Source organism: Rummeliibacillus suwonensis, assembly GCF_007896435.1.
Classification (GTDB): Bacteria; Bacillota; Bacilli; order Bacillales_A; family Planococcaceae; genus Rummeliibacillus; species Rummeliibacillus suwonensis.
The window spans coordinates 1,871,285-1,986,627 of record NZ_VCBL01000001.1; the positions used below are offsets into that span (position 1 = coordinate 1,871,285).

Annotated in this window: 96 protein-coding genes, 1 pseudogene and 1 other annotated feature (1 of these 98 cut by a window edge); of the genes and pseudogenes, 26 read left to right on the plus strand and 71 right to left on the minus strand. The window is 34.8% G+C overall.

Annotated elements, in window-relative coordinates; all coding sequences use genetic code 11:
- On the minus strand, positions 1 to 2,391 hold the 5' portion of the coding sequence (locus tag FEU33_RS08645; RefSeq protein ID WP_146548980.1) for a DUF559 domain-containing protein. The gene continues 1,896 nt to the left of window position 1, outside the view; the window shows 2,391 of its 4,287 coding nt (coding positions 1-2,391); its start codon is at positions 2,389 to 2,391; its stop codon lies off the left edge, out of view.
- Positions 2,392 to 3,174: 783 nt separating this feature from the next.
- Between FEU33_RS08645 and FEU33_RS18775 the strand changes: the two genes are divergently transcribed.
- Together FEU33_RS18775 and FEU33_RS08650 are read left to right on the plus strand one after the other, a co-directional pair.
- The gene (locus tag FEU33_RS18775; RefSeq protein ID WP_186725787.1) at positions 3,175 to 3,336 is read left to right on the plus strand and encodes a hypothetical protein; all 162 of its coding nucleotides are present in this window, start codon (positions 3,175 to 3,177) and stop codon (positions 3,334 to 3,336) included.
- Between the two features lie 854 nt (positions 3,337 to 4,190).
- Positions 4,191 to 5,000, plus strand: coding sequence for a YitT family protein (locus tag FEU33_RS08650; protein WP_146548981.1), 810 nt, complete (start codon positions 4,191 to 4,193; stop codon positions 4,998 to 5,000).
- A 133-nt stretch (positions 5,001 to 5,133) separates the two neighbouring features.
- On the opposite strand, the gene FEU33_RS08655 is transcribed toward FEU33_RS08650, so the two are convergent.
- From FEU33_RS08655 to FEU33_RS18780, 5 genes are all read right to left on the minus strand, one after another.
- Positions 5,134 to 6,858 (minus strand): MFS transporter, encoded by a 1,725-nt coding sequence (locus FEU33_RS08655; RefSeq protein WP_146548982.1) that lies wholly within the window; start codon positions 6,856 to 6,858, stop codon positions 5,134 to 5,136.
- Between the two features lie 5 nt (positions 6,859 to 6,863).
- A complete protein-coding gene (locus tag FEU33_RS08660) occupies positions 6,864 to 7,418 on the minus strand; it encodes a PadR family transcriptional regulator (RefSeq protein ID WP_146548983.1) in 555 nt (184 codons plus the stop codon).
- A 260-nt stretch (positions 7,419 to 7,678) separates the two neighbouring features.
- Entirely contained in the window at positions 7,679 to 8,806 is a 1,128-nt protein-coding gene (nspC, locus tag FEU33_RS08665) for a carboxynorspermidine decarboxylase (RefSeq protein ID WP_146548984.1), read from the minus strand.
- A gap of 1 nt (position 8,807) precedes the next feature.
- Positions 8,808 to 10,010 (minus strand): saccharopine dehydrogenase family protein, encoded by a 1,203-nt coding sequence (locus tag FEU33_RS08670; RefSeq protein WP_146548985.1) that lies wholly within the window; start codon positions 10,008 to 10,010, stop codon positions 8,808 to 8,810.
- 748 nt (positions 10,011 to 10,758) lie between these two features.
- Positions 10,759 to 10,929 carry a hypothetical protein gene (locus FEU33_RS18780; protein ID WP_186725788.1) on the minus strand — a complete coding sequence of 57 codons (171 nt, stop codon included), beginning with the start codon at positions 10,927 to 10,929 and terminating at the stop codon, positions 10,759 to 10,761.
- A gap of 494 nt (positions 10,930 to 11,423) precedes the next feature.
- Between FEU33_RS18780 and FEU33_RS08675 the strand changes: the two genes are divergently transcribed.
- Positions 11,424 to 12,239 (plus strand): plasmid pRiA4b ORF-3 family protein, encoded by an 816-nt coding sequence (locus tag FEU33_RS08675; RefSeq protein WP_146548986.1) that lies wholly within the window; start codon positions 11,424 to 11,426, stop codon positions 12,237 to 12,239.
- 95 nt (positions 12,240 to 12,334) lie between these two features.
- Here FEU33_RS08675 and FEU33_RS08680 read toward each other — a convergent pair whose 3' ends face one another.
- The 3 genes from FEU33_RS08680 to FEU33_RS08690 all read right to left on the minus strand — a co-directional run bounded on the left by FEU33_RS08680 (position 12,335) and on the right by FEU33_RS08690 (position 15,604).
- Positions 12,335 to 13,570 carry a D-serine ammonia-lyase gene (locus FEU33_RS08680; protein WP_146548987.1) on the minus strand — a complete coding sequence of 412 codons (1,236 nt, stop codon included), beginning with the start codon at positions 13,568 to 13,570 and terminating at the stop codon, positions 12,335 to 12,337.
- A gap of 340 nt (positions 13,571 to 13,910) precedes the next feature.
- Positions 13,911 to 14,723 carry an ABC transporter permease subunit gene (locus FEU33_RS08685; RefSeq protein WP_146548988.1) on the minus strand — a complete coding sequence of 271 codons (813 nt, stop codon included), beginning with the start codon at positions 14,721 to 14,723 and terminating at the stop codon, positions 13,911 to 13,913.
- A 2-nt stretch (positions 14,724 to 14,725) separates the two neighbouring features.
- Positions 14,726 to 15,604 (minus strand): ABC transporter ATP-binding protein, encoded by an 879-nt coding sequence (locus FEU33_RS08690; protein WP_146548989.1) that lies wholly within the window; start codon positions 15,602 to 15,604, stop codon positions 14,726 to 14,728.
- 562 nt (positions 15,605 to 16,166) lie between these two features.
- Between FEU33_RS08690 and FEU33_RS08695 the strand changes: the two genes are divergently transcribed.
- Complete coding sequence (locus tag FEU33_RS08695; protein ID WP_146548990.1) at positions 16,167 to 16,757, plus strand: TetR/AcrR family transcriptional regulator; 591 nt, start codon at positions 16,167 to 16,169, stop codon at positions 16,755 to 16,757.
- Positions 16,758 to 17,315: 558 nt separating this feature from the next.
- Here FEU33_RS08695 and FEU33_RS08700 read toward each other — a convergent pair.
- The 16 genes from FEU33_RS08700 to FEU33_RS08775 all read right to left on the minus strand — a co-directional run bounded on the left by FEU33_RS08700 (position 17,316) and on the right by FEU33_RS08775 (position 37,973).
- Complete coding sequence (locus FEU33_RS08700) at positions 17,316 to 17,465, minus strand: YvrJ family protein (RefSeq protein ID WP_146548991.1); 150 nt, start codon at positions 17,463 to 17,465, stop codon at positions 17,316 to 17,318.
- Between the two features lie 621 nt (positions 17,466 to 18,086).
- A complete protein-coding gene (locus FEU33_RS08705; RefSeq protein WP_146548992.1) occupies positions 18,087 to 18,347 on the minus strand; it encodes a helix-turn-helix domain-containing protein in 261 nt (86 codons plus the stop codon).
- A gap of 19 nt (positions 18,348 to 18,366) precedes the next feature.
- Positions 18,367 to 18,963, minus strand: a complete 597-nt coding sequence (locus FEU33_RS08710) for a sigma-70 family RNA polymerase sigma factor (protein WP_146548993.1) — start codon at positions 18,961 to 18,963, stop codon at positions 18,367 to 18,369.
- Between the two features lie 727 nt (positions 18,964 to 19,690).
- Entirely contained in the window at positions 19,691 to 20,371 is a 681-nt protein-coding gene (locus FEU33_RS08715; protein ID WP_186725789.1) for a DUF4956 domain-containing protein, read from the minus strand.
- Between the two features lie 20 nt (positions 20,372 to 20,391).
- The gene (locus FEU33_RS08720; RefSeq protein ID WP_146549947.1) at positions 20,392 to 21,099 is read right to left on the minus strand and encodes a polyphosphate polymerase domain-containing protein; all 708 of its coding nucleotides are present in this window, start codon (positions 21,097 to 21,099) and stop codon (positions 20,392 to 20,394) included.
- Position 21,100: 1 nt separating this feature from the next.
- Positions 21,101 to 24,208 carry an exopolysaccharide Pel transporter PelG gene (gene pelG / locus FEU33_RS08725; RefSeq protein ID WP_186731365.1) on the minus strand — a complete coding sequence of 1,036 codons (3,108 nt, stop codon included), beginning with the start codon at positions 24,206 to 24,208 and terminating at the stop codon, positions 21,101 to 21,103.
- Between the two features lie 2 nt (positions 24,209 to 24,210).
- Positions 24,211 to 25,626: a GT4 family glycosyltransferase PelF gene (pelF, locus tag FEU33_RS08730; RefSeq protein ID WP_146548996.1), complete on the minus strand. Its 1,416-nt coding sequence runs from the start codon at positions 25,624 to 25,626 to the stop codon at positions 24,211 to 24,213.
- A 1-nt stretch (position 25,627) separates the two neighbouring features.
- Entirely contained in the window at positions 25,628 to 27,469 is a 1,842-nt protein-coding gene (locus FEU33_RS08735; RefSeq protein ID WP_146548997.1) for a DUF2194 domain-containing protein, read from the minus strand.
- Positions 27,453 to 28,361, minus strand: coding sequence for a hypothetical protein (locus FEU33_RS08740; protein ID WP_146548998.1), 909 nt, complete (start codon positions 28,359 to 28,361; stop codon positions 27,453 to 27,455). Before FEU33_RS08740 ends, FEU33_RS08735 begins: the two co-directional genes overlap by 17 nt.
- A gap of 1 nt (position 28,362) precedes the next feature.
- A complete protein-coding gene (locus FEU33_RS08745) occupies positions 28,363 to 30,552 on the minus strand; it encodes an NAD-dependent epimerase/dehydratase family protein (protein WP_146548999.1) in 2,190 nt (729 codons plus the stop codon).
- Positions 30,553 to 31,020: 468 nt separating this feature from the next.
- Positions 31,021 to 32,331, minus strand: coding sequence for a right-handed parallel beta-helix repeat-containing protein (locus FEU33_RS08750; RefSeq protein WP_146549000.1), 1,311 nt, complete (start codon positions 32,329 to 32,331; stop codon positions 31,021 to 31,023).
- A 593-nt stretch (positions 32,332 to 32,924) separates the two neighbouring features.
- On the minus strand, positions 32,925 to 33,992 hold the full coding sequence (locus FEU33_RS08755) for a WG repeat-containing protein (protein WP_146549001.1): 1,068 nt from the start codon (positions 33,990 to 33,992) through the stop codon (positions 32,925 to 32,927).
- Between the two features lie 74 nt (positions 33,993 to 34,066).
- Positions 34,067 to 35,296 carry an ATP-binding protein gene (locus tag FEU33_RS08760; RefSeq protein ID WP_244951043.1) on the minus strand — a complete coding sequence of 410 codons (1,230 nt, stop codon included), beginning with the start codon at positions 35,294 to 35,296 and terminating at the stop codon, positions 34,067 to 34,069.
- A 615-nt stretch (positions 35,297 to 35,911) separates the two neighbouring features.
- The gene (locus tag FEU33_RS08765; protein ID WP_146549003.1) at positions 35,912 to 36,511 is read right to left on the minus strand and encodes a GNAT family N-acetyltransferase; all 600 of its coding nucleotides are present in this window, start codon (positions 36,509 to 36,511) and stop codon (positions 35,912 to 35,914) included.
- A gap of 320 nt (positions 36,512 to 36,831) precedes the next feature.
- Entirely contained in the window at positions 36,832 to 37,431 is a 600-nt protein-coding gene (locus FEU33_RS08770; RefSeq protein ID WP_146549004.1) for an NADPH-dependent FMN reductase, read from the minus strand.
- Positions 37,432 to 37,541: 110 nt separating this feature from the next.
- Positions 37,542 to 37,973, minus strand: a complete 432-nt coding sequence (locus tag FEU33_RS08775) for a MarR family winged helix-turn-helix transcriptional regulator (protein WP_146549005.1) — start codon at positions 37,971 to 37,973, stop codon at positions 37,542 to 37,544.
- Positions 37,974 to 38,197: 224 nt separating this feature from the next.
- Between FEU33_RS08775 and pdxR the strand changes: the two genes are divergently transcribed.
- On the plus strand, positions 38,198 to 39,571 hold the full coding sequence (pdxR, locus tag FEU33_RS08780; RefSeq protein ID WP_146549006.1) for a MocR-like pyridoxine biosynthesis transcription factor PdxR: 1,374 nt from the start codon (positions 38,198 to 38,200) through the stop codon (positions 39,569 to 39,571).
- An 18-nt stretch (positions 39,572 to 39,589) separates the two neighbouring features.
- Here pdxR and FEU33_RS19270 read toward each other — a convergent pair whose 3' ends face one another.
- The 9 genes from FEU33_RS19270 to FEU33_RS08815 all read right to left on the minus strand — a co-directional run bounded on the left by FEU33_RS19270 (position 39,590) and on the right by FEU33_RS08815 (position 48,607).
- Positions 39,590 to 39,724 (minus strand): hypothetical protein, encoded by a 135-nt coding sequence (locus FEU33_RS19270; RefSeq protein WP_279590432.1) that lies wholly within the window; start codon positions 39,722 to 39,724, stop codon positions 39,590 to 39,592.
- Between the two features lie 119 nt (positions 39,725 to 39,843).
- Complete coding sequence (locus FEU33_RS08785) at positions 39,844 to 41,022, minus strand: MDR family MFS transporter (protein WP_244951001.1); 1,179 nt, start codon at positions 41,020 to 41,022, stop codon at positions 39,844 to 39,846.
- Between the two features lie 224 nt (positions 41,023 to 41,246).
- Positions 41,247 to 41,468 (minus strand): hypothetical protein, encoded by a 222-nt coding sequence (locus tag FEU33_RS08790; RefSeq protein WP_146549008.1) that lies wholly within the window; start codon positions 41,466 to 41,468, stop codon positions 41,247 to 41,249.
- A gap of 71 nt (positions 41,469 to 41,539) precedes the next feature.
- Positions 41,540 to 43,024 carry an NCS1 family transporter gene (locus FEU33_RS08795; protein WP_146549009.1) on the minus strand — a complete coding sequence of 495 codons (1,485 nt, stop codon included), beginning with the start codon at positions 43,022 to 43,024 and terminating at the stop codon, positions 41,540 to 41,542.
- Between the two features lie 35 nt (positions 43,025 to 43,059).
- Positions 43,060 to 43,197 carry a hypothetical protein gene (locus FEU33_RS18785; RefSeq protein ID WP_186731366.1) on the minus strand — a complete coding sequence of 46 codons (138 nt, stop codon included), beginning with the start codon at positions 43,195 to 43,197 and terminating at the stop codon, positions 43,060 to 43,062.
- Between the two features lie 86 nt (positions 43,198 to 43,283).
- The gene (preA, locus tag FEU33_RS08800) at positions 43,284 to 44,570 is read right to left on the minus strand and encodes an NAD-dependent dihydropyrimidine dehydrogenase subunit PreA (protein WP_146549010.1); all 1,287 of its coding nucleotides are present in this window, start codon (positions 44,568 to 44,570) and stop codon (positions 43,284 to 43,286) included.
- Positions 44,571 to 44,589: 19 nt separating this feature from the next.
- Complete coding sequence (locus FEU33_RS08805; protein ID WP_146549011.1) at positions 44,590 to 45,933, minus strand: NAD(P)-dependent oxidoreductase; 1,344 nt, start codon at positions 45,931 to 45,933, stop codon at positions 44,590 to 44,592.
- A gap of 15 nt (positions 45,934 to 45,948) precedes the next feature.
- The gene (gene hydA, locus FEU33_RS08810) at positions 45,949 to 47,352 is read right to left on the minus strand and encodes a dihydropyrimidinase (protein ID WP_146549012.1); all 1,404 of its coding nucleotides are present in this window, start codon (positions 47,350 to 47,352) and stop codon (positions 45,949 to 45,951) included.
- Between the two features lie 16 nt (positions 47,353 to 47,368).
- Positions 47,369 to 48,607, minus strand: a complete 1,239-nt coding sequence (locus tag FEU33_RS08815) for a Zn-dependent hydrolase (RefSeq protein WP_244951002.1) — start codon at positions 48,605 to 48,607, stop codon at positions 47,369 to 47,371.
- Positions 48,608 to 48,779: 172 nt separating this feature from the next.
- Here FEU33_RS08815 and FEU33_RS08820 point away from each other — a divergent pair, with 172 nt between their 5' ends.
- The 6 genes from FEU33_RS08820 (at position 48,780) to FEU33_RS08845 (ending at position 56,490) form a co-directional block, all read left to right on the plus strand.
- Positions 48,780 to 49,949, plus strand: a complete 1,170-nt coding sequence (locus FEU33_RS08820; RefSeq protein ID WP_146549014.1) for a PucR family transcriptional regulator — start codon at positions 48,780 to 48,782, stop codon at positions 49,947 to 49,949.
- 117 nt (positions 49,950 to 50,066) lie between these two features.
- Positions 50,067 to 51,440: an aminotransferase class III-fold pyridoxal phosphate-dependent enzyme gene (locus FEU33_RS08825; protein ID WP_146549015.1), complete on the plus strand. Its 1,374-nt coding sequence runs from the start codon at positions 50,067 to 50,069 to the stop codon at positions 51,438 to 51,440.
- A gap of 11 nt (positions 51,441 to 51,451) precedes the next feature.
- Positions 51,452 to 52,597, plus strand: coding sequence for an iron-containing alcohol dehydrogenase family protein (locus tag FEU33_RS08830; RefSeq protein WP_146549016.1), 1,146 nt, complete (start codon positions 51,452 to 51,454; stop codon positions 52,595 to 52,597).
- Positions 52,598 to 53,411: 814 nt separating this feature from the next.
- On the plus strand, positions 53,412 to 54,797 hold the full coding sequence (locus FEU33_RS08835) for an alkaline phosphatase (RefSeq protein WP_146549017.1): 1,386 nt from the start codon (positions 53,412 to 53,414) through the stop codon (positions 54,795 to 54,797).
- A 123-nt stretch (positions 54,798 to 54,920) separates the two neighbouring features.
- Positions 54,921 to 55,574, plus strand: coding sequence for a DUF4352 domain-containing protein (locus FEU33_RS08840; RefSeq protein ID WP_244951003.1), 654 nt, complete (start codon positions 54,921 to 54,923; stop codon positions 55,572 to 55,574).
- 169 nt (positions 55,575 to 55,743) lie between these two features.
- Positions 55,744 to 56,490 carry a glucosaminidase domain-containing protein gene (locus FEU33_RS08845; protein ID WP_222433416.1) on the plus strand — a complete coding sequence of 249 codons (747 nt, stop codon included), beginning with the start codon at positions 55,744 to 55,746 and terminating at the stop codon, positions 56,488 to 56,490.
- 159 nt (positions 56,491 to 56,649) lie between these two features.
- Here FEU33_RS08845 and FEU33_RS08850 read toward each other — a convergent pair whose 3' ends face one another.
- The 3 genes from FEU33_RS08850 to FEU33_RS08860 form a co-directional block, all read right to left on the minus strand.
- Positions 56,650 to 57,348, minus strand: coding sequence for an LrgB family protein (locus tag FEU33_RS08850; protein ID WP_146549019.1), 699 nt, complete (start codon positions 57,346 to 57,348; stop codon positions 56,650 to 56,652).
- Complete coding sequence (locus tag FEU33_RS08855; protein ID WP_186725795.1) at positions 57,345 to 57,716, minus strand: CidA/LrgA family protein; 372 nt, start codon at positions 57,714 to 57,716, stop codon at positions 57,345 to 57,347. The genes FEU33_RS08850 and FEU33_RS08855 overlap by 4 nt, the downstream gene beginning before the upstream one ends.
- A gap of 281 nt (positions 57,717 to 57,997) precedes the next feature.
- Complete coding sequence (locus FEU33_RS08860) at positions 57,998 to 58,882, minus strand: LysR family transcriptional regulator (RefSeq protein WP_146549020.1); 885 nt, start codon at positions 58,880 to 58,882, stop codon at positions 57,998 to 58,000.
- A 191-nt stretch (positions 58,883 to 59,073) separates the two neighbouring features.
- Between FEU33_RS08860 and FEU33_RS08865 the strand changes: the two genes are divergently transcribed.
- Entirely contained in the window at positions 59,074 to 60,759 is a 1,686-nt protein-coding gene (locus tag FEU33_RS08865) for a methyl-accepting chemotaxis protein (RefSeq protein WP_146549021.1), read from the plus strand.
- Positions 60,760 to 60,963: 204 nt separating this feature from the next.
- Here the strand turns inward: FEU33_RS08865 and FEU33_RS08870 are convergent, their stop codons facing one another.
- The 4 genes from FEU33_RS08870 to FEU33_RS08885 form a co-directional block, all read right to left on the minus strand.
- Positions 60,964 to 62,415: an alanine/glycine:cation symporter family protein gene (locus tag FEU33_RS08870; RefSeq protein WP_146549022.1), complete on the minus strand. Its 1,452-nt coding sequence runs from the start codon at positions 62,413 to 62,415 to the stop codon at positions 60,964 to 60,966.
- Positions 62,416 to 63,023: 608 nt separating this feature from the next.
- Positions 63,024 to 64,589 (minus strand): 2-isopropylmalate synthase, encoded by a 1,566-nt coding sequence (locus FEU33_RS08875; protein ID WP_146549023.1) that lies wholly within the window; start codon positions 64,587 to 64,589, stop codon positions 63,024 to 63,026.
- Between the two features lie 513 nt (positions 64,590 to 65,102).
- Positions 65,103 to 65,338 (minus strand) — a binding site (T-box leader).
- A gap of 64 nt (positions 65,339 to 65,402) precedes the next feature.
- Complete coding sequence (locus FEU33_RS08880) at positions 65,403 to 66,182, minus strand: ABC transporter ATP-binding protein (protein ID WP_146549024.1); 780 nt, start codon at positions 66,180 to 66,182, stop codon at positions 65,403 to 65,405.
- A 48-nt stretch (positions 66,183 to 66,230) separates the two neighbouring features.
- The gene (locus FEU33_RS08885) at positions 66,231 to 66,857 is read right to left on the minus strand and encodes a LysE family translocator (protein WP_146549025.1); all 627 of its coding nucleotides are present in this window, start codon (positions 66,855 to 66,857) and stop codon (positions 66,231 to 66,233) included.
- Positions 66,858 to 67,158: 301 nt separating this feature from the next.
- Between FEU33_RS08885 and FEU33_RS08890 the strand changes: the two genes are divergently transcribed.
- The 4 genes from FEU33_RS08890 to FEU33_RS19280 all read left to right on the plus strand — a co-directional run bounded on the left by FEU33_RS08890 (position 67,159) and on the right by FEU33_RS19280 (position 69,237).
- Positions 67,159 to 67,989 carry a transporter substrate-binding domain-containing protein gene (locus tag FEU33_RS08890; RefSeq protein ID WP_146549026.1) on the plus strand — a complete coding sequence of 277 codons (831 nt, stop codon included), beginning with the start codon at positions 67,159 to 67,161 and terminating at the stop codon, positions 67,987 to 67,989.
- 78 nt (positions 67,990 to 68,067) lie between these two features.
- On the plus strand, positions 68,068 to 68,730 hold the full coding sequence (locus FEU33_RS08895; RefSeq protein ID WP_146549027.1) for an amino acid ABC transporter permease: 663 nt from the start codon (positions 68,068 to 68,070) through the stop codon (positions 68,728 to 68,730).
- A 155-nt stretch (positions 68,731 to 68,885) separates the two neighbouring features.
- Complete coding sequence (locus FEU33_RS19275; protein ID WP_243881170.1) at positions 68,886 to 69,014, plus strand: hypothetical protein; 129 nt, start codon at positions 68,886 to 68,888, stop codon at positions 69,012 to 69,014.
- Positions 69,015 to 69,078: 64 nt separating this feature from the next.
- On the plus strand, positions 69,079 to 69,237 hold the full coding sequence (locus tag FEU33_RS19280) for an ATP-binding cassette domain-containing protein (protein WP_280524841.1): 159 nt from the start codon (positions 69,079 to 69,081) through the stop codon (positions 69,235 to 69,237).
- 285 nt (positions 69,238 to 69,522) lie between these two features.
- On the opposite strand, the gene FEU33_RS08905 is transcribed toward FEU33_RS19280, so the two are convergent.
- The 10 genes from FEU33_RS08905 to FEU33_RS08955 form a co-directional block, all read right to left on the minus strand.
- The gene (locus FEU33_RS08905) at positions 69,523 to 69,705 is read right to left on the minus strand and encodes a hypothetical protein (RefSeq protein ID WP_146549028.1); all 183 of its coding nucleotides are present in this window, start codon (positions 69,703 to 69,705) and stop codon (positions 69,523 to 69,525) included.
- A 388-nt stretch (positions 69,706 to 70,093) separates the two neighbouring features.
- Entirely contained in the window at positions 70,094 to 70,969 is an 876-nt protein-coding gene (locus FEU33_RS08910; protein ID WP_146549029.1) for a TIGR03943 family putative permease subunit, read from the minus strand.
- A gap of 13 nt (positions 70,970 to 70,982) precedes the next feature.
- Positions 70,983 to 71,852, minus strand: coding sequence for a permease (locus tag FEU33_RS08915; RefSeq protein WP_244951004.1), 870 nt, complete (start codon positions 71,850 to 71,852; stop codon positions 70,983 to 70,985).
- A gap of 509 nt (positions 71,853 to 72,361) precedes the next feature.
- A complete protein-coding gene (locus FEU33_RS19400; RefSeq protein ID WP_146549031.1) occupies positions 72,362 to 72,715 on the minus strand; it encodes a TIGR04104 family putative zinc finger protein in 354 nt (117 codons plus the stop codon).
- 161 nt (positions 72,716 to 72,876) lie between these two features.
- Entirely contained in the window at positions 72,877 to 73,236 is a 360-nt protein-coding gene (locus FEU33_RS08925; protein WP_146549032.1) for a YunG family protein, read from the minus strand.
- 280 nt (positions 73,237 to 73,516) lie between these two features.
- The gene (locus FEU33_RS08930; protein WP_146549033.1) at positions 73,517 to 74,206 is read right to left on the minus strand and encodes an aspartate/glutamate racemase family protein; all 690 of its coding nucleotides are present in this window, start codon (positions 74,204 to 74,206) and stop codon (positions 73,517 to 73,519) included.
- A 169-nt stretch (positions 74,207 to 74,375) separates the two neighbouring features.
- Entirely contained in the window at positions 74,376 to 74,885 is a 510-nt protein-coding gene (locus FEU33_RS08935) for a GNAT family N-acetyltransferase (RefSeq protein WP_146549034.1), read from the minus strand.
- Between the two features lie 841 nt (positions 74,886 to 75,726).
- Positions 75,727 to 76,068 (minus strand): hypothetical protein, encoded by a 342-nt coding sequence (locus FEU33_RS08940; protein ID WP_146549035.1) that lies wholly within the window; start codon positions 76,066 to 76,068, stop codon positions 75,727 to 75,729.
- A gap of 107 nt (positions 76,069 to 76,175) precedes the next feature.
- The gene (locus FEU33_RS08945) at positions 76,176 to 76,646 is read right to left on the minus strand and encodes an NUDIX hydrolase (RefSeq protein ID WP_146549036.1); all 471 of its coding nucleotides are present in this window, start codon (positions 76,644 to 76,646) and stop codon (positions 76,176 to 76,178) included.
- Positions 76,647 to 76,959: 313 nt separating this feature from the next.
- A complete protein-coding gene (locus FEU33_RS08955) occupies positions 76,960 to 78,216 on the minus strand; it encodes a DUF445 domain-containing protein (RefSeq protein ID WP_186731368.1) in 1,257 nt (418 codons plus the stop codon).
- 744 nt (positions 78,217 to 78,960) lie between these two features.
- Between FEU33_RS08955 and FEU33_RS08960 the strand changes: the two genes are divergently transcribed.
- A complete protein-coding gene (locus FEU33_RS08960; RefSeq protein ID WP_146549038.1) occupies positions 78,961 to 79,458 on the plus strand; it encodes a GNAT family N-acetyltransferase in 498 nt (165 codons plus the stop codon).
- A 600-nt stretch (positions 79,459 to 80,058) separates the two neighbouring features.
- Here FEU33_RS08960 and FEU33_RS08965 read toward each other — a convergent pair.
- The 7 genes from FEU33_RS08965 to FEU33_RS08985 form a co-directional block, all read right to left on the minus strand.
- Positions 80,059 to 80,346, minus strand: a complete 288-nt coding sequence (locus FEU33_RS08965) for a hypothetical protein (protein ID WP_146549039.1) — start codon at positions 80,344 to 80,346, stop codon at positions 80,059 to 80,061.
- Between the two features lie 330 nt (positions 80,347 to 80,676).
- Positions 80,677 to 82,590: a threonine--tRNA ligase gene (thrS, locus tag FEU33_RS08970; protein WP_146549040.1), complete on the minus strand. Its 1,914-nt coding sequence runs from the start codon at positions 82,588 to 82,590 to the stop codon at positions 80,677 to 80,679.
- Positions 82,591 to 82,994: 404 nt separating this feature from the next.
- Positions 82,995 to 83,348, minus strand: a complete 354-nt coding sequence (locus FEU33_RS08975) for an ArsR/SmtB family transcription factor (RefSeq protein ID WP_146549041.1) — start codon at positions 83,346 to 83,348, stop codon at positions 82,995 to 82,997.
- Positions 83,349 to 83,768, minus strand: a complete 420-nt coding sequence (locus tag FEU33_RS08980) for an SRPBCC family protein (RefSeq protein WP_146549042.1) — start codon at positions 83,766 to 83,768, stop codon at positions 83,349 to 83,351.
- A 249-nt stretch (positions 83,769 to 84,017) separates the two neighbouring features.
- Complete coding sequence (locus tag FEU33_RS18790; protein WP_186731369.1) at positions 84,018 to 84,341, minus strand: hypothetical protein; 324 nt, start codon at positions 84,339 to 84,341, stop codon at positions 84,018 to 84,020.
- A gap of 1,249 nt (positions 84,342 to 85,590) precedes the next feature.
- Entirely contained in the window at positions 85,591 to 85,746 is a 156-nt protein-coding gene (locus FEU33_RS18795; RefSeq protein WP_186731370.1) for a hypothetical protein, read from the minus strand.
- Between the two features lie 274 nt (positions 85,747 to 86,020).
- A complete protein-coding gene (locus FEU33_RS08985; RefSeq protein WP_146549043.1) occupies positions 86,021 to 87,481 on the minus strand; it encodes an IS1182 family transposase in 1,461 nt (486 codons plus the stop codon).
- Between the two features lie 533 nt (positions 87,482 to 88,014).
- Here FEU33_RS08985 and FEU33_RS08990 point away from each other — a divergent pair.
- From FEU33_RS08990 to FEU33_RS09020, 7 genes are all read left to right on the plus strand, one after another.
- The gene (locus FEU33_RS08990; RefSeq protein WP_146549044.1) at positions 88,015 to 89,475 is read left to right on the plus strand and encodes an IS1182 family transposase; all 1,461 of its coding nucleotides are present in this window, start codon (positions 88,015 to 88,017) and stop codon (positions 89,473 to 89,475) included.
- Positions 89,476 to 90,111: 636 nt separating this feature from the next.
- Positions 90,112 to 90,381, plus strand: coding sequence for a hypothetical protein (locus tag FEU33_RS08995; protein WP_146549045.1), 270 nt, complete (start codon positions 90,112 to 90,114; stop codon positions 90,379 to 90,381).
- A 319-nt stretch (positions 90,382 to 90,700) separates the two neighbouring features.
- A complete protein-coding gene (locus tag FEU33_RS09000) occupies positions 90,701 to 91,063 on the plus strand; it encodes a helix-turn-helix domain-containing protein (protein WP_146549046.1) in 363 nt (120 codons plus the stop codon).
- A gap of 316 nt (positions 91,064 to 91,379) precedes the next feature.
- Entirely contained in the window at positions 91,380 to 92,453 is a 1,074-nt protein-coding gene (locus tag FEU33_RS09005; RefSeq protein ID WP_146549047.1) for a type I restriction endonuclease, read from the plus strand.
- Between the two features lie 215 nt (positions 92,454 to 92,668).
- The gene (locus FEU33_RS09010) at positions 92,669 to 93,052 is read left to right on the plus strand and encodes a hypothetical protein (RefSeq protein ID WP_146549048.1); all 384 of its coding nucleotides are present in this window, start codon (positions 92,669 to 92,671) and stop codon (positions 93,050 to 93,052) included.
- 74 nt (positions 93,053 to 93,126) lie between these two features.
- On the plus strand, positions 93,127 to 93,609 hold the full coding sequence (locus tag FEU33_RS09015; RefSeq protein ID WP_146549049.1) for a DUF6978 family protein: 483 nt from the start codon (positions 93,127 to 93,129) through the stop codon (positions 93,607 to 93,609).
- A gap of 14 nt (positions 93,610 to 93,623) precedes the next feature.
- Positions 93,624 to 94,403: a DUF1829 domain-containing protein gene (locus FEU33_RS09020; RefSeq protein ID WP_146549050.1), complete on the plus strand. Its 780-nt coding sequence runs from the start codon at positions 93,624 to 93,626 to the stop codon at positions 94,401 to 94,403.
- Positions 94,404 to 95,076: 673 nt separating this feature from the next.
- On the opposite strand, the gene odhB is transcribed toward FEU33_RS09020, so the two are convergent.
- The 6 genes from odhB to dapF all read right to left on the minus strand — a co-directional run bounded on the left by odhB (position 95,077) and on the right by dapF (position 104,549).
- Positions 95,077 to 96,348 (minus strand): 2-oxoglutarate dehydrogenase complex dihydrolipoyllysine-residue succinyltransferase, encoded by a 1,272-nt coding sequence (odhB, locus tag FEU33_RS09025; RefSeq protein ID WP_146549051.1) that lies wholly within the window; start codon positions 96,346 to 96,348, stop codon positions 95,077 to 95,079.
- A gap of 27 nt (positions 96,349 to 96,375) precedes the next feature.
- Positions 96,376 to 99,183, minus strand: a complete 2,808-nt coding sequence (locus FEU33_RS09030; protein ID WP_146549052.1) for a 2-oxoglutarate dehydrogenase E1 component — start codon at positions 99,181 to 99,183, stop codon at positions 96,376 to 96,378.
- A 237-nt stretch (positions 99,184 to 99,420) separates the two neighbouring features.
- Positions 99,421 to 100,833: a HAMP domain-containing sensor histidine kinase gene (locus tag FEU33_RS09035; protein WP_146549053.1), complete on the minus strand. Its 1,413-nt coding sequence runs from the start codon at positions 100,831 to 100,833 to the stop codon at positions 99,421 to 99,423.
- Positions 100,830 to 101,510, minus strand: a complete 681-nt coding sequence (locus FEU33_RS09040) for a response regulator transcription factor (protein WP_146549054.1) — start codon at positions 101,508 to 101,510, stop codon at positions 100,830 to 100,832. The genes FEU33_RS09035 and FEU33_RS09040 overlap by 4 nt, the downstream gene beginning before the upstream one ends.
- Position 101,511: 1 nt before the next feature.
- Positions 101,512 to 103,563, minus strand: coding sequence for a diguanylate cyclase domain-containing protein (locus tag FEU33_RS09045; RefSeq protein ID WP_146549055.1), 2,052 nt, complete (start codon positions 103,561 to 103,563; stop codon positions 101,512 to 101,514).
- A 14-nt stretch (positions 103,564 to 103,577) separates the two neighbouring features.
- Positions 103,578 to 104,549 (minus strand): diaminopimelate epimerase, encoded by a 972-nt coding sequence (gene dapF / locus FEU33_RS09050; protein WP_146549056.1) that lies wholly within the window; start codon positions 104,547 to 104,549, stop codon positions 103,578 to 103,580.
- A gap of 1,064 nt (positions 104,550 to 105,613) precedes the next feature.
- Here dapF and FEU33_RS09055 point away from each other — a divergent pair.
- Entirely contained in the window at positions 105,614 to 106,162 is a 549-nt protein-coding gene (locus FEU33_RS09055) for a GNAT family N-acetyltransferase (protein ID WP_146549057.1), read from the plus strand.
- Positions 106,163 to 106,584: 422 nt separating this feature from the next.
- Here the strand turns inward: FEU33_RS09055 and FEU33_RS09060 are convergent, their stop codons facing one another.
- The 5 genes and pseudogenes from FEU33_RS09060 to FEU33_RS09080 all read right to left on the minus strand — a co-directional run bounded on the left by FEU33_RS09060 (position 106,585) and on the right by FEU33_RS09080 (position 112,765).
- Positions 106,585 to 107,670 (minus strand): undecaprenyldiphospho-muramoylpentapeptide beta-N-acetylglucosaminyltransferase, encoded by a 1,086-nt coding sequence (locus tag FEU33_RS09060; RefSeq protein WP_146549058.1) that lies wholly within the window; start codon positions 107,668 to 107,670, stop codon positions 106,585 to 106,587.
- 627 nt (positions 107,671 to 108,297) lie between these two features.
- Positions 108,298 to 108,678, minus strand: a pseudogene (locus FEU33_RS19110) (CAP domain-containing protein); the annotation flags it as partial.
- 834 nt (positions 108,679 to 109,512) lie between these two features.
- Positions 109,513 to 110,418, minus strand: a complete 906-nt coding sequence (locus FEU33_RS09070) for a CobW family GTP-binding protein (protein WP_146549952.1) — start codon at positions 110,416 to 110,418, stop codon at positions 109,513 to 109,515.
- Positions 110,419 to 110,792: 374 nt separating this feature from the next.
- Positions 110,793 to 112,304: a lmo1851 family serine protease gene (locus FEU33_RS09075; protein WP_146549059.1), complete on the minus strand. Its 1,512-nt coding sequence runs from the start codon at positions 112,302 to 112,304 to the stop codon at positions 110,793 to 110,795.
- Positions 112,305 to 112,555: 251 nt separating this feature from the next.
- The gene (locus FEU33_RS09080) at positions 112,556 to 112,765 is read right to left on the minus strand and encodes a DUF3797 domain-containing protein (protein WP_208221570.1); all 210 of its coding nucleotides are present in this window, start codon (positions 112,763 to 112,765) and stop codon (positions 112,556 to 112,558) included.
- 637 nt (positions 112,766 to 113,402) lie between these two features.
- Between FEU33_RS09080 and FEU33_RS09090 the strand changes: the two genes are divergently transcribed.
- Complete coding sequence (locus FEU33_RS09090; protein ID WP_146549061.1) at positions 113,403 to 113,723, plus strand: DUF4183 domain-containing protein; 321 nt, start codon at positions 113,403 to 113,405, stop codon at positions 113,721 to 113,723.
- Positions 113,724 to 113,894: 171 nt separating this feature from the next.
- Here FEU33_RS09090 and deoD read toward each other — a convergent pair whose 3' ends face one another.
- Both deoD and FEU33_RS09100 read right to left on the minus strand, forming a co-directional pair.
- Entirely contained in the window at positions 113,895 to 114,599 is a 705-nt protein-coding gene (deoD, locus tag FEU33_RS09095; protein WP_146549062.1) for a purine-nucleoside phosphorylase, read from the minus strand.
- 76 nt (positions 114,600 to 114,675) lie between these two features.
- A complete protein-coding gene (locus tag FEU33_RS09100) occupies positions 114,676 to 114,894 on the minus strand; it encodes a YozE family protein (RefSeq protein WP_146549063.1) in 219 nt (72 codons plus the stop codon).
- Between the last annotated feature and the right edge of the window lie 449 nt (positions 114,895 to 115,343).

Consider the following 115,343-nt stretch of genomic DNA (forward strand, 5'->3'; position numbering starts at 1 on the left):
AAATACTTCATCGAAAAGATCCCCTAACTGAAGGCCCTCTATTTGAAGCTTTGCAGATAACGCAGCATTTAATTCTACAATATCGATGATTTCTTCTAATATAGCCATTCTTTCTTCCATTAATTGAGGAAATTCCTGAGCGGTTATATCGATTTCTGGAATCCCAACTTCACTCATATTTTGATTGAATAATCTCGCTAACTTTGTAATCAGCCCTTTATATTCTAAATACTTTTCAAGGGTGATGATATCTTCTAATTTTCTAAGAGGCCTTCCATTTAGAACAGCTGTTTGGAATAAATATTTCGTTGATTTTCCTTTTCCAATGAAGAAAAAAGGATTCGGTTTTTTACCAGACAAAATACGTTCTCTCGCTATTTCTAAATCGTAATAAATCTCACTCATTAATTTTTTAGGCAATATGATTCTTTCATGTATTAAATCAGCATATAAAGAAGATGCTTTTTGATTATTTTGTACGATTTCATCAATGAGTTGAACCCAATACTCTTTTCGTTTCTCCGTTGAAAGTAAATCTCGGATAAAGGTTGTATAAACTTCGTCTTCTATTACATGGCGAGTTTCAATTATTTCTTCTACTATGTCCTTCATAATGAGTAATGTAGATTTTTTGGAAAGTACGTCTTCAATAGGTAATATATAGTCCGTATCTATGTCTTTCGATATTTTTTCTTCTTCCTCTACTAATGTCCTAAATGCGGGTTTGCTTAAAAGATTATTTTGAATGGACGGTAAATTTATATGGAGTAACAATGCATCTTCTTTTGTCAAGGAATTCTGTATCGTGCAAAATTCTGTCCATTCTTCAGAGCTTAATGGGAATTTCATAATAAGTGGGAGTTCATCTTTTAACCATTGATACGCCACATTTGTTTCTGCAAGACGTTTCGCAATATCATATTTAAATAATGGCTGATTGTCATGCAAAATAGGTGTCCCTTCCGATTTTGCATATTGTTTAAGGTCTTTTTTACATATTTCTTCATTTTGAACACTTTGCTGTAATAATTGTTGGTTTCTTCGTACTTTTTCTTTCAATTCTTGAATATTGAGCGTTTCTGTCTTATCAGCAATTACTTGCAGAGACTGTTCAATTTCTTGATCAGAACTCTCATCATCTAATAGTGGGACACATAGATCTCGAATTTCTTTAGGTAATTGCTTCTTCAATCCACTCAAAGGGCTATCCTTTTGTGTGGTAATGAGGACTCTTTTTCCCTCCGTTAAATAATGGCTGACTAAATTGGCAACGGCAACCGTTTCGTCTGTATTAGGTGCGATTTGAACCGTCACGCTATGATTTTTTTCCACACGCTTCGCAATTTCCTTTTGTTGTTCAGAAGAAGATAATGGAAAATAGAGTTGATTAGCTAGTGTAGATTGTAGAAAATTAGCCTTTTGTGATTTTGTTTTTGAGACATTTCCTAAAATATTTCGTATGGAATTCGGTAGTTCCAGACTTTCTTGATCGATTGCCTTAATGATTTGCTTCAAATCACCTTTCAGAAGCTTATGATTATTTTGACGAACGATTAAATAGGATTTATCGATAATGACCGGAATATTTTTGCCATACAATCCACCTTCGTTTTCGATAAAACGCCCATTTGGATTTAAAAGCTTCGCTAATTTTTTCCACTCTTCTGTAAGTTCCGCTGTAAAATTTGTATTTTCTATTTTTTTAATAAGAGCCTTGAGATCATCATTATTTGGTATCGGTAGTTCATCCAATAAGTCTTCCTCGAATTTTAATCCTTTTGTTTCTTCTGTTAATACAATCATGTCCGTTTCTGCATTTTTTGAAATCAAAACCTTTGTCGTAAACAAAGGAAGCTCAATATCTTCTCTTTCTGCTATCCCACCCCATTTTAATAATCCTCTCGACAGCACTAATTCAATGCCATCACTTTCCTGTTCCCACTGATTGAAAATTTCAAGAAGTTCAGCATAGAAATGATTCGCACGATCAAACCGTCTTTTTTTGGCTGCCCATTCTTTCCACTCAGATAATTGTTGATCATTTTTGTTGTTTTTGCTTTCTTTAAAAATCTCTTCGATTTTTTTATGGTTTTGGATAGAAGCGATTCCTGATTGTTTATTTAGTTTAAAATTTGACCATTTGACTAACTCAGGATACGGTCTTGGGCAAACAAGTACAGTATGTTTGAGGGTTGGTTTATGTATTTCCAATAAGTTGGATGGTTGCCCACATTGATTACCAATCGTACATTCGTCAATTTCCGCTAGTTCATCAAAAGCCCATACTTTCTCATAATCCTGAATGGATCGAACTGTTTTATGATTCAAAGATGAAAGAGCTAATAAATATTCAAAAAAACGTTTCTCTTTATCATTTAATTGTTTCTGCACAATCAACACTCCTATCTTTTTTCAGATATACACTAGAATCAATCATCTACACCCTTATAACTACTTAAATATATGCTTTAAAAAATGGACTATTCCTTGTTATAGCGATAAATATCAAAAAGTGAAGTCTTCGTGCTTTATTATGTGAAATATTAATTTGAACAAAGTAAAGCTTCCATCAGTGGGGTTTTCTTCATCTTCCCACTGAAATAGAGGAACGGAAGTGAAAAGGGCTACGTCCTGTGGCAACACCTGAGGACATCTTGTTGGCCCGAACCAATCGGACTTTTATGGGCAATTGATCCCTCACCTATCATCTTTCTCGTTTCTTCCTAAACCTTGTGGCGGGGGTCTTACTGCTCGTTAATGCGGGATAAATAAACAACATTTTGCACCCCGAAATAGTGCTCCTGAATACTTCTTAATATAAGATGAATGTTTACTGGACAAACGCATAGGCACATTTTTTTGTATAACATATCTTATACATATCATTTAAAAAGCATGCTAAGTAAGCCTTGTTCTTTTTTTAGAAAATTTTCTTTCTAAAGAAGGAATATTGACAAACAGGTAGAATATATTATTATAGTATTCAAAATTTTCTTTCTAATTATGTATCTTTCCATTCACCATGATTTAACCGAATAGCATTTCATCCAGTCATCTAGATGTCATATCAATGTCCATCATTTTTTCACAATCCTGAGTTCTATTTTTACTATTTCTGCAATATCATACATAAACAAATTTCTGTTTATGAAATTATAAAAGGAGATGATCAATATGAAAGTAGTTTTAATCAACGGCCAATATCTCGCAATTATCAATGATTCACAAGTAATCGAAACAAAAGAGTTACCAGAAGGGATGAATCTTGGCGTGATGGGAGAAGTCGAATACGACCACCAAACAGGACAGATCATTGTAGATGGACAGATTTTATAATCTGTATCCATCTTTTTTATTGCTGAGGATTCTGCTCTATCCACGGTTTAGACAATCCTATCCACGGAAGATTCGGTTCTATCCACGGTTTAGACAATCCTATCCACGGAAGACTCGGTTCTATCCACGGTTGAAGATTCCATCCACGGAAAACACACTTCTATCCACGGTTGACTTGGTCCCATCCACGGAAAACGCACTTCTATCCACGGTTTAGACGATCCTATTCACGAATAAGATAGCCCAATCCACAGAATAAGCAAAACCTACAAATTTTTTACATAGCCTTTTCTGAATGTATATCTATCGTTAAAGTAAGTAAGCCTCACACAATGGCGGTTTTCTTTATTCCTCACTGTATTTGACTCAAACCAATCAAGATCTTATAGGCAACGAGAACCTATGCTTATTTACTGGAATCCTGGTATATAGGATTTTACTCCTCACGTAAATGTAAATTAAAGTGAAGCTTCCATCAGTGGGGGTTTTCTTGATCCCCCACTGAGCTAGAGGAACTCAGGTTAAAAGGCCCAAGTCCTGTGGCAACACCTGAGGGACCAACATCTTGTTGGCCCAAACCAATCGGACTATTACGCGCATTTCATCCCCCATCTATCTTTCTCGTTTCTCTTTATATCTTGAGATTGGGGTCTTACTGTCCATTAAAGCGGGAGAAATTGTATACATATCCACCACGATTTACATCTTTTTAAAGTCAATACATCAATCACATCCCAGCGAAAGATAAAGAATTCTTGATTTCAAATAAAAAAATTGGTTATCATAGGAAAAGGATTGATTTTTAACTATGATGTACATCTAAAGGTGTGCGGATAGCAGTTGGGAGAGAATATATGCGCAATATTATTACGATTATAATTGCCTCTATTTTGATGGGGTTTGCTTATAATTTTTTACTAATACCTCATAAAATCTTAAGTAGTGGATTAAGCGGGATCGCCATGATGCTTGGGATCATTACACCTTTCAATACAGGGATATTGAATTTTTTATTAAACTTACCTTTGCTGATTATCGGATACAGGAAATTAGGAAAACGATTTATTACTTATACTATTTTGTCAGTAGTCGTGATTTCTGTCAGTTTATTAGTAATACCCATTCGTGCCATATCAAATGAACCTATTTTAGCCTCTCTTTTTGGTGGCGTTATTATCGGAATAGGTGTTGGGTTGATCTTTCGTGCATCAGGTTCTTCTGGAGGATTCGATATTATTGCGATGTTGTTGACGAAAAAAAGGGATCTCCCTCTTGGTACAATTATTTCAATGATGAATGGAATTGTTGTGTTGGCCTCAGGTTTTATCTTCAGCTGGGATGCTGCTTTACTAACATTGGTGTCCATTTACGCTTCTGGCAAAACAATTGATCTCATTCATACAAACAACATCAAACTTACACTTATGATCATTACTTCTAAAGGTGATGATATGAAGGACAAGCTACTCACGAAACTTCATCGAGGCATTACCATTATTAACGGTGAAGGTGCTTACACTGGCGAAAATCGTCAAGTTCTTATTACGGTTATTACACGCTATCAATTGTCAGAAGTAAAACACATTGTTCAAGAAGTAGACCAGCATGCATTTGTGAACATTACAGAAACAAAAGAAGTCATTGGAATGTTTAGTCGAGGATAAGGGGATCATGTAAAACTTTACACAGTGGAGGTTTTTTTATCCACTCCACTGTGTAAGTTAAACCCAACGGATATTTACAAGTAATGTCCCCCATTTATTTTCTGCTCATTACTGGAAATCTTAAAGTACGAGCTTACTGCACGTGAATGCGGGATTTTTTTTGATAAAACAACAGGCCGATTAAGCTGCAAATTAAAATAATGGGTGTACTCGTTTTATATAAATCTGTAAAAGATTTTGATAGATTATCTTTGCTATACTTTGTTATTTCCTCTGTATATAATTGAATCTCTTTATTAATTTGATTAATGTTTTGATTCACTTTATAGGAAATTTCTTTTGTTATACTATTTTTTTGGTCTTTTTTAGGATTTGTTGGTAGATCATTTAATGCTTTAGTTACTTCTTGTTTGATGATCTTTTGTCTTTCAGTTTTAGAGATTAAATTAGTAGAAGAAGTTAGTTTTTGATTTGAACCTTCCACCAAACTTTTTCTGTCAATTTCAGATATAGTGTCTTTTAAGACTTTCTCTTTTTGTTGTGCATTAAGTAATTGGAGAGTATTTACTTTTTTATGTGCAAATTGATAAACCTCCTGTTTTCTTTCAGTAAGATGATTGGTAAGAGTTGAAACAAAAATGGCTATTGCTAAAACTACTCCTAATTGTCGTAAAACAGAAACAACACTTTGAGACGCTGTTAGTAATTCTCCCTCAAAAGAAGATGCTGCTAAAATAGTAATAGGACCAACGATTAAACCATATCCTATTCCTAATAAAACACAAGGCAGAATAATTTCTGAATAATCCGATCCCACCGTAATAGATTCGAGCAAGTAATATGAACACGCCATAACAATAAAACCTGATAGAATTACCGTAATTTTGCCTAGTTTTTTTAGCAATATGGGAGCAAGTGGAGAAATCAAAAAAATCATACCAGAAATAGGTGTTACCATAAGGGCAGCCTGAATTTCCGTCTTTTCATACATTCTAGTTAGAAAAGTTGGAAGTAAAACTGTCACCCCCACCAAAAAAACATTGCTTAATATTACAGCAAGCGATGCACCTACGAATATTCGATCCTTAAAAAGTTTAAGATTGATCATTGGATCTATAACTTTTCTTTCCATCAAAATAAAACCGATAAAAGAAAAGCTACTTATACTAAAACAAGAGATCGTCTTGAAACTATTCCATCCCCATGCTCCACCCTTTACCAATGCTTCTGTCAAAAAAAAGATAGCGAAACTACTTAAAAATAACCCTACCCAATCTATTTTTGCCTTGACTCGTTCTTCATTTTTCACATTTAGCATTTTTAAGCATAAGAATATCCCCAATATGCAAATAGGTATATTAACCAGGAATACCCATTCCCAACTAAGATTCTCTGTTACTATTCCACCAATGGCAGGACCTAACGCAGCTGATAATCCTTGAGTTACTCCTAAAATGGAAAGAGCCGTATTTCTTTTACTTAAAGGAACTGATGAAACTCCGATAACCATACTTGTCGGAAATAAAATTGCTGCCCCAACACTCTGAATAAATCTTGATAGGATAAGAAAATCAACAGTAGCGGCTACTGCACATAAAATAGATCCAATACCAAAAATGAGCAAGCCTACTATGTACATTTTAGCTTTACCAAACAGCTCAGCGATTCTTCCTAGTGGTATCGAAAAAACAGCTATAGACATTGTATAAATATTTAAAACCCACGACATTTTTTCTAAAGAGGCAGATAAGTCTAATTGGATAGCTGGTAGAGCAATGTTCATAATCGTTGTGTCTATCATACATAGAAATATGCCTACACACATTAAAAAAACAATTTTAAGCCCTTTTTGCTCCATTCTAATTAATCCTTCCCTTTTACATTTTCTCCAATACCTTCTTTTATTTGTTTTAATTCAATCAGTTTTCTTTCCAATGTTTCTATTTGTGCTGCGTACTGTGATATTCCTACTTCTAAACATATTTCTTGAGGCATCGACATTTTTTGAGCCCAATCTGCTTTTTTTGTATAAAGTTGTTCTAGACTTTTTCTCTTAGTATTTATTTCTTCCTCCACCCACTTAATTAAAGTTGGTTTATCAACATACTCACCAAAATACATTCTCATTAGAAAATCAGAGCATAATACATCTTTTTGTATATTTTGTTCAAGGTATTGATTAAATTCTTTCACTCCTTTTTTAGTAATCGAATATACATTTTTATTTGGTTTGCCTTCTTGAATAACGATATCCTTGTCGATCATTCCTTCTTTTTCTAATTGTCTCAAAGTTGGATAGATCATCCCAAAGCTACCATCGAAAAAATGTGAAAATACATCTTCAAATACCAACTTTATATCATAACCAGACATTGAATGTTTAAGTAAGGTACCTAAGATAACATCTCTTCCTTTCATAATTACACTTCAGCTCCTTTATATTAACATTGATAATATAAATAAAAATCATATGAATGATGATAGTATACTATACAATAGATTTATTGTATATATTTAATGATCTAATTATTTTTTATTGAAACACTGCTAGATGATGAAAATCTATTTATTATTTCTATGTTTCACAGCTATGTATAAAAGAAAAAACCATAAAAAAAACCAAGAACTTTGTTGTTCTTGGTCCCCTTATTCTTAAAAGAATTATCACTTTTAGAGCGTTATGAAAGTCTTCCTTTAAAATCCTCATAATTAAACTGATGGACAATACGACAATCTCCATTTTTATCCTTGATCACAAGATTTGGTAATGCCATTCCATTAAATGTGTTGGTTTTGACCATCGTATAAATAGCCATATCCCCAAATACGAGTCGATCACCATTTTTTAAAGGCTGATCGAAAGAATAATCACCAATTATATCTCCTGTTAGACAAGTTGGTCCACCAAGGCGATACGTATAAGCCTTCTCCCCTTTTTCACCTGAGTCAAATAATGGAGGGCGATACGGCATTTCCAATACATCCGGCATATGGCAGCATGCAGAAGTATCCAAAATGGCAATATCCATATCATTTTGAAGCGTATCAAGCACTGTTGTCACTAGGACACCAGCATTTAATGCAATGGCTTCACCTGGTTCAAGATAAACCTCTACATCATATTTTTTCTGAATTCTTGTGATACACTCTTCCAATAAAGGTATATTATAATCTTCTCTCGTAATATGATGCCCGCCGCCAAAGTTGATCCATTTCATTTGAGAGAGCCATGGGCCAAATTTTTCTTCAACCGCTTCTAAAGTAATCGCCAAATCATCCGCATTTTGCTCACAAAGTGTATGGAAATGCAAACCTGAAACACCTTCAAGCCATTCAGGGCGAAATTGGCTGATTGTTACACCAAATCGAGAGCCCGGTGCACATGGATCATAGATCTCATGACCCACTTGTGTTGAGCATTCAGGATTGATGCGCAAACCTATGCTTTTTCCTGCGTTCAATACTTTATCTCGATATTTTGCTATTTGTGAAAAAGAATTGAAAACAATATGATCGCATAATTCGAGTATTTCATCAATTTCATCTTCGCGATAAGCTGGAGAAAAAACATGATTTTCTTTCCCCATTTCTTCATATCCAAGTTTCGCCTCATATAGGCCGCTACCAGCAGTACCACTTAAATATTCGCCAATCATTGGATACAATTCATACATCGAAAATGCCTTTTGTGCGAGAAGAATCTTACATCCCGTACGATCCATGACACCCTTTAAAATTTGAAGATTTTCTTCAAGCAGGTTTTCATCCACTACAAAACTAGGTGTAGGTATTTCGCTAAACTTCATCTTAGTCTACAAGCTCCGGATCAAAACTTTCTTTCCATGGAAGTCCCCATTTATTGAGTGCATCCATAAATGGATCTGGATCGAATTCCTCAATATTGTAGACACCTTTTTTATCCCATGTACCTGTTACTAACATCATAGCACCAATCATAGCTGGTACGCCTGTTGTATAGGAAACTGCTTGTGAACCTACTTCTTTATAGCATTCTTCATGATCACATACATTGTATAAATAGTATGTTTTATCTTTACCGCCTTTTTTACCACGGAAGATACAACCTATATTTGTTTTACCCTTTGTACGTGGTCCTAGTGAAGCTGGATCAGGAAGTACTGCTTTCAAAAATTGTAGTGGGATGATTTGTTTTCCTTCAAATTCAATTGGTTCAATAGAAGTCATACCAACATTTTCTAGACATTTTAAATGGGTTAAATAGCTTTCGCCGAAAGTCATAAAGAAGCGAATGCGTTTAATACCTGGAATATTCAATGCAAGTGATTCAATTTCTTCATGGTGCAATAAATACATATCTTTATCGCCGATTTCAGGGAAATTATAGGCACGTTTGATTTCCATTGGTTCCGTTTCTACCCATTCACCATTCTCCCAATAGCTACCTTTTGCAGAAACTTCACGAATATTGATTTCTGGATTGAAGTTAGTTGCAAATGGATAGCCATGATCCCCGGCGTTACAGTCAAGAATATCGATATATTCAATCTCATCAAACTCATGTTTTAATGCGTATGCAGCAAATACACTTGTGATACCTGGATCAAAACCGCTACCAAGAAGTGCTGTAATACCCGCTTCTTCAAAACGTTGACGGTATGCCCATTGCCAGCTATATTCAAATTTTGCAGTATCTTCTGGTTCGTAGTTTGCAGTATCTAAATAATTTGTTTTCGTTGCAAGACATGCATCCATAATCGTTAAATCTTGGTATGGTAATGCAAGATTCATCACGATATCTGGTTTTACTTCGTTGATCAAAGCAATAAGTTCGTCCACATTATCTGCATCTACTTTTGCAGTTGTAATTTTTGTTTCCGTTTTTCCTTCTAATTTCTCTTTTAAAGCATCACATTTTGCTTTTGTACGGCTTGCAATGCAAAGCTCCTCAAATACTTCTGAATTTTGACAACATTTTTGGATGGCAACGGAAGCTACTCCTCCGCAACCGATAACTAGTGCTTTTCCCATTTTTTTCTCTCCCAGCAAAGTAGATTTTCAAAGTATTTATGGAAACATAACAGGTAGAATACACACTGAATATTCCCGAAAACTTACTGTGAAATAGCCTAAAATGGATAATAAAAAAAGCAAATGAAAACGCATCATAGCGCACCACTTGCTTTCGATATAACGATAAGATAAAGAAAAGCATACACATACATATATGGTACATCGTTCTCTATTTCACCAAACAATGTTTTAGTAGATTCGCTCTTCTATATCCATTCATATCAATTTATATCATTTTAGATCAGAGTCTATATAGCAAACAATTACTTTTACCACTCTTATTGACCGTTTCACAAGTTGATGTGCATTTGCACTGGTTGTAAAGTAACCAACTTATAAAATTTGAGCATTTGCTCAATCAATAAGGCAACGAAAAAGTTGCCAATCGGCATTTGACCCGGCACACCGTTGCCTTAACTCTCCAAAGGAAAGTGGTCAAAATTATCTGCTTGGAAAACCCTGATACTTCAATATCTGCTTTCCAAAATCATAACTTCATCATCATAACAACTAATCACTCATTTAGCAATAGGAAAAATAAATATTCGTTCAAAATAGGGATAAAACCGTTTGGCATGTGTATCAAGGACATTTTAATGATCTATTTTATATGAAATTCATTTTATCTAAGGCTTCATGAAACTCAATTTTGATTCGCAATGAAAAAGTCACTTCCTTATCGAAATAGAAGTGACTTTATCGATTATTAGAAATTTAATTTGTTAAATAATCGGATATGGAAAATTTTATGATAAATCACAAAATAAAGTACAGGTAACGCAATAAGCATCAACATTGAATATTCTACAGGTAATGATGTATTGATCACATTGCCGATGACAATAAATAGAAGCGTAGCAACCATAAATTTGAACATTTTTATTACCCCTTTTCAGTTAGTTTCATATTAACGATCATTTTACTCATGACTCAAATCACGATCGTGTTTCAAAAAATTTATATATAATATCTGTATTCGTTTACATTTTACATCATTATGGCTGTTTTGTGAACAAAATGTGTAAAATTTATTTCAAAAAATTGAACATTTTTATTTGTTCTTAAATTTGTCAATAGTTAGGTGCTTGAAGCCATTTCATAATGAAAAATCCATGTAAAAATACTAATATTCCCCATCAATATAAACATTCACGTTCAGACAGGGGTGTTCCGATTGTCACAGGACTCTACCAGAGATAGCTTTGAATAGGGTAGTTAATATGTGAGAAAATTGAACACCTACTTTGAAAAAAACAGGTGATCAATCATTTTATCAAATACTGTAAATATCTATGATAGGATTATTAGCATTCAATCCATTTGCTTGTTACAATGATTTTGTAATGACTAAACTTATAGGATGTGATCCTCTTGATTAATTTGTTGATTTTAAAATTTTTAGAAGACATAAAAAATGCAAAAGAATACAGTTATTTTCCAAAAGCGGATCAGCAACGTTTAGATGAGATTATACAATTCGTTGGAACTGGAAAAGATGTTACATCTCTATTTCAAGAGGTACAATCAAACAATAAACAATTGGCTCAATTGACGCTTGATGATCTATTTAGTGATGAAACTGAAGATTTTGAACCAATTGAAGGCATTATGCAATTAAAGATTACCTTAAATGGAGCTAAACCCCCTATTTGGAGAAGAATTCTCGTTGATCCTAATATGACTTTTGATGAATTGCACAATGTCATTCAAGTATCCATGGGATGGACAAACTCTCATTTATATAATTTTAATTATAAAAATATTTATATCGAACCAGAAAATGATGAGTTTGACTTTGGTTCACCATTCGGTAAAGAGTCATTAGATGCAGAAATAACCATAATTGGTAATCTTCTCTCACATGAAGGAGAAAGCTGCATCTACACTTATGACTTCGGAGATAATTGGGAGCATACGATCAAAGTAGAAAAAATAATTTCTGATGAAACGTCAGAAAATGACGAATTTTTTGTTCCTCACTGCATCAAAGCAAAGCGTGCATGCCCTCCAGAAGATTGTGGAGGCATTCCAGGATTAGCTGAATTAGAAAAAGTGTTGGTTGGTCCAAAAACAGAAGAACAAGATTCTCTCAAAATTTGGATTGGTGAATCTTATGATAGTGAAAAAGTAGATCTCGATGACATCAATCAAAATCTACAAAAATTATATAAAGAGCTATTCCTATAAACTGGTAAACAAAAAACGCCTTCCTATCCTTGAACAATTGGTTCAATAGAGAATGGCGTTTTTATTAAAATCCAAAGTTTGGATGAAATATTCAATTATCCTAAAATGTATTTTTGCTGTTCGTCTTTTGGCACCATACTCCCGCCAGTTGCCCAGACGATGTGGGTGGCATTTGGATTGTCGGTTGCGTCCTTCAATTGCTCTAGTCCAATAAATCCAGCTACTGCGGATGGCTCTACAATGATTTTTTCCATTTGATACAATGTTCGAACATATTGGGAAAGCCGTTCATCTGAAATTGTCATGATGCCATCTAGTAATGGTTCCATCTGTTGTCCAACAAACGAGGAAGGCCGCCCCACAGCTAAACCGTCCGCAATGGTTAAATTAGATAAACCGATATCTTGAACTGCGATTTTATCATGTAAACCAGTTGCCATTCCTAAAAGCATACACGGAGACTCTATTGGCTCTACAAAATAGCCATGTACATTTTCTCCAAAGCTCTCTTTCAAACCATATGTCACGCCACCTGGCCCACCGCCAACCCCACATGGGATATAAACATAAAGGGGATGATTTGCATCGACCGCAATGTTCTCTTCTTGAAGTTGTTGCTTTAATCTTCTACCAGCTACCGCATAGCCTGCAAACAATTGTTTAGAATGCTCATCGTCGATAAAATAACTGTTTGGATCTTTTAATGCTTCTTTCCTGCCCGCATCAACAGCTAAAGAAAAATCTCCACTGTGTTCCACAACCGTTACACCTATTTTTCGTAACAATTGTTTCTTCCACTCTTTTGCATCATGAGACATATGTACATTTACTTTAAACCCTAAAGTTGCGCTCATGATCCCAATACTAAGCCCTAAATTCCCTGTGGAGCCGACCACAATTGTGTATTGGCTCAATAATTTCTGAATCGGTTTTATGGTAAAAATCTTATAATTATCCTCTAACCTTACAAACCTGTGCTCCATCGCAATTTTCTCTGCGGCATAAAGCACTTCATGAATCCCACCACGTGCCTTGATAGAACCGCTAATAGGCAACGCATCATCTCGTTTTACGTATAGTTTACCTTTAACCCCTAACTTTTGCTGCATGACCGGTACGGATTGCAATACGGATTCTACTTTCCCATCTTGTTTTTTCGTTTCAGGAAAAACCTCTTGAAAATAAGGGGCAAATCGCTTTAAACGCCCTTCAGCATCATCGATCAGCGCTGAGTCAATTTGATAAATCTCTGACTTCTTTTTATTTTTCCAAACAATCATCTTTTTACTTTTCAATTCATCGATTAAGTTCTGAAAAGGTGATAAATCCATTTTTCATCCCACTCCCTTTCACCTCATATCATCACTTTATGAAAAATAGCCAAAAAAATCTAGTATTTCATCAACATTTTAAGATGAAATACTAGATGACTATTTAAATTTCTATATAAAGTGAAACTTCGCCCAGTAGGGACCCTCTCTATCCCCACTGAGTGTTAGTTGAACCAATCGGGCTTCCACAGGCAGTTGTTCCCTCACTTATCTTCCATGTTTCCCTACATTTTAATGTGAGGGATCTTACTGCCTGTTGATGCGGGATAAAGTGAAACTACATCATCAACTGTGCAACCTATCTCTTCCAAATCAACACACCTGACAATAAATATCTATTTTAAAGAGGCAAATCGCGTTTTTGAAAGAATAGAATGCCAATTGCGATTGTCAAAATCCCGATTAAACCTAAAAGACTAAAAGATAAAACCAAATTCGCATCACCACTCACAATATCACTAGGGCTAAACAAAGAATAGATGGTGAAATGTCTTAGCCATTCAACTTTATCACTGATTTTTCCAATCATATCTAGGCTGAAAAAACCAAATGCAATAGCCCCTGAAATTCCAAGCGATTTCTTTTCATCATTTGAAATACAGGATACTAGAAATGAAATCCCACCAACTGCAAAAAATAAAAGTAAGGCTGCGATATTGAGTTGAATGAATTTTAACGCATGAAATGAATCTTCCTCATTCAAAAATAAAGCATATCCTACAAAACCAGAAATTGTTGTTATCAGCATAATTAGAAAAATTCCCGTAAAGAAAACACAAGCTTGAGTAAAGACAACCTTTCCTCTTGTGATAGGAGTTGATAGTAAATAGGCCATTGAGCCTTGATCCACCAGTTTAGCCACCAACTGAGTTGGAAGAATGACACAAAAAATAGTTAAGATGATGGTCAAAATAACCCCATAGTATTCACCTGAGATAAAAGATTCAAAGCTGCCAAAACCATTTTCAAACCCAAAAGCTTTTAGTAAACTTTCTGGCATTACTTTTACAAATTCATTTAAAGATTTTGTATTAACGGCAATACTTGGGTAGATCCATACCATCAAAATCATGTAAAAGGCTGAACCAATCGCATAATTCAGTATGCTTTTCATTTGGATTTTCATCATTTGTTTATATAGTGGAAAATTCATCGTTATCTCTCCCCTTCATAGTAATTGATGAAAATTTCCTCGAGATTTTGCGTAAACACATCTATGTTTCGCACAGGATATTTAGATGTTTCAGCTAAAAATTCATCGAAGTTTCCTTGAATTGCTACCCGTACTACATTTTTTTGATGAAATACAATATCTAACTTTGATTTTGTAAAGGTATCTGCATCCGTTGAATTTTGGAAAGTAACTTCAAAAAGCTTACGTTGCATAGATTGTAATTCGTGAATATCTTTTATAGTTACAATCTTGCCATTTTTAATAATGGCAGCACGATCACAAGTTTTCTCAACTTCTTCCATACTGTGGGATGACAACAAAATAGTTTTGCCCTTTGCCTTTTCCTCTAACATCAGTTCGATAAATAGTCTTTGCATTAAAGGATCTAAACCAGATGTTGGCTCATCTAAAATAATGACTTCTGGATTATGCATAAGGGCTGCAACGATTCCCACTTTTTGCTTCATCCCTTTAGACATTTTTCGAATCGGTGTATTGACATCCAATCGAAGTCTTTCTATCAATTGCTTTTGCTTTGACAAATCATCTAAGCCTTGCATCCTCGCTATAAAATCCAAGAATCCTTTCCCTGTCATCCCCTCTAAAAAAGCGATTTCCCCTGGCAAATAACCAATGTATTTTTGTACTTTGCCCTGACTTTTCCACGTATCTAAATCATTTACCTTTATGTATCCATTATCTGGCTTCATAAAGCCCATAATATGGCGGATTGTTGTAGACTTTCCAGAACCATTTGGACCTAAAAAACCAAACACTTCCCCCTTTTTGACGGAGAATGAAACATTGAATATCCCTTTGCCATTTTTAAACTTCTTTGTCACATCATGAACTTCTAACAAGTTAAACACCTCCGTTAAATTATGAAATTTTGCATCTATTTTATTTCATAATTATCTTATTCCTTCATGACAATCATGTCAATGTAATTATGAAATCAAGTGTGTTGATTATCCGATTTTGACCATAAAAATGGAAGAATTCGTTGCTTTCCGCTGCGGCTTGCTCGCTTTCCTGCGGGCGAACGCTGAGCCGCTTCCTTCGCTTACGCTCCGTGCAGGGTCTCAGCTGTTCGCTTTTCCCACGGGAGTCGAGCAAGCCTTCGCTCCAATCTATATAAATGGAGCTAAAAATACATGTTTCTCTAAGGATTACGTCAAATATATTTCCTGATTTCTTCCTAATCAACACACCTATAATGAAATATTTATATGTTATAATTTCATAAAGTGAAACTTCTCTCAGCGGTGGCTCTCTATCCCCACTAAGCGTTAGTTGAACCAATCGGACTTTTACAGGCAGTTGTTCCCTCAATTACCTTCTATATTTTCCCACATCTTGATGTGAGGGAACTTACTGCCTATTGATGCGGGGTAAATAGGAAATAATAGCAAGGAGAAAAACATGAATGGATTTGAAAAAAGAGCGGCATTGATTAAAGAAAAAATTTTAAAAACGACGTTAAAAATGCTACAAACATATGAGCCTAGTCAACTACGAATTGCTGATATTGCAAAGATAGCAAAAGTTTCTCAAGTTACGATTTATAATTATTTTGGCAGTAAAGATGCTTTAATCCATGAATCAGTCAAACGTTATATAGATGTTTCGATCCAAGATTTTCAGGTGTATATGCAACAAGAAGATCCCATAAAGGAAAAAATCGAGCGAATGCTATTGCAAAATCAAGAATCATACGGAGTCCTATCTCCCTCTTTGATAAAGCGGTTAATCGCTAAAGACGAAGAGATCGCCAGCTATATTCAAGAAGAAACCAAAGAAAGAATTATTCCACTCCTTGTTCAAATGATTGATGCAGGGAAGAAAAATGGGGAAATATCCAAAAAAATAACAGCAGAAGGCTTTTTAGTATTTATTAACTTTATGAATCTACATTACGAGGAACTTCTGGACATTGTTACACAACAGGATAACACAGACTTAATCGACAGTCTCCACCATATATTTTTCTATGGAATATGTGGGAAAGAATGAAAATATATTGTCATTACTTATTAGAACATGCAGTGTATTCTTCATCTCTCATTGAGTACTACGCCTTTTTAAGGCAGTCGATCCCTCACTCTTATACTCTGCTTATACTGGAATCTTGAGATAAGGTCCTACTTGCTGCCCATTAATATAGGATAAAGCGAAACTTCTCACATGCCTTACACTATGACAACGAAATTGATTATATTAGATCAAAAAATAAAAGCGATTGTTAAGAATTTTATTTCTTACAATCGCTTTCTTAATCATATTTTGTTATAACTCTTATCAAATTTTTACAGATCCTTTTCCGTATGACTATTTGACATGATTTTCTACCCTTCTCATAGGATATCTGTATGATGGGCAAAATGGTTACTCCAACATCCACCATATGGCAAGTTATTTTAGGTAACATTGCTTGACGGGCAATCATATCATCTTCTTGTAATCTTATTAGATGTTTCAATAATAATCGATGAGCAATTTTTGAAAGCAGTTTTTGAAAGTTCATGGAAATAGTGAGATCCCTCTATACTGATAATGTTCTATTATTTTAGATTACTCCTTTCCCTTTGATAAATCCAAAATGACATTTTCAAGCTTTTCAAACTTCTTTTCAAAGCGAAGAAACAGATAAATGGTAATGGCAATCGGAAAACCAAAATTTCCTAGTAAGCTGACCCATAATGGGAAATCTGTAGCATTCATCATCTCACCTCCCTCCATTAGTGTTGATATATCAACGGTTTGACCCGTTTTACATAATTTTAAAAATTTTTTAACATGACAATTTGGCATCATTTTCTAGTCATTTAAATATAATTTATTTGATAAAGTGAAACTCCATCAGTGGGGGTTTTTCTTCATCCCCCTCTAAAATAGAAGAACTCAGGTTAAAAGCGCCACATCCTATGGCAACACCTGAGGGACCAACATCTTGTTGGCTCGAACCAATCGGACTTTTACGGGCAGTTGATCCCCCATCTATCTTTTTCGTTTCTCCCTATATCTTGAGATGGGCTCTTACTGCCCGTTAAAGCGGGATAAATACGTTTCGCCTTTTCTAAAATTTTTATCAAACATATCAATCAAGAAAAATTAGGATCAATACTGGCTAATCACAGGTCAATAATTCTTGTTTCCAGTTCACTAGTTACGGATTGCTCAACTCTTCGAAAATGCATTTGCATTCCCTTCATACGGTATTAATCAAAGAAGTAAATTCAAAGTCCCGCAAGAAAGCGAGCAATCCGCAGCGAAAATCAATTGATGATGCCTTTTATAATGGATAACACCAGATTATCAATATGCATGATTTTTTAAACATCATTACTTAACTACTTTATAACTCTCTTTATAGTGATTTTGCCTTTCGTAAAATCGCCAAAAGCCATCCAACTCATCTACTTCATACATTTTAATAATAGAAATCAGTTTAAGTTCTAGCTCTTGTTCGATATCTACTCTATTCTGGAATTTTGTTTGTTGAAGGGATTTTTTAATTTTAGGTTTGAAAGCTTTTAATATCTTTTCAACTGCTTCAGTGTCATTTTTGGAGTCAATTGCCAACTGATACAAAGTTTTCGCCATGAAATCTCCTCCTTTTTATTTAAAGAATACATTTTTCTAGTGTAATATTTAAATCTCCTCTTATTCTCTTTAAGGCTTTATTCCGAGATTTTGAAACCGCTTGCTGAGATTTTTTTAAGTGTTTTCCAACTTCAGAATCGGTCCATCCTTTTATATACACAAGATAGAGAATATGTCTTTGATTTGGAGTCAACCTTTTCACTGCTTCATATATTTTGGAATCTGTTATATAATCTAAAATGTTATCTGATTTTAACTCAAAGTCCTCATGATAAATCGTCATATCCTTTAATGACATATCTGAATCTTCTTTTACAGGCTGATCCAGCATTATTGGAAACTGATAATTCAATTTACGAATTTTTTTATCTAAATTAATTGCGTGAAAATAAAGTGTTGAAGAGATATACGCCGTAAAACGAATATTGAAATAAAACCCTCGGAATGCCTGATCTAATTGTTCCTTATTTTGACAAGTTGGATCACAAATGGACTGTTTAAGTAATTGATAATTCGCTTTTTTTGATAAAAAATCCTTAATAATTGGATTATTTAAAAACGCTTTGTTTTCCTCAATAAATTTGCGAAATTTATAGCAATCATTATTCTTTTCCAATTTTAATCCCCCTTTTCTAAAAGATCAGCTATCGTAAACACTGCAGCTACTATTTCTTCTCCTCAAAACCAAAACAGCAAATAATTATCATTAAATCATTAAAATCAGTCATTTTGAATCACTTTATTGAAAATAATTATTATTTTTTTTTGAACATTTAATAAATAAAAGAATAATTTAGAAGAAAAATAACAACCTCCTTTCAATACTTATAAATCTCTATAATAACATTTTAGTAATTTTTTTCAAAAACATGCAAGAATATTGGATTTTTTTATGTTTATTCTTTCATTGATATTCAAATTCCTCCTTAAATGGTTTTTTTTACAAAATAAAACAAAAACGAAACATGTTGCTACTTAAAAAGCAATACTTTCTGACATTTGCCCGCCCTTTTTTCGACCTAATCATCATTCGATTATTTACTCAATCAAAAAAACAACACGAACCTATACTCAACTGCACCTCCAATTTGTTAGATCGTATCTAACAATTAGGATGAAGTTCAGCTTTACATATAGGCTGTGTTGTTTTTTTATAAATGCTTATTATCTGTAACAGGCAATAGCCCCTACGCCAACTACTACAGATGCAAGTCAGTTTTCATATGCAAATGCCCTACTCCTAATCTGTACAGAAAAAAGTGCAGGATCACTGCTCCCTAAAGGCCGATTCTTTGAAGCAGCACCAGAGAAAAACTTCACTAGGTGTGTGATCTCACTTTTTACTATTGGGCGTAATCACCCGTATAGTTGACTAGTGAACAGGATTGTACACCTGCTGTTTGATCGATTGTTTTCATAAACGCAGTATTGTCATCAACGATATTGATCTCCAAAGTGATCTCTGTAAAACCATTTCGAATAGATTTAGATTTAAGTTTTGTATTAAGTTTTCGCAGTAATACTCGTAATTCATCTGTCGCTTCATCCGTGTGACGTACTATTAGCAAATAAGCTTCATGTTTTGTTTTCTTTTTAGACAGCCATGCGATAACAATCCCAAAGACTAACGAGCCAATAATGGATAAGGGATACATTTTTGCCCCTGTTGCAATACCTGCAGCAATCGCCCAAAACATGTAAACAATATCCAAAGGGTCTTTTACAGCTGTTCTAAAACGAACAATACTTAATGCCCCTACCATCCCTAAAGACAAGATTATATTCGTGCTAATAGTCATAATGATCAATGTGGTGATCATTGTCATCAGTACAAAAGAGACATTGTAGTTGTAACTGTATACAACACCGCGAAAATATTTTTTATAAATCCAATAGATAAACATCCCAATACCAAAAGAACAAGCTAAACCTAATAATATATCAATATAAGATACCGTCCCAAATGATTCGAGATGGAGCACACTTTTTTTAAAAAAATCCTTAAAGCTTAATGTATCATTCATATAAATTCCCCTTCAATTTTCTACTTAAAATTTTGTATGGTCACTTCTCTGCATAGAACATATTTAGAAATGGCTGAACGTACAATCCTTTCTGGCTGCAACAATTGACGGATGACATCAGGCAGAAAATGGTCAAATTTCACCTCTAGAATCACTTGTTCAGGAAGCAAGACTTCTTGTGAGATCTTCTTGTCATCAAACAGATCAATTGTATTGACGGTTGCCTTCAATTGTTTATCAAATGTAATTCGGACATTCCCTGGTTCATAAATATATGCCTCTCGAATATAGTCAACAATTACGACAGGTTGAAAATTTCGATAAAGCAACTCGGCATAAAAGTCTCTTAGTAATGGCTTTTCTGTATCTGCAAGTATTTCTACATTGCCTTTTAAAATGGCATTATATTCTTTTTTCGTAAGAGGAGCAGATTCCTTGCATATAAAATCCCCCCTCTTACTTTTTCTTTCTAATGTAATTTTTTTGTCACTGCCATTGTAAATACGGATACGGTATTTTTCTCTATGGAAAATGCCATTATTTTTATCATAAATGGAATGCTGATGAATTCCATCAAAATACAAACTAGAGATGCGATACCCCTCTTCATCGTTTGAATAAGGGTCGAGTGGCAGAAATTCAGAAATTTTCCTTCTTAGCGCGTTATATTCAAGTGCATTTAAATAATATTTCAATTCATGTCTAAAACTCTTAGCGAAAATACTCATATCAATCAACCTCGAAATCTCTTATTCCATGAAACTCGTTTCCTTCTTCATCTGTATACATATCGAACGAAGATTGCTGATGACCTTTACGATCTCTTACTGTCACTTTCCAAAAATATGGACCTTCAGCAGGCTTTTTCATGATGAATTTATTGGCTCGTATATCTTTTTTCATGGCGATGATCTTTTTCATATATGGATCTTTTGCAACTGTAATCGTGTAGTATAAATCATCGCCCTGTAAATCGAATGAAACATCCCAAGTAAATAGAAGTTTCGTGCTCGTTTGTTCGACATCTCCCATATAAAAAGGTTTAGGCTTTTGTAAATCTAGATAGTATCTTTTTTTAGCTCTTTCAGGAGTACTCGTTATTAATTTTATATCCTCTTCGTATTTTGCATTTTCAATCGGTAAATAATTTTTGTCAGGACTTTTTAAGATAAATGGCTTTACAATATCTTTATATTGACTTATTTGAGTGGAAACGGTATTTTTATTAATCACTTTTGATAATTCTTCTACCTTATTAGAAAGTTTTTGAACATTCTTTTCTGAACGAAAATATCGGTTTAACAGTTTATTTCCCCAATAGTTACTAATACCAGCCTGATAAGGGCGAATACTTTTTAGTTTTCGTTGTAATTCCCATCCGCCATCATAATCCCAAGGTAAGATAAACCACTTCTCAGAATTTAAAGGTGAATACAAATAAAAGTTGTTGGCATCCGTATCCATATTGTCCATCAGAATATTCATAGCTGTCCAAGTTAATAAGTTATCTACATCAAAATGTTTTTCGATCACATCTTCTATCGGCATATTAAAATTATTGACATCGTCTAGCATGGAGATTAACTTGTCATGATCTTCTTTACCCTTAATCTCTAAGATGGATTCAAATTTTTGTTGATCATATTTGGGATCCGTATGCTTTCTAATTTGTTCTGGATACCGATCGAATTCAAAAAATGTCACCTTATACAAGTAGCCATTCGGATCTAACAAATGTGTTCTCAAGAATTTTTTATTGGGTTGCTCGATTTGTGTATATAAACCATAATCTTCATACTTCTTTTTCTCTCCATTTGTTAAATCTTTTACATATAGATGGACAAATTGTGTACGAAGACTTGTCATATGAGGAATATCTTCCATCAGATCAAAGCTCAATTTATTTCTTAAACGGCTTGGATCATCAATATGCTTGTTTAAATCGATCGTACGCTGTTCTTGCCATAACCCTGCATTATCAAATAATTTTATTTTATAGGATTTTTGTGCGGCACTTCTGGATGAGTTCCCTCGAATGCTGATTTTTGCATTGGGTTCTTCCGTATCGTATCCGAATTTACCTTTTTTTGGTCCTATTCCATCTTCCGTTCCCTCCGCGAAAATAATGTCCAACTTTTCTTTACTATAACGATCGGTCATTCGATTCAGAGCATACCAATCTACCTTTTCAGATTGATCAGGAACGATCGTAATATATAATGACTTAATAGAATGATCTTCATCTCGTTCATACAATCGTTTATCATCTTCCAACTTGTCATTATTATTGGAAGTTTCAACGGCAACATTTGTCGTTTGTTCGGCATCTGTTGTTTTTTTGTCTTTTTGCTCGCTATTTCCACAAGCAGATAAGAGGATCATAGAAAGAATGACAATAGAAACCATTGATTTCGATTTCAACGAAGGTAATTTTTTACGTTCCTTTCGATTCATGGTCGTTAAAGGTTGTGAGCAAAATGTATAGTAATCTATATTTTTGAGTACATAGAGCAATCTAGTCATTGATAAGATTAAGATTAAAAATGATGCAAAGAACATGCCAGTGCCATCAAAATTCAATTTCATCGATCCAAAAGTTAAAATGATATTTAATAAAATAAATGAACCACTAATAGATAAAACTCCCTTTCGATCATCAAAATACATTAGCACATGTAAAATAACAAATAAGATGATAAAGAAAAAATAAGCCAAGCATAATAAAATGAATAGATCAAGCTGTTCCATCGTAAACCCTATTTTAGGTAAATAAATAATTCCTAAAGCTATGCACAAAGTTGTAAATAATAATTGAACTTCCACCAAAAAAGTGATTCGCTGCAACAACACATTTTGCATCTTTTTCTTGGCATTGTTCATACTCTCGTATGTTCCACCATCGACAACATTTCGGTAATAATTTAAAAACTTCGCATAAAAATCTGTTTCAACAATGACTACAAACATAACGAGCGAAGGCAACACCGAGATATATGCATAAAAAACTGGAACATCGTAAAAAGGCATCCAAACAAAATGATTGGCAATCGTGAAATGTCGATCTGAGAAAATCCAGTAAACAAAATTGTGAATATACACCCCGGAATAGACAAACAATCCACTAAAAAAAATAGATGGATACTTTTTTAAGTAGCTCAAAAAAGCAAAATAATATCGTTTTTCATCTCTTGGAAAGACTCGTTCAAAATGATACATCGACATCCCAACAATCACCGCAAACCCCACATCAATCCCAGCTAATGTGTTAATCGTTGGATCAATAGATAAAAACTTGAACAATAAGAAACTAACTACTATAGAAATAATGATGCCAATCGTAAACCCTCGGACAATTCTCTTATAATCCTTTAAAGCCGATAAAAAAACATTTTGAAGCCAGATCATTACTAATTCTATAAAAAATAAATAGGCAACGATTTTATACCCGATGTCTTCTTGTACTCCATGTAAAAATATAGCCGCGATCAGTCCAGCAATCGGCAAAACAACTGTCAATATGCCATAAAAAGATGAAATAATTTTTTCATACATCTTTTGATAAATCATATCTGCAATGTACCTTGTCACAATCATTGAAAATCCAGATGTAATAATGATTGAAAAGATAAAGCAATAGACCATTGTTGCTATAAACAGTTCATTCTCTAAATAACTACTGTCATTCGCTTTCATCATCAGTTGTTCTACAAACATCAAAATAAGACATAAGATCATCGGTCCAATGGTTGTTAAAGAAGAATAAACATAAGCTCTCACATTTTGAACAAGCCCTTCTTCTCGATATAACTTTCGAAGTTCAAAACCTATTCCTGCCATAGTCATTCCCCTCCTAACGATTGATACAATTGACGATAGCTTGAAATAAATGCACGTCTTGTATAATGATTTTTGACTCTTTCAAAACCATTTTTTCCTAATTGCATTCTTAATAGTGGATTCTGGCAAAGTTTCATCATATACCGTGCTATTTCTTCATAATGCATAACTGGTGTTATAAACCCAGCCTGACCATACAAATCATCCGGGCCTCCAACTAACAATTCCTTACATCCACCGACATTTGTACAGACAAAAGGTTTCGCACAGGCTAATCCCTCTAGAATGGCTAAAGGTTGTCCTTCACTAATACTCGTTAATAATAGAAAATCCAATTTACCAAGATATTCTTTGATGTCTACTAAGCCTGTAAAAATGATATGCTCTACACCAAGAGCTGCTACTATTTGAAGACATTCATCATAATATGTAGGGTCCTCTTCAATTGGTCCCATAATATACAATTCAACATTCGGAATCTCTTTTTCTACTAAAGCAAAACTTTGAATCATTGTTTTAATATCCTTTATAGGGACCACACGAACAATCGCTCCGATTCTAATTACTTGTTCTGCAGGTACGGAAACTATATTTTGATAGTCACTTACATCTACTCCATTGGGAATAATGCGTATTTTTTCTTCAGGGCAACCTAGTTCAATTTCTATTTCTTTATTACGATTAAAAAGTGTAATGACTTGATCAGCAGCAGCGTATATAGCACTTGATAATGTATAAAAGTAATTGATCCAAATATCCTTAAAATATCCTTTTACCCAGTCTGCCTTAATAATTTCTTCTTCCCTTTCACGAGAATAGATACCATGTTCCGTCAACAACAATGGCTTACCATACAAATGCTTTGCCAATGAGCCAATAATTCCTGCATAACCCGTAGAAACAGCATGATAGACATCCGCTTTAGGGACATCATGTCGGATGATCGACAGTAATGGCAGCAGCATGGAACTTACTGTCCAAAATAATTCTGTAAATGGCACTTGAGTAAATTCTTCTCTTCCAATCAACTCGATAATATCGAAATAATCCTTACTTGATAAAAACTCTCCAACATTTGAAAATTGCTTACTTCGTAAGAAATCAAACAAGTCATTCCAGTTTACATTCTGCTGGTTATTTAATAATGTGATAAGACTTTCCTTTTGTTGTGATGTCAGGTTATATCTTTTCCCCCATTTCTTATCTTCCAATAAGTATTCATCCAAAAAGATCTCTTTTATTTCTACTAGATTAGGTGGCAGTTGATACTTGTACTTTCCTTTTTGTTTTGTTTCTGCTCCAATTGCATAAATGATAAATTCATGTTCTTTCATCGTAGTCATTAATCCATGAATCCAACTGGAAACCCCCCCTGTAACATAAGGATAAGATCCCTCAGCAATCAAACATATACGCATTTTAGGATTCCCCCAAGTCTATTTTGAAATCTGCTTTTTTTGCTTCTACTAAATAGGTATTAGTATCAATCTTTGTCAGCTCGCAATTGTATAGTCTTTTAATCTTTTTGTCAGAACGAAAGATATAGTAAAGATTAGGGGCATAATTGGTAATATGTCCTGCTATGTTATTTTCTTTCGTTGACCATTTCACTTGAGATTGCAATGTACTGGCCACATCTAAGGCTGCATCTGTCGAAGTCATTGAACGCAGCCATGGATAAGTCTTTTTGACTCTTGACATATATTTATCATATTTTTCATACATTTCTCTCCAACCAAGATCATTACTTCTATCAGAACTAATAACATCATCAGGATGCACAAAGTGAGAGAAAAAGCCTAATCCTGTCATTGTATTTGCCTCTGCCCAACGATCATACTTCCTTTCAAAATAGCCGGAAGTAATTCTCGGCATTTCTATAATTCCGTCTTTTGCGATTTCAAATTCTTGGACATATGACAAGCCGGTGATATCCTCGGGATAAAGTGAACTGATAACGGTTAGATCAGGCCAAGCAGCTTTTAATGCATTTCTTCCCTCCTGCGAAAGCACATTAGAAGGGGGTATATAAGAAGCCATTTTATAATTAGGAAAAGCATTATTTGCGTAAGACATAAGCTCTTTGATCGATTTCGACATGTCCTCTTCACTTTCCCACGCATTATACCCAAAAGAATCTGCCACTTTTGGATCAAGTGTCAAGGATTGGTGATTAAAGCCATGGAATCCTACTTCTCCTCCTCCTTTTAACAATTCACGACCAAATGCAATCAAATTGTATTTGTCTTTATCTTCTAAGTTGTTAAAAGGTGGTGTTACACGATCTGTGTATGATTCAATGATTCCCCCAGTGTATTTTAAATCATATTTTTTAGCCGTTTTTAACATATTAGGCCACCAGATTTCGTTGAAAAATGTTGGCATATCCCGTTTATATTCTTGATAAATAGACGCATTCTTCCCTTTTGGAATGGGAGCGGGAAAATCATCGATATAAAATAATTTTTCATTGAATACAGAATAGATAAAATTAGGTTCTAATAAGCTTAAGGCCCCCGTAAAAAATCCGCGGCTGATTTTTTCCTGTAAAATCGTACCATTAAAGACCATAAATGCCCCGTCTCCATATTCATTTCTCCATAATAGCGGTGTTCCACCCGCACTCTCCGCAAGCAATTTTGCTGTATCATCAAGATCGACGCTGATCGAGTCATTCGTGATAAAGTCGTTATCAAATTTTAGACCTTTCTCACCGATTAGAACATTGGATACGAGGTGAATCCCTTTTGTCTGGACATAATCACCAAAGCTCGAAACGCCAAGCTTCCTATATAAAATTTGATAACTAGTTTTACCGATATCAAGGGTAGACATCAGAAGGATATAGCCACCTTTAAATACATAATGCTCTATATCTTCCGGTGTCCCTATGTCCTCCAAATAATCAGTTGTAAGGATTGTTACATGACATTTTCCAAGAGCGATTTTTTCATGTTCCCCCACATTTACCTCCGTTGTTCTTTTTTTCATATATTCCAGTGATTTCTGTGCATTATCTTTTAATTTTGTACTATACTCATTGTCAGAATTGTATAAAACACAGTAATTTTCCCCTGTTTTTTGTGTTATCCGATTACTTGTACGCATCGCTAAAATTTCATCTTTTTGTTCTATTAATTGTCTATTTTCTTGTGCTTTTAAGACGAATTGTGAGCGAGAAACTTGTAAGGTGATCCCACATATAAATACAATCAATAGAATGATATATACTTTTTTTAATTCGCTACCTTTTAATTTCATTTTCTTGTCCTCCCGACCAATATCTAACGATGGTAAGGGCACGATTGGAAAATTGTATCGTCGAATTCATGAGTTCATCCAATACACGTTGCATGCTGATTTTAGATTTCGTTGTGTAATAATAATCCAACAAGCAAATATACGGCTCCTCAATCCCAGGAAAGTATTGTAAATATTGCAAACCTGTTTTTTCAGCATTTGCATACTCATGAAGTTCCATCTCCACTTTCATCTTTTCTTCGAATGTGATCTGATCACCCTCTCCATTATCAATCAGTTGCTCTAACACTTGAATATATGTATATTTATACTTTTTCAACGTTTTTTCATCTAAAAAGCCGCTTTTCATATATTCTCTCAATACTTGTGCATACGATCTGGCAATCATCGAATGATAAGGATCCTTTTCAAATTCAACCGAAAAAGTTTGTAATGAAAGTGATAATTTCCGTTTCACTTCCATAACTGCTGCTACAGCAAAATGAGCCGTTTCTGAATCGTCGTTTAACACCGCCATTTTAATAACATCTATATACTGTATAGCATCTTTCTTTAATACATCTAACATGACTTTTCTTCTTGTTGTAAAATCACTAATAACCAATGCTTCCTCAATTGGAATAATGTTCAATTCTTTTTCTCGTTCAATTGTTTCCTCTTTTGCCAATAACTCGATTTCTATATCATCGTTTTGTTTCTTTAGATAACTATCTAAAGTTTCTCCTTTGTTTGGAATCAGCATTTTAGACCATATAATAGGGAAGAACCATCCGATAATTGGAACAAAAGATACAATGATTATTTTTAAAAACCATTCCTTCACACTTTTTTTAGCCATAAAACCAAGAATGATGGCAGAGATGATCATATACAGAATATAAATGTATATCATGTTAAATCTCTCCCTCTTTTAATCGCATTTGGATACCTTTCTCATAAAATCGAGATAATACAAATTGAACATCATTCTGATGAATATTAGAAAGAAGTACCCCGACTTGATGATTATCCAATTGTCCAATATAATCCGTTTCTCTTAAAAGGGCTGATAATTTAGTAGAATATGCGCCTAAATCAGTATCCGTATCTGGGTTTTCTCCTTCGAGCACGACATATGGCATACCATACTTTTCCCTCGCTTCTCTCTTACTTTCTAAAATCTTTTGAAATACATCTTGTTTTAACACATCTGTGTTCGCAATAAAACGATCAGCTTCTATTGCATCGATATAACTTAATGCCTTATCTAATGCTGATCCTGCAAGTTCAGTTGTTACTTTAAAGAGATTTTCATGATAAAGTGAAACATTCTGAAAATTCAACCGATCGATCATGATGACTGCAGAAATTTGATCGTTATGATAAACAGGCGCAGCCATGATTGGTGTGTTCGGTAATAATTCTTTGTTGACAAAAATTTTACCTGTCCCTAACAAATTTTGGATATATCCGGTATCCTCCACTTTCATCGAATTCTTATGGGAAGTTTCCAAGAAATTCGTGTTAGCTACTAATCTTAAAAATGTCTGATTTTTATTAAAAACATATATCGACACATCTTCAGCATCCATAATTTGTTGTACAACTTGTACGGCATTCGAAAATACCTTTTCAGGCTCTAATTCATCTAGTTCCTTTACAATCGAATGAATTTTTCCAAAACTATCTTCCGTATTTAATAGCCGTAATTGTAACTCATCTTTTATTTCTCGAACCTCTGTATGAATACCGTCCAAAAAATGGTACCGTTGCTTTAGCTCATCTATTTTTTGCTGTTGTTCTTGTAGTCGATTTGTTTTTCTTTGTACGGTATAACCAACCACTAATCCAATAAATAAGAATAGAGAAACTTGGAAAAAGAATGATGTATCATAAAGTAAGGATACAAACTCTCTCCCCTCACTCAATTTTTCTACGATCAATAGCCCAATTGATAGCCCGACGGATAAAATCGATTGTTTACTCCCGTAAAGGGCACCCATGATCATGATGTAAAAAGCACTAATATCAGTAGCGTTAAAAACCGATAGCCTATGTGAGAGGACGAGCCAAGCAATGATGAGGAAGACAACTAAATTTTCTAGATATGCTTTGAATGGCTGAATAATATGAGTCCATTCCTTTGCCTTTTCTGTTTGGTCAGCAACACTTACAGCAACTTCTTTTTGTGCCTGATCTACTACTGCCCATTGATAAGTCTTTTCCAACCCCAGTTCTATATCATAAATCGGACTCCAATCTAGGTCATCCATTACTTTTCTATTGCTCAACACGGAATGATCAATATCCCCTTCTCTTGCAGGGGAAAAATGTATATTGACTTCATCATGCATCTTTTTTAATATACTTACGACTTCATTTATAGTTGTTTTCTTGTTCGTGGATAAATTATAAACTCCGCTAATGGAAGAATGGGATGCTCTATATATAGCATCTGCTATATCACCGACATAGATAAAATCTCTCGTTTGTTCGCCATCTCCATAAATTTGAAGTGCCTTTCCTTCAAGCATATGATTGATAAATATAGAAACAACGCCCCCCTCTCCATTACTGTTTTGCCTAGGTCCATATACATTTGAAAATCGAAAGCATACACTTTCAAATCCATACATCTCACTCCACTTTTGGCAATATAGTTCTCCTACCCGCTTACTAATGCCGTATGGTGAAATAGGTACACATTGATTTTCTTCTAGCAAAGGCAGTTGGTCATTCTTACCATAGACAGCTGCAGACGATGCCAATATAAACTTTTTCACTTTATATTTTTGTGACAGTGTTAACATATTCACTAGTCCAACAATATTAGATTCTGTATCTGTTATTGGATTTTCAAATGATTTTGCAACGCTAACTTGTGCTGCAAGATGAACAACAACATCAAATTGGATTGCCTTAAATATTTCCTCGCAGTTTGGATCTTCAACAGATAGATGATAGTTTTTGTGTTTAAATGAGATATTATGTTTATCTCCCGTTTCCATATTATCAATGATAAAAACTTCATCATCCTCTTTATAAAACCGTTCTGCTACATGAGAACCGATAAACCCATATCCTCCTGTTATTAATACTTTCATACTAATTCTCCTTTATATTACAGTTTACTGCATCCATAAAAATCTCTATACATGATAGATGTATAGTGAAACAAGCGTGTTGATTATCCAATTTAATCCATGAAAATAGGGGGATTTGTTGATTTCCGCTCCGGCTTGCTCGCTTTCCTGCGGGCGAATGCTGGGGGCAACAGGATGTTGGTCACGGAATCGTTGCCACAGGACGTGGCGTTCTTAGATTCCGTTCCTTCAATCGCTACGCTGCGGGGTCTCATCTATTCGCTTTTCCCGCGGGACATTGAATGGACTTCCTGAATCCACACCGCACGAAGGAAATGCGCATGCATTTTCGAGGACTCGAGCAAGCCTCCGCTCCAATCTATATAAATGGTCTTAAAAATACAGAGTTTTTCAAAAAATATGCCAAACAGACACCCCTAATTTTTGTAAAATCAACACGCGTGATACAATTACACAGTTGTCCATATTCTAAAAGGACATTGATCGATAATCTCGAAAAATCGATATTCTGAAATATACCTTGTTGTTGTTAATCGTATTGCTTGTTTCTTTTTGATTCATGGATTGAATGAGCGTTATTGTTTTATTAATATAAAATTCGTTATTGATAAATTGATTCTTTGTTGCCTGGTGTTGGATGGTTATTTCCCCATACCCTTGAATACGTAGATCATTTAGCGAGAATTCATTTTCACGAATGATATTTTTATAGGCACCGCCATTTGAGGTAGATGCCCCACCTATGATTAAACCTGCTCCGTTATTATTAAAGATTTTATTTTTTTCAAGAATAATGTTGCTTGTTTTTTTTCCATAGTTTTCACTCGCTAACTCAATTCCAAAGTCATTTTTAAATACTAGATTATGGCTGATCCTAATATCACTTGCACCATCTGCATATATCCCTCCTGCAGCTAGATGCCCGTTATATGAAGGATTTTCCCCAGAACTATTGTTATAGACAATATTGTTGCTGATCGTGCCATTTCTGACTTGGTCAATACAATTTCCTGTGCAAGCATTATAAAATCCAGCTACATCAATCCCAATATTATTGTTATCATGAACTTTATTTTTAGAAATATTGAATCTCTCAACATTGCCACTCAGCGTAAGTGCTTCACTATTTCCCAACGTTAAATGATGGATATGATTATTTTGGATCAAAATATCTTGAATGGGCTTTGATGTGTTTCCATAGATCAATATCCCATGAGAGTTTCCATCTATTGAATGATTTTCTATATGATGGATCTCATTATTAAGGAGTTGAATATGATTACTATTATTTGAAACTAAGATTCCATTGGGATAATACTCCATGCCACTAGCGCTTAAATTTCTCATTTCAAAACCATCAATGATAATATAACTGGCTTCAATAGTGAAAAATGCCATATTCCCCTTTTTGATCGTTTGCTTTCCTGCATCAAATATTGGCTGCTCTCCAGGATAAGCTTTGAAAGTAATAAAACCTTTCCCTTTCAAACCAGAGTTTTTAATCGTAACAAACTCAGAATAGATTCCATCTCGAACATAAATGATGTCCCCTGGCTCTGCATTATTTGCAGCTTTTTGAACAGTTAACCATGGCTTATCAATAGTACCTGTATTTGCATCGTTTCCATTTTTAGCTACATAGAAAACACGAGAAGTTGAATCTTCCGCATTTACATGAGTGTGTAATAGCAAAAATAAACACAAAAGAAACATCACTTTTCCCATTGACTCTATGCATTCTTTCATTATCGAGACTATATCATTAATTTTTTCACTCATTTATCTCTTCCTTCAAATATAATAATTACTTTTGACTCATTCATATATTAATATTTACATATTATCATATATTGATGTTTCATAATACCTTTTATTTTTACATTTATTTACTCAATGTATATTTTGATCTACTATACTAAACAATTTCTAAACAATGAGATATATTTAATAAAATTGCATAAGAAAAGATTCCTGTTTGAAATGTAAAACATTTACGAAACTAGGAATCCATTTGGTGGAAACAATATAATCTTTATATAATATAAGCCACTCTTTTTAGGCTTGAATTACCGTGCTTACCGTTTTAAACACTTTTACACTCTTTACAAATTTTCTAGCGGATAGAGAAATGATGGTCGAAGAAAATGCTATATTCCTTTTATGGAATTTTACTATTTTTTCAGAGGTGTTGATTATCCCATTCAATCCATAAAAATAGGAAAATTCGTTGATTGCAGCGAAGGCTTGCTCGCTTTTCTGCGGGAGTCGAGCAGGCCTCCGCTCCAATCTACATAGAATGGAGTTTACAATGAGGAATTTTTTCTCATTTATGCTCATTATTCATCCCAATTTTTTCCTAATCAACACATCTGTTATTTTTTATGTATAATACGGAACTTTGTTTCACCATAGTCGACAGAGCCAACAGCATAGTCATTATAAAAGGTAGAAGCCTGATAATATTTATTTTTTAAAAATGTTTTCTTACCTTCTGCATCATATACCACATTTAACAATTTTCCATTATAGGTACCGAATGCATATCCTTCAGAAAATTCATTGACCGAATTTTTTACTTGAAATAGTGTTTTTCCAGTCTTTAATGAAATATATCCCATAGACATTTTACCGGGTGATCGTTGTATGAAAAATGGCGCTACTTCATTATTAAGAGGTAGTATTTGGTTGTATTTTATCTCTAAAACGGTCTTTCCTTTTTGATTAATAACACCATAAAAATAATTGTTTGCTTTCTGTAGCACTACTCTAGCATAACCCTTGTTAAAACTTTCTACATCAATGTATTTGTAAGGAATGATCAATTTACCAGACTTATTGATGTAGCCCCATTTTCCTTTACTTTTTACAGGTGCTAGTCCATTTTGAAAGTTATAAGCATGTGTATACTTAGCTGGAATAACCATTTTCCCTTTCATATTCATGAACCCATATTTTCCACCAATTTTAATCGGCGTTAATCCCTCACCAACAGCACAAGTTTCAGCATATTTTAAAGGGATGATGATTTTCCCTCTTTTATTGATAATGCCCCATTTCCCTTTTTTTGCAACCTGTGTATAGCTCTCATGAAATGCTGGTGCTGCTTCTTCATATTCAGCCTTCACTATGAACTCCCCATTTGTATCGATATATCCCCATTTTCCATTATTCTTGACAGATGCCAATTCTTCATGAAAATTATGAGCATCTTCAAAAATTGCAGGAATAACCATTTTCCCTTTGGAGTTCATATATCCCCACTTTTCTTCCAGTTTTACTGCTAACAATTTCGATCCAAATGGCTGTACAACATGATCTACTTCCTCTACACTATAAACTTTACTTTCTGTAATAGTCACGGCTTTAGCTGATAGGGTAGAAACACTTAATAGGCAAAATAGAAATAGCCATGCAAACAAAGATTGTCTATATATTTTCAAATGGAGTATTCCCCCTATCTAAATGTTCTACCTCACCGCAAAATATTTTTTATATATGAACAAACCCAGGCTCATTAAACTGGAAAAGTAATCATAAATGTTGTACCCTTCCCTATTTTACTTTCTACTTCAATTGTGCCGCCAGCTTTATGAATGGCATTGTAAACCATGACCATCCCAAGACCCGTACCTTGCTTTTTGGTGGAATAATAAGGTTTCCCTAATGCGGAAATCTGTTCATCCGTCATCCCAATTCCTGAATCTTTTATTTTAATCAGGATATTTTGTTTTTGTCCAAAAACTTCAATTTCAAGTGTGCCTCCCCTTTCTTTCATCGCCTCTATACCATTTTTATAAATATTGATAAAACATTGTTGCATCTGACTTCTATCAAAATATTTATGCAAAGAATTATGGAAATGAATTTGTATATCGACATTATACATATGTGCATATGGCATCAAAATGTTCTTAGCATACTCTGTTTCTTCTTTCAAATCGGAATCCTTCATATTTTCATATTGTGGTCTAGAGAAAGTAAGAAAATCGCCAACAATTTTCTCTGCACGCTTTAATTCCTGTAGGGAGTAATCGACGTAATTCTTTTCCTGTAATGAAATCGATTTTGATTGACTCAATAATTGTAGAAATCCGTGAGTGGCAGTGAGTGGATTCCGTATTTCATGTGCCACGCTAGCAGATAATTCACTAATGATTTGAAAACGATCAGATTGCATGATCAATTTTTGCTCTCTTATGTTGGCAATAAGTCGTTCAATCATGCTTACTAAAATAAGCATCACCAATAAATACGTTCCTATTACATAGATGGATAGAATCCAAAACTCATGGTTGAATGGAGCCCAAAAACTAAGTGTAAATAGATAAAACACCATGGATAAAAAAGATGCCGTACCAGAAAATAGAATTCGATACTTAATATCTAGAGAAAGAAATTTATGATTACATAAAGACATAACGATTAAAATAACAGTTGAAAACAGAAATGATTCGATTATATTCTCTCCACCTATCCATAATTGATAAATATTAATGGCTAAATAAGGGATAAGTGCACTTTTAAATCCCCAATAGAGTGCAATAATGATAAAAGGAATATAACGTAAATCAAATATAAATCCACTTTGCAACTGAATAGGAAATAGCATACAACAAATCACTGAAATTGTAGCAAAAATCGAAAATATCAGATTAAAATGACGATAACTGCTTACATCAAAGAATATAAAATAGCCTAAAAAAGGAATCAGTAAAAACAAGAAATTTAGTAATAATATTTGCATCAAAATTATAATACGCCTTTCAAAAATTTTATGTCTTATCTATTTTTACCATATCTCAAGCTAGAATAATATGGCTAATAAGTATTCTTAGAAACCTTTTTAAGAAAATTTTACATTTAAATGAACTTTTTCAAAAATACGAGGATAAATTCTACTTCAGAAGTGTTTATTATCCAGTTTAATCCATATAAATAGGGATAATTTATCGATTTCCGCTACGGCAGTTTTTTACCCTTCTCTAAAATTTAAAGGAGGAATCTTACTGTCCCGTTCAGTGGGTTTTTCCTCATCCCCCACTGAAATAGAGGAACTCAGGTTAAAAGCGCCACGTCCTGTGGCAACACTTGAGTGACCAACATCTTGTTGGCCCGAACCAATCGGGCTTATACGGGCAGTTGATCCCCCACCTATTTTTCTCGTTTTTCTCTAAACCTTGAGGGGGGTCTTACTGCCCCGTTAAAGCGGGATAAATGGAGCTAAAATACCTGTTTTTAGAATTACGCCAAATTTGTCACCTATTTTTTCCTAATCAGCACACCTAATAGTCTTTCTTATACCCTGTTCTTTGTAAATTCTATCATGTACGACTAAATTCCTATGGTGAAGAACATTCATTTACCTTTTCAGCTTCAGCGCATCGTCCTGCCTCATTTTTTCTAATCGTTTCTTTGTATTGTTCCAATCCTTGTAGATGATACTATACATAACCGTATCACGTGTTGTTCCGTCCTTTCGGATCATGTGGCTACGTAAAATTCCTTCTCTTTGTGCACCGATCCGTTCAATTGCTTTTTGGGCTCGTATATTTTCATGATCTGTTTTGATTTCAACACGATTCAAATGTAATTCTTCAAAGCAATATTGTAGTAATAAGTATTTGCAATTAGTATTCATAGCAGTTCGCCAATAAGCTGGTGTCAGCCATGTGAAGCCGATTTCTAACCGATTATGTTTTGGCTCAATAGCCATAAATCTTGTTGAACCAATAATTTCTTGCGTTTTAGGATCTATCATAACAAATGGAAATTCAATTCCTAATTTCTTATTCGCTAACGCTGTTTCCACGTACTTTTTTACATCTTCAAATGTTTCTAGTGTAACAGATAAATAGGGCCAAATTTCTGAATGTATGGCAACTTTGAAGATTCCCTCCACATCGCTTTTTTCCATTGGTCTTAAAATAAGTTGATTATTATGTAATTCTTTAAACTTCATTTTCATTCACTCCTTTTCTTTCAATCTATCCTATTTTTGATATGTATAACATAACCAAATGAAATAAAATTGACCATACCAAAAAATAGTAACAAGTAACCACAAAGCCATAGCCACTTTATGATCACAGCAAAAAAACGAGTATGGTTCCATTTTAAACTGCAACCGTACTCGTTTTAAGTTTGTTCTATACATTTATTTAAAAAGGCATTCTACCAATTTATATTAAAAGGCATATTGGTTATCTGATTTTACCCAATAACATATAGAATATTCATTGATTTCAACTATGCAGTTAGTGATTCAACTGCATCTAAATATTATCGAATTGTTTTCAATGCTGTAGACCATGCAATGACTTGATCTAGCATCTGGTTGACTGAACTTTCTTGAACGTCTTTTGGTTTGAAGATTGTACCGTTTTCAAAATCTGTGAATAAAGATAATGCTGGATGTACACGAACATCTGCCACTAGCAATTCGCCTAAAATTCCTCGCAAATGTTCTGCTGCACGTGCTCCACCTACAGATCCATAAGAAACGATACCAGCTGCCTTATTGTTCCATTCTTCGCGCAAGTAATCTAGAGCATTTTTCAAAGCAGCTGTAATGGAATGATTATACTCTTGTGCAATAAAGACAAATCCATCACAAGCAGCGATTTTTTGTGACCAAGCAGCTGCACCTGACGCATCGACTCCTGGTTCACCTAATAATGGCAATTTAAAATCTGCAATATCAATAATTTCATAATCTGCATCCCCACGTTTATCAGCTAATTCTTTCACCCATGCACCAACTTGTGGACTTACTCTTCCTTCACGTGTTGAACCTAAAACAATACCGATTTTTAACATTTGATCTCCTCCTAATGTCTTTTCTGATTTATTCTTACCAAATAAATTATTGATAAAACCCATTACGAAAATTCACATCCTTTTTTATTTCTAATACATCTTACAATGAGTATTAGTGGAACCGATAGTTTGAATATATTCATCTCGAATTCAAGATATTTGTGTAAAAAAAATTATATTTTTTCAGTCTGATCGCCAATTTTCCCCATAGATTGAGTAATTTGATCGATTTCTTTTTCTTCAAGACATTCAAATATAGTGTGGATCTTTTCTAGATGTTGGGGCAGCATTTGTTTCATCAACTGTATCCCTTCTTCCGTCAGACTCGCATAAATTACACGACGATCATTCGGACAATCTTTACGAGAAATGAGCTGCTTTTTCTCTAATTTATCCACTACATATGTGATACTACTATTTGCGATTAGTATCTTTTTACCAACTGTTTGAATTGGTTGATCCCCTTTGTAAAAAAGAAGTTCAAGTACCGCAAATTCAGTTGCATTCAATCCATATGAAGCTGCCTCTTGACGAATGATATCTTGAATAGCTTGTACAGCATGAAATATAGACGTTACAGCTCTTATTTCTTTTGTTGGTTCCATTCGCTTCACCACTTTTATTATCTTTAATCCAAATATCTTTAATTCGAGATAATGATAGCATGATTTATCGTTGAAAGTCAATTCATATAGTTGAAGAAAATAACGAATCTTTTTCACCACTTAAATTATAGAAGATTACTTTTTTTCTATAGATTTTCTACGGCTTTTGGTATGATTATTTTAGATCGATTTATTTATTTTATCCATACCAGAGGTGAACATATATGGAAATAGCCATTATTCTAAACCATCAATCTCCAAAATATGTTCAAATTTATGAACATATTAAAAATGCAATTATAACCAAAAAATTGTCTGCCCATAGCAAATTGCCTTCTAAACGTTGTTTAGCCGAAGATCTCAATGTTAGTGTACATACCGTAAAAGAATCCTATGAGCAGCTTGAGGCAGAAGGATTTATATACAGCATCGAACGATCAGGTTATTTTGTGTCACCATTTGAATTTGAATGGCAACAATTGACCGATATAACTGCTATTCAGCCAGTTCCCAAAATGAAACCTCCCAAAATAGATATTGATTTTCATAACGGGCATATCGATGTAGACTTTTTTCCTTTTACAACTTGGAAAAAATTATTTAAAAAGCATTTTCAGCCGGAAAATATGGTGAATTCTTCATGGCAAGGAGAATTCACACTTCGACAGGAAATCGCAAAATATGTGCAACGCTCTAGAGGAGTGCAATGCGATACTTCACAAGTTTTCATCTATGGAGGTACACAACATCAACTTCAAGCATTGTGCCACTTTTTCGGTTCTTCCAGTAAAGCAGGGATTGAAGAGCCTGGCTTTAAACGGGCTCGCACGATTTTCCATCAGTATTGCCAACATACCGCTCATATTGTTGTGGACGAATCTGGCGTAACTGTGCCAACTGAAAAGATAGACCTTTTATACGCGACACCAGCACATCAATTTCCATTAGGGATGATAATGTCTGCGGAACGCCGAGCCGCATTATTGCAATGGGCTCAACTAAATAACGCTTATATCATTGAAGATGATTATGATTCAGAATATCGCTTTAAAGGACAGCCTATTCCCTCTCTGGCAAAGATAGATCAATTACAACATGTCATTTATTCTGGCACATTTTCTAAAACACTTACACCATCTATACGTATCAGTTATATGATTTTACCACTTTCACTAGTTGAAGCATTCTCAATCTTTTATAAAGATCAAAAATCGGTGGTATCTAAAATTGATCAATTGGTTTTGGCAGATTTTATGGAGCAAGGATTGTTTGACAAACATCTCGCAAAAATGCGTACCCTCTATCGTAAAAAACAGCGCACATTAGTTGCAGCCATTAAAAACTATCTTCCAAAGACTTTCCAAGTTATTGGTGAAAAATCTGGTTTGCACATTATTTTAAAATTGCCTAACGACCTAACTGAACAACAAGCCATTCAAAAGGCAAACAGGGTCGGTGTGAAAGTTTATCCATGTTCTACTTCTTACTATCATGCCTTACATCATCAAATGGTTATCATAGGATATGGAGGATTATCATTTGACCAAATTGACGAAGGAATCCAACGATTGAAAAAAGTCTGGTGTGATTCTCATTGAAAACAAAGCGAAACTCCATCAGTGGGGGTTTTCTTGATCCCTCACTGAATTAGAGGAACAGAAGTGAAAAACGCCACGTTCTGTGACAACACCTGAGAGGCCTACATCCTGCCCACCCGAACCAATCGGACGCATGCGGAAGTTGATCCCCATCTATCTTCCTCGTTCCTCTAAATCTTGAGATAGGGCTCTTACTGCCCATTAAAGCGGAATAAAATCAATTACTGTATTCCACTTACAACCAAATAGCAAACTTTTTCATCACTATAACTCTATACAATACTTTTTTTCAAAAATGCTAATCGATAAAAAACAAGACTAAGCAGGAAAATGCCAGCCATCACAACATAAAGCTGGGACTCAAAGTGAGCGAGCAGCCAACCGCCAAATACTGGTCCTATAAATCCACCTAGATTTTTAAACTGGGAAGCTCCTAAATAAGTGGCTTTTTGAGTTGCAGGGGCAATTTCCTCGATGAGCGCGTTCATCATCGGGAAAGCAAAAATCTCACCAATCGTAAAAATGATCATTCCCACAACAAATAACCAAGGAGCATTTGCAAAGTTAAAGATGCAAAAGCCAGCTGCAAAGAACAAAATACCTATAATCATGCTCTTCATGATGGAAATTCTTTCTGAATAAATGCCGATTGGTAACTGTAACGCTAATACCACTACCGCATTAAGAGTGATTAATACTGAATAGAGTTTCACCCCATTTTCAATATTTACATTTATGTATTGAGGTAAAGTTGAGTCAAACTGAGAGTAACCAAGACTGACTAACATCCCACCAGCAAGTAAGTATAATAGTTTTTGATCCGCCAATATAACTTTGAACATTTTCATAAACGTTTGTTTCTTTATAGTCTTTTGAGGTTTTACTTCATACTTATTGAAAACCAAAATTAAAAATAGCCCATAGATGGCATACATCGATCCAGTGATTAAAAATGGAACCTTTGCACTTGATAAGCCTGAAATCCAAACGCCACATAACGGTCCTATAACAGCAGCAATGTTAATCGCTGTATAGCGAACTGAAAATAAGCGGCGACGTTTCTTTTCTTCTGTAAAATCAAGCATTAATGCCTGTGTTGCTGGTTCAAAAAATGAACGGCACAAGCCATTAATCGCATTAAGAAACATAAATAGTAGAACGACATGTACAATGGCAAATCCAACAAATACCGCACTCCAGATAAATATCGTTGTGAGAATGATAAATTTCCGTCCAAATTTATCGGTTAAATAGCCTCCTGTAAAACCGCCGAACGTTGCACATAATTGAGCAATCCCCAAGGTCATGCCAATCATTAATGGAGATGCATGAAACTCATTTTGCAAATAAATGGCTAAAAAAGGAATTGTCATAAAGCTTGCAATACGGGTAAATATCGTACCATTTAAAATAATCCATACAATCGGATGGAAATAGGACATAAATCGCATCATTTGAACTCCTTTTCTATAATGAGGGTTCATCACCGTAACTTGGGATCAACCCGAACTTTTAATGAAGAGCCATAATGAACCACTTTATCCTAATTCATTCCAAATTACAATACGGACTTTTGATGGATGATATTCTCCTCTACAATAAAAAAGTATAACCAGCAAGGGACAAAATCCTTTACTAATTATACTTAAGGGGGGCGTTTTGAAAAAATGAAATTTTATATGAACGTTTTATACACCTGCTCGAATACTTTGACGGAGGCATATTTTCGCGCATTCGCTGTACCAATATGGATTTCTTGAGAATCTTCGCTTTCTGGATGATAAAATTCAAGCCTCGTACCATCAAGATTTTCTGTAAAATTCTTCACACGATATTTTTGAAGTAATAATCGGTCAATTTGATCGATTTCATCTATTATTTGTAAGTAATCAGACATATGAATCAACTCCTTTGCCGTAAGAAAAACAGATTATGCTTAGCCTGTGAACTTATAAACAGCGCTATTCTCTAACTGTTTTTTGCACTTAAATTAGGGGAGAGCTCTGGGAGTGTAACTGGTTTTTCAAACGGTGATATTTCCCAATCTCTCCCGACAGTAATCCCCAAATATTTGCTATCACTTGGATCTATCATTTCTTTCTGAGGATATTTTTTGAACCACCAATATTTAGCTAACACATAATAAAGAATTGCACCGACTGCAAACCCAACTAATGATGAATAAGTTGGCAATAAGTTCGCTATAATCCCCCCAATGATCCAAGAGATCAATCCAGCTAAATTAAAACCATTCATATATCGATATTGCCCTGCTATTTCATAAAGTTCTTCTACATTTAATCGGCGTTTACGCAGTAGATAGTAATCGGCAAACATGATCCCAACGATTGACGTTAAAATTCCGCCGATAATCAATAAAACCGTGTTTAATACATCGAATAGACTCCAAGGCTGTGCTAATGTACCGATCACTCCAGCAATGACAACACCTATCCAAAAAGGTACTTTTGGTCCGCCGATATTGGAGAAAATCGTTGCCGCTGGAATAACATTTGCTGAGGTATTCGTTGACCATTGTGCTAATACAATCATCAATAGTAAGATTGCTAATATAAATCCACTTGCAGATTCTTGTAATGCGGCAATTGGATCGCCACTTGAAACAGCCATATAACATACAGCACCAATAACAATCATGAATGTATTGACAACAGGCATGACAATCAGGGAACCGATTAGTTGTGTTTTATTGCGCTTGAACCAATTTTTTTCATATTTTGGCGCTTTAAAAAATCGAGAAAGTGAAGGCATATCAGCCGCTAACGTTGCCCAGAAACCCATATTTGCCATGGCCACTACCATAAATGCTGTAAATGTAGCCATACCTGTAGTTGGAGATTCGACCCAAGTCCATACATCCTTGCCCGAAGCCGTGGCTTTGTCCGCAAGCGCTACGTACATCCAACATGAAATGAAAATAATAATAGGAGCAGCTAGATCAGCAAATCGTTCGATCGACTTAATTCCTAAAGAGGTATTCAATAATTGAAAAGCTGCAAAAAATAGGAAACAAATAAACCAGTTATCAAATTCAAATAAGATATTTAATATTCCATTAATCGCTAATGCCCCAAAATACGTATTAATACCAAACCAGCAAGATGCAGTGATCCCCCGCACTAGCGAAGGAAGATGCGTACCAAATGTACCGAATGGCGCTCGCATATAAACTGGGAATGACAGCCCATGTTCAACACCAATATCCCCGATCACTACCATGAAAATCCCAATCATTAAGGAACCCACTAAAGTAGCTAAAATAAGCGTAGGCATGGATAGATGAATAATTCCCGCAGCACCGATAGCGAATGCAGCTAGTACAATCGCCATTCCCACCCAAATGACTGAAAATCCGAAAACGCCAATATTTCGATCCTTATAAGAAATAGGCAATAAATCAGGGGACTTTAAATAATCATTTCTTTGTGTCATCGACGAAGCCTCCAATATTTTTAATATCAATCTATTTAAGATAATGTGAAACTTCCTAAGTGAGGGTTTTCTTCATCCCCCACTAAACTAGAGGAACTCAGATGAAAAGCGCGACGTCCTGTGGCAACATCTGAGGGACCAACATCTTGTTGGTCCAAACCAATCGGGCGCATGCGGCAGTTGTTCCCCCACCTATCTTTCTCGTTTTTCTCTAAACCTTGAGGTGGGGGTCTTACTGCCCATTAACGCGGGATTAAAATTATCCTCCTATTATTTCAGCCGTTGTAGAAAAAGCTTTAAGACATTCTTGTCGTTCATTCCACGTCATAGAAGGTAGAGTATGTTCAACTTCCTTCATTGTAATAGCGCCTTCTTCTGGACAAACGATGGAACATAAATTACACCCTACACAGTCTTCCTCCCGCACACTTAATTGTGAGAGTCCTGTTGCATCGTGATAAAGATCAATCGCTTGATGTGATGTATCTTCACAAGCGATATAGCATTTATTGCAATGGATACATTTGTCATTATTAATCTCTGCGACAATCTTATAATTTAAATCGAGATCGCCCCAGTCAGAGTATCTTGACACGGATTTACCGACAATATCCATAACGGATAAAATTCCTTTATCATCTAAATAGTTATTCAAACCATCGATCATATCTTCCACAATCCTGAAGCCATGATGCATCGCAGCCGTACAAACTTGAACACCTGCTGCTCCCATTAATAGAAATTCAGTAGCATCTTGCCAGTTCGATATACCTCCTATCCCCGAAATTGGTACGTTAATATGTGGATTCCTCGAACATTCACCTACCATATTGAGTGCGATTGGTTTCACAGCTGGTCCACAATAACCTCCGTGCGCACCTTTTCCACGTACATGAGGAATTGTATGCCATGTATCTAAGTCGACTCCCATTAGGCTATTGATCGTATTGATCATACTAATAGCATCTGCCCCGCCTTTTACAGCTGCCTCTGCTGTTGCCGTAATATCTGTAATATTTGGCGTCAATTTGACAATAACAGGCGTTTTGGCTACTGCCTTGACCCAATAGGTTTGCTTTTCTACAAGTTCTGGTACTTGACCAGATGCAGCTCCCATTCCTCGCTCCGCCATTCCATGTGGGCAGCCGAAGTTTAATTCCAGACCATCTATACCGACATCTTCTACACGCTTGACGATTTCATGCCATTTTTCTTGTTTCGGTTCAACCATCAAGGATGCAATAATGGCGTGATCTGGAAAACGTTTTTTGGTTTCATCCATTTCCTTTAAATTTGTTGCTAATGGACGATCTGTAATGAGTTCAATATTATTAAAACCTGCAACTCGTTGGCCATTGAAACTTGTTGCTGCAAATCGGGAAGAAACATTTAAAATGGGTTCACCTAATGTTTTCCAGACTGCTCCTCCCCAACCAGCTTCAAATGCTCGTTGTACTTGATAACCAGAATTCGTAGGTGGTGCTGAAGCTAACCAAAATGGATTTGGTGACTGTATTCCTGCTAAATTTATTCGTAAATCAGCCATATTATCCCCCCTCTTTGTGTTAGGCAATCTCAGATGTTTGTTGTAGCGCATCATGTAATGCATATGCACAGTCTTTTCCTTGTTGAACAGCTGAAACAACTGTTGCATCCCCATAACCTGAGCCATAAATCACATCACCGCATGCGTAGATCTGCGGACTAGATGTTTGAAATGTAATCGGATCTACGGAAGGAACGCCATTAAGATGTTGTAAGTTCATTTCGTTGATAAAATCCACATGACGTCTTTGTCCAATTGCACGAATAACAACATCTGCTTGTACTATAAAATTTGAATTTTCCACTTCGATCAGTACATCTTGTTGATCGTAGCAATCCATTAAATTCATATGGACACATTCAATCCCTACGACTTTCCCATCCATATTTCCCATTATTTTTTTAGGCATTGTTAGCCATTGAAATTCAATTCCTTCTTGTTTAGCAAATTCATATTCAAATGGATAAGCTGTCATTTCATTGGCAGTGCGCCGATATAATATTTTCACATGGGCCGCTCCTAATCGAATGGCACATGTTGCAGCATCGATCGCTGTATTACCTGCTCCAATAACAACCACTTTCTTCCCTTGTATATTCATTGGTAAAGGTTTTTGCTTAGTTGTTTTCACAAAGTCAATTGCATCTAAAACACCTTCTAACTTCTCCCCTTCTATATTTAAATGGGGGACTTCCCCCATACCAATAGCCATTATGATTCGATCAAATCTCTCCAATAGCTCAGTGCAAGTAACATCTATACCAACTCTCTTTCCTGTTAAAATAGTTGCTCCTAACTGACGCACTTGATCAACTTCCCATTCCACAACTTCTTGCGGTAATCTAAATGATACAATCCCATGCTGACTAAGTCCTCCAGCTTGTTTTTCAGCTTCAAAGATTGTAACCTCATAGCCTAGTCGGCACAATTCACGTGCAGCTGATAACCCTGCTGGTCCACTGCCAATAATGGCAATCTTATGACCATTTGCTGCTCCTCGCTTAAATAAAGAAATATCTTGTTCCTTCAGCCAATCCGTTGCGTATCGTTGAAGTGCACCGATTTTGATTGGTTTTTCATCTTTTTGTAACACACAAGCGCCTTCACAAAGTTCTTCAGTCGGGCAAACTCTCGCACAGCTCGCCCCCATTGGATTCGCCTCTAGGATTACTTTTGCTGAACCCTTCAAATTTGAAGAAGCAATTTTTTTTATAAAACTAGGAACATTGATCGTTGTTGGGCAAGCACGCATACAAGGCGCATCAAAACAATACAAGCAACGATTTGCCTCTTCTATGGCACTAGCTTTTGATAATCTCGGCGTAACTTCTTCAAAATTTTCATCTATTAAGACATTGATCATTCAATCACTCCCAACTTATTGAGCAACAGCTTCTTTTATCTTCTTTTGAACTTGTCGTTTTATATATTGACCTCGCCCCAACGAACCCACAAATTCCTTATCTTTGATAACAAAGTCCCCTCGACTTAAAACACTGATAGGCTCTCCCGTCACTTTTAGCCCTTCAAATGCACTATAATCCACATTCATGTGATGCGTTTCGGCTGAAATAACACGTTCCTGATTGGGATCAAATAACACTAAGTCTGCATCAGAACCGATCGCAATCGTTCCTTTTTGAGGGAATAGTCCAAAGATCTTTGCTGCGCTTGTCGAGATCATATCGACAAACTCGTTAATTGTAATTCTTCCTTTCGCGACCCCTTCAGAATACAGAACGCTAAATCGATCTTCGATAAATGGACCACCATTTGGAATTTTAGAGAAATCATCAATACCTAATCGTTTTTTACCATTGAAATTAAACGAACATTGATCTGAGCCAATGGTTTGAAGTTGTTTTGCTTTTAATGCATTCCATAGAATTTCTTGATGCTCTTTTGGTCTTAATGGTGGTGACCAAACATACTTCGCCCCCTCAAAGTTTGGTTTTTCAAGTGCCGATTGATCTAATGTCAAGTATGGTGGACATGTTTCACCATATACTTTATAACCTTTTTGGCGTGCAGCGATAATTTCATCAACTGCTTCCTTGCAGGTCACATGCACGACGTATAACGCTGCATCAGCTAAGTGAGCCAGTTCAATTGCCCGTTTTGTTGCCTCACCTTCTAATTGAGGAGGGCGAGTTAGCGCATGATAAATGGGTTCTGTATGCCCTAAAATCTTGGCTTCTTCGACTAATTCATCAATAACTGAACCGTTTTCGCAGTGTACCATAACGATTGCGCCCGCTTCTTTTCCAACTTTGAACGCTTGATATAATGTACGATCAGTTGCTTGAAATTCTTTCGCATAGGCTAGAAATACCTTAATAGAAGAAATACCTTCTTGTTCCAATACTTTTGGCAATTCAACTAAAGTATCTTCGTTTAAATCTGCAATCATCAGATGGAAACCATAGTCGATCACTGCTTTGTCTTTTGCTTTTGCATGCCATTTATCCACCGCATCCATAAGTTTTGTTTCACCAGCTGTTAAGCAAAAATCTAAAACCGTCGTTGTCCCGCCAAAGGCAGCTGCGATTGTGCCTGTTTCCCAATCATCATCTGTTACCGTATTGTTGAAAGGCATATCTAGATGTGTATGCGGATCGATACCACCTGGAAATATATATTGTCCAGTCGCATCAATCATTTCAGCGTCACCAGCTACTATTTCCTTACCAATACTTGCGATCTTACCATCTTCGATTAACAAATCCGCTTTATACGTGTCTGCTGCAGTGACAATCGTTCCACCTGTAATTAGTTTTTTCATGGTATTCCTTCTTTCCTTATATGGTTTGTTTTTCTTTCGCCAACTTTTGTTGAAGAGAAAGTACGGTTTGAAGCATGACATTTGCTCCGTTTGCACAATCCTTAAAGCTTGTCAGTTCTTCTTCGCAATGACTTTTTCCATTTACACTCGGCACAAAGATCATCGCAGAGGGAATATAACTAGCCATAAATTGTGCATCATGGCCTGCCCCACTATACATTCGATAAGAAGAATAACCATATTCCTCACATGCAGCTTCAATCGATTGGCAAATATCACGATCAAATACGACCGTATCCCGACTCCAAAGTTTTTCAGATGAAAGAGCACAACCTTCTATCTCAACTGGGAAGTTATGAATAACATCCTCCACTTTAGAAATGATTTCTGGATTTTGATGTCGAGCTTCTAAAGTAAAAACAACCTTATTGGGAATCACTGTGTGAATATTTGGCGAAACATTCAGGCGTCCAATTGTAAAAACTAAATCATCGTCAATGGACGCAAGCTCTGTTTTGATGGAAGAAATAACATCGGCAGCTACAAACAAAGGATCTTTTCTCATCGGCATAGGTGTTGTTCCCGCGTGATCTGATTCACCAATAATCGTGATTTCATAGCACACCATTCCAAGTACTCCTTCTACAACTCCTATATCAATCTTTTTACTTTCAAGCACAGGGCCTTGTTCAATATGAAGTTCTAGATACGCAAGAGCCTCTTTCAAACGGTTTTCCTGCTCACCTTTATAACCACTCGCTTCTAACGCAGCTGAAAATGTAATTCCATTTTTATCTTTTGAATCGAGCATCTTTTCTTTATCGAATTTATGCGCTAGTACGCCTGAACTCATCATAGCTGGATCAAAACGAGCCCCTTCTTCATTTGTAAAATCCATAATGACAATTGGAGCTTCCATTTCTAAATCGAAATCACACAATGTTCTGACAACTTCAAGCGCTGTTAAAATACCAAGAACACCATCGAAACGACCTCCCCTCTCAACAGAATCTAAATGAGATCCTATTACGATTGGAGGAAGATCGTTTTTTCCTGGCAAAGTCGCATAAATATTAGCCATGTCATCAAAAGTGACATTCATGCCGAGTTCTTGGCAACATTCACAAAAATAATTTCTTGCAGCAACATCTTCAGGAGATAAAGATAACCTTGTGACTCCGCCATTTTTAGTGTGACCAAACTTACTAAATAGTTGAATCGTATCCTCTAAACGACTTTCATTACATGCTAACAATATATTACCTCCTATTTTTATGTTATTTTTTATTACATTTACTAACAATTCCAATTTTACTGTATTATAATTATATGGTATATAGTCATTTCTCTGAAAAAAATTGTGCATTTGCACAGCAAGCTGAAGGATTTTTTACTTTTTTGCTATAAGAAAAAATGGGGGGATATTGATGATTACATTTCAGCATTTTTTGGATTCACCGCTATTTTACATGTTGAATTTAAGAGGTGGAGAGGATGGATTAAACCATGAAATTACTGGAATTAATGTGATTGAAAGTGTAGATATCTCAAAATTCTGTCAAGCTAATGAAATTATCATTTCTACAGGAATTCATTTCAATGGAGATACAAAATCCCTTTTAGAACTGATTACAGTGCTTGCTAAAAAGCGAACAGCAGGTTTAATCATCAATATTGGCCCTTACATCCCTGAAGTACCAGCTGCAGCAATAGCACTTGCAGATCAACTACAATTCCCTATTTTTGAAATGGAATGGCGTTATCGAATAGCCGATTTACTTAGACTCACTTTTCATTTTTTAAATACACATCATGAAAGAAAAATGGATCAAGAGGATTTAATGAGGAAGCTATTATTGACGGATGCTCAAGATTCTTCTTTGGATAAGTCATTAGAACAATTCGGATTTGCAAAAGAAGATGAAAAAGGAATTATTTTATGTACACCATATAGCAGCGATCATAATATAAAACCCTACGCAAATATTATTCACCAAGCATTTTCTGCTCGTTATAAAGTTTTTCTGCAACTTGTCGACAATAACCAATTGATTTACTTAATAAGCCGTTCTCACGTTCAAACACCAGACATTCCATTTTCAAGAACTGTTAACGCGATCTTTGATAAGTTACTTGAAAAGTTTTCAAATGCTCCTGTTCCCTTATCGATTGGAATGGGGAACTTTTATACAGAAGCGAAAGATCTTCAAAAGAGTTTGGATGAAGCAAGGACCGTTACAAAGCTTTCACAGCAGCACGGTAACCCTAACTTGTACAAATATAAAGAGATTGGTGCCTACAAAATTATTATGGGTGTCGAAAATCGGCAACTAATTCAAAGATTTTATCGAGACATGCTGGGCTCTTTAGTACAATATGATCAAATTCACAACACAAATTTTAAAAATTTTTTACGAATATTCATAGAGGAAGATGGCAGTACATCTCGAATTAGTCAAAGAGAATTTATCCATCGCAATACGGTTCTGTATAAAGTAAAAAAAATCGAAACGCTCCTTGATACAGATTTAAGCACTCCATTTACAAAAACAAATCTTACAATTGCCTTCATGATTGAGGACATTTTATCAAAATAATAACTTTGTGCAAATGCACAAAATATTTTGTCTGAATATTCATTGTTTTAAAATTTTGATCTTAGTATGCTTTATATGTTAGCTAAAATAACATATATTTATATAGGAGTGATTACAATGGAAAAAACGGCATCTCATCATATTCAAAAAGACCATCAACAATATGTTTTGACATCTTGGGCAAAGCAGCAAGGAACTGTTCCGAAAGTAATAACAAAAGCAGAAGGTGTTTTCTTCTGGGATGAACAAAATCACAGGTATTTTGATATGAGCTCCCAGCTAGTCTATACAAACGTTGGTCATCAACATCCAAAACTGCTCGAAGCTTTTCAACATATCGGTGATATTCCATTATCCTCACCTGGCTTTGCAAGTGCTTCTAAGTCTGCATTAGCCAAAAAGATCATTGAGCTTGCACCAAGTAATATGCAAAAAGTATTTTTCACTTGTGGCGGTGCAGAATCAAATGAACACGCGATCAAAATAGCAAGGATGGTAACAGGACGCTATAAAATATTCTCTCGTTATCGTTCGTATCATGGAGCAACATTTGGAGCTGGTAATTTAACCGGAGAAAATCGTCGCCTAAGTGTTGAACCAGGTATTCCTGGATTTGTAAAGTTCGATATTCCTTATTTATATCGAGAAGCCATCGATTTTGCGAGTGAAGAACAGGCTACAGACTTTTATCTAAAACGGCTACACCAACAAATTTTATACGAAGGTCCAAACACAATCGCAGCCGTTTTCATCGAACCGATTCCTGGAAGTAATGGCGTCATCATTCCACCAAAAGGCTATTTAGAGGGCGTTCGTGCATTATGTGATGAATTCGGGATTTTAATGGTTTGCGATGAAGTCATGTCTGGTTTTGGACGAACCGGAAAAATGTTCGCTGTTGACCATTATGATTTTGAACCGGATCTGATAACATTTGCAAAGGGAATCACTTCAGGCTACGCACCACTGGGAGGCGTTATCGTCAGTGATCAAATAGCTGCATACTTTGACGATCATGTTTTAATGACTGGTTTAACTTATAGCGGTCACACCATGTGCACCCAAATTGGATTAGAAACATTGAAAATTTATGAGGAAGAAAATATCATTGAAAATGCAAGGGTAATTGGCGAGATTTTAGCCGCGCGACTCGATGAATTAAGGAACTACTCTATAGTCGGCGAAGTGCGTCATATTGGTTTATTTGCCGCAGTTGAATTAGTAAAAGATAAAACAACTCGCGAGCCACTTATCCAATATGGTCTAGATTATGGGCAAGACCCTGTTCGATTGATGAATAAATTTATTGCCATGTTGCTGGATAAAGGATTTTATACTTATTCTCATGAATCGAGTGTCATTATTGCTCCGCCACTTATCATAACAAAAGATGAATTAAATGAAGCAATAAACATTTTCGAAACTGTATTGAAAGATTTTGAAAAGGAAGTTTTAGAAATTGGTGAAACAAAAATTGTTTCAGCTAAATAAGGAGGAATTCGATGTATAATTTCTATTATGAACAGCCTGTACCGATTGACTTTGGTGCAGATAAGATAAAGGATTTACCTACTATTTTGGAAAAATATAAATTTCAAAAAGGATTACTCATTAGTGCCCCATCGATGGTACGAAATGGTGTTGCACAAAAAATAATGGACGCTTCAAATGGTAAAATTAAAGCTATTTTTTCCAATATACAACCCAATCCAACAGTTCAAAACACCGATGATTGTGTCGAGGCGCTTGTTGAACACAAATGTGATTTTGCAATTGCACTTGGTGGAGGCAGCATTTTAGATTGTGCAAAAGTGGCATGCTTCGTTGCAACAACTTCTTATACAACAGAAGTCTATTTTACAAAGCAACAGCCAATTACACATAAAGGATTACCATTGATCGCTGTTCCTACGACCTCTGGTACAGCAAGCGAAATTACAAACGTATCGGTTTTGACAGATACCAAGCGTGGGATAAAATCTCCTCTTGCAAGTGAGTTTTTATACCCGATATATGCATTAGTGGATCCAATGTTAACGCTTAGCTGTCCTCAACAAGTAACTGCATCTAGTGGTTTAGATGTATTAGCACACTCCTTAGAAGCTTTTTATGGGAAGAAACATCAGCCTTATACAGACTTAGCTGCAGAGTATGCTGCTAAACTAGTGTTTGAAAATCTGTTAGTAGCTTATCACGCTCCTAACAATCTTGAAGCACGTATCAATATGAGTCTAGCTTCAGTAACAGCTGGCATGGCATTTAATCTCACACAAACAGCTGCTGCCCATGCTTGTTCTTACCCATTGACCCAAAACTTTGGAGTTCCTCATGGAGAGGCTTGTGCTCTAACCTTGCCTACTTTTTGGAAACTGAATAGCATCGGCAAGGAAAGCAAAAGACTTGAAGCGTTTAGTCGCCGTCTTGGATTTGAAGATTCCATCGATTTAGCCAATCGTATCGATGAAATGAAAAAAGACATGCAAATGTGTCTAACAATTGAAGAGGCTGGTGTAAAAACAGAAGAGGATTTAAAACTATTAGTTGCTAACAGTTTTGCTCCCAACATGCAAAATAATCCAGTAGATGTCACACCTGAATTACTAGAAAATTTATACAAATCCATTTCAAGCATACATTCGAATAGTTAAGACATCTGTCATTTGTGTCAATCAAATATGAAAAGAAAAGAAGAGAAGAGGCTGTGAATTTATTTTTCACTGTCTCTTCTTTTTTTATAATTTAACAGATAAGCTGATTAGAAAAATAGAGTGAAAATACGCCAGGCGTGTTGATTATCCAATTATATCCTTAAAAAAATGGGGCATTTGCTGATTTCCGCTACGGCTTGCTCGCTTTCCTGCGGGCGAACGCTGGGGGCAACAGGATGTTGGTCACGGAATCGTTGCCACAGGACGTGGCGTTCTTAGATTCCGTTCCTTTCAATCGCTACGCTCGTGCAGGGTCTCATCTGCTCGCTCTTCCCGCGGGACATTGAATTTACTTCGTCGAATCGACACCGCACGAAGGAAATGCGCATGCATTTTCGAGGAGTCGAGCAAGCCGCAGCGAAGATCTATATAAATGGAGCTAAAATACAGCCAAATATTTACCCTAGTTTTTTCCTAATCAACACGCCTGAAAATACGCTTTTCCACTAGTAATTTAATTTTCCCCTAATCAACATCTACTTTTGAGATCAAAACTTTGAGTTATGAAATTAGTTTATGTAGGAGAACATCCATAAAATCCATGTACTACCCCTCATTCAAGTTGATTCCACCTATTAAATTTCTCGGGAAATATCCTGATGATTATTAGTTTTGCCACACTTTATTCCATCGTAATGCTCTTTATTCTTTTCTTTAAGACCTTTACATACCTTTATCACTCTATCAATATCAGCTTAATAGTTTTTCACTACAATATTATTGTAATTAATACCAATTAAAGGGGGAAATACCATTGAAAGCATTCTTGCCAAAGAAACTTATTTCGATTGCTGCAGTTTCTACACTTGCATTGAGTAGCCTAACTATTTTTTCATCAGAGGTTGATGCTAAAACTTCATCGAAGAAAAAACAAGTGAAAAACGTCATTTTCTTAATCGGTGATGGTATGGGGAATTCTTACACATCTGCATACCGCTATCTGAAAAACAGTTCAAGCACACAGTACGTCGACCAAACATCATTTGATCGTTATTTAGTCGGACAGCAAATGACTTATCCTGAAGATCCAGCCGAAAACGTTACAGATTCTGCTTCCGCAGCTACTGCTATGTCAGCTGGTGTCAAAACATACAACAATGCGATTGCAGTTGACAATAATAAGAAAAACGTGAAAACAGTCCTTGAGTCTGCAAAAGAAATGGGCAAAGCCACAGGATTAGTGGCAACTTCAGAAATCACGCATGCAACACCCGCAGCTTTTGGCTCTCATGATGAAACACGTAAGAATATGAATGGTATTGCGGATGATTATTTTGATGAACTCGTAAATGGAAAACATAAAATTGATGTGTTACTCGGTGGCGGCAAATCTAACTTTGTTCGTCAAGATCGTGACCTGACAAAAGAATTCAAAAAAGCAGGATATAACTATGTAACGACAAAATCCCAACTAAAAAATAATAATAGTTCCCAATTACTCGGTCTGTTTGCTGGTGGCGGAATGGACAAGATGATTGACCGTGGTTCTCAAACACCATCCCTTGCCTATATGACAAACACTGCACTCAAACAACTAAGCAAGGATAAGGATGGTTTTTTCTTAATGGTAGAAGGTAGCCAAATTGACTGGGCTGGACATGATAATGATATTGTTAGTGCCATGAGTGAAATGGCAGACTTTGAAAAAGCATTTGAAGCTGCAATTGCATTTGCCAAAAAGGATAAAAATACTTTAGTAGTAGCGACAGCTGACCATTCAACAGGCGGTTTTTCATTAGCTGCAAATGATGATTATAACTGGTTTCCAGAAGCCATTAAAGCGGCTAAAAAAACACCTGATTATATGGCACAACAAATTGTTGCCGGTGCAGATGTAGAAGAAACATTGAAAAAATACAGCGGGTTAACTTTAACAAATGAAGAAATCAAATCCGTTAAAGATGTTACTTCTGGTAAAGTTACAGATATCGATAACGCCATTGAAAAAATATATGATAAACGTTCTAATACTGGTTGGACTACAGGCGGCCATACAGGTGAAGATGTAAACGTCTATGCTTTTGGACCTGAATCCTCTCAATTTGCAGGACAAATTGATAATACAGATCAGGCTAAAATCATCTTCAATCTAATTGAAAAAAACAAAAAGAACAAAACAAAAATGAAGGATCAATCTTAATTCATTCGCCAAATTGGTTGTTAATGAGGCAATTTGCCTTGCTGATAATGTTCATTAACAACCATCTATTCTGGGCGTCTTCTATCGGCGTCCAGATTTTTTGCTATACGAGGAGGAACAATATTGAAAAAATCACTTTGCTCTTTATTTTTTAGTGCTTGTATTCTAGGATTCGTCTCAGGTTGTACATTTCAATCAGCTACTTCAAATAATTCACAAAATGAAGCGACAAACCACAAGGATTATTTCAAAAACTATCAAGCCAATCCTCAAGTAACAGATGATCGTACATTATTAAAAGTGGGCGACAAAATAACAGATGACCGAGGCTATGCAAAACTTAAAAATAGCAATTTTACACAAAAGAGCTATGATATTGGAGAAATCACTTTGACCATCCGAGATGTCAAACAAATTTATCTTGAGCCCACTTATAGTATGATCGATTATTTTCATACATTAACGCATGATGAAACATTTGATATCGTCAAAGCTTTTGTTGAAGTGACCAATAATAGCAGTAAGACGCTTCACTTCTCTCCTGTTGCCATACTTACTGCAGATACCGGGCAAAAATGGACATGGGATCAAGATATTTACCTTGATCATCTAACTGGGAAAATCGAACCTCATCAAACAAAGAGAGGCAATATTGGTTATATCCTTAAGCATAATAGCAACCCTGTAAAATTCGTCCTTCAAACCAGTGATGTCTTTGACAAGAAAGAACAAAAAATAGCAAATAGCCAAAAAATAACTTTGACATTTAAAAAATAATGGACAAACCCTCCTCTAATCTAGCAATTGATAGATAGGGGGTTCTTTCTTACCTATCTCTTTTCAAAAGAAACTTTTTAACATTAACACCCGTCCTAAAAACATGGTAAACTATTTATATGAATATTGGAGAAGGGAGGAAGGTTTTCAAAATATAAACCGTCGATCGATGAAAAAAGCTTTGTTACTTACTCTATTTACAACTATCTTATTTGCAACTTCTGTTTTTATCATCATTCAGCAATTATCTGAAACGGTTTCAGAGCCATCTGAAAAATACATAGAAGATCAAAGTGTGGAAAGCTTTATCGGCTCCATTGGTGAAAATGCGCGCGAAATTGCAGATAAACACGATTTGTATGCTTCTGTGATGATTGCTCAAGCCATCTTAGAAAGCGATAATGGAACGAGCGAACTTGGCTCTCCACCTAATAATAACCTATTCGGCATTAAAGGTTCCTATAGAAGTCAATCGGTAGCTTTCCAAACATCAGAGGATAATGGTAGTGGTCAAATGCATCAAATCACTGCAAAATTCCGAAAATACCCTAATTATAAAGCTTCCTTAGAAGATTATGCTGAATTGCTTCAAAACGGTGTTTCTTGGAACACAAAATATTACCAAAAAACATTTAAAAGTAAAACAAAGTCTTATAAAGAAGCGACAAGATATTTAACAGGCACATATGCTACTGATACAAACTATCACCAAAAATTAAATGCATTGATTAAGCAATATCATTTAACGGAATACGATCAACCTAAAAAAGAACAAAAACATGTTGTCGTTAAAAGTGGTGAAACGCTTAACTCCCTATCTCATAAGTATGGCGTGGCCATTACATCGATTAAACAATGGAATCGATTGAATTCTAATGCCGTCGAAAATGGTCAAAAACTTTTAATCTATCAATAGAAAAATGAGATTGTTCCGTAAGTTTCTTTTACGATAGAATCCTCAAAGCTAAAAAGTTTGAATGTTCATCTGGCGACATTCATGTTTTTGGGTATGTGAAGCTATTTAGCAGGATTCCTTTTAGGAGCAATCTCATTTTTTATGATTTCATAAAAACAGCTAACCAATTAAATAGTGCTGGAGCAACGGGAAAAATGTATCGGATAATACAATACTAATCAACGCTGCAACAATCATCGCAAGGCTTGAATAAGTTCCTTCTAATTCCCCTATTTCAAAGGCTTTTGATGTACCACATCCATGCGCACCCATACCAAGCAATAATCCCTTTGCTGCTGATGTGCGAATTCGAATATATCTTATGATGAGTGGACCAATAATACTTCCTGTTAAACCAGTCACAATAACGAACACAGCTGTCATTGTAGGTTCTCCACCGATGATTTCTGATATATCCATTGCAATTGGTGTTGTAATGGAGCGCGGTACTAAACTATTAATTAGCTCATTGGATAAACCAATCCATAGTGCAAACAAAAACGAAGAAATAATGGCAACTGCACAACCAGTAATAAGACTCGCTCCAATTGCCTTTGCATGTTCTTTTAACAAAGCATAGTTTTTATATATTGGTACTGCAAATGCTACTGTTGCTGGTCCTAAAAGTTTGGATAACCAAGTGGCACCTGAATTATAGTCTTCATATGAAGTATGAGTGATCAATAATAATGCAATGATGATCAGTGGACAAATTAATAATGGCGATAAAATGATCCAATTCATCTTTCGATAAACTTTTTTACTTAATAGAAAAATAATAATCGTACCTATAAAGCTAACAAAACCGATGAAACTCATACTTTCTTCGCTCCTTTCTTTTGAACAAAATCCGCAACCAATCCCGTACAAGCCATCACAACAATTGTGCTCAATACAATAACTGTTACAAGCTTAATACCAATAATTCCAACGATTTGATCATATTGCACAACGCCTACTGCAGAAGGTACGAAAAATAATAATAATTCACTCGTCAATAATCCTGCGCCTAGATTCACCCATTCGAGCTTCACAATATGAAATTGTAAGGCCAAAAATAATAGCACGAGTCCAATAATACTACCTGGAATCGGTAAATGACTTACTTTGGCAATGCCGTCACCCAAGAGTAAAATTCCATATAAGAAAATAATTTGAACAATTATTTTTGCTATTTGTATCCTCATTTGTATCACACCCTTTTTATTGAATAGAAAAAACCGTCATCAAAAATCCAGACGGTGATTTCTCACAGTGTTGCTTCTCTTTAATCTACACCGTGGATTAGTTGAACCAATCAGGCTTTTACTAGCAGTTGCTCCACTCTTATTCTTCCCACTTTTGAGTGATGTGGAAAAGATACTACCTGTTCATGCGAGATTGAAATATCGTATATGACATTTCAATACAATTACTTTACTCTATTGTTTGACATTCGTAAAATACATATTTTTTATATTTTGTATTCCTAAATGGAATAGTTTGGTGCGATATATCGAATAAATCTTTTCGTTGCATGCGATAAATATCGATCCTTTTTAATAATCATAACAATTTCCCATGGTATCGCTGGTTTCACAATTGGAATTGCTTTTACGGCATTAGGATTAACTTTTTCAGCAATTGCTTTTGGAAACATAGCAATTCCTAAGTTATGCTCTACCATCTGACTAATAAAATCCCATTGGGAACTTTCATAAGCAATATGTGGTATAAAACCGGCTTGTTCACATTCCTGCAATATTCGATCATGCAATGTAAAATCTTGACTAAAGAGCAACATCGGTTCATTTTTTAAATCTTTCATCATTACGGTTTCTTGGTTCGCTAGTGGATTGGAATGATTGACGATCAGCATCAACTGTTGCGAAGTATAAGGAATGACATGAAATTCTTCCATATCAGCCGGTAGCATGACAAAACCAACGTCCAACTCCCCCGCTCCTACCAAATCTTTAATGACATTTGCCCCTCGCTCATCAATCTCAATCGTGATCCCCGGATATTTTTCTTGAAATCCTTTGATCATTTTCGGAAAAAATAGAATACCTATCAATGGGGGCATACCTATTTTAATTTTACCTTTTTTTAAATGAGTAACATCTTCTAATACAATATCTAATTCATCAACCAAGTTTAATATTTTGATCGCCTGTTCATAGACCACTTCCCCAGCGTCCGTTAATTCACTTTTCCGCGCAGAACGATGAAATAATGTAATATCCAATTGCTTTTCTAAAGATTTGACAACTTTACTGAGTGTAGGCTGAGTGATATGTAAAGCATCTGCTGCCTTTGAAAAGCTTTTACTTTTAGCAACCGCGACAAAATATTTTAATTCTCTTATTTCCATAATAGGCCTCCTTACATTTGTTTGATATGCATTTTCTAGTTAAATATATAGGATTTTTAAACCACTAATGACAAAATTATCACCTTTTGCGTAAGTTTTTGTTTTATTAAAATAGAAAATAAGCTATCATAGATAGGTGTAAAGTTTCATTCACCAAAAAATATATATTATTTTTGAAAGAGGGGTTTTCGTTGAAACTGGGTAAAAAGTTACTTTTATCGTATAGTGTGTTTGTTTTAATGATCGTCGGAACTTCTGTTATTAATATGTTTAACACCAAAAATTCTGCAAAGGCCATCGACGAGCTTATCGATAGCCGTGTTGCCCAATTAGAAATGGTAAAAGATACACAATATGCAATGGCTCTACAAGACTCTTACTTACGTGGGTATATCTTGCAAAATCAGGAAATGGCACTCGATGATATGAAAAAACAACAACAATCATTAGATCAATCGTTAGCAAAATTAGATAAAATGGTTGAATCCACGACTATGAAAAAACTTGTCCAAGATTCCATTAACGAAAAGGAAAATTTTGATCAGTACGCACAAGCAGCAGTTGAAGCTTATCAAAATAAGGATACCCATAAGGCTGTACAGTTAATGAACGATAAAGTGCAACCTACTAATGATAAAATTTTAACAAATGCAGAGGCTATGTTAAAGTACCAAAAAACACAATTAGCTGATATTAAAAAGGCAACAAAAGATAGTGCTTCAAAAGCTTTTAGTAGTGTTATCTGGAGCTTAATCATTGATCTAGTGATTGCTTGTCTAGTAAGCCTCATTGTTGTGAAGAAAATAACGACACCCGTACAGCAATTATTGACTGCTATGGCACGTGTGGCAGATGGTGATTTAACAGGAAAGCTAATCAAATTAAAAACAAAAGATGAAATGGCAGATTTAGCAAATGCTTTCAACAAAATGAAGGATCACCTACATGGACTACTCTATAAAACAAAAGAGAATTCACTACAATTGAGTACGACAGCTTCTGGGTTATCTGCAAGTACAACAGAAATTTTAACAACCACTGAAAATGTATCCAATTTAGTAGAAATGACTGCTCAAAACACGCAACTTTCCTCACATGCTGCTAAAGAAAGCGCAGTTGCGATGGATGAAACGGCTGTTGGCGTTCAAAAAATTGCAGAGTCTACTCAGAACTTGCACAATAATGCAATGACTACATTAAACCACTCGGATGAAGGTCAACAAAAATTAGCACAAGCGAAAGAACAAATGCAAGAAATTTTCGATGCTACAGTCCAAGTGACCGATTTAACAAGACAATTAGGAGATCAAACAAAAGAAATTGAAAAAATTACACAAGTGATTACAGAAATCACCGAACAAACAAATTTATTAGCATTGAATGCGGCAATTGAAGCAGCACGTGCTGGTGAACATGGTAAAGGCTTTGCAGTCGTAGCAGAGGAAGTACGAAAACTTGCTGAAGAATCCAAAGCATCAGCCGTGCAAATCGCGAACTTAATCGCTACGATTCAACGAGATACCCAAAATGTCGAGGATGGCGTAAATCACGGGTTGGACACCGTAAAAGAAGGTGTAACAGTGATCAATCAAGCCAATGTATCCTTTGGCTCAATCACTGAATCTGTTCGTTCTATGACTTCGCAAATAGAAGAAATCTCCGCTGCTTCTGAACAAATTTCAGCAAGTGCTGAAGAAGTTGCCGCTTCGGTTACAGAGATCGCCAACCAAGCTGGCAGTGCTTCAGAACAAATCGAAACTGTTTCTACATCCATTCACAAGCAAACTATATCTATGCAAGAAATCGATCATATTGTACAAGAATTAGATAATCGTTCTGAATCCTTGAAAGAAGATCTTCAGAAATTTAAAATCTAACGACATATCTTTTTAAAGAGATTGATAGAAGTGAAAAAAGCGCACCGTTCAGTAATCTGAATCGTTGCGCCTTTTTCAATTAGCAATAAGTAGTCTAAAATCAATTGTATACTCCAGTATAATACTAGAATTTGATCACAGCTCCAACTACATAAATTACCTTTTAAAAAACTTTTCAATTTTAAATATATACATGCCATTCATCTACTTTTCTTCATCAATACGTTTTTCCCAATAATCCGCATTTTTGATTCCTAATTTACGAGGATCAAAGACAGGGTCTATGCCTTGTTTTTTCTGTGCCTCATAGTCTTTCAAAGCAACTAAAGCTGGTTTTAATAGGAACAATAAACTAATAACGTTGACATACACCATCAATCCAAGACCAGTATCTCCAAGCGCCCATGCTGTTGTGGCAGTTTTCACTGATCCAAAGTATAACAATATTAAGAACACCACTTGCATGATTCGGATTGAAACTTTTAGCTTTGCCCCATCTAGCATAAATGCTAAGTTTGTTTCTGCAATATAGTAATATGCCATAATCGTTGTAAAGGCAAAGAATAATAATGCAATAGCGATAAAACCTGAGCCGAAGCCTGCAAGAGGAAAGGCTTGCTCAATTGCCGCTTGTGTATAAGCTTCACCTGGTTGTACACCTGGAATATTTTGCACTAAATATTTTCCTGTGCTTTCATTTTGAACGTTATATGCCCCAGTGAACAAGATGATAAATGCTGTTGCTGTACATACTAGGAATGTATCAAAGTAAATTGAGAAAGCTTGGACGAATCCTTGTTTAACTGGATGTGATACTTCAGCTGCTGCTGCATGGTGTGGGCCTGTACCTTGTCCAGCTTCATTGGCATAGATACCACGTTTTACCCCCCAAGCAATCGCTGCACCTAAAATTCCACCAAACATTTTATCCTGACCGAACGCACTTGAGAAAATTAAACCAAATACGTTAGGAATCTTATCAAAATTTAGAATAATGATTAAAATAGCCATGAGAATATACGCGCCTGCCATGAAAGGAACAACAATTGAAGCGACTGCCGCAATACGTCTAACCCCTCCAAAAATAATGACCCCAATTAAAACGACTAAAAATACGCCTGTTATCCATGCAGGTAGATGGAAAGCATTATTCATCGCACCAGCAATTGAATTTGATTGAACAGAAGGCATTAATGCAGCCATCGCAATTACTGCTACAATGGCAAAAATCGTACCGATCCATTTCTTTTGCGTAAATTTATAAAGATAATAAGCTGGACCACCACGGTAGATACCGTTTTTCTCATCTTTATAAATTTGAGCAAGTGTTGATTCAACATAAGAAGTTGCAGTACCAATAAATCCTAACACCCACATCCAGAAGATTGAACCTGGACCACCATAAGCTATTGCGGTTGCGGTACCAGCGATATTCCCTACCCCTATACGACCTGCTAAAGCCATTGACAATGCTTCAAAAGAAGATACACCTGAAGATGATTTTTCTCCCTTTGTCAATTGTACGAACATGTCTTTAAAAAATCGCACCTGCATAAATTTTGTACTAAATGTGAAAATCAAACCGACTACTAAAATCCCGTATATCAGCACAGGACTCCATAGCCACCCATTAATTTTTGTTATCATTTCCTCCACAAATCTTCACCCCATTATTTGTAATATAAAAACAATTATATTCTGAGGATTTCAAAGATTCAATATGTTTTTGTAGAAAAATGTTTTTTTATTGATAAAAATAGAAATAATTTTTGGCAATATCTATCATAATAGCTATCTAAAAACATATATAGAATAATCTTTGTCTTTATTATAATTTCACTTACTTAATATTTTATGTTTTTCTGTTATTTTCGGTTTTTGTAGACTATTGACAACAACAAGCATACTTCTACTCGTCACCTTTTTCTATAGATTTTGAGTACTCCCTTTTCATATTATTTCTTTTATAAAATAGAGTTTGTTATATAAAGAAAACGTTTGTTCATTTTTCAAGATGAAAAAGACCAGATTGAAATGCTCTGGTCTTTTTATCATACAATCAATTCAATTACTGTTCAAAGCTTTTTGCAATATACTCTTAATATTGTCTAAGTCTTTGACAGCATATTTTATGGGAATTGGCTTTCGTCTTTCGGGAACTTTAAACTGGATCGATTATTCTTCATATCAATTCGCTTGTGAACATTTCTCCTCTAGCTCTAGCATTTCTTCATGAATCGCCTCGAGGTAAAATGTTGAATTGATTATACCGGAAGAAGGGTTTCAACAATAATACTGTTAACAGCATTCAAATACGCAAGGGCACTTGCTTTGATCACATCTGTGTCAGTTGCTTTTGCGATATATTTTTCCCCATTATATTCTACTTGCAGTTTTACTTTACCAAGCGCTTCCTTCCCTCTTGACACACTTGAAATTTTATATTCCAAAAGTTTAATATCCATGTCAATGATTTCTTTCATGGCTGAGTAAAGAGCATCAATAGGACCGGTTCCTACAGTACTTGCACTGAATACTTCCTCGCCTTTTTTTACTTTAATACTTGCAGAAGGGAATGTTGTATTACTAATTACTTGTAAATCAACTAGTTCATAGAAATCACCACTATGGCGTTCAATTTTTTCAGCCATATGATGACGAACGAAATATTTCTCTACAAGGATATATAAATCATGGTTGTAAACTTCTTTTTTGGCATCTGCAAGCGTTAAAAAGTCTGCAAAGATTTCTTCAAATTGTTCATCTGTAATGGTACCAATTGATAGTTTTTCTAATGCGTTTTTCACTGCATGGCGGCCAGAACGTGCTGTTAATACAAGTTCCATATCATCTAGACCAATGTCTTCAGGATGAATGATTTCATAGGCATCACGTGATTTTAGTAGTCCATCTTGATGGATTCCTGAAGAGTGAGCAAATGCATTTTCACCTGTGATGGCTTTATTTACTTGTACATCTAATCCCATTAAGCTACTGACAAGTTTGGATGTTGCAATAATTTCTTTGGTGTTTATTTTAGTAGCAACATCACCGAAATAATTGCTACGTGTACGTAATGCCATCACCACTTCTTCAAGGGAAGCATTACCAGCACGTTCGCCAATACCATTAATCGTACATTCTACCTTATCCGCACCGTTTTTGATGGCTGCTAATGTGTTGGCAGTTGCCATACCAAGATCATTATGACAATGGACACTTAGCAATACTTGATCATTGAGGTTTTTAATACGATCGTTTAGTTTATAAATCATTTCGCCAAATTCTTCTGGAACAGCATAACCTACTGTGTCAGGTACATTGATCATCGTTGCACCTGCCTTAATGACGGCTTCGATCGTTTTCCATAAATATTCAAAGTCAGAACGTGATGCATCTTCTGTAGAATATTGAACTTGTGGTAATAATGTTTTGGCATATTTGACAGCTTCAATACCAATGTCTAATATTTGATTTTTTGATTTACCAAATTTCTTTTCTACATGGATATCTGACGTGCCTAATACCATATGAATCATAGGATTCTCTGCATACTTCACACTATTATATACCGCATCGATGTCAGCTTTAACGGCGCGCGCAAGTGCTGTAATCATGATATCATCTGTATTACCAACTTTTGTTGCTACTTCCTTAACAGCATTGAAATCGCCTGTAGATGAGGCTGGGAAACCTGCCTCGATAATGTCAACTTGTAATTTTTTTAGTTGCTTTGCCACTTCTAATTTTTCATAAATATTCAATTTCGCACCCGGCACTTGTTCACCATCACGTAAAGTCGTATCAAAAACCCAAATTTTTCTTGTCATATTCAACACTCCTCTTTTTAATCAATTACGCCTCCAACTAACCAGCGTCCAGATTTTTTTCGGGCTTGCTCAAAAAAATCCTCTTCAAAATCCGTGACATCCGCTGGAGACTTTATCTTGATTCAGCAGTGTATAAACCTGCCGAATCAAGAAAAACGGCGCTGTAAAATTGTTGTTGCTGTTCTAAAGGATTTCTCTTTCTATCTATGCTTACAATACTTCTAATTTCACATATGACTGTGAAATTCGTTTAAACAATTTTTCTGTAGAATTGTTGCCATTTTCTTTCATTACTATACGATGAAAACAACAATAGAAATTAAACAGGGCCATAAAGTGAATCTCCCATCAGTGGGGGCTTCATCCCCCACTGATGGTTAGTTAAACCAATCGGACTTTTACGGGCAGTTCATCCCCCATCTATCTTTATCGTTTCTCTCTATATCTTGAGATCGGGGTCTTACTGCCCGTTAAAGCGGGATAAAGTAAAAAATCTCGCCTCTATAGAAAACCTATAGAGACGAGATCATTCGCGGTACCACTCTAATTGAGCAATCTAAAAATTGCTCCACTCATTCGATAGCAAACACTATCTATCCTTATAACGGTAGGAATCCGAACTCCGTTACTTATAGGTTCACGGAGTAGCTCATGGACGAGTTCAAAAGTATATAACGACCGGTTCGCACCACCCACCGGCTCTCTTTGCGCTTATAAAACTTTTTACTATTTCCAATCTTGGCTTTGTTTTATCTGATTGATAGGATTGTAACGCACAATGTGAGCAACTGTCAACAGAATTTTTAGAAAATTTTATGATTTCAAAACTAAAAGCGGTCTCTCATTCCGCCATATGCATTCAACAGGGGTTTCAAAAAATGCACTCAAATTTTTACTTGTGAGCATCTCTTTTGTTTGACCTTTCGCAAACACTTCCCCTTTTTTTAATAACAATGCATGTTTGAATTCGGGCAAAATTTCTTCTACATGGTGGGTTACATAAATAATAGTTGGACCACCCTCCATTTTCGCAATCTTCGCAATCGTTTTAAGAAGAGCCTCCCTTGCAATAAAATCAAAACCTGTGGCTGGCTCATCCAAGATTAACAACTCTGGATCTCCCATTAATGCACGTCCAAGTAAAATACGCTGTTTTTCACCTTGTGACAATGTTTCATACTCTCGATCTGCATATTCAATGGCACCCAATTGACGTAATAAATGAATCGCTTTTTCTCTTATTTCAGAAGTTGGCTTTTCGTATAAACCGATGGATGCATAGGCTCCACTTAAAACAATTTCAAATGCGCTATCTAAAGGGTTCAGCTTTGCTTGAAATCCTGCTGAAACAATACCTATTTTACGTCGTAATTGATCGCCTAGAATCGATTTTCCAAAAGTTTTTCCAACAACCTCAACTTGACCGCTTGTTGGAAAATAATAAGCGCAAAGCATATTTAACAATGCTGTTTTTCCTGCACCATTTAATCCATATAATACCCAATGTTCCCCCTTTTCAATCTCCCAATCTATATGTTGTAATATCCATTTTTCCTCTCTTCTTAACGAAACATCTTGTAAATGTAAAACCATTAAAACATCTTCTTTCCCTCATTTGTATTAATATATTAAAATAATATATCAATGCCTTTCTAAAGCTAATTTAATACCAAATCCTACTAATACAGAGCCTGTAACGCCCTCAATCGCCATTTGAGTCCGTCTCTTCATCATAAAGCTTCGAATAGCGTTCAAAAGAAGAATATAAAGAACGAACCAAATAGCTGTTAATGCAATATACGTTAAGCCCATCCATACAAACGGTAAAAATGAATGATCATGAGCATCAACAAATTGAGGAAGAAAAGTTAAAAAGAAAACAGCTACTTTTGGATTTAGTAAATTGGTTAAAAATCCTTGCTTGAAACACGGACGATCATTAGACTTTCTTTCCTTTTCTTGAAGCAATGCATTCTCTATCTTTTGATTTCGAATGGAAATAAATGATTTGACTCCCAAATAAATTAAATAGGCGCCACCAACATATTTAAAAATAGAAAATACAAATGCGGATTTTGTAATAATTGCTGATAATCCAACAACCGCAGCAAACGTGTGTATGAGCAATGCACAACATGTTCCGAATACGGTCTTTAGTCCACCCTTTTTCCCCAATGTCAGCGTATTTTTGGTTGCGATAGCAGTATCAGGACCAGGCAGAAGAATAAGAAGAATGCACATTGTCACAAACAGCCAATACTGATGCATCTTATCACCTCTTTCTTTCAATACTTAGATTTTATCAGAAAATTTTAAAATAAATATCCTTTTATTTTATTTATTTTTCAAAAATTATATTAATATATTTAATTCAGAAAATCTGACAGAAATCAGATGATATCAATCTCGTATTAATATCAATACTTATTGTTTTATATTCATACAATTCCGAATATATAGGAATATAAAATTATTATAATTTATGGTTTAGAAGATTGTATTCATCTTATTTTCAAAGGAGACAGATGATATACATTCTATTAAATAAGTAGCACAAGGGGGTTTTTATATGAAAAAAATACTTTTAGCTTTTCTAGTCATTCTATCTGTCGTCCTATCTGCATGCGAAGAAACTGGAAGTGTCGATTCTGATAACGGCACATCTACAATTGAAAAGATTAAGAAAAGTAAAAAAATCGTGATCGGTACGGCTCCTGGTTATGCACCTTTTGAGATGACTGATTTGAAAGGAAAATATGTTGGTTACGATATCGATACGGCAAAAGCAATTGGAAAAGCGCTTGATGCAAAAGTTGAATTTAAAGAATACTCTTTTGATGGTTTAATCGCTGCTCTTCAAGTTGGAGAAATCGATATGATTATTTCTGGGATGACAATAACCGGTCCACGCGCTTTATCTGTCAGTTTTGCCAATCCATACTTTAAAACAAAACAGGTAGCACTCGTGCCGAATACAGATACAACGACTAAAGTATGGACCGACTTAGACAAAAAAGGAAAGAAGATTGCTACAGTCGTAGGGACAACTGGACAACTTATTACCAAAAATACATTTAAGAATGCCGAAATTAAAGATTATAAAGAAATGGCCGCTGCTGCACTAGCTATGATCTCTGGCCAAATCGATGGGGTCATTTATGATGAATCTTCCGTTCGTATTTGGAATAAACAAAATGGTAAATCTAGAGTCATTGACAATCAAATTTCAGCTGAGAATTTAGGGATTGCTGTAAAACATGATGATTTAAAAACGATTCAATGGCTGAATTCATTCTTATATAGCTATATTGACGGTCCAGAGGAATTAAAATCTAGAAATTATTGGTTTGAAAATGATGAATGGTACGACAATATTAATAATAAAGTGGAAGCCGAATAACACAAGCACGGAAGAAAGTATAAATACCATTCTTACTTTCTTCCTTTTTCTATTTTTCCAAAAAGGGGGTACAACTTTATGATTTATCAACCAGACTGGAGTATTATCACAAATAATCTAGGCATATTTTGGGGGGGTTTGCTGTTAACTCTTCGAATTTCAGCACTTTCTTTACTTTTGGCAATCCCAATCGGCATCATCGTTGGTATAGGCCGCATTTCTAAAAATCGCTTCGTCAACTTTGTTGCCTCTGCCTACGTAGAGATTATGCGAGGTATACCACTAATTGTTATTCTTATTTGGATATATTTCGTATTGGGCCAGTTTTTAAAATTAGGTTCTTTTTGGGGGTCTATCGTCTCTTTAGCTATTTTCTCGGGCGCATTTATAGCTGAAATCGTTAGAGGCGGTATTCAATCTATTCCTAAAGGACAAATGGAAGCTGCGAGGTCGTCAGGTATGACGCATTTTCAGGCTATGAAATTTATTATACTTCCACAAGCTTTTCGAAAAACACTTCCCCCTATGGCATCACAATTTATTCTGTTAATAAAAGATTCTTCCCTTGTATCCACGATCTCAGCAGTTGATTTAACATTAAAAGCGACTAACTTAGCAGCCATATCGTATCGTTATATTGAAATATGGTCATTTGTAGCAGTCGTCTATTTTGCTGTAACGTTTACATTATCATTGATCATTCGACAATTTGAGAAAAGGCTATTAAAAAATGAATTCTAGAGGGGAAGAATCTATTATGATAACTATTAAAAATGTTTCGAAAAGCTTGGAAAAAGTAGAGTTTTACAAAAATATTAATCTAACTATTAATAAATCGAACGTAATAGGTTTCTAGCGGTGAAGGGAAATCTACACTGATTCGTATCATAAATGCATTGGAAGAGATCGACCAAGGTGACATTATTATTGAGGGTATTTCGATTCATCAAAAAAGAACTGATATGAATAAACTTCAAACACATATCAGGTTTGCTTTCAAAGTTTTAACCTATATCCATTTTTAACCGCCTGGAGAATGTTACAATTGCGCCTATTCAAGTAAAAGGTATTAAAAAGGAAAAGGCAATTGTGAAAGAGAAAGAACTACTTACGTCACTGGGACTGGAAGACAAATTTAATGTATATCCCTTCCGCTTATCAGGTGGACAGCAACAACGGGTGGTCATTGCAAGAGCGCTTGCAATGGAGCCACATGTTAGCTTTTTGATGAACCAACTTCAGCGTTAGACCCCAAAATGGTTCAAGAAGTCTTAGACGCTATTCGAGAATTGGCTAACATCGGGATGACAATGATTGTTGTAACTCATGAGATGGAATTTGCTAAAGAAATTTGCAGTAAATTATTTTTATGGCTGAAGGTCAAATCATAGAAATTGCTCCCCACCTGATGAAAGAAAATAGCTATCAAAACTTAGGAATAGCAAAACGCACGAATACCAGTCACTCAGTATCCGTGCGTTTTGATTGTTACTTTTTTGATTTTCAAAGAGACTAATGGACAAACTTTATAAATTAACCAGCCAATTCATGTTTGACAACTTCGTATGCTTGACAAATAGATTCTATTCTTTCGGCAGTTTCATACTGAATCAGGTCATGTGCAATTTGATAAAGGTCTGCATTATCGTGTTCAGCAAGGTTCCTAAGAATTTCTGCTTCAATCTTGCTTACGTAAAATTCTATTCGACTGTCCATGTTCACACTCTCCCTTAATCATTATTTATATAAAATCTTGTTGTTTCTCATTTCTTATGTACCTTTATATTACAACGTCAGACATCACATAGCTAGCCTTTTGTTCTATTTTCCTTCCTAATTGTGTCAGACATTTGACATTCATACTATTTTGCTGTATGTGATCGTTTACATTGTATATACACTAAATTTTCTGAATCATTGTACTTACATACAGGAATATATGTTCTTATAATTAGATGTAGCTAGGCGATTCTAAATCGGCTTAAAAATTCAAAAGTTCAGCTCTCTTTCTGGTGATCAAAAAACTCAGCATATCGTTAAAACATAACCATGATATAAAATAAAACGGTTACTCAGTAGAACAACCGTTTTAGAAATTCCATTATTATTTTTTAGCTTTAACATTAGGATTATCATAACCTCTAAACGTATAAGGTTCATCAGGTTTTTCAGTATTCTCTATCTTCGTCACTTTTAAATATGGAATATTGGATTTGAATGGTTGATAGTAAATGGTAGAAAGCTTCCCTTCTACATTTACCCACTGATCATTTTTAAATGATTGACCCTTAGGTAATTGCACAAGCATGCCATAAACGCCGGCATCTGCAACACAGTGGATCACACCAAAACGCAACACAAATACCTGATTCTTACCCAATTCGTTTTTCTCGCCATGATAGATGAAACCTTTATAGGAAACTGTTTTCCCCATAAATTTGCCAGAAAAATTATATAAAGTTTCCATTCCCATTAAAAAGTTATCATCATTCAAGGCAACGGGGTCCATTTTAGAAAACTCATCTAATTCCTGTTGCATTAAATCTAAATAGCCGTCTTTTCCAAAGAAAACACTTGTATCAGGTTTTAAATATTGAGGCTTGATAAATTGATCCCCTTTTTGAAGAGTGTTCAAAGATTGGAATGAAAATCCCTTTGATTTGACAACTGTTGAATCAAGTGTTGCAATTGGCAAGCATAATCCTGTTACTAAAGGAAAGACAAAAATGGCATAAAACAGAATTCTTCTATACCAAGGTTTGTCGTTTTCATGCTCATGATCATGACCGCAATCACATTCAATTTCAGTATTTCCCTTAGCCATATTCACGATTTGCACAATTGTCAAGACAGCAAACAATATAATGCCTAAAATATTGATATATTGATATTTCATATTAATGTATTTCGCATTATCGCCTGAAGCATAGAGGTAATAAAAGAAATACGTGAATCCCATTAAGATCAAGGCTCGGATCATCGTTATCCCCCTCCTAAACTAGCATAGAGCTGATAAATACGAAAATGATGATATACAAAATCAGCACTGCAATGAATTTTTTCTTGAATGTTTGAAGCATCATTAACAAATTCTTGATATCGACCATTGGACCGATCAATAAGAACGCTACTAACGCAGATGTTGAAAATGTGCCCCTGAAGGATGCAGCAATAAATGCATCCGCCTCTGAACAAAGAGATAATATAAAGGCTAATGCCATCATAACGAGTGATGAGGTTGCTTTCGTTTGACCCAGTTCCATCAATACAGACGTTTTAACAAAAATTTGCATAGACGCAGCAATAAATGCACCGATGATCAAATATTTACCAACAGAAAAGAATTCCTCCACCGCATGATTTAATGTACCCATAAATTTTTGCCAAAGTGTTTGCGCATGCTCATGATGATGGTCATGCTCATCCTCATCTAAAAGTTGAGTATCTTTGTATTGGAAAGATAAAATTAAACCTATCACAAAAGCGATTAAGAGAGCTAATCCACCACGATACCATACCATCTGCCAGCTATTTCCGAATGCAATAAATGTAGAAAATAAAACAATCGGATTAATAATTGGTCCCGTTAACATAAACGGAATAGCTACATGTAAGGGAACACCCTTTTTCAGTAATCGATGAACAATCGGAATGATCCCGCATTCACATGCAGGGAACAAAGCACCGATGACTGTTCCATACAAAACACCTAGTACTCTATTTTTAGGTACAACTTTAGCAATCATCTGCTCCGTTACAAACATCTGAATAAATCCTGATATAAAAACGCCTATCAGTACAAAAGGTAGCGCCTCTATAATGATACTGATAAAGATTGTATTTAATTGCAAGAATGTAGACACGTTTTTAAAACCTTCTTTTCTATCTCTTTCATAACATATGCATTTTACTCTTTTTGTTATTGAAAAGGAAGTATTGCTTTCTATTTTCCTTTTCATATAGACTATATGTTAAAAGATTTGGTTGCATTAAAAATATCCAACCTCTACTTATTAAAAGCAGAGACATTTAAGAAAGTATGTATAACAAATGTTTTGATTAAGAAAAGAATAGAAGAAATATGTGAACATAAAATAATTTCACTGAACAATACTTGTTCAAAGATAAAGTAGATTTCAAAAATAAAAATGCGAGGGAGGAATGGTCTTTGTATGTACAGGTAAAAATCCACGGCAATTTCTATCAGAAAAAAGGAACAAAAATCCAGTAGAAAATATAGAGCAATATAAGTTCGTAACCTACCATGGAAAGCTTAGCGGATTTTTACCGTAGAAGGGAAAGTGAATGATTGCTTGCAAAGTTTATGACTGATGCAAAATAGTTATATTAAGAATTTTTCACTAAAAGGATATTACCACAAGGCTTCCTCTTTGTTACTTAGTTTTATAATATATGGCACGCATAAAAGTAACAAAACATAAGTCAATAATCCAACAGTAAGGATAGACCATAAAGGAAAGTTAAAAGAAACTAAGGGTACATAAATTGAAGTGATCAGTATACCAAACAAACTTATTAGATTTCTTGACTTTACAGAAATGTATTGATAAGAATGACAGTTCGAGCATTTTAATTTACGCTTAAAAGAAATCATTTGAAAAAATGTTTCTCTCCAACTCCACTTATGTCCACAATGCTGACAAATTGGCATATTCATCAAAATCCCTTCTATTCTGATATTTTTTAAAAATTTTAGAGGCAACATGGTATCAAATAAAGTGAAACTTCACACAGAATGAGATTTCTTTATCTCCATTCTGCGTTAGCTGAAACAATCAGGTTTTACACGTAGTTGATCCCACACATTCTGCTTTTTGCTTGCAGCTTGAAACTGTAAGTCCTACTTACCCGTTGCGATGGCTAAAACTAAAAATGATATGTAACATTTTTTAAAACTTTTTGCTTTAATATTGTATATTGCTTTTCATTTGTATTCATATACACTTCGCTTCGATTTGATAATGTATTATTATATTCAATGGGCGTTTCAAATTGTGATTCAGTGAAATCATATCTCTTGCCATTGATGATGTTATAGAAATGCCAGTTTCCTTGAATCTTTGTTTTCGCTATATCGCCTTCTAGCATTTCATTAACAATCAATGCAGTTACTCCACACTGTCCTTTGGCAGGATTTTGTCTTGTCCATTTAGAACTTGTATCAATTGACCAAGATTTATACAATGCTTTTTTGAGTTCTAAAATTTTCTCCTCTATTTCTTCCAAATTGCTTCTTCACTCCTTAAATAGTAGTGAGGAATCTGCTCAAAATAATCTATTTTCTAGAATGTTTAATAGTATAATTTCTGTTCGAGCATGGTGATTATCCAATTTAATCTATGAGAATGGGGAGATTCGTTGATTTCTGCTCCGACTTGCTTGCTTTCCTATGGGAGTCGAGCAAGCCGCAGCGAAGATCTATATAAATGACGCTAAAATACAGGGTTTTTCAAAAATCACGCCAAACAAGCATCCTAGTTTTGGTGAATCAACATGTGTAAAATTATTATTCTAGTGCATGGTGAACGGATTCGATGGCGTGAATTTTAGTTGTATCAAATATTGGAACCTCAGAATCTTCCTGTTTTACAAGTAATCCAATTTCTGTACAGCCCAAGATGATGCCTTCTGCTCCCTTATCGATCAAACGTTTGATAGCTTTTTTAAAGTATTCCCTAGATGATTGTTGAATTTTCCCCAAACATAATTCTTCATAAATCACTTTGTTGATAAATTCTCGATCCTCTTTATCGGGTATTAAAACCGCTATATCATTTGACTCTATCCGTGTTTTATAAAAATCCTGCTCCATTGTATATTTTGTTCCCAATAATCCTATGGTGTTTATATTTGATTTTTTGATTTGATTTGCGGTTGCATCAGCAATATGTAAAATTGGAATACTTATTTTTTCTTCCATATAATCAACAACTTTATGCATCGTATTCGTACAAATAACGATAAAATCTGCCCCGGCTTTTTCCAACGAAAAGGCAACATCACCTAAATATATACCGGCCTTTTCCCAATTTCCTTCCGCTTGATAACGTTCAATCTCTTCAAAATCTACACTGTATAATAGACATTTCGCTGAATGTAATCCACCTAACCTTTTTTTAACTTCTTCATTAATGATTTGATAATATTCAACCGTTGACTCCCAACTCATTCCACCGATAAGCCCTATTGTTTTCATAACTGTATCCTCTCCCTTTAAAATGCCCATTCTCACTTGTAAGGTTTTGTCAAATATATTTTTGCCAAAGACAATAGTATGTCTCTATCTTCTACATTTCGACAAAGAGGAAGAATTATCCTGTAGACTTTGTATTTTCTTTGAAATACTCCGTTATCTATGAAGCTGATTAAAGTAGTGTGTTAATGTCTCCCCAACCATATGCAATTTCCTTTAATTGCTTTCCGGCAATTTCTACCTCGACCGTGTCTAATTTTACTCCTCCTAGTTTTTCATAAAATAAGCGAGAGTTATTTTCCTCTAAGACTAGCACAAGCATAGAATTTAAACCCATCTTTTTAATTTCATCAAGGACAGGTTTAATCAATGATTTTCCAATCCCTCTTCTTTGATACTTCTTTAAAATGTAGATTACATATAACTCTCCTTCAAATCCCTTATATTTTTTGCTTCTTTCTTTTCCACCTGATGAAAAACCAACAATTTTCCCCTTATTATCTTCTGCTACGAAAACAATTTCTTGTGAAATAATATTAGTCCATTTTTTCGCTTGTTTTTCATATGAAAGACTATTTAAGTATTCTTTTGGAATAATATTTGCATAAGTAGTTTTCCAACTGTCAATATGAACTTTTGCAATTCCTTCTGCATCTGTCAAAGTAGCTTTTCTTATATTCATATAAATTCACCTCAAGCGTATTTTTATTTATCAAGAAAGTTTTTGTAAATGAATCAATTTCATAATACAAAATTCATATAAAAAACACGAACATTTCTAATCAACATGAACATTAATATTCAGAAGTTTTTGTTCCACTCCAGACGGCGCTTTCCACGGGCTTGGCTTCAATCTCCTCGGGTCGACACGATGTTGACCCCGAAGCCGTTGCCACAGGACGTGGCGAACTTAGGCTTTGTCCCTTAAAACGTTCCTGCGGGGCTTTCAGCTCAAGATTTTCCCGTAGGACTTTGAATAAGCCTCCTTGAACTCACACCGCACGAAGGAAATGCGCATGCATTTTCGAGGAGTCGCCGTCTTCCGCTCCACAACTATCAAAATTAGTTATTCTTAAATGTTCGTATTTTTTAAGAAGAAAATGATTTATGAAATTGATTCAAATATCAAATAATTTTATCAGCGTTTTTTTAATTTCATCTTTATTGTTTCCGTTCAAAGTGACATCAAGATTTGCATAAATAATCATTAGCAAACTCTTTGCTTCATTTTCGTTTAATTAAGCAACATTTCCCTGGCATGTTCAATTTCTAGCATAAAAGCGTTCCTTGACTAGTTTTTTAAACACGGCAAATATGACCTATAAACAATTGATTCCTGTAAATATATTTAACAAGTTTACATTATAATTTCTTTTAGGGAATATAGAAATTCATTTAAACCTATCAACAGATTTTTGCAATGATTCTTTTCTTAATACACATATTCTGATGACGATATAAAAAAGCCAACATTTCATATTCTGACTTCTTTACTATTAATTAAACACCAACTAAATCTCTACTCATTCTAGAACTGAATAACCATTATTTGTTTTTTTAAAGAAGAACCCTGTTCCTTCTTCTTGGGAAACAAACCCTTCTAAGGCTGATGAATTCTCTACCATTTTTTGTTCCTCTGCTGTTACAGTTGTTATAGAGTCTCTTTTGTTGAGATGATTATTTTCTCGTTGATCTTGTTCCTCTTTTGTTACAATTTTATATTGGTCTCCATCATCCATGTTCGCTTGTTCTATAAATGCATTTTCTTTTGTCGATACATCGTTGCTTTGCAAGCCTTTTATAACCCCAATCGCTAATATAAGAACTCCCGCACTACCAACAATAAAAACTGATTTTCTTTTCATAAATACCTCCCTATTTTTATATAAATTGTCATATCACACTAAATATGATACCATAACAAACCATATATGGAATTTTAAAATCATGTAATATACACTATTTCTATAATTCAATAAGAATATTTATTCCTCAATTGTAGATTAACGATATTTATTGAATGAAAATTCCTGTCAATCAAATTATTCACTATTTGCTTTATCACGTTTGCATTACGTAACTCTTTATTATCAAAATTCAATATTTCAGATATCTCAACCCATCTACTATCTATAATCTCCTCTTCCTCAATATTTAATGTTCCAGCAGAGATTTCACCTGTGAAATGGAAAAGAATAACTTGATTACCTGTACTACTAATGAAATTATAAATACCAGTGGAATTTAAAAGTTCCACACTAAGTCCCGTTTCCTCCTTTACTTCCCTGCAAGCTGCCAAAAGAATGTCTTCGCCAAATTCAATTCTCCCACCAGGAAAGTTCCACTGATCCACTGCAATTGGTTTATTTTCTTTTATGATTAAAACTTCATCATTTTTAAAAATAGTTGCACTAACTACTAAAACAATCCCATTTTGAGTCATTCGTCACCGCATCCCTAATATTTAAAATTTTTCTTTTAATAGTATCATTCAATCAAAAAGCATTTCAGACTCACCATAATAAGATTCCAATTGCACCTTATATCCCAATAACGACAAAAAGCCAACAAATTCCTGTTTGCTGGCTTAGTCTTTTATTTATAGATAATAGATATAAAAATGCTTATCTTAATTAGTTATTCCATTTTCTACAATAGCTTTTTGGATAATAGCCTTAATAAAGGATCCTTTATTTTTTGTATAGGTTGGTCTGTCATACTTGTATTTAGATGCAAGTTCTTTTTTGAGCGCAATTCTATGCTAGTCTAACTAAAATTTGTATCCCTGTTAGAAAAATTCCGATTATAAAACCACAAACCGCACCATTCACACGAATCCATTGTAAATCTTTACCTACATTATTTTCCATCATGTCGACTAATGTTTCGGTATCCAATTTATCTAAATTCTCTTGAACAAGATTTCCGATTTTTGAATGATTATTTTCAACGAATTCTGCAATTTGTTTCCGCATCCATAAATCAATGTTGTTTTGATCTTCTTGTATCATTTCTAGAAAACGATCCAGCAATGGCATCAAATAATGATCCATAAAATCACTGTCATCAACGAAATCTAATGTCTTTTGCTGCAACTGCTGTAGGCTCTCCGTTATGGTTTGATCAGGCTCCCATTTTGATAAGAGTTGATGCTTCCAATTTTCAACTCCCTCTATCAGCTGTTCATTCTCACCCATACCATGTATTTCTTTCCGAATATATGAGACTAAAGCTTGTCGATTCGGTTCTCCATCGATTTGTAAACTTTGTATAATATTTAACAATAAATTTTGTACGATTTTTCCAATTCTCTCTTTGCTAAGTAAGCTTTGTATCGATTTTAGAGCAAATTGAAGCATACCATCGGCTTGAATATTATTGAGTAGATTCATGGAAACCGTTCCTAGTCGATGAACCGTTTGTTCTTGTCTTAACCAAGAGTCTGCTTTTTTCAAAAGATGATCCAAAACTTTCTCGTCAAATTTCTCATTCAGTAATTGTGAGCTTATTAACTGAATAAGTTTTTTCATTTCAACATTAGAAAGAGTGGATATGATTTGTTTTTTAATGACTGGTGTGAGCCTTTCAACATCTATCCAATGAATCATTTTTTTGATTAGTCTAATCAGGCTTTTTCTAAAAGAAATCGTTTGCATCTGTACCTTTATAAAAGCAATCAGCTTTTCTGTAAAAGCAATGTGATTGATTTTTTCTTGGATGCTTTCTTTGGAAAGCCAATCATTTTTTAGCATGGAAACAAGTGCGTTGGTGATTCTCTTGCGATTATTAGGTATTAAAGCTGTACGGGGGATCGGTAACCCGAGCGGATGGCGAAATAATGCAGTAACAGCAAACCAATCTGCTAATCCACCTACTAATCCCGCTTCAAAACCTCCATGCAACAACTCACCCCATACCGGGCCTTCAAACCAAATGGTGATCAAATAACCCAAGCCCATTATTATTAGTGAATAGCTAGCAATTTTTTTTGATTCTTTTGTTCTAGTTGACATGATATTCCCTCTATCCTCAAGTAAAATACAACATGTAATTTAATCAAATCTGTTATATATTTTAGTTCATCTAAAACAGCATACAGCATATACGACTTCTTGTAAATTGTTGTACTTAGGGGCTTTTTCACGTACTTTGTCGAATCCACTTCTATTTCCTAACTAGACACTATTACATCAAACACTATAATTTTCTGTTAGGGCAGTAGCTCGATGATTCTCTGTGTTATCCAGCATACATTGTTCTTGTATTTCAAATAAATTTTTCAACTGCTACTTAATGATTGATCACACTAGGAGCTTTGTATGATGCACTGAAAATGAAAAGACATCTCTCACCAGATTGTGATAAAAACTTGTGGGTTTATAGTTTTTTATCAATAGAAAGGGAATATTGCCTTTTTTCAGTGACCTCGTACAATTCAGATATCATCTTAAGTTTACATAGAATTTTTTAAATTGCCCTTTACAACAGGGATGCTTTATAATGGATAAAAAAGGAATTTGATTACTTGATTTTTTGATCAATAGAAAGCAACGCTTCTCATAGTGGAGATTTTCTACTTTTGTTATTTGAACTAGTCCGTGCTTTACAGGCAGTTGATCCCACACTTTACTGGTTGCTTACGTCTTAAAGTGCCATTCATGCTACCCGTTAATATGAGATAGATTTTATTTCATTTTTCTCTACATGGCACTTAACTTTCGTATTATATTTAACAGCTAAACAGGAGGGAATTCCCGTTGTTAATTAGGAAAATTGAATTAAATGATTCAGAAAACTTTCTTAAAATGTGTAAAAGCTTAGATAATGAAACATCTTTTATGATGTATGAACCAAAAGAAAGAGAGACTACGCTTGAAGATCAAACGACATACATAAAAAATTTACTAGATGAAGATTATTCTTTACTATTGGTTTGTAAAGTTAATGGTAAGATTGTCGGTTACATAAGTGCCACAAGGGAAAAACTTAACAGAATTCGTCATAGCGCCTATATTGTAATTGGTATTTTACAAGAATATACTGGTCAAGGAATTGGAACAAGGTTGTTTCAAAAAATGGAAAATTGGGCTATTTCAAAACATATAAAAAGACTTGAACTAACAGTCATGTGCCATAATACTGCTGCAATCAGATTATATAAAAAAATGGGTTTTCAAATAGAGGGTACCAAAAACCATTCCATGATTATTGATCATATGTTTATTGATGAATACTACATGGCGAAATTATTGTAAATAGTCTACAAAAAGGGAGACATATTTATGAATAAACAACTTATTTTTACTGTAATTTCCGCTATTATGTTCACTGTTCTTGTGTTCATGTATTTTACCGGCTATTGGACAGCAGACAAAAAAATACAAATCATTTTTTTCCTTAGTATGGTATTCTCCATTTACAGTGCCGGTATTGAAAGTGGTAAAATTCTGAAAAACAAGACATGATTATTTTTTTATTTTGCACCCACCAATAGTTAAAAAATCATTAAATACATCAAGGCATACTATTTTGGATTTTTCAATTTCTCTCGTTTCATGAGGTTATACCTGATTTATACCTTTTAAATTCTACGGTTTTAGTGGTTCTCTAATAACGAACTAATCTAGAAATCTGGAAAAGATATGAATTGCGTGATAAAGACGAAGGATCGTAAAGTTAATTAATAAAAATGTAAATGATGATAAAAAACAAAATGAGGATTTTAGCACTTATGCATTCTAGTCATCTACAGTTTGTGGCAAACATATAGGCACACCCCAATAGGATGCGTCTATTTATTTCAACAATAGGAAGGGCATGTTCAACAGGAAATCATTCTTAAATCACACAAACATTCAAATTGTTTCTTTAAATTTAAAATTATATTTCTTATTTACCTTATGGGCGATTATACCAAGGAACTCTTGAACAGTCATATGTTCTACCTTTTGAGTATACCAGGCAAGCTTTTTTCCCTTATCTTCTCTGTTATAATTCACTTTGGAAGGTATAAAAGTCTTATTTTTATAGGTATAATCAAATTTAATATACAGTTTGCTTTCTTTCGGACATTCCAGTATTACTTCATAAACTGGATTTTTCAATTCTGGTTGGAATTTAACTTTTCTTATTTTAGTTAGCATGAATATCCTCCTCGTATTTTAGTAGTATGAGCTAAATAATAATGATTACTATACCATTATACCATAAATACATGATTGGTCAGGTTATGGCCTTATCTAAGGTATTGAAAAACAAAAATAACACTAGTTCTATGAAACACGTTTGCCACTTATCAGGCTACGACCATTCCATTTACAACATCAAAAGCCAACTGATGACAGCTGGCTTTATTTCCTTTTGATTAACTAAAGCACCTCCATCGCTAACCCAAGCTGAAATTACTAAGGTAATTAATTTCTAATGCGTTTAGTTTTATAAAAAATAGAAAGTGACTTCTTTTATTTTATAAGTTAGCGTATGGGTAAGATCTTTTCTGCAATTTCTTTTAGTATTCTATTTAAAAATTCTTCTAATGATATTGTTTTCTGCTCCTCCAGTTTATATTCTCTAACTGTAACAGTTTGTTCTCTTTCCTCTTGGTCTCCTACTACAAGCAAGTAAGGAATTTTCTTAATTTGTGCATCACGAATTTTCTTTCCAAGTTTTTCATTACGACAATCAATTGAAACACGTACACCTGCTTTTTGCAATTGAACGTAGATTTTTTCCGCGTATTCATTATGCACTTCAGAAACACCCACAATTTCAACTTGCTTCGGTGCTAACCAGAGAGGGAACGCTCCGCCAAAATGTTCGATCAAAATCCCTAAGAAGCGATCAATTGATCCAAAAACAGCTCGATGAATGACAACAGGTCTTACTTTTTCGTTTTCTTCATTTATATATGTTAAATCGAACTTTTCAGGTAACTGGAAATCAAGTTGTACTGTTCCGCATTGATGGCTTCGTTTGATAATATGAATATCAATTTTTGGTCCATAAAAGGCACCATCACCCGCATTAATTTTGTAATTATAACCTAAATTAATTAGCACGTTTTCAAGAGCTCGTTCTGCCTGATTCCACAAGGTTAAATCACCCATGTAATCATCTGGCCGAGTGGACAACTCAATTTCATAATCAAAGCCAAATACTTGATAAACGTGTTCAATGATTTTCAAGGCTAGTGTAATTTCATCCTCTATCTGTTCAGGTGTCACAAAAATATGTGCATCATCCTGACAAAATGTTCGGACACGTAATAACCCATTCAATGCCCCGCTAAATTCATGACGGTGAACTTGGCCAAACTCCGCTATGCGAATGGGTAAATCACGATAAGAATGCAAATCATTTTTATAAATAAGCATATGACCTGGACAATTCATCGGTTTGAGTGCAAATTTCTGTTCATCCACCTGAGTAAAATACATGTTTTCTTTATAATGCTGCCAATGTCCAGACTGTTCCCATAGACGCTGATTCATCATAAGAGGTGTTCGGACTTCCCTATAATCATTCACTGTCTGTATGTTACGTAGGAATAATTCCAGTTCATTCCGAATGATTTGCCCATTTGCTAAATAAAACGGCATGCCTGGAGCTTCCTCTGAAAACATAAATAATTCAAGCTCTTTGCCTAATTTACGATGATTTCGTCTTTCAGCTTCTTCAACAAATTTGAAATAATTCTGCATATCCTCTTTATGAGCAAATGCAATACCATCAATTCGTTGTAACATTTGATTGTTACTATTTCCTCGCCAATAAGCACCGGAAATATTCTGCAATTTAAAATGTTGTAGTTTATTTGTCGATGGTACATGGGGCCCTCTACATAAATCATAAAATTCGCCTTGCTCATAAACTGTTATCAACTCATCTGATGGAATGGCTGCTAACAATTCTAGTTTCAATGGATCATGCTTAAAAAGATGCTTCGCTTCTTCTCTTGTTACTTCTTTTCGATGGATTGTTAGATTTTCACTGACAATTTTTTTCATTTCCTTTTCGATGAGGATTAAATCTTCTGGCACTAATGGATGTGCCATCTCTATATCATAGTAAAATCCATTTTCTATAACGGGACCTACTCCAAAATGAGCATCTGGATATAAACGTTTGACAGCCTGCGCTAATAAGTGTGCTGTAGAATGGCGAATTACTTCTAATCCTTTTACTGAATATGCATCATAAATGGTAATTTGGGCGTCGGTTAGAATAGGTCTCGTCAAATCATAGGTGGTTTCATTTACACTTCCAGCAATGGCTTTTTTCGCTAAACTTCGACTAATTGTTTTAGCAATATCGGTTAGCGTTATCCCTTTCGCAAACTGTACTTGTTTGCCATCTTGAAATTGAATTGACACTTGTTGATTTGGCATTATAACACTCCTTTTCTATTTTGTTGCCATTAAGGCAAAATAAAAAACACATGCTAGTCCGACAAGGGACGAGCGTGTGTTGATTACCCGTGGTTCCACCCAAATTCCTACTAATACAAAATCATGCATCCGTAGCTCATTGAATGCAGATAACGCCTGCAAACGTTGCTAGTTTCCTAGCACAGCTCCAAGGTAGTAAATCATTTCGTCCAATTAGGAAACTTTCAGCCGGTGATTTCCTTCTCTTTCAATTTTCTCTAAAATGATTCGTGTCCTCTTCTTCGCTTTTTAAATTGAAATTAGTATTAAATCTAAAGCATCCTACAAAATTTGTCAATGCTAAAAATATTCAAAAAGTGATTTTAGTAAATAATTTACAATAACTGCTCATATATCAGCTGAGACTATTCACAGTCATCTTTAATCATTGTAAAACCATTTTCATCATCATTTTCAACTACGTGTTTAAGAATTGACAATTTATTATCCCAAAATCGTTCATAATAGGAAAGCCATTGTTTGACTTCTATTAATGTTTCCGGCTGTAATTGATAAATTTTTTCTCTACCCACTTTTTCCCCACGTACCAATTTCGCTTCTGAAAGTATATGAAGATGTTTAGCAACAGCTGTCCTGCTAATAGGAAAATGAGATGTAATTTCTGAGATAGGTAATTCCTTATCAGCAAGCAGTCGAAGTACCTCTCTCCTAGTAGGATCGGCAATAGCTTGAAACACATCATGTTTTGCGGCTGTCAATTATTCTTCAACAACCTTTCGAAGTCGCTCACTAACAATGCCATCCCATCCATTGTCCATTCTGTCACGCACAACTGAACTTTTCTCATTTGCTTTTGGAAGAACAGTATCAGGAGATTTCCACCCACTATGAATAAGTGTAAACTCCGTTTTGTCATCTAATGCTTTTAAAAGAAATGTAACGATCCATCCATCTGTATCCCATGAAAAAGAAATTTTATTTGGTTCATCAACCTCTATTACTTCACACGGAGATGGTCCAAATGGAGATTGAATATGGAATTTATGTCCCACTTTAGGTTCAAAATCATTTGGCATAAACCATAGCGCAATACCTTCCGAAGTTGATACGGTATTCCATACTTTTTGTATTGAAGCCTCTAAAACAACGGTTTTTTTTATATCTTGTAATACTTCCAAATCGTATTCTCCTTTTATAAACTATAAAATGAAACCATATAGTTTTATTTATTCGAAATTATACCACCTTTTGGTTTCGTGTTCAATACTGAACCTTCTCTATTTCTCGTTATTAAATAACTGCTATTTAACTAATGTACATACCAATTTATCTTATAACGGGCTATCCATCAGGAGTTATGACATTAGATTGCGAAATAAAAAACAACTGATTTTATTAAGGTAAAGCAAGTAACAAAGAGCAAATTTTTATGGAGACAAATGTTTATAATCTACTATTTCAATCTTGAACCAATGATTACATTCCAACTTATTTAACTTGTCACTATCACAAGATGGGAATATTCTTACTTTAACTAGATCTTCTTTATAATCACCAAAATTTCTAGAAGGAATTTCAATTTTTACAGAAACATCATAAGAATGATTACTATTGTAAGTGATACCAACAATTCTTTTCCATTCCCAGTCGAAAAAAGTATCTTGTCTATATTCCTTTATTACTCTTTGATCAATAGTCGAGAATACAATGTCTGAAATAATATCTTCTGTTGTCATTATTTTTCCAATCATAACAATCTTCTTTTACATAGCTCCTGTTGTATTCGTCATTTGGTTTCTCATTAAATTTCTTAAAATTCAACAAGAAAAGAATGAAATTTTAAAATCTATAGCTGAGAAGATAGATAAGAAAGATGAGTAGGCAGGGAAACCTGTCTTTTTTTGCATTTATAGTAATGTTCCTTACTTAAGGTTCAATAAAGTATTTTTTCAATATATCATCAGATATTTTAACCAACCTAAACCTCCGCAAAAAACAACTACATTCATTCGTAATATCCATTTGGATGCATAAACGTATGCTGTGTTAAAAGATTTGATCCGACAAACGGGAAACTCCGCTTAATGATAGGTGAAAGGGTCAAATATAAATTTATCTTCAAAAAGGAGACATTCTTTGAAACTTTGTTGATATATCTTTTTTACATATTAGCATGATTATTTAACTTCTTTCTTATCGTTGTTTTCTTTAAATTTTTCCAATGTCTCATCAACAACATTTAACATAATTTACTCCCAACAGTTGTAGATTTTCTGCAATGCTGCCGCCTTCTTTCTATAGAAAAGGCGCTAAGTAAAGCCAATAAGATGGAAATTTAGACTAAATAATGAACCAAGAATGCTACCAACAGCTCCATCCAGCGAATAAAAACTCTCCACAGTTGATTGTGGGGGGCATAAAGAAAAGCACACCTTATTAGATGTGCCTTATCCAAGGTATTCTGATAAAATTTCTTTAAACATTTCTTCAACATGCTTTTTAGTAAACATTACTTGATCACGAGCTTTACCTTAGACAAAATAAAAGAAGCCTTAAACTAAACCTAACGACCATCGTAAAAAAGGTTTCTTAGTGAATTATTTGTTTTCTCCACGAATTAAGGAAGGCCTAAACTTTTCGATAAGCGCGTCTCTCCGCATATTCTACACATAAATGGCAAACTTTGATTTTTTGATTATGCTCATTCTTATATACTCTCATATCAGAAGTTTTTCTCGAACAGAAATAACACGATTTATTGTTTGATTTTTCTTTTATTATCGTAATCGGTGATCTCATAATTTATTCCTCCCTTTTCTATTAGATTTCGACAAAGAGAGGGATTCACCTTTAATAAATTTAAGTCACTTTTGACATAAAAATAACCCGATCGACCGCGTTTGTTGCACATCAGGTTCCTGTTATGGCGTACATTAAAATATGCTGGATTCATAATTACTTATTAAACTCAAACACTCTTTTTTTAGTACAATGGCAAATTCATAAATTAGATTTACTTTTAATTAATTTATAAACTCCATATCCAATAAAAATAACAACTGCAATGGAAGCAGAGATTACTGGATTAATCATTGAAGAAAACATAACGAAAAATGCGCATACGATTGCAAATAAGCCTTCTTTTTTATTATTCATAGACACATCTCCCATTATAAAAATTGAATAACACTTTTCCTAGATTAATTATATCACATAGTTTTTCCTAAATATTTAAGTTTACCACCGTAGCTATGACATACCCACTCTATATTTTATTATTAATTTATCGTAACTTTAGTTGCTTTTAGTCCTCTATTTTAGGTTGTTGAGGCCACTGAAAAACCCATGATTTTTTATTATCGTTAATCCATATTAATAAAAAAGGCAGATTATCGTCTGTATTTAGACGATAATCTACCTTTTTCCTTATCTATTTTCCCTCTTTTTCTTTGAGAAGTTTCAGAATCCGCTTGAGGTTAACTGCGAAGATTGCTGTCGCTCCTTGAATCTCCATGCCAAACAGACTCGCAGATGATGCTACATCATACCCGTGTCTATTTTTTAATTCACTATTTTTTGCTTCTATTTTGTAGCGAGTTTTTGCCAGCGTTTTAAATTTTTCTGTATGTTGAAATTCCTCTTGTTCCTTATGTTCGGTAGATTTAATCGTTCCATAATACGATTTTGATTTTGCACCTTCTTGATAACATCCATCACGGAGAGGACAAACTTGGCATTTTTTTATATCAAACATGTATCGAATTCGGGGATTATTTTTTGAATTTTTTCTTCCATCATATTTCTTTTGAGTGGTCATATGTCCTGCTGGGCAGACAAACATCCCCGCATCTTTATTATAATCAAAGTGATTTTTTCGGGTTCCTTCGGATATTACAGGATTTAATTTTGAAATTAGAGCTATTTCATTTTCTTTCGTATATGTAATAGTATCCTTCATTGAATAAGCAGTGTCGCCAATGACTGTATCCACTTTCATTCCTGTTTCTTTACTTTTTTCGATTAAAGTCTGAAGATATTTTCCGTCACTTTTTTCTCCTGTCGTAATAACGGCAGCCGTAATAATTCGTTCGTCACTCATCGCAAGGTGTGTTTTATAACCAAAGAAAGAAGAATCTTCTGTTTTATGCCCTACACGGGCATCAGGGTCACTAGAATAATTCAGATGTTCTGTAAAATCTTCTACGCCCTCTTTTAGTACATTTAACTTTTCCTTCACTGCTGGAATCGTAGCGATTTGCGGTTCTTTATCAATGACAGAAATAAGCTGTTGGCAATAATTTAATTCATCCTTTACCTCATTCGAAGTGGTTTTTGAAGGAAATTTCTTTTTCATAGACTCATCAATTTGATAGACGGCTTTTCGAACATTTTTGGACTTCTCTTGTAAAAATTCCTTTGGCGTTTTTTGATTAAACCGTGCTTTGGTATGTGTGGCATCTACAATAATGGTCTGACTCTTCATAATTCCTTTTTCCAGCGCAATTTCAACTGTTTTCCCAATAAGCATTTCTAATAAGTCTGCATCTTTTAGACGGAGCCTACGAAATTTTGTGAGAGAACTCGGATCTATGACATCCTCCTCAGGTGCCATATCGAGGAAATATTTAAACGACATATCATATTTAGAACGTTCAACTAAATCTCCGTCTGATAAATCATGAATAGATTTTAATAATAAATATTTGAACATACGAATCGGAGAAATTGCATTCCGACCATTATCAAGGCAATATTTAGTTTTTAGTTCTTCATAAATGAAAGAAAAATCGACTAGTTCATTGATTTGACGAAGCAAATTGTCTTTTGGCACAACTATATCGTATATCGCTGTATAGGGACTAAGATTGAGTGTTTCCTGATTAGAGAGCATTGAGATACCACCTACATATATTGTTCATTCTATTATAGAGTAAATTGGCAGTTGAAAGTTTGAATTTATCAAACTTTCAACTGCCAAATAGAAATATTGGACTTTTTCAGTGGCCTCAGGTTGTTAAAAGTGGGGACCTTTTTTTGTTGTAAAAATTATACTATATGAGATAAGAATATTAAATTAGGGGGAATACATATGAGTGAAAAGAAAAAAGAGCCGGGATTTTTACGAGGACACTGAAAAAGTCCTTTCTGATCTTTATTGCGAGTAGGAGAACGAATTGATCGTTCTCCTACTCGCTTTTTCATTTGAAGCCGTGGATCTCCGTTCCAGGCAGTCGCTTTCCGCGGGCACGGCTTCAATCTCCTCGTCACTCCGTTCCTGCAGGGCTTTCAGCTCGCGCTGTTCCCGCAGGAGTCGTTGCTTTCCACTCCAACCCACTCTTTTCTCTTCTCTAAAAGATTTTTTCTCTCAAAAAAGCAACTCCTTTCCTGTATAATTAAATGAAGTAAATGTAGGTGGTGTACCCAATGATTTCAAACCAAGAATCTCTCAATCTTAGCCCATTCATGGCAATATACGATATGGTGGTGCCTAAGGAAAATATGCTTCGTCAAATCAACGAACTTGTGGATTTCACATTCATTTTAGAGGAGCTCAAAACAAAATACTGTTTAGACAACGGGCGTAACGCAATACCTCCGATTCGAATGTTTAAGTATTTATTATTAAAAGCTATTTTTGATATATCGGATATCGATGTCGTGGAACGTTCCAAATACGATATGTCATTTAAGTATTTCTTAGATATGTCACCAGAAGATTCTGTGATGGATCCAAGTTCACTGACAAAATTCCGCAGACTTCGTCTTAAGGACGTGAGTTTATTAGACATGCTTATAGGGAAAACGGTTGAAATCGCATTAGAAAAGAAAATCCTCAAAAGTAAATCGATTATTGTGGATGCCACACATACAAAAGCTCGATATAATCAAAAATCACCGAAAGAATTTTTACAGGAAAAATCAAAAAATGTACGAAAAATAGTTTATCAATTGGACGAATCCATGAAAGAAAAATTTCCACCGAAAACGACTTCCAACGAAGTAAAAGATGAATTAGCTTATTGTGAAGAAGTCATTACAGTAATCGAAAATGAACCGAAAATTGCTTATATCCCAGCAGTTCAAGAAAAATTAAATGTCTTAAAAGAAGTGGTTGAAGACTATACAGAACAGTTCCATTACTCTACAGACCCAGATGCACGTATTGGTCATAAAACAGCGGATTCTTCATTTTTTGGTTTCAAAACACACATTGCGATGAGTGATGAAAGATTGATTACCGCTGCGATTGTGACCACAGGTGAAAAAAGTGATGGAAAATACCTACAAGAACTAATTGAAAAAAGCAAAGAAACAGGGATGGAAATTGACACGGTGATTGGGGATACAGCTTATTCAGAAAAAGAGAATATTCACTACGCAAAAGAAAACAAAATTCAATTAGTATCAAAATTGAATCCAGTCATTACAGATGGTACACGACCAAAGGAAAAAGAATTTGAGTTGAATAAGGATGCCGATTTATTTGTCTGCCCAGCAGGACATTTAGCTACTCGAAAAGCACGGACAGGCAAGAAAAACCAAGGGAAAAATCAAGTGCTAACTTACTTTTTTGATATCGAAAAATGTAAAGTTTGTCCTCTTCAAGAGGGATGTTATAAAAAAGGAGCGAAGAGTAAAAGCTACTCGGTATCGATTCAATCAACAGAACATAAGGACCAAGAAATATTTCAAAATACAGAGGAATTTAAAGAAAAAGCAAAATCTCGTTATAAGATTGAAGCGAAGAATAGCGAATTAAAACACAGACACGGGTATGATGTAGCATCATCTGCGGGTCTATTAGGTATGAACATGCAAGGAGCGATGGCTATATTCGCCGTCAATCTCAAACGAATTATGACCATTTTGAAGGAAAAAGAGTAAAAAAGAATAGAGAAAAAGGCGACTTTCCGTTCAAAATCGAACCAAAAGTCGCCTTTTATTTTTGATCACTGCTTAACAATATAAAAAACGTAAGTTTTTCAGTGGCCTCGATTTTTACAAGGCTGTTTTGGTTGCCTTGGTTTAATTATTATTATAGCTATTGTTATCGGTGGATGTAATGCAATATTTAGTGACGATGATGACAATAAAAAAGAGGATGCAAAAACAGAACAAACTACTAAGGAAGATAAAACAGAAAAGGTAAAAGAACAAACTGCTGAAGAAAAAGCTGCCGCTGAGAAAAAAGCAAAAAAGAAAGCTGAAGCCAAGAAAAAGGCTGAAACCGAAGCTAGAAAAAAAGCTGCTTTAGAAAAGAAAAAAACTTTAGCCGCTTTAAGATTATCTGGTACAGGTGATTCTGCAACAAAAAAATTTAATTTAAAAGATGGATTTGTTATTATTCATGCTAAACATACAGGTAGATCTAACTTTGCTGTTCAATTGTTAGATAGTAATGCTAACCCTGTCGAATTAATAGTAAATGAAATCGGTAATTATGATGGTAGCCAAATTTATAATGTAAAATCAGGACAATATCTTTTTAATATAACAGCTGATGGAAATTGATCTATTCAAATGTCTCAATATATACCAAAGAAACTTTACAAAGGTAATGCAAGAGGTAAAAGTGACAGTGTCGTATTCATGAAATTAAATGCAGGTGCTAATACCTTTGCTTTTACACATAGTGGACAAAGCAATTTCGTTGTTCAAGCTAATGGAGCAAATCTATTAGTTAATGAAATCGGTAATTACAAGGGTTCTACTGTCCAAAAAGTAGAAGATACTGGAATTTATTATTTTAACATTTCAGCTGATGGAAATTGGTCTATGAAAGTAGAATAATCTATGTACGCTTACTGACATTTGTAGTATAAAAAAGAGTTGTGTCAAAGGTGCTGCACCCCAAAAGTTAGAGCAAAATATCCTAATAATTTTGGCATTTGTTCAACAGAAATATTCTTATCCTTTCTTAATTACTTTTGGGGATTTTAAAAATAATTTACTACCTTTCAACTACTTTTTTGGTAAGTTTATAGTCATACCATATCATTACCTATTTGGTAAATTTAATATTTTTATTACCATTTAGTCAACTTTATTTTTTTACCATCTTGGTAAGTGATAATATAATTATTATAGTGGTTGTATAAGGAGGGTTCTAATGAGCTCTTTAGGAACACGAATTAGGAAGTTACGTGAACAATATAACATTAGTCAAAAAGATTTTGCTAAAAAAATTAATGTCTCAAATGTAGTACTATCACGTTACGAGTCTGATGAGCGAAAACCAGATTATGATACTCTTGAAAAAATTGCTGATTATTTTGAGGTATCTGTTGATTATTTACTAGGACGTTCAAATACTCTAAAACAACTAGTGAATAAAGATGATGAAGAATTCGAAGCTTTTTTTAATGATCCATCATTAGAAAAATGGTATAAGGAATTGCCAAAAACGAAGGAAGAAGATTTGCGTAAGCTGCGTAAGATGTGGGAAATTTTGAAGGATAAAAGTGAGGTTTAATCTATTGGGAAACCTACTAATACCCTGACAACCATAAAAGGACACGAATTAGTGTGTCCTAAAAAAATATATAATGCTGTAAAAAATATTCATTTTTTCATTCTATTTGGTTTATCCATCTTTCCAATGTTACGACTATATTCATATTTTATAGGAATTGCAAACTAATAAAAGAATGATTTTTCTTCTTTTATCAAAAATCTACATTAAATTTAAAAATTTGGTGATTTTAATATCTCCACTCTAAATGCTAAAGTTCAATATTAAAATCCCCAATGTAAATAAAACTATATCGTTAATTTTAGGAGGCAACAAAATGGAAAAATTCACAGAACAGTTAAGAAATTTAGCTAAACGAATTGAAACATTAAAAGACTCGATTAATACCGAGGAAGCTACAAAAACAGCAATAATTATGCCTTTTTTTCAGGTTCTCGGATTTGATGTATTTAACCCATTAGAATTCACACCAGAATTTACTGCAGATGTTGGTATTAAAAAGGGAGAAAAGGTTGATTATGCTATTCTTTCTGACGGTAATCCTATGATCCTTATCGAATGCAAAAGTATTAATGAAAAATTAGTTAAACATGATTCGCAACTTTTTAGATATTTTGGTACTACATCAGCAAAATTTGGAATTCTGACTAATGGTGTTGAATATAAATTTTTTACTGATTTAGAAGAATCAAATAAAATGGATGCCACTCCGTTCTTCACATTTAATATTTTAGATCTAAGAGATTCACAAATTATTGAAATTGCAAAGTTTAGAAAAGAAAATTTTGATATAGATAGTATTACAAGTACTGCTTCCGAATTAAAATATTTAGGTGCATTAAAACACTATCTCAAGGAGCAATTTGAAGAACCAGATGATGATTTCGTTAAATATTTAGTAAATCAAATTTATGATGGTGTAAAAACCAAAAGTACATTAGAAAAATTTACGCCAATTATAAAAAAAGGACTTACTCAAATTATTACAGAAAGAGTCAATGACAAATTGAATGCTGCCTTGAAATCAACAGCTGACAATAAAGTTCAGATTCCAATCGAAACCGAAGAAAAGGCGATACCTGATATTGATGATTCTATTATCACTACGGAAGAAGAACTAGAGGTTTATTCAATAGTTAAAGTAGCATTACGTGAAGAAGTACCATCCGAACGAATTTTTTATAGAGATAATAAAAGCTATTTTAATATTTTATTAGATGATAATATTCGTAAATGGATAATGCGAGTATTTTTTGAAAAAAACAGAAACTTTATAGTTTTAAACGATTCAACGGTTGATAAAGAACGTACAACTATTGACTTTAATGATCCACTAGAAATCTTGGATTCAAAAGAGCAAATTACGAATGTAGTTAATCAATTCTTGTAAGAACAATCTGTAACATGCAAGTAAAAAAAGATTTATTAAAACATGGCCATAGACTTACGAAAAAGCGGCTAACTAATTAGCATTGTTTATGAGAATGATTTTTGAGATAAGGTATGGAATTGACAACTTTTAAATGGAATAATCATAGATTTCTATTCAATTATAGTTGTAAACTTGAGAATTAAATTATCTAAATTATTAAAGGAGGACTTCTCTTGAAAAAATCACTAAAGACACTATCTCTTATCACTTCTTTCCTATTACTAAGCTGTGTCCCTATTTTTCCTTCCATCTCAAGCGAAAATACTGCAAAAGCTACATCCTACTCTTCACCAAAAGTCGGATCATATTGGAAGGGTTACAAAAAAGTAAAACTAGAAAAGCACATAACAATTTATAAAATTAAAAAAGGTGCATCACATGCTCAAGATCACCCCATTAAGAAAATAAAGTTAAAGAAAAACTCTTACGCTTATATTCAAAGTTGGTGTATGAGTTGCGGAGGCAGTTACGTCATTAAAACAAAAAAACTTAAACCAACAAAAACAGCCTATTATCAAACTGGTTATATGGATATGAATAAAAAATTTTGGTACTAAATAATGCACGCATCATATCTTTTAAATATTTATTTTTTCATTAGTATATAAATTGGAAATGGGGTTTATAAACAATGGAATTTCAAACGATACAATCTCTTATACATAGTCTAAAAAGGCTAATTGAGGATAATAATATAATAAAACTTCCAAATCCTAAAGAACAATTGCAATTAAATGCTTTAAGTAGGAATAATAAATTTATAATTGATGTAAACAGAAAAGGTAATAAACTTCCAAAGTTTACATTACAATTACGTGAATCTAATCATAAAGATTTTACACTTTTAAGATTAGACATTTTAGGACCTGATCATCCTAATCCTATTGGAGATTTTCCTTATTCAGGTGAAGTGATTCCTTGCCCGCATTTACATATAGCTCATCCAGAGTTTGGATCTAGTATTGCCTATCCATTAAACACAGAAGTTGCAGAATTTTTCTTATCTGATGAAGAAATGAAAGACATTATTAGCATATTGCGTCTTTTTTTGAGACGGTGTAATATAGGGAATATTAACGAATATCGATATATAATTCAAAATGAATTATTTTAAAGGAAGTGTATTGTATGATCGAAGAATTAAAAGAAATATATAATAGCTGGAATAATAGTAATTTAAAATTACTAGATAAAGGCGAATTCATCGAGATTACTACTCCATTTTTTGATATTCACCATGATTTTTTACAGTTAGTATTAATTAAAGGAGAAAACAATTCATTTGTTTTATCTGACGACGGATACACTATGAATGAATTGGAAATTTTGGGTATTGATTTTAACAAATCCGATAAACGTCAAAGTTTTTTAAATACTACTTTGAATATTTTTGGGGTTCAAATAGATACAACTACTCAAGAATTAAAGATAGAATTTCAACGTCTTGAAGATTATCCTGCTAAGCAACTAAACTTATTGCAATGTATATTAAGAGTTTCTGATATGCTGATGACCAGTAGAAATGCGGTTGCAAACATATTCTTTCAAGAAGTTGAAGATTATTTCAAAGAACAGAAAATATTAAATACACCGAATATTAGTTTTCCTGGTAAAAGTGGTAACGATAATAAGTTTGACTTTGTTATTCCTGCATTTGGAAATAAACCAGAGCGCATTATTAAAGCCATTAATAAACCCACTTCAGAAAATTATAAATATCCTTTATTATCATTTATTGATATTAAAGATTTTCGGGCTGACTCATCTCAAATTATTTTAGCGAATGACTTAAATGCTAAAATATCAAATAAATTTATTACTTCATTTAATAATTATGATATTCAAGTCCTCAAATGGTCTTTAAGAGAAGAATGGATTGAGACTATTAACCCTTTAGCAATTAGTTAATAAAGAAGCCTGGACAAAAACTTATTAAAATAAATAAACCGCATGAAATCAAATTTAAAAGTCTTGATTTCATGCGGTTTTATTTTCAACTTATCTCCCAGCCCCTTGTTTTATTCTTATATATCTACCATATGATGTGATAGTTTGATCCATTTTGAATTAAACAATTTTATCATCAATTGGATATGTACCCTCCTACCTAATTAAATATCAAAAATAGTGCATAGAAACTAGTGACCAGTATTTCCTACTGTGACGGACCTAGCCAAACCCTTTTCTGCCTATCAAGAAGTGTTCACCTAAAAAAACATATAATATTAAATTTTTATTTGGTAGTAAGCTTTTTAGACCACTAATCCATAATTTACTTATTTATTCACAAATGTCATTATAATAATAGCATTAAAATTACCCCATTAATTACTCATGCTAGATACTACGATTTTTGTAGTGACAAAACTTAATCAATTGAGGAAGAGATAATCGCGAAATATAATACTACAAGAACCGAAGTCATCAGAAAGACCACAAATTTACTCATTAGTTACCTAAACGAGCCCAAGAAAAAAAGCTTTGGTGGTCAAAAAGCCAAAATAACAAAAAAACCACCCTATTGAAAGGGTGGTCTGAGTGTAAGCGATAGGTTCGGAAAAGCTTTATAAAGCCCGTCAGATCAAGATTCTAGTAATAGATCTTCTGGGTTTTCGATTAAGTCTTTGACTGTTTTTAAGAATCCAACTGATTCTTTACCGTTGATAAGACGGTGATCATAAGATAATGCAACGTACATCATTGGGCGAATTTGGATTTCATCGCCTACTGCGACTGGACGTTTTACGATGTTGTGCATACCAAGGATGGCAGCTTGGTCACCATTGATAATAGGTGTAGACATTAATGAACCAAAGACACCACCGTTTGTGATTGTGAATGAGCCACCTTCAAGATCTTGAAGGGATAATTTTTTGTTACGTGCTTTTATTGCTAACTCTGCAATTGTAGCTTCGATTTCAGCAAAGTTTTTACGATCTGTATCACGAACATTTGGTACGACTAATCCGTCTGGAGTTGCTACTGCTATACCAACATCATAGAATTTGTTGTAGTGGATTTCATCACCAACAATTTTAGCATTGACTGCTGGGTATTTTTTAAGAGCTGCAGTGACTGCTTTTGTAAAGAATGACATAAATCCTAGACGAGTGCCATCGTGAGCTTCTTGGAATGCTTCTTTTTTACGTTTACGAAGTGCCATAACATTTGTCATGTCGATTTCGTTGAATGTAGTAAGCATTGCTGTTGATTGAGATACTTCAAGTAAACGTTTTGCAGCGGTTTGTTGACGACGAGTCATTTTCACTGCTTCTACACGTGATGAGTCAACAGCTTTAGCGGTTGATGCAGGTGCTGCTTTTGGAGCTGCTGGTTGTGCTGCTGGAGTTGCTGGAGCACTACCATATGCAGCTACATCTTGAACACGTACACGACCTTGAGGATCTACTGGTGAGATGGCTGCTAAGTCGATGCCTTTTTCGCGAGCTAGTTTACGTGCTGCTGGACTTGCAATGACGCGTTCAGTGGAAGGTGTTTCTTCTACTATAGGAGCTGCAGCTGGTTTAGCTTCAACCTTTGGCGCTTCTGCTTTTGTTGCTTCTTGTTTTGGCGCTTCCTCTTTCGGTGCTTGTTGTGGAGCTGGTGCTGCAGCTGCTGCGCCTGCTTCAACTTTTGCGATTACTGCGCCGACTTCTACAACGTCGCCCTCATTGGCTAAGATTTCTGTAAGTACGCCTTCTTCTTCGGAAATAATTTCAGCGTTAACTTTATCTGTTTCTAATTCTACGATGAACTCGCCTTTATCTACGTGGTCACCAACTTTTTTAACCCAACGTACGATTTCACCTTCTGTAATTGATTCTGCTAATTCTGGAACAATAATGTCTGCCACTGTATTTTCCTCCTTTAGTAGTTTGCACTATTTACGAGCCACTGCATTTTCGATAACGATTGCTTGTGCTTCTTTATAAGAATCTGCATCGCCTTCTGCTGGGCTAGAGTGTTCTGGACGGCCAATGTAAACAACTTCTTGATCATCCGCTGCTAAATCGCGTAAGAATGGATCTGCAAAGAACCATGAACCCATGTTTTTAGGTTCTTCTTGTACCCATGCAAGTGTTTTAGCATTAGGGAATTTTGCAAGGATTTCAGTAATCTCTTCTTTAGGGAATGGATATAGTTGTTCAACACGGACTAAATGTAGGTGTTCAAAGCCTTCCCCATTGCCCACTTTTTCAGCAATGTCAATTGCCACTTTACCTGAAGCAAATACGATTTTTTCAACTTTATCTGCATCTTTACCAGTTGTTGGATGTTCGATTACAGTACGATATTTGCCAGTTGTTAGCTCTTCTACATCAGCTGCTACGATTTGATTACGTAGGAGTGATTTTGGTGACATCATGATTAATGGACGAACTGCTTCTGTTCCAAGAGTAGCTGCATGATGACGTAATAGGTGGAAGTAGTTAGCTGCACTTGAAAGCATCACAACTGTCCAGTTATTTTCAGCTGATAATTGTAAGAAACGTTCTAAACGACCGCTTGTATGTTCTGAACCTTGACCTTCAGCTGAGTGAGGCAATGAAATAACCACACCAGATTTAACGCCCCATTTAGAACGTGTACCTGAGATGAAGTTATCAAACATAACTTGCGCCATATTCGCGAAGTCACCATATTGTGCTTCCCAAATGGCAAGAGCATTTTCGTTTTCTAAGTTGTAACCATACTCATAACCTACGATAGATTCTTCTGATAATGTGCTATTGATTGCAGCAAATGAAGCATTAGAACCTGAAATATGATGCAATGGCACGATTTCATGACCATTTTGTTCATCATGAAGAACAAGGTGACGTTGAGCAAAAGTACCACGTTGGGCATCTTGACCTGTAATACGTACTGGATGACCATCTTGAAGAATCGTACCAAATGCAAGCGTTTCAGCATGACCCCAGTCGATTTTACCTTTGCCTTTAAATGGATCACGACGACGATTTAAAATTTTAATCAATTTTTTGAACGGATGGAAGTCTTCTGGAAAAGCAAGAAGTTCTTCATTCATTTTTTCTAAGCGTTCTTTTTCAACTGCAGTTTCAATATCTTCTGTAAAACCATTTTTCACTGCATCTGGCATTTCATGACTAGATACTTTACCTTGACCAACTTCTTTTATATGGTCAAGTGCAGCTTGTAATTCTGCTTTCACATCTGCTTGAAGTTTAGAAACTTCTGAATCTGTTACAATCCCTTCAGAAACTAACTTTTTACCATATAAAGCACGAACGGTGTCATGTTGGTGTACGATGTTATACATTTCTGGATTAGTAATCATTGGTTCATCCATTTCGTTATGACCATAACGACGGTAACCGATTAAATCGATTAGAATATCTTTTCCAAATTTCACACGATATTCAACAGCAAAGCGTGCTACTTGTACAACTTCTTCTGGAGAATCAGCGTTGACATGAATAACTGGAACCTCATAGCCTTTTGCTGGATCTGAAGAATAAACAGTAGAACGTGAATCATAACGTTCAGTTGTGAAACCAATCATATTATTCGCAATAATATGGATTGAACCACCTGTATTGAAACCTTTTGTGCGGGAATAGTTTAATGTTTCCGTTACAATACCTTGACCAGCAAAGGCTGCATCACCATGAACAAGGATCGATAAAGCTTTTGCAGTATCTTGAACAGGAAGACCTGGATTAGAAGTATCATCTTGCGCAGCTCGAGTTTGGCCATTAACCACTGGACTTACTACTTCTAAGTGAGATGGGTTGTATGCTAATTTAATGGTTGTACCGTTTGGTGCTTTGTATGTTGCACCTAAGTGGTATTTTGCATCATTTGACCATCCTTTGGTGGCAATTAAAGAACCATCCTTTGGTACAAATAACTCACTTGGTACGTGAGCAAAATCAGCTAACATCATTTCATATGGTTTATGAACATTGTGAGTTAGAACATTCAAACGACCACGGTGTGCCATACCGATCATAATATCTTTTGAACCTTGTTCCTCAGAACGACGAATAATTTCATCGATTAAAACAACTAATGCATCCACACCCTCGATTGAGAAACGTTTAACACCTACGAAAGTCTTGTGCAAGAATTGTTCGAAACCTTCAACCTTATTTAACATGGAAAGGATTGCTTTTTTCTCATCTGAAGAGAATTTTGCATTTAGTGAGCCATTTTCAATTTTAGATTGAAGCCATTGTTTTTCTTTCTTATCAACAACATGATCGAATTCATATGCAATTTTACTTGTATAAATCGATTTCAAGTAATTAATAGCATCTAAGCCATTGTGAACGTTTACAGGAATGTCGTTTAATAAGAATGAAGCAGGGATATTCACTAAATCCTGATCAGTTAATCCATAAGTTGATGCTTCAATGCTTGTTGTGTCTTTTTGTTGGTTATTTAATGGATAGATATCAGCAGCTAAATGACCATGCGCACGGATTCCATCAGCATATTTTACAGCAGCTAATGCCTTCTCAATATTAACTGAATCCACATTTTTAGTTGTTGTTTCAATTGATTCTACAACAGGTGCGCCATATTGTTCAAAAAGTGCCACAAGATCAGCGTCTACTTCTTCAGGAGATGTTAAGTATAATTCATACATATCCATCACATAGCCAAGGTTTGGACCTGAAAAAGCAGACCACGGAGAGCTTGCGAGTGAAACATTGTTTGACATGAGAATAACCTCCAAGTTTTTTGCCAAGTGGCAGTTCCATTAATTAAAAGAATAATTCTGAAAATCCACTATAATTTACATTTCTTCCTGCTGAAGATACACGTATGTATTGTTGTAAGCTGGAAGAACATTTTTCCTTTCAATCTTACTACTCTTCATAAAAAATTCAATGTTTTTGTTACGAATTGAGCAATTTTTATCTTGAATGATGGAATTAGCGAATAATTTCTACAAAAATCATAATTTTTCAAAGGGTAGTATTACCTTGAATTTTGTTCCCTTTCCCAGCTTACTAGTTACAGTTATGTTACCGCCATACTTGTTGACCAACATCTTGACAATACTGAGCCCTAAACCTGTACCCCCTTCATCTCTTGAGCGTGCTTCATCCACTCGATAAAACCGTTCAAAAATATGGGGTAGATCATTTTCAGCAATGCCAATACCGTTATCTTCGACTTCGATTTTGCAATGCTTCAGGTCATTTGTCAAGTAAATTTGAATAGTCGTTTGATCATCGGAATAGCGAATCGCATTTTGTAATAAGTTTCGCATGATTTGTCCAAAAGCATTTTGAGAAATAGCTACAGATGATTTTGTCAGATTTTGATCATTTATATGGATCGTTACATCTGAGTGAAGAATGGTCTGTTCTTGAATAATTTCATTTGTGACGGCCCATATATCACATATTCCATCATGCTCATTTGATTGACCTCTTGCTAGTTCTAGCATTTCTTCTATTAAATTTTTCATACGTTTAATTTCCGATAAAGCCGTTCCAAGTGATTCATTTAAAATCTCTGGATCGTCTTTCCCCCATCTTTGAATCAATGATAAATGTCCTTCTACAACTTGGATAGGCGTTCTAAGCTCATGAGAAGCATCTGAGATAAATTGTTGTTGTAAAAGAAAGGATTGTTCTAGTTCCCCCATCATTTTACGATATACGCGCAATAAATCGCCAATTTCGTCATCTTGGTTGTATTCCATTTGAATAGGTGCTTCAAATCCCTTCTCTGCAACGGTCGTCATCTCTTGGCGCAAATCATGTAAAGATCTTAGTAACACTGTTGCCAAAACATAACCAATATATGCGGATAACACTAGCGCACCTATCCCAAGGATCAGCATGGCCATCAGTAAATAATTCATGAGCGAGTGAAAGGATGTTAAAGGATGGGTCAATTGAATATACCCCTGGAAAAGTCCTATTTGTATTTTCCCAGTTGCAACAAAGCTTTCAGTTCCTGCAATTTTTTGTTTATTGACGACATATCCTTTTGTGAATATTTTGTTTGGTATATCCGGAATTTCAGAAACAGTATCATTGATACGCAAAATCTCGATTCCATCTTTGTTAAGTATTCGTACAGTTTGGTCTTTGTCGATAATGGAGTTCATCAATCCCTTATTGGCCTGAATATCATCAAGGGTAATCGTATTTCCTTGAGACTCAAAAAAAACGGTTAAATCATCCATTGTACGGTTAACAGTTTGACGCTGTTCGGATAATAGCCACATATGCAACGACCAATACAACACGGAACAAATAATGGCAAAGCTGATGAAAATAACAAAAGCGGACGTGAGCGCCCACTTTGTTTTTAGAGATTGATTTTTGAAAGAAATGGTAATTAGATTTTTCATTCTCTCATCACATACCCAACCCCTCTTACCGTTTCAATGTAAGAACTCGCTTCTTTTGGCAACTTTGATCGTAGATGACGGATATAAACATCTACAACATTTGTCTCTACATCCGTTTGATAACCCCATACCTTTTCAAGAATTTGCTCTCTTGTACATACACGATTTTTATTGGTCATGAGGAGACTTAATAAATCGAATTCTGTTTTTGTTAGCTCTAATGGGCAATTATCGACAGATGCACTATAGGCATCTTGGTTGATCGTAATATTTTTATATTGCAACAGTTGCGGTTTTTTTACCGATTTGCTTGTTCTTCTTAAAATAGAACGAATGCGAGCAAGTAACTCTTCAATCGCAAACGGTTTGACGATATAATCATCTGCTCCTGCATCGAGTCCCGCTACCCGGTCCATCACCGCATCTCTAGCTGTGATAAGGATAATCGGCACTTCAGAATGACTTCTGACTCTTCTACACACTTCAATGCCATTTAACTCTGGAAGCATAACATCTAATAGTATCACATCAAAATGATTGTTCTCATCAAGTGCCAGTTGCAGTCCTTCGCGACCATTATAACAAGTTGTCACATCAAACTGCTCATGCTTCAATTCTAATTCAATGAATCGTGCAATATTTTTTTCATCTTCAACCAATAGAATAGATTTATGCATATTATTCGCCACCATTCCCAGTTGGCATATCGGCATAATGATATGAATCTTTACCAGATATTTTTTTAGCATAATATAATGCCGTATCTGCCTTATCTAATAGTAGCGAAATTTCAAGACCATCCTCAGGATAACAAGCAATACCAATGGATGATGTTGGCGCGAAATGCTCTCCTTTGATTCTCCATCCCTTACGAAGGATTTTTTGAATCCGTTTAATCGTTTTTTCGATTTGACTATTTCTTTTTGAAAGGTTCAAGGATATCTTCGTTAAAATGATAACAAATTCATCTCCACCTATACGAGCAACTATATCTGTATCTCTTAAGCTTGATAATAATGCTTTACCAAAATTTTTAATAAATTCATCACCAATATTATGCCCGTATTCATCATTAATACGTTTAAAATTATCCCCGTCAATCAATAATACGGCGATCGATCTCCCCGACGAATTAGCATCATCCGCTAATTCATCAAATTTTTCTAATAAATATCTTCTATTCGGCAACATCGTTAAACTATCATGATAGGCAAGAAAACGTAATTGTTTTTCCATTTCACGGCGTTCCGTAATTTCTCTAGCAACGGAAACAAATTGATATTCATCTTTTCGATCAAAATCTTTGACAGCAGAAATCTGCGCTTCTATCCAATGTCTACGCCCGTCCTTCGCTAAGATTTCCAACTCCATCTTAGAATTTCCTATTTTCTTGATTTGCTTCAACTCATTTTGTAAGAAGATGCTGCTTTCTTTCGTTAATAAGTCAAAATAAAACTTTCCCAATAACTCTTCTTTTTCATATCCCAGACGTGCTTCGTGCGTTGAAGATACATATTGAATGATTCCATCTTCACTAGTAATGACAATAAAATCACTTGTATGTTCTGTGATCAAACGGAAAAGCTTTTCCACATTGCGTAGATTGGTCATAATCGCTTTCTTTTCAGAGATATCAAAACTTATCCCTAAAAAATGGGTTATATCACCATTGATATTTTTGATAGGCACTATCGTCGTATCCGTCCAATACATTCTACCGTATTTTGTGCGGTTGCACATTTCACCACGCCATAGCTTTCCACTTAGAATAGTGTTCCACAAGTTTTGGTAAAATTCTTGGGAATGCTTACGTGAATTTAACAATGCATTTGTATTTCCAATCAACTCATCTGCATGAAATTGCGTTTGTTTTTCAAATCCCGTATTCACAAATTCAATAACTCCATTTTTATCGGTGATGCATATATTTGCAGCTGCGTTTAAGGCTTCCCTATAGCTATCTAACAATAACGTAGTTTGTATGGAATCTTTTTTTAACTGTACCTTACTCCCAAGCTCTTGCCATTGAATACTAATAGCAGCAACCTGATTCTCCATATTAATAGGAGAAAAACCGACTAGAAAGTCCCCCACTTCTCCTGAACTCTTCCTATGAGAAAAAATAGCAGGAGATGAAACATTCCCGTTAAAAGTATCTTTAATACATTGAAAATACTTTTTTTCATCATCTGGATTGATAAAATCTGATTTCAAAAATTCTTGCTGTTCTGTAAGTGGACAGCCAAACACTTTTTTATAAACTAGATTTACATCAAAAACAGTGAAGTCTTTTAGTAAAATGACGGTGGGATTGATTTTATCTTCAAATAATGATTCTAACCATAGATATTTCTCTTCTAATTTTTTTTGATCGTGTATATTACTTGTAACTGCCAATATATATATATGGTTTTCTTGAAAAATAGGTGTACAGACCGTTTCGTTCGCACTCTTTTTTTCAGAGAATAAATAAAAATCTCGAAATGTTGTTTGTTGCCTTGTAGCGATTGCTGTCAAATAATATTCTTTCACTTTATTTTGAACATCTGAATTTTGAACCATTTCAGATAAGAATTTGCCTTCTGGATTCGTATCAAATACATATTCAGCTGAACGATTGATATAAACATATCGAAAATCATTTTCTATGAATTCCATAAAATATACAAATTCTTTATTTGCTCCATAAAGTGTATTAAATTGTTCTTTCGTTATAAACGTTTCTGCCATAGTGCCACCTCATGTCAAACAACGGTAAACTGTGTAGCTAACTTTTCTTTTGCAAATTCAATAAGTGCATTATAGGATTGTTGTTCATTTGTATCATCAATGTCTATATAAGAATAATGTCCGTCTTTAATTTCTAAACTATACTTCCCTACAAATGTAGCGTTTCCTACCAATCTCAACTTATATTCATCCTGATCTTTTTCTACGAAACATTGAACAAAGCCTCCAGGATTGAATACTGTAATTTTTTCTTCTGTTGTATGTTTTAACATTCTTGAAACTAATGCAGAAGCCGTCATTGCAGTACCACATGCATTTGTAAATCCAACTCCTCTTTCAAATGTACGTACGTATATTTCGTCCTGACTGATTGGATAAACATAACTTACATTGACTCCATCTGGACAAATTGGATTTGGCCCATTCAAATAAGCTGCTAAATTTTCCTGATGATCCTTATTTTCTATCTTTTCTTTTGAAACAAATCCTATTAAGTGTGGATTGGGTACTGAGACAGCCGTAAAAGCCACATCATCTGCTAATTGATCATATACTGTATCGATAAAAGTTGTTTTGTCTTCTACTTTCATGGGCAATGATGAAAGTTCAAATGATATAGGTGCGATTTCAACACCATATGTAGGTACACCATTAAACAACGGCTCTTCTTTTGCAACGTGTAAAGTTACCTTCATCGTTTCAATGAGCCCTTCAGATAAATCGTTTTTTTCTAAAACATAGCGCGCTACACAGCGTAAGCCATTTCCACACATAGAAGCTTCCGTACCATCCGCATTGATCACTCGCATTTTAGCGATTCCTTTTTCTGAGGGTGCTACAAGTAACAAGCCATCCGCGCCACCATGATTTGCATCTGCACAAAGCCATTTAGCTAAAGATATCCAATCAACAGATGCCTCATCATCTGTTTCATATAAATAAAATGTATTTCCCGAACCATGTACTTTCAATAAATCTAAAACCACTAGTAGTCCCCCATTCTCTATTCCCATCATAATTCTATTCAAATAAGCATACAACTGAATAGCACACCTTGCAAAGCGTAAAATTCGCCTTTCTTACTAGAAACAAGAAAATTTCCGATAAAATTAAAATAAAATGGTTATATTTATCTATGCACCATTTCTTAAAATGTGAATATTATATTATTTTACAACTATCGATTATATTTTTGCAAATTTCAGGGAAAATAAAAATATATTTATTATCTATTTTAGCAAATATCCGTTACTCATAAAAACAGTTATTTTTTTACTATTTAAAGCAATTTCATCATACAGAATTTATGGAAAAATACGAACGTTTAAAGATGTCCATTATTTAAGATTATGAAGTGGAAGATGGTACCGTCTCGTATACTCATTTCCTTCATGTGCTGTCGATTCAGTAAAGCCTATTCAATGTATGGGAAAAGTTTGAGCTGAATCCCCGCAGGAAATGGTAATCCCAAGTTCGCTAGATGCGCGTTCCTCTGTAATGAAATATGCAAATCTGAATAAGAAGTTTTTATTACCTTTTAAATGTTTATATTTTGATACTGAAAAAAATTTCACAAAATTGACTTGATGGATAAAGTGAAACTTCCATCAGTGAGGTTTTCTTCATCCCCCACACTGAAATAGAGGAACTCAGGTTAAAAGCGCCACGTCCTGTGGCAACACCTGAGGGACCAACATCTTGCCCGTCCGAACCAATCGGACTTTTACGGGCAGTTCATCCCCCATCTATCTTTCTCGGTTCTCTCTATCTCTTGAGATGGGGGTCTTACTGCCCGTTAAAGCGGGATAAAACGGTTTTTCCTTTGCTTTTTTCTTAAATCTTAGTATAGTAAAAGTGCAAAATAATTTCATAAGTGATTCCTATTTTTATGAGAGTCAATAATAGGGAAGGCAAATGGTGCGCCACCAGTGATCACTGGTTCTAGTGGGTTCGATTCCCACCCCGAAATTTTTTATGCATTACTAAATGAAAAATTTCGAGCGGGGTAGAATCGGATGACCAGTTCACCCCTGAAAAGGAGGCGTTCAGTATGATTAAACGACGTGAATTGCACGAATGCAATGAGTTATTTGAGTTGTTAAGTCATCCATCTGTCTTCCCTTTTGTGCGTCAAAAGGCTAAGACAGCAGACGAATTTTGGTTTATGACAAGCCAATTAATAGAAGACGAAGAAAATGGAAAAGTAGTCTCACGTACGATCACAGATGATTGGGGGCAACCAATTGGCACCATCACTCTCTATGATGTGCAAGATGGAGCTGGATTCTTAGGTACTTGGATTGGCGTCCCGTTCCAAGGAAAAGGTTACAATCAAAAATCCAAAGAATTATTTTTAAAAGAATTATTTTTTGAATTAGATTTTCAGTGTGTCTTTCTAAAGATTCGAAAGGAAAATGCAAAATCTCTGCGTGCTACTTCTAAACTCAGCTATGTTACAGATGCTAAAGAAAGCCATCCATCTCTATATGAAGAAATAAACAAAGGTGAAAAACAGTTTGAATTATTTAAAATCCAAAAGGACACATTTTATTTATATATGGCTTCTCAAAATGGCGCCTCATCAGAACAGGCAATGTAAAAATGATGAAAGTGTGACCATTTCGACTTGCTACTAGCATTGGATAAAGTAAAGCTTCCATCAGTGGGGATTTTCTTCATCCCCCCACCGGATGTTAGTTGAAACAATCCAGTTTTTTACAGGCAGTTGTCCTTGCGTATCCTGCTTCCACTGAAGTTTCGATGTTGGGAATCTTCCTGTTTATACAATATATAAAAGACCATTTAGCTCATCATTTGAAAGGTGGCTAATTGGTTTTTTGTTTTGGGATTTTTACTATCTTAGTCCGGATATACAATCAGATCTCATACAGCATTTTTTAGCTCACACTCTCCTACATAAAAGTGCTTATTCTATCATTTGCCCGTCTGAGGGTAGCTAAGCTAGACAACAAAAATGCCGCCAAAGGCAAAATGCTAACTTTGACGACATTCTTTGTATTTTTAGTTTTTATTATTGGCATATTGGAGGATTAAGTCCGCCATTTCATCTGGTGTTTTTGGCGATTCAGCTTCACGCATGTTTTTGATCAGTGAATCTTTATGACTCTCTAATGCCTCCATGGCCTTCATAAAGCTTTGGCTATTCAGTTCTTCCTCTTGCAAAACCTCGGCGATACCTTGTTCAAAGAAAAGTTCCGCATTCAAAATCTGATCACCACGAGATTTTTGCAAAGAAAGTGGAATTAATAACATTGGTTTTTCTAAAGCTAAAAATTCAAAAATGGAATTAGAACCTGCTCGAGATACAATATAGTCGGAAGCATGCAATAGATCAGGCAATTCAGTTGTAACATATTCAAATTGTTTATATCCTGGCATATTCACAAGTGCTTCGTCTAAATTTCCCTTTCCACACAAATGAATGATATTGTGATCCTTCAACAATTCAACGATATTCGAACGAACAGCATCATTGATAAATTTAGATCCTTGACTTCCACCCATAATTAAAATCGTTTCTTTACCATTGCGAAAGCCACACATTTCAAGGCCCTTTTCTTTTGTTCCTTCAAATAATGCTGGGCGAATAATCGAGCCTGTACATGTCGCTTTTTCAGATGGTAAGTGTTTCAGCGTTTGTTTAAACACAGTAAAAACATGTGAAGCAAATGGCGATGAAAGTTTGTTCGCTAAACCCGGTGTTACATCAGACTCGTGGGATACAACCGGAATACCAGAAAGTTTGGCTGCTATGACAACTGGCACAGAAACAAAGCCACCCTTTGAAAATACAATAACCGGTTTCACGCGTCGAATAATAGACAATGCTTGTGAAATTCCTGCAAAGACACGAAAAGGATCTGTGAAATTTTTCAAAGAAAAATAACGTCGGAATTTACCACTCGAAATTGAATGGTACGGCAAATCAGGGAAAGCCTGACCAATAATATCTTTTTCAATGCCCTCTTTTGACCCTATATAGTGAACATCATATCCCTTTTCTAAAAAAGAAGGTATGATTGCTTGGTTAAGTGAAACGTGGCCAGCAGTACCACCACCAGTTAATATTACAGTTTGTTTAGTCATAATAATTCTCCTATTCTACTAAAAGCGGAAATCGCTCATTTAGGTGCGAACAGCGTTAGAAAGCTCAAATCGAAAACTTTCTCAGCTTTCGAGCGACAAATTGAAAGGTCTCGAGCAGCTAGCACACTTAGCTAGATACAAGTACTTATTCTACTATACGAATCACTTTTATAAAAGATACATATCCTATTCAATAAGAATTGAATCTTGGAGTGAAAAGTGCACTACCCATTAATGAGGAATATACTAAAAAGAATTCATGTTTCCGATTCTTGTCGCTTAAATAATCATCTATTGAAGTTGATTTTAATCTCTTACTATCAAGTAAACGCAATGCTATTAAATAAATTGTCCACATACTCTTCGTATTTTGGATGCTCATTATACCAATCGGCAAGCATCCGTGTTTATCTATAGCTCTTATTATTGTAGCACAATTAATCCATGCAAAAAGAGAAAAAGAAGTAACATCTCCAACTCAACAAATATACACTGACTAAACAAAAATCTGCTCATTTCTAAAAAATAGAATGAGCAGATTCTTATGAACTAGCTGAAATATTATCTTGTAGAACAATACTTTTTAGAAAGTTCCTGATAGATCATGATGTGGCTATGATTCTATCATTATTTTTGGATAAATTGTTGTGTCCAATAGTTACCATTTGATGAATAGCCCACACCAATATGAGTGTATGAAGCATTCATGATATTTTCACGGTGTCCTGGAGATTCCATCCAAGCTTGTACAACTTCTTGAGGTGTTTTTTGACCTTGTGCGATATTTTCACCTGCTGATTTATATGAAATACCAAGTGATTTCATTTGATCGAATGGTGAACCGTATGTTGGGCTAGTATGAGAGAAATAATTATTTTTTGCCATATCGTCTGATTTTGCTCTTGCTGATTTCATCAATGTTGTATCAGCTTGTAATGCTGGAAGCCCTTCTTTTGCACGTTCAGCATTTGTCAAAGTAATTACTTGTTGTTCAAATTGTGATACAGATGAGCTATTTGAATTCGTTGATGTTGAAGTGTTAGAACCTGTATTGGATGTTCCTTTGTCTGATCCTGTATTTTGAGTAGTTCCTTTATTAGAATCAGTCGTTGGTGTTGTTTCCTTGGATCCTGTATTTTGAGTGGTTCCCTTATTGGAATCCGTGTTGGATGTTCCTTTATTTGAACCTGTGTTTTGAGTAGTTCCTTTATTAGAATCAGTCGTTGGTGTTCCTTTATCTGATCCTGTGTTTTGAGTGGTTCCTTTATTAGAATCAGTCGTTGGTGTTCCTTTGTCTGATCCTGTATTTTGAGTGGTTCCTTTGTTGGAATCCGTGTTGGATGTTCCCTTATTTGAACCTGTGTTTTGAGTGGTTTTCTTGTCTGAATTAGTATTTGGTATTTCTTGATATAGTGAATTTAAATACTTTTCTAATTCAGCCTTGCTTAACTTTTTCACATCAAATGGGGCAAATGAATTATTAGAAAGTTTCACCCAATTATATGCCTGATTATATTGCCAATCACAATTTGACAATGAAGTTTGCTTCGCTGCATCATTATTGACTGTTTTAGCCGAAGCATCCATTGCTCCACTTGAAACACCTACCGTTATTAGTAGGCTTAATGGTAATGCCCATTTTGTCATTTTTTTCATCTTTTGCATTCCTCCTTGTCTGCATAAAGCTTATCGTACATATCAAGAAGAAAATTGCCCAATGATTACCACTTTCTCCAAAGAGGGTCTCATTAGGCATTATGAAAAGATTTTATTTGGAATATACTTGAAGTCTATCTGCTTATTGCTAGTTTAAAAGGGTTGACATTATCCAAATTTGAGTATCTAGTTTTGAATATCAGGCACTTTTAATTCATCTACATTCTCACCAATTATTATAAGATTTGGTTCCATATGCACATATTCTGGTAGCCATTGTGTTAATCCATATGCATATTGGAAAAGCATCGGATTTTTAATTCCTTTGATCGGAACATAACCTTTCATACGGTAGACAGAATCTGGTAAGGTACGTATCCACTCTTCAAATTGTTCTTGCGTAAAATCTGCAGCTTCCAAAAAAGTAACGAATCGAGAGCTCAAATGTAGGTGATGCCCTAAGTCAGCCTTTTGAATATCTGTAGGTCTAGCCGTTGCATGTAAGCTTTGTAGAAATTTCAAAGGCACTTTTGCATGAGTTGTTTGGATAATTTGAGCATGTGGATTTAAGCTTTGTAATTCAAATGTAGCTTTTGCACGTTCTGATTCTGTTAGTAGATCTATCTTATTAGCTAAGATCAAATGCGCGTGACGAATTTGTTCTAAAAATAGAGAGCAAGTTTGAGGCGACATTTTATCGCGTGCTAACAAGCGCTTACTATCTGCCACGGTGATAATCCCCTTAATATTAAGTTGATGCGCAAATAGAGGGGAGTATACAGCATCCAAGGCTTCCACGGGGTGAGCTGCACCTGTTGTTTCAATAATCAGTACATCAAATTCAGATTCTGCTAATAAAGATTGAATCTGTGCCTCTGTTTTTTCTGCACCAGAGCAGCAAATACATCCGTTTAGCATTTCTTTTAATGGAATGCCTTCTTCAACTGCTTGCGAATCAAAATTAAGCTTTCCAAGTTCATTCATAATAACTGCTGGCTTCAAATTTTGTTCCTTTAATTGGCGTATAATATCTACCAACATCGTTGTTTTACCACTTCCTAAAAATCCACTAAATAAATAAACATCTTTCATCATCTTGTTGATCTCCTATAAAAAATAGATTTGAATGCGTATTGCATAGAATAAAATTTCGCATAACAGAGGGTAATAATCGACCCCTTACAGTCCTTATCCTCCTGCTTCCCTTTGCGTAAAATTGTTTATATACAGTTTGGAAACAATCACTCATGAGCAAAGTTTACTTGCATTTTGAAGTGAAGGATTGATTATCCTTCCTATGAAAATTTGATAAAAATTGTTCTTCTATCGTTTTTCAGTACCCCTTCTATCCTTCCTGAAGGAGTGTCTATACACCCATTTTACCTGTATATCAAAAATAGCATGATAGGATTGCTCCTAGCATACTATTTTTGCCTTCTGACAACTTCTCCTCTTGCTGATTGCAATTATTTCATTTCTGATTTGACGATTGCCATTGCTTTTTTCAATTGTGGGTCGTCCTTCTTAATTTTCAAGCGTAATTCTTCCATTAAAGCATAAGTGGTATCGCCTTTTAGAACACCAGTAACTTTTAACTTATGTTTTTGTTGGAATTGTTGAACAGCTAATGTTGTAGCAGCATCGTATAAACCATCGATTTTGCCAGGATTATAGCCAACTGCTTTTAACATTTTTTCTGCCACTTTCACTTGATCTGAAAGAGATCCTTCTTTTAATGTCTTATCTGTGCTGATATATGGTAATGAAGCATAGCTTGGGTAATTTACTTTGTAATCAGGTTGAATTCCTTTTTCATGGATCCAATTTCCATCAGGTGTTAGCCATTTAGCTATTGTAAATTTAAGATTTGAACCATCTGAAAGATTTTCAGCTGTTTGCATAGTACCTTTCCCAAAAGATTTTTCTCCCACTAATTTGACATTGGCAGATTCACTTAAAGCACCTGCTAAAATTTCAGAAGCTGATGCACTTCCACCATCTATTAAGACAGTTACAGGCACATTTACTTTCCGTCCATCTTTTGAAGGAAATACCTCTTTTTTACCGTTTCGATCTTCAAATTGTACAATGGGCTCCCCTGTTTTAACAAATAGACTTGCGATATTTTCTACGACATCGACTAAACCTCCTGGATTTTGTCGAACATCAATGACAAGGCCTTTCATACCTTTACCTTCCATTTCATCTAATGCATTTAAAAGTTCTTTATAGGTGTCATTAGAAAAGCTTGTGATTTGGATATGAGCGATCTTGTCTTTTTTCATTTCCGCATATACTGTTTCAACTGGAATATCATCACGCGTAATTTTCATGGTGATTAACTTATTAGCGCCACCACGTTGAATTTGTAAAGTGACATCTGTGCCTTTTTTACCGCGAATCAATAACACGGCTTTAGAGGCTGTCATACCATCAATGTTTTTGCCATTCACTTTTTTAATAATGTCGTTTGTCTTAATCCCTGCTTTTTCTGCAGGAGAATTTTTGATGGGTGATACAACGACAATATGTCCATCTTTTTCTTGGATTTCTGCACCGATTCCTTGGAAACTGGAAGAAATGCTTTCATTGAACTCTGTTGCTTCTTTTTTATTCATATAATCTGAATATGGGTCTCCTAGTGCACTAATCATACCGTCAACTGCACCATTTACTAACGCATCTGTATCAAGGTCTTTGTAATAGCTTTTTGATAGCTCATCATAAGCATTAAATAATTTTTGGAACTCAGTATGAGAAGGTGTTCGAACCTCTACCACTTTTTCTTCTCCAAAAGTTAAAGCAAAGATTGTGATACCTGAAGTTGCGAGAATCAAAACCATAATCATCATGATAAAAGCAAATGGTTTCATACGTATGTATTTACCCGCTGGTTTCACATCTTGAGTAGGTGCAACCTGTTGCTCTTTTTGTGATTCATCGTTTTGCTCCGGATCAACTTTTGTTTTATCATCCATCTTGTTCACCACTTTCAATCTAACAGTGTTTCAAACACTACTTATACCATAATAGCAAGAATTACGTTCTACGAAAAGAAAAAGACTGCCAAATTCTTGACAGCCCTTAGAAAATTTTCTTTTTTCTTTTATATAATGGCTTATAGCACTATTTTTAAGCTAGTTTAAATATATGTAATGTAATGACAATGAGTAGCTTTTACAATTTTGCTTTATAGGAACATCTATCTAATTGTATTAGACCTATTCAATTAGATTTTCTCTACTTTTAATTTAACAGCCCACCCACATTTACATGTGCGTTCAAATGTTCCTAATTTACCGTTGTAATCCATTGATCCAACATTTTTGTTGCTTCCGATATGTTCACTTCCACACCCTGGGCAAGTTCCATAATCATCCACAAGTTTACTTACCAAATTCAAACTGTTATATATTTCATCTTTATATTTAAAACTCAAAATCCCTCTCCCTTTTATTTAATCATTTGTATTCACTCACCCTTTTAAGATATTCAAACATTGGAAGACCGTGCATGTACATGTATTCATAATTGATTGATATGATTGCTAGACAAAAAAGCTGTACAAAATAAAAAACAACTAAACAATTAAGAATAACCGTTACAAATATTTATCTATGGTTGAATTATGCACCTCAAGATAATGCTTTGTTATACATTCGAGTGATTTATGGTCACTCTGCTTCGCTATAGTAGCAATATCTACTCCTGCTTTAGGCATAGCTGTAATTTGTGTTTTTCTCAACGTATAAGAGGCAAATCCAAACCATATATGAATAGTGTTTCTATACGCAACATCACTGATTTTAACACTTGTGTAGTTATCATGTTTATCTAACTTACCTACACATATGAAAATTATTTTGAAGTTGTTGCTTCATCTGTTAATAGGCAGTCTAAGACAGTTAAGACAGATGAATCTCCCCATTTCTATAGATTAAATTGGATAATCAACACGCCTGATATTCTATTCAATAAAGATTCATGGTGAATTTCATCGAATAAACAGAGCATTTTGCCCATCTTTCAAAATCAATATTGCATTAACTGATACTAGGAAGATAGGAGGTGGGCATATGGCACTAAGTCTGATTAATATTCATGTAAATGTATCTGCTAATTCTACAAGATTTTTCAACGTACTAGCAGCTCCTCTAAGTGTTACTGATGGAACGACAGTCCCTGCAACAGCGTTTCTTGATGACAGCGGCACAGCTGCAACAGCATTCCCTACGGTATTAAACGGGTATTATAACCTTTACTTAAATGGTGTACTTCAGGAAGGTGGTACTTATACAATTTCAGCTACAGAATTGACTTTTAATGATGTTACAGCAACAATCGCAGCTGGAACACCATTAGTTGTTGAGGTCGTTGAACTTTCAACAGTTATTTAATGACTCATTTATTTAAGTAACTCTGAAGATACTTTATGTAAAGAGATTAGGACAAAGCCTTATCAAAATGAATAAACCGTATGAAATCAAATTTGCAAAACTTGTTTTCATACGGTTTTATTTTCATTTATACTAAAACCAATTCTCTTTTAACTTATATCTTTGCTACAACTACTCTTGAATAGCCGCTTCAAGTGCTACGACAATCATGTCATTAAACGTAGTTTGTCGTTCTTTTGAAGTTGTTGCTTCGCCTGTTAATAGGTGGTCTGAGACAGTTAAGACAGATAAGGCTTGGCGATTGAATTTAGCCGCTAACGTATAAAGTGCCGCTGTTTCCATTTCAACAGCGAGTACACCATAATCCGCTAATTTTTCATTTTGGTTATCTTCCCCGTAGAATAAATCGGCTGTGTAGACGTTCCCCACTCGTAAATTAAGCCCCGCTGCTTCTCCAGCTTTATAAGCTTTTAATAGTAAATCAAAATCTGCTGTTGGAGCGAAGTCAATTCCTTTGAAGATAATCTCATTCATCTTTGAATCGGTTGTTGCTGATTGGGCAAGGATAACATCACGAACACGAACGTCACGTTTCAATGCACCACAAGTACCTACACGGATTAACTTTTTACACCCATATTCTTGCATCAGCTCAGTTGTGTAAATAGCAATGGAAGGCACACCCATACCTGTTCCTTGTACGGAGATACGATTTCCTTTATATGTACCTGTAAAACCAAACATATTGCGTACTTCGTTATATTGAGTGACATCTTCTAAAAACGTTTCCGCAATATATTTTGCCCGCAATGGATCTCCTGGTAATAATACAGTTTCAGCGATGTCGCCTTGTTTAGCATCGATATGAATGCTCATATTCTTTCCCCATTTCCATTCAAAATTTTTATCCACTTGTCCTATTGTACCAACAAAGTCAGACCTCTGACAATTATTACTTTTCGTATTTTTCTTCGTATTTTTGCCAAAGCTCATCGAATACAACGGCACTCAACTCGTGATCGGCTTTTTCTTCTACATATCTTGAAATTATTTGGAAATCTTCTTCTTGTTTTGGAAAACTATGATCATGAAAAGCCGCTTCCGCAAACGCCGCCTTTTCGTCTTTTCCACCTCTATACGTTAATACAAAATGATAAAATGATGGTTTCATATTGATCCTACCCTTTTCATTATATAGTACATTCTAATCGTTGTAACAGAAAACAATAGCTAATAATTGTCCAATGCTTCCAATTTTTTAAACAATTATACCACGATAGATCCTAAAAGTTCTTTGTTATTATCACTCTCTCACAAAACAAACCTTCCCACAATGATGGATTTTCATCCTCCACAAAATATTCGTAAAACCAATCAGGCTTTTACAGGAAGTTGACCACACTACCCTCTTGTTTTTTACTGGAGTCTTTGAATCACAGGATTTTTCTGACCGTTACTAGAAGTAAAAAAAGATTGATTTGTTGAATAGCATTAGGCTATTGAAAAAACATTCCATCAAATACTGATCAAAATCACCCCAGAAATGGAAAGTCTATAAGCTTAAGTTGGTAGAAATTTTAGCATCTCTCCAAAATTTTCTTATTTTTTTGATACGGGCAA

Coding starts and splice junctions, on each gene's coding strand:
- FEU33_RS18775 (WP_186725787.1), top strand. CDS start 3,175: ATGAAAGTAGTTTTAATCAACGGCCAATATCTCGCAATTATCAATGAT.
- FEU33_RS08650 (WP_146548981.1), top strand. CDS start 4,191: ATGCGCAATATTATTACGATTATAATTGCCTCTATTTTGATGGGGTTT.
- FEU33_RS08655 (WP_146548982.1), bottom strand. CDS start 6,858: ATGGAGCAAAAAGGGCTTAAAATTGTTTTTTTAATGTGTGTAGGCATA.
- FEU33_RS08660 (WP_146548983.1), bottom strand. CDS start 7,418: ATGAAAGGAAGAGATGTTATCTTAGGTACCTTACTTAAACATTCAATG.
- nspC (WP_146548984.1), bottom strand. CDS start 8,806: ATGAAGTTTAGCGAAATACCTACACCTAGTTTTGTAGTGGATGAAAAC.
- FEU33_RS08670 (WP_146548985.1), bottom strand. CDS start 10,010: ATGGGAAAAGCACTAGTTATCGGTTGCGGAGGAGTAGCTTCCGTTGCC.
- FEU33_RS18780 (WP_186725788.1), bottom strand. CDS start 10,929: ATGTTCAAATTTATGGTTGCTACGCTTCTATTTATTGTCATCGGCAAT.
- FEU33_RS08680 (WP_146548987.1), bottom strand. CDS start 13,570: ATGGATTTATCACCTTTTCAGAACTTAATCGATGAATTGAAAAGTAAA.
- FEU33_RS08685 (WP_146548988.1), bottom strand. CDS start 14,723: ATGAATTTTCCACTATATAAACAAATGATGAAAATCCAAATGAAAAGC.
- FEU33_RS08695 (WP_146548990.1), top strand. CDS start 16,167: ATGAATGGATTTGAAAAAAGAGCGGCATTGATTAAAGAAAAAATTTTA.
- FEU33_RS08700 (WP_146548991.1), bottom strand. CDS start 17,465: ATGAATGCTACAGATTTCCCATTATGGGTCAGCTTACTAGGAAATTTT.
- FEU33_RS08705 (WP_146548992.1), bottom strand. CDS start 18,347: ATGGCGAAAACTTTGTATCAGTTGGCAATTGACTCCAAAAATGACACT.
- FEU33_RS08715 (WP_186725789.1), bottom strand. CDS start 20,371: ATGAATGATACATTAAGCTTTAAGGATTTTTTTAAAAAAAGTGTGCTC.
- FEU33_RS08720 (WP_146549947.1), bottom strand. CDS start 21,099: ATGAGTATTTTCGCTAAGAGTTTTAGACATGAATTGAAATATTATTTA.
- pelG (WP_186731365.1), bottom strand. CDS start 24,208: ATGGCAGGAATAGGTTTTGAACTTCGAAAGTTATATCGAGAAGAAGGG.
- pelF (WP_146548996.1), bottom strand. CDS start 25,626: ATGCGTATATGTTTGATTGCTGAGGGATCTTATCCTTATGTTACAGGG.
- FEU33_RS08735 (WP_146548997.1), bottom strand. CDS start 27,469: ATGAAATTAAAAGGTAGCGAATTAAAAAAAGTATATATCATTCTATTG.
- FEU33_RS08740 (WP_146548998.1), bottom strand. CDS start 28,361: ATGATATACATTTATATTCTGTATATGATCATCTCTGCCATCATTCTT.
- FEU33_RS08745 (WP_146548999.1), bottom strand. CDS start 30,552: ATGAAAGTATTAATAACAGGAGGATATGGGTTTATCGGTTCTCATGTA.
- FEU33_RS08750 (WP_146549000.1), bottom strand. CDS start 32,331: ATGAGTGAAAAAATTAATGATATAGTCTCGATAATGAAAGAATGCATA.
- FEU33_RS08760 (WP_244951043.1), bottom strand. CDS start 35,296: ATGCAAATATTATTACTAAATTTCTTGTTTTTACTGATTCCTTTTTTA.
- FEU33_RS08765 (WP_146549003.1), bottom strand. CDS start 36,511: ATGAAGTTTAAAGAATTACATAATAATCAACTTATTTTAAGACCAATG.
- FEU33_RS08770 (WP_146549004.1), bottom strand. CDS start 37,431: ATGGGTTTTATCAATAATTTATTTGGTAAGAATAAATCAGAAAAGACA.
- FEU33_RS08775 (WP_146549005.1), bottom strand. CDS start 37,973: ATGGAACCAACAAAAGAAATAAGAGCTGTAACGTCTATATTTCATGCT.
- pdxR (WP_146549006.1), top strand. CDS start 38,198: ATGGAAATAGCCATTATTCTAAACCATCAATCTCCAAAATATGTTCAA.
- FEU33_RS19270 (WP_279590432.1), bottom strand. CDS start 39,724: ATGGGGATCAACTTCCGCATGCGTCCGATTGGTTCGGGTGGGCAGGAT.
- FEU33_RS08785 (WP_244951001.1), bottom strand. CDS start 41,022: ATGCGATTTATGTCCTATTTCCATCCGATTGTATGGATTATTTTAAAT.
- FEU33_RS08790 (WP_146549008.1), bottom strand. CDS start 41,468: ATGTCTGATTACTTACAAATAATAGATGAAATCGATCAAATTGACCGA.
- FEU33_RS08795 (WP_146549009.1), bottom strand. CDS start 43,024: ATGACACAAAGAAATGATTATTTAAAGTCCCCTGATTTATTGCCTATT.
- FEU33_RS18785 (WP_186731366.1), bottom strand. CDS start 43,197: ATGCGCCCGATTGGTTTGGACCAACAAGATGTTGGTCCCTCAGATGTT.
- preA (WP_146549010.1), bottom strand. CDS start 44,570: ATGGCTGATTTACGAATAAATTTAGCAGGAATACAGTCACCAAATCCA.
- FEU33_RS08805 (WP_146549011.1), bottom strand. CDS start 45,933: ATGATCAATGTCTTAATAGATGAAAATTTTGAAGAAGTTACGCCGAGA.
- hydA (WP_146549012.1), bottom strand. CDS start 47,352: ATGAAAAAACTAATTACAGGTGGAACGATTGTCACTGCAGCAGACACG.
- FEU33_RS08820 (WP_146549014.1), top strand. CDS start 48,780: ATGATTACATTTCAGCATTTTTTGGATTCACCGCTATTTTACATGTTG.
- FEU33_RS08825 (WP_146549015.1), top strand. CDS start 50,067: ATGGAAAAAACGGCATCTCATCATATTCAAAAAGACCATCAACAATAT.
- FEU33_RS08830 (WP_146549016.1), top strand. CDS start 51,452: ATGTATAATTTCTATTATGAACAGCCTGTACCGATTGACTTTGGTGCA.
- FEU33_RS08845 (WP_222433416.1), top strand. CDS start 55,744: ATGAAAAAAGCTTTGTTACTTACTCTATTTACAACTATCTTATTTGCA.
- FEU33_RS08850 (WP_146549019.1), bottom strand. CDS start 57,348: ATGAGTTTCATCGGTTTTGTTAGCTTTATAGGTACGATTATTATTTTT.
- FEU33_RS08855 (WP_186725795.1), bottom strand. CDS start 57,716: ATGAGGATACAAATAGCAAAAATAATTGTTCAAATTATTTTCTTATAT.
- FEU33_RS08860 (WP_146549020.1), bottom strand. CDS start 58,882: ATGGAAATAAGAGAATTAAAATATTTTGTCGCGGTTGCTAAAAGTAAA.
- FEU33_RS08875 (WP_146549023.1), bottom strand. CDS start 64,589: ATGACAAGAAAAATTTGGGTTTTTGATACGACTTTACGTGATGGTGAA.
- FEU33_RS08880 (WP_146549024.1), bottom strand. CDS start 66,182: ATGGTTTTACATTTACAAGATGTTTCGTTAAGAAGAGAGGAAAAATGG.
- FEU33_RS08885 (WP_146549025.1), bottom strand. CDS start 66,857: ATGCATCAGTATTGGCTGTTTGTGACAATGTGCATTCTTCTTATTCTT.
- FEU33_RS08890 (WP_146549026.1), top strand. CDS start 67,159: ATGAAAAAAATACTTTTAGCTTTTCTAGTCATTCTATCTGTCGTCCTA.
- FEU33_RS08895 (WP_146549027.1), top strand. CDS start 68,068: ATGATTTATCAACCAGACTGGAGTATTATCACAAATAATCTAGGCATA.
- FEU33_RS08905 (WP_146549028.1), bottom strand. CDS start 69,705: ATGGACAGTCGAATAGAATTTTACGTAAGCAAGATTGAAGCAGAAATT.
- FEU33_RS08910 (WP_146549029.1), bottom strand. CDS start 70,969: ATGATCCGAGCCTTGATCTTAATGGGATTCACGTATTTCTTTTATTAC.
- FEU33_RS19400 (WP_146549031.1), bottom strand. CDS start 72,715: ATGTTGCCTCTAAAATTTTTAAAAAATATCAGAATAGAAGGGATTTTG.
- FEU33_RS08930 (WP_146549033.1), bottom strand. CDS start 74,206: ATGAAAACAATAGGGCTTATCGGTGGAATGAGTTGGGAGTCAACGGTT.
- FEU33_RS08935 (WP_146549034.1), bottom strand. CDS start 74,885: ATGAATATAAGAAAAGCTACTTTGACAGATGCAGAAGGAATTGCAAAA.
- FEU33_RS08940 (WP_146549035.1), bottom strand. CDS start 76,068: ATGAAAAGAAAATCAGTTTTTATTGTTGGTAGTGCGGGAGTTCTTATA.
- FEU33_RS08945 (WP_146549036.1), bottom strand. CDS start 76,646: ATGACTCAAAATGGGATTGTTTTAGTAGTTAGTGCAACTATTTTTAAA.
- FEU33_RS08955 (WP_186731368.1), bottom strand. CDS start 78,216: ATGTCAACTAGAACAAAAGAATCAAAAAAAATTGCTAGCTATTCACTA.
- FEU33_RS08965 (WP_146549039.1), bottom strand. CDS start 80,346: ATGCTAACTAAAATAAGAAAAGTTAAATTCCAACCAGAATTGAAAAAT.
- thrS (WP_146549040.1), bottom strand. CDS start 82,590: ATGCCAAATCAACAAGTGTCAATTCAATTTCAAGATGGCAAACAAGTA.
- FEU33_RS18790 (WP_186731369.1), bottom strand. CDS start 84,341: ATGATTGGAAAAATAATGACAACAGAAGATATTATTTCAGACATTGTA.
- FEU33_RS18795 (WP_186731370.1), bottom strand. CDS start 85,746: ATGAATAATAAAAAAGAAGGCTTATTTGCAATCGTATGCGCATTTTTC.
- FEU33_RS08985 (WP_146549043.1), bottom strand. CDS start 87,481: ATGCTCTCTAATCAGGAAACACTCAATCTTAGTCCCTATACAGCGATA.
- FEU33_RS08990 (WP_146549044.1), top strand. CDS start 88,015: ATGATTTCAAACCAAGAATCTCTCAATCTTAGCCCATTCATGGCAATA.
- FEU33_RS08995 (WP_146549045.1), top strand. CDS start 90,112: ATGTCTCAATATATACCAAAGAAACTTTACAAAGGTAATGCAAGAGGT.
- FEU33_RS09000 (WP_146549046.1), top strand. CDS start 90,701: ATGAGCTCTTTAGGAACACGAATTAGGAAGTTACGTGAACAATATAAC.
- FEU33_RS09005 (WP_146549047.1), top strand. CDS start 91,380: ATGGAAAAATTCACAGAACAGTTAAGAAATTTAGCTAAACGAATTGAA.
- FEU33_RS09015 (WP_146549049.1), top strand. CDS start 93,127: ATGGAATTTCAAACGATACAATCTCTTATACATAGTCTAAAAAGGCTA.
- FEU33_RS09020 (WP_146549050.1), top strand. CDS start 93,624: ATGATCGAAGAATTAAAAGAAATATATAATAGCTGGAATAATAGTAAT.
- FEU33_RS09030 (WP_146549052.1), bottom strand. CDS start 99,183: ATGTCAAACAATGTTTCACTCGCAAGCTCTCCGTGGTCTGCTTTTTCA.
- FEU33_RS09035 (WP_146549053.1), bottom strand. CDS start 100,833: ATGAAAAATCTAATTACCATTTCTTTCAAAAATCAATCTCTAAAAACA.
- FEU33_RS09040 (WP_146549054.1), bottom strand. CDS start 101,510: ATGCATAAATCTATTCTATTGGTTGAAGATGAAAAAAATATTGCACGA.
- FEU33_RS09045 (WP_146549055.1), bottom strand. CDS start 103,563: ATGGCAGAAACGTTTATAACGAAAGAACAATTTAATACACTTTATGGA.
- FEU33_RS09055 (WP_146549057.1), top strand. CDS start 105,614: ATGATTAAACGACGTGAATTGCACGAATGCAATGAGTTATTTGAGTTG.
- FEU33_RS09060 (WP_146549058.1), bottom strand. CDS start 107,670: ATGACTAAACAAACTGTAATATTAACTGGTGGTGGTACTGCTGGCCAC.
- FEU33_RS09070 (WP_146549952.1), bottom strand. CDS start 110,418: ATGAAAGATGTTTATTTATTTAGTGGATTTTTAGGAAGTGGTAAAACA.
- FEU33_RS09075 (WP_146549059.1), bottom strand. CDS start 112,304: ATGGATGATAAAACAAAAGTTGATCCGGAGCAAAACGATGAATCACAA.
- FEU33_RS09090 (WP_146549061.1), top strand. CDS start 113,403: ATGGCACTAAGTCTGATTAATATTCATGTAAATGTATCTGCTAATTCT.
- deoD (WP_146549062.1), bottom strand. CDS start 114,599: ATGAGCATTCATATCGATGCTAAACAAGGCGACATCGCTGAAACTGTA.
- FEU33_RS09100 (WP_146549063.1), bottom strand. CDS start 114,894: ATGAAACCATCATTTTATCATTTTGTATTAACGTATAGAGGTGGAAAA.